General features: G+C 56.0%; 91 protein-coding genes, 1 tRNA gene and 1 pseudogene (1 of these 93 running past the window's edge). 51 read left to right on the top strand and 42 right to left on the bottom strand.

Annotation, left to right across the window (positions count from 1 at the left end):
• Nucleotides 1–313 precede the first annotated feature (313 nt).
• The gene (locus tag H6F59_RS18370; RefSeq protein ID WP_190703455.1) at nucleotides 314–1,249 is read left to right on the top strand and encodes a hypothetical protein; all 936 of its coding nucleotides are present in this window, start codon (nucleotides 314–316) and stop codon (nucleotides 1,247–1,249) included.
• 133 nt (nucleotides 1,250–1,382) lie between these two features.
• Here the strand turns inward: H6F59_RS18370 and H6F59_RS18375 are convergent, their stop codons facing one another.
• Both H6F59_RS18375 and H6F59_RS18380 read right to left on the bottom strand, forming a co-directional pair.
• Nucleotides 1,383–1,835, bottom strand: a complete 453-nt coding sequence (locus H6F59_RS18375; protein ID WP_242021557.1) for a Uma2 family endonuclease — start codon at nucleotides 1,833–1,835, stop codon at nucleotides 1,383–1,385.
• A 168-nt stretch (nucleotides 1,836–2,003) separates the two neighbouring features.
• Entirely contained in the window at nucleotides 2,004–2,288 is a 285-nt protein-coding gene (locus H6F59_RS18380) for a hypothetical protein (protein ID WP_190703459.1), read from the bottom strand.
• Nucleotides 2,289–3,365: 1,077 nt separating this feature from the next.
• On the opposite strand from H6F59_RS18380, the gene H6F59_RS18385 reads away from it, so the two are divergent.
• From H6F59_RS18385 to H6F59_RS18395, 3 genes and pseudogenes are all read left to right on the top strand, one after another.
• Nucleotides 3,366–3,725: a hypothetical protein gene (locus H6F59_RS18385; RefSeq protein WP_190703462.1), complete on the top strand. Its 360-nt coding sequence runs from the start codon at nucleotides 3,366–3,368 to the stop codon at nucleotides 3,723–3,725.
• Nucleotides 3,726–4,261: 536 nt separating this feature from the next.
• Nucleotides 4,262–6,475: a S9 family peptidase gene (locus tag H6F59_RS18390; protein ID WP_190703467.1), complete on the top strand. Its 2,214-nt coding sequence runs from the start codon at nucleotides 4,262–4,264 to the stop codon at nucleotides 6,473–6,475.
• 369 nt (nucleotides 6,476–6,844) lie between these two features.
• Nucleotides 6,845–9,395: pseudogene (locus tag H6F59_RS18395) on the top strand (glycogen/starch/alpha-glucan phosphorylase).
• 47 nt (nucleotides 9,396–9,442) lie between these two features.
• On the opposite strand, the gene H6F59_RS18400 reads toward H6F59_RS18395, so the two are convergent.
• Nucleotides 9,443–9,853 carry an HNH endonuclease gene (locus tag H6F59_RS18400; RefSeq protein ID WP_190703470.1) on the bottom strand — a complete coding sequence of 137 codons (411 nt, stop codon included), beginning with the start codon at nucleotides 9,851–9,853 and terminating at the stop codon, nucleotides 9,443–9,445.
• 2 nt (nucleotides 9,854–9,855) lie between these two features.
• Nucleotides 9,856–10,209, bottom strand: a complete 354-nt coding sequence (locus H6F59_RS18405) for a hypothetical protein (RefSeq protein ID WP_190703473.1) — start codon at nucleotides 10,207–10,209, stop codon at nucleotides 9,856–9,858.
• 43 nt (nucleotides 10,210–10,252) lie between these two features.
• Between H6F59_RS18405 and H6F59_RS18410 the strand changes: the two genes are divergently transcribed.
• Nucleotides 10,253–10,789: an AAA family ATPase gene (locus H6F59_RS18410; RefSeq protein ID WP_190703476.1), complete on the top strand. Its 537-nt coding sequence runs from the start codon at nucleotides 10,253–10,255 to the stop codon at nucleotides 10,787–10,789.
• Between the two features lie 41 nt (nucleotides 10,790–10,830).
• On the opposite strand, the gene guaA is transcribed toward H6F59_RS18410, so the two are convergent.
• From guaA to H6F59_RS18425, 3 genes are all read right to left on the bottom strand, one after another.
• On the bottom strand, nucleotides 10,831–12,378 hold the full coding sequence (gene guaA, locus H6F59_RS18415) for a glutamine-hydrolyzing GMP synthase (RefSeq protein ID WP_190704275.1): 1,548 nt from the start codon (nucleotides 12,376–12,378) through the stop codon (nucleotides 10,831–10,833).
• A gap of 366 nt (nucleotides 12,379–12,744) precedes the next feature.
• Nucleotides 12,745–13,869 carry a cobalt-precorrin-5B (C(1))-methyltransferase CbiD gene (cbiD, locus tag H6F59_RS18420; protein ID WP_190703479.1) on the bottom strand — a complete coding sequence of 375 codons (1,125 nt, stop codon included), beginning with the start codon at nucleotides 13,867–13,869 and terminating at the stop codon, nucleotides 12,745–12,747.
• A complete protein-coding gene (locus tag H6F59_RS18425; protein ID WP_206755220.1) occupies nucleotides 13,866–14,876 on the bottom strand; it encodes a hypothetical protein in 1,011 nt (336 codons plus the stop codon). Before H6F59_RS18425 ends, cbiD begins: the two co-directional genes overlap by 4 nt.
• Before the next feature lie 50 nt (nucleotides 14,877–14,926).
• On the opposite strand from H6F59_RS18425, the gene H6F59_RS18430 reads away from it, so the two are divergent.
• Nucleotides 14,927–15,487, top strand: a complete 561-nt coding sequence (locus H6F59_RS18430) for a hypothetical protein (protein ID WP_190703486.1) — start codon at nucleotides 14,927–14,929, stop codon at nucleotides 15,485–15,487.
• Between the two features lie 87 nt (nucleotides 15,488–15,574).
• Here the strand turns inward: H6F59_RS18430 and H6F59_RS18435 are convergent, their stop codons facing one another.
• Together H6F59_RS18435 and H6F59_RS18440 are read right to left on the bottom strand one after the other, a co-directional pair.
• Nucleotides 15,575–16,918 (bottom strand): TldD/PmbA family protein, encoded by a 1,344-nt coding sequence (locus H6F59_RS18435; RefSeq protein ID WP_190703489.1) that lies wholly within the window; start codon nucleotides 16,916–16,918, stop codon nucleotides 15,575–15,577.
• A 202-nt stretch (nucleotides 16,919–17,120) separates the two neighbouring features.
• Complete coding sequence (locus tag H6F59_RS18440) at nucleotides 17,121–18,605, bottom strand: TldD/PmbA family protein (RefSeq protein ID WP_190703494.1); 1,485 nt, start codon at nucleotides 18,603–18,605, stop codon at nucleotides 17,121–17,123.
• A gap of 424 nt (nucleotides 18,606–19,029) precedes the next feature.
• On the opposite strand from H6F59_RS18440, the gene H6F59_RS18445 reads away from it, so the two are divergent.
• Nucleotides 19,030–19,458, top strand: a complete 429-nt coding sequence (locus tag H6F59_RS18445) for a response regulator (RefSeq protein ID WP_313887248.1) — start codon at nucleotides 19,030–19,032, stop codon at nucleotides 19,456–19,458.
• A gap of 12 nt (nucleotides 19,459–19,470) precedes the next feature.
• Here H6F59_RS18445 and H6F59_RS18450 read toward each other — a convergent pair whose 3' ends face one another.
• Both H6F59_RS18450 and H6F59_RS18455 read right to left on the bottom strand, forming a co-directional pair.
• The gene (locus H6F59_RS18450) at nucleotides 19,471–19,866 is read right to left on the bottom strand and encodes a DUF2294 domain-containing protein (RefSeq protein ID WP_190703498.1); all 396 of its coding nucleotides are present in this window, start codon (nucleotides 19,864–19,866) and stop codon (nucleotides 19,471–19,473) included.
• A 115-nt stretch (nucleotides 19,867–19,981) separates the two neighbouring features.
• Nucleotides 19,982–20,698 carry a response regulator transcription factor gene (locus H6F59_RS18455; protein ID WP_190521282.1) on the bottom strand — a complete coding sequence of 239 codons (717 nt, stop codon included), beginning with the start codon at nucleotides 20,696–20,698 and terminating at the stop codon, nucleotides 19,982–19,984.
• 217 nt (nucleotides 20,699–20,915) lie between these two features.
• Between H6F59_RS18455 and H6F59_RS18460 the strand changes: the two genes are divergently transcribed.
• The 4 genes from H6F59_RS18460 (at nucleotide 20,916) to H6F59_RS18475 (ending at nucleotide 25,928) form a co-directional block, all read left to right on the top strand.
• Entirely contained in the window at nucleotides 20,916–23,087 is a 2,172-nt protein-coding gene (locus tag H6F59_RS18460) for a PAS domain-containing sensor histidine kinase (RefSeq protein WP_190703501.1), read from the top strand.
• Nucleotides 23,088–23,298: 211 nt separating this feature from the next.
• On the top strand, nucleotides 23,299–23,907 hold the full coding sequence (locus H6F59_RS18465; protein ID WP_313887249.1) for a CPBP family intramembrane glutamic endopeptidase: 609 nt from the start codon (nucleotides 23,299–23,301) through the stop codon (nucleotides 23,905–23,907).
• 364 nt (nucleotides 23,908–24,271) lie between these two features.
• Nucleotides 24,272–24,757, top strand: coding sequence for a GNAT family N-acetyltransferase (locus tag H6F59_RS18470; protein WP_190703505.1), 486 nt, complete (start codon nucleotides 24,272–24,274; stop codon nucleotides 24,755–24,757).
• A 100-nt stretch (nucleotides 24,758–24,857) separates the two neighbouring features.
• Nucleotides 24,858–25,928, top strand: coding sequence for a 3-deoxy-7-phosphoheptulonate synthase (locus H6F59_RS18475; protein WP_190703510.1), 1,071 nt, complete (start codon nucleotides 24,858–24,860; stop codon nucleotides 25,926–25,928).
• A gap of 218 nt (nucleotides 25,929–26,146) precedes the next feature.
• Here H6F59_RS18475 and H6F59_RS18480 read toward each other — a convergent pair whose 3' ends face one another.
• From H6F59_RS18480 to H6F59_RS18515, 8 genes are all read right to left on the bottom strand, one after another.
• Nucleotides 26,147–26,380 carry a hypothetical protein gene (locus H6F59_RS18480; RefSeq protein ID WP_190703511.1) on the bottom strand — a complete coding sequence of 78 codons (234 nt, stop codon included), beginning with the start codon at nucleotides 26,378–26,380 and terminating at the stop codon, nucleotides 26,147–26,149.
• A gap of 89 nt (nucleotides 26,381–26,469) precedes the next feature.
• Nucleotides 26,470–27,213, bottom strand: a complete 744-nt coding sequence (locus tag H6F59_RS18485; RefSeq protein WP_190703514.1) for a hypothetical protein — start codon at nucleotides 27,211–27,213, stop codon at nucleotides 26,470–26,472.
• Between the two features lie 389 nt (nucleotides 27,214–27,602).
• Nucleotides 27,603–27,884 carry a hypothetical protein gene (locus H6F59_RS18490; protein ID WP_190703516.1) on the bottom strand — a complete coding sequence of 94 codons (282 nt, stop codon included), beginning with the start codon at nucleotides 27,882–27,884 and terminating at the stop codon, nucleotides 27,603–27,605.
• A gap of 66 nt (nucleotides 27,885–27,950) precedes the next feature.
• Entirely contained in the window at nucleotides 27,951–28,916 is a 966-nt protein-coding gene (locus tag H6F59_RS18495; protein WP_190703519.1) for a DUF4432 family protein, read from the bottom strand.
• A gap of 110 nt (nucleotides 28,917–29,026) precedes the next feature.
• Entirely contained in the window at nucleotides 29,027–29,761 is a 735-nt protein-coding gene (gene phnC / locus H6F59_RS18500) for a phosphonate ABC transporter ATP-binding protein (protein ID WP_190703522.1), read from the bottom strand.
• Between the two features lie 4 nt (nucleotides 29,762–29,765).
• Complete coding sequence (gene phnE / locus H6F59_RS18505) at nucleotides 29,766–30,608, bottom strand: phosphonate ABC transporter, permease protein PhnE (protein ID WP_190703526.1); 843 nt, start codon at nucleotides 30,606–30,608, stop codon at nucleotides 29,766–29,768.
• Nucleotides 30,608–31,543, bottom strand: a complete 936-nt coding sequence (locus tag H6F59_RS18510) for a phosphate/phosphite/phosphonate ABC transporter substrate-binding protein (protein ID WP_199325868.1) — start codon at nucleotides 31,541–31,543, stop codon at nucleotides 30,608–30,610. The genes phnE and H6F59_RS18510 overlap by 1 nt, the downstream gene beginning before the upstream one ends.
• Nucleotides 31,544–31,714: 171 nt before the next feature.
• Complete coding sequence (locus H6F59_RS18515; protein ID WP_190703528.1) at nucleotides 31,715–32,056, bottom strand: cupin domain-containing protein; 342 nt, start codon at nucleotides 32,054–32,056, stop codon at nucleotides 31,715–31,717.
• A 689-nt stretch (nucleotides 32,057–32,745) separates the two neighbouring features.
• Between H6F59_RS18515 and H6F59_RS18520 the strand changes: the two genes are divergently transcribed.
• Nucleotides 32,746–33,852, top strand: coding sequence for an alpha/beta fold hydrolase (locus H6F59_RS18520; RefSeq protein ID WP_190704287.1), 1,107 nt, complete (start codon nucleotides 32,746–32,748; stop codon nucleotides 33,850–33,852).
• Nucleotides 33,853–34,376: 524 nt separating this feature from the next.
• Here the strand turns inward: H6F59_RS18520 and H6F59_RS18525 are convergent.
• Nucleotides 34,377–36,356 (bottom strand): acetate--CoA ligase family protein, encoded by a 1,980-nt coding sequence (locus H6F59_RS18525; protein WP_190703531.1) that lies wholly within the window; start codon nucleotides 36,354–36,356, stop codon nucleotides 34,377–34,379.
• 271 nt (nucleotides 36,357–36,627) lie between these two features.
• Here H6F59_RS18525 and H6F59_RS18530 point away from each other — a divergent pair, with 271 nt between their 5' ends.
• Together H6F59_RS18530 and H6F59_RS18535 are read left to right on the top strand one after the other, a co-directional pair.
• Nucleotides 36,628–36,897: a hypothetical protein gene (locus H6F59_RS18530; RefSeq protein WP_190703535.1), complete on the top strand. Its 270-nt coding sequence runs from the start codon at nucleotides 36,628–36,630 to the stop codon at nucleotides 36,895–36,897.
• A gap of 122 nt (nucleotides 36,898–37,019) precedes the next feature.
• The gene (locus H6F59_RS18535; RefSeq protein ID WP_190703538.1) at nucleotides 37,020–37,709 is read left to right on the top strand and encodes a phytanoyl-CoA dioxygenase family protein; all 690 of its coding nucleotides are present in this window, start codon (nucleotides 37,020–37,022) and stop codon (nucleotides 37,707–37,709) included.
• A gap of 93 nt (nucleotides 37,710–37,802) precedes the next feature.
• Here the strand turns inward: H6F59_RS18535 and H6F59_RS18540 are convergent, their stop codons facing one another.
• Entirely contained in the window at nucleotides 37,803–38,813 is a 1,011-nt protein-coding gene (locus H6F59_RS18540; RefSeq protein ID WP_190703542.1) for a hypothetical protein, read from the bottom strand.
• Nucleotides 38,814–39,401: 588 nt separating this feature from the next.
• Here H6F59_RS18540 and H6F59_RS18545 point away from each other — a divergent pair.
• The gene (locus H6F59_RS18545; protein WP_348251319.1) at nucleotides 39,402–39,890 is read left to right on the top strand and encodes a GIY-YIG nuclease family protein; all 489 of its coding nucleotides are present in this window, start codon (nucleotides 39,402–39,404) and stop codon (nucleotides 39,888–39,890) included.
• Between the two features lie 164 nt (nucleotides 39,891–40,054).
• On the opposite strand, the gene H6F59_RS18550 is transcribed toward H6F59_RS18545, so the two are convergent.
• Nucleotides 40,055–41,404 carry a chloride channel protein gene (locus tag H6F59_RS18550; protein WP_190703548.1) on the bottom strand — a complete coding sequence of 450 codons (1,350 nt, stop codon included), beginning with the start codon at nucleotides 41,402–41,404 and terminating at the stop codon, nucleotides 40,055–40,057.
• Nucleotides 41,405–41,541: 137 nt separating this feature from the next.
• On the bottom strand, nucleotides 41,542–43,065 hold the full coding sequence (locus H6F59_RS18555; protein ID WP_190703551.1) for a NarK family nitrate/nitrite MFS transporter: 1,524 nt from the start codon (nucleotides 43,063–43,065) through the stop codon (nucleotides 41,542–41,544).
• 445 nt (nucleotides 43,066–43,510) lie between these two features.
• Between H6F59_RS18555 and H6F59_RS18560 the strand changes: the two genes are divergently transcribed.
• Both H6F59_RS18560 and H6F59_RS18565 read left to right on the top strand, forming a co-directional pair.
• Entirely contained in the window at nucleotides 43,511–43,714 is a 204-nt protein-coding gene (locus H6F59_RS18560) for a hypothetical protein (protein ID WP_190703555.1), read from the top strand.
• Nucleotides 43,715–43,823: 109 nt separating this feature from the next.
• Complete coding sequence (locus H6F59_RS18565) at nucleotides 43,824–44,336, top strand: MAPEG family protein (RefSeq protein ID WP_190703560.1); 513 nt, start codon at nucleotides 43,824–43,826, stop codon at nucleotides 44,334–44,336.
• 13 nt (nucleotides 44,337–44,349) lie between these two features.
• Here the strand turns inward: H6F59_RS18565 and dinB are convergent, their stop codons facing one another.
• Nucleotides 44,350–45,444: a DNA polymerase IV gene (dinB, locus tag H6F59_RS18570; RefSeq protein WP_190703574.1), complete on the bottom strand. Its 1,095-nt coding sequence runs from the start codon at nucleotides 45,442–45,444 to the stop codon at nucleotides 44,350–44,352.
• Nucleotides 45,445–45,573: 129 nt separating this feature from the next.
• On the opposite strand from dinB, the gene H6F59_RS18575 reads away from it, so the two are divergent.
• The 4 genes from H6F59_RS18575 (at nucleotide 45,574) to H6F59_RS18590 (ending at nucleotide 51,248) form a co-directional block, all read left to right on the top strand.
• Nucleotides 45,574–46,080 (top strand): Hsp20/alpha crystallin family protein, encoded by a 507-nt coding sequence (locus H6F59_RS18575; protein WP_190703578.1) that lies wholly within the window; start codon nucleotides 45,574–45,576, stop codon nucleotides 46,078–46,080.
• Nucleotides 46,081–46,170: 90 nt separating this feature from the next.
• Nucleotides 46,171–46,524: an antibiotic biosynthesis monooxygenase gene (locus H6F59_RS18580; RefSeq protein WP_190521241.1), complete on the top strand. Its 354-nt coding sequence runs from the start codon at nucleotides 46,171–46,173 to the stop codon at nucleotides 46,522–46,524.
• A gap of 766 nt (nucleotides 46,525–47,290) precedes the next feature.
• The gene (locus H6F59_RS18585; protein WP_190703583.1) at nucleotides 47,291–48,394 is read left to right on the top strand and encodes a hypothetical protein; all 1,104 of its coding nucleotides are present in this window, start codon (nucleotides 47,291–47,293) and stop codon (nucleotides 48,392–48,394) included.
• Between the two features lie 1,102 nt (nucleotides 48,395–49,496).
• Complete coding sequence (locus tag H6F59_RS18590; protein ID WP_190703596.1) at nucleotides 49,497–51,248, top strand: alpha-amylase family glycosyl hydrolase; 1,752 nt, start codon at nucleotides 49,497–49,499, stop codon at nucleotides 51,246–51,248.
• 58 nt (nucleotides 51,249–51,306) lie between these two features.
• Here the strand turns inward: H6F59_RS18590 and H6F59_RS18595 are convergent, their stop codons facing one another.
• Entirely contained in the window at nucleotides 51,307–51,762 is a 456-nt protein-coding gene (locus tag H6F59_RS18595) for a hypothetical protein (protein WP_190521225.1), read from the bottom strand.
• A gap of 233 nt (nucleotides 51,763–51,995) precedes the next feature.
• Between H6F59_RS18595 and cobS the strand changes: the two genes are divergently transcribed.
• Nucleotides 51,996–52,790 carry an adenosylcobinamide-GDP ribazoletransferase gene (gene cobS, locus H6F59_RS18600; RefSeq protein WP_313887251.1) on the top strand — a complete coding sequence of 265 codons (795 nt, stop codon included), beginning with the start codon at nucleotides 51,996–51,998 and terminating at the stop codon, nucleotides 52,788–52,790.
• A 226-nt stretch (nucleotides 52,791–53,016) separates the two neighbouring features.
• Here the strand turns inward: cobS and H6F59_RS18605 are convergent, their stop codons facing one another.
• From H6F59_RS18605 to H6F59_RS18620, 4 genes are all read right to left on the bottom strand, one after another.
• Complete coding sequence (locus H6F59_RS18605; RefSeq protein WP_190703599.1) at nucleotides 53,017–53,649, bottom strand: hypothetical protein; 633 nt, start codon at nucleotides 53,647–53,649, stop codon at nucleotides 53,017–53,019.
• A gap of 132 nt (nucleotides 53,650–53,781) precedes the next feature.
• The gene (locus H6F59_RS18610) at nucleotides 53,782–54,474 is read right to left on the bottom strand and encodes a GerMN domain-containing protein (RefSeq protein ID WP_190703612.1); all 693 of its coding nucleotides are present in this window, start codon (nucleotides 54,472–54,474) and stop codon (nucleotides 53,782–53,784) included.
• Nucleotides 54,475–54,526: 52 nt separating this feature from the next.
• Nucleotides 54,527–55,363: a DUF2993 domain-containing protein gene (locus tag H6F59_RS18615; protein WP_190703615.1), complete on the bottom strand. Its 837-nt coding sequence runs from the start codon at nucleotides 55,361–55,363 to the stop codon at nucleotides 54,527–54,529.
• Nucleotides 55,364–55,395: 32 nt separating this feature from the next.
• The gene (locus tag H6F59_RS18620) at nucleotides 55,396–57,210 is read right to left on the bottom strand and encodes a proline--tRNA ligase (RefSeq protein WP_190703617.1); all 1,815 of its coding nucleotides are present in this window, start codon (nucleotides 57,208–57,210) and stop codon (nucleotides 55,396–55,398) included.
• Between the two features lie 360 nt (nucleotides 57,211–57,570).
• On the opposite strand from H6F59_RS18620, the gene H6F59_RS18625 reads away from it, so the two are divergent.
• Together H6F59_RS18625 and H6F59_RS18630 are read left to right on the top strand one after the other, a co-directional pair.
• A complete protein-coding gene (locus H6F59_RS18625; RefSeq protein ID WP_190703621.1) occupies nucleotides 57,571–58,896 on the top strand; it encodes a PhoH family protein in 1,326 nt (441 codons plus the stop codon).
• Nucleotides 58,897–59,251: 355 nt separating this feature from the next.
• Complete coding sequence (locus H6F59_RS18630; RefSeq protein ID WP_190703624.1) at nucleotides 59,252–59,770, top strand: host attachment protein; 519 nt, start codon at nucleotides 59,252–59,254, stop codon at nucleotides 59,768–59,770.
• A gap of 16 nt (nucleotides 59,771–59,786) precedes the next feature.
• Here H6F59_RS18630 and H6F59_RS18635 read toward each other — a convergent pair whose 3' ends face one another.
• Nucleotides 59,787–61,058 carry an EAL domain-containing protein gene (locus H6F59_RS18635; RefSeq protein ID WP_190703628.1) on the bottom strand — a complete coding sequence of 424 codons (1,272 nt, stop codon included), beginning with the start codon at nucleotides 61,056–61,058 and terminating at the stop codon, nucleotides 59,787–59,789.
• Between the two features lie 340 nt (nucleotides 61,059–61,398).
• Between H6F59_RS18635 and mdh the strand changes: the two genes are divergently transcribed.
• The 3 genes from mdh (at nucleotide 61,399) to H6F59_RS18650 (ending at nucleotide 65,301) form a co-directional block, all read left to right on the top strand.
• Nucleotides 61,399–62,370 (top strand): malate dehydrogenase, encoded by a 972-nt coding sequence (gene mdh, locus H6F59_RS18640; protein WP_190703631.1) that lies wholly within the window; start codon nucleotides 61,399–61,401, stop codon nucleotides 62,368–62,370.
• A 434-nt stretch (nucleotides 62,371–62,804) separates the two neighbouring features.
• A complete protein-coding gene (locus H6F59_RS18645) occupies nucleotides 62,805–64,154 on the top strand; it encodes a cytosine deaminase (RefSeq protein ID WP_190703635.1) in 1,350 nt (449 codons plus the stop codon).
• A 163-nt stretch (nucleotides 64,155–64,317) separates the two neighbouring features.
• Nucleotides 64,318–65,301: a DnaJ C-terminal domain-containing protein gene (locus H6F59_RS18650; RefSeq protein WP_190703638.1), complete on the top strand. Its 984-nt coding sequence runs from the start codon at nucleotides 64,318–64,320 to the stop codon at nucleotides 65,299–65,301.
• A gap of 83 nt (nucleotides 65,302–65,384) precedes the next feature.
• Here the strand turns inward: H6F59_RS18650 and H6F59_RS18655 are convergent, their stop codons facing one another.
• The gene (locus H6F59_RS18655; protein WP_190703642.1) at nucleotides 65,385–65,915 is read right to left on the bottom strand and encodes a DUF4149 domain-containing protein; all 531 of its coding nucleotides are present in this window, start codon (nucleotides 65,913–65,915) and stop codon (nucleotides 65,385–65,387) included.
• A 398-nt stretch (nucleotides 65,916–66,313) separates the two neighbouring features.
• On the opposite strand from H6F59_RS18655, the gene H6F59_RS18660 reads away from it, so the two are divergent.
• Nucleotides 66,314–66,910, top strand: coding sequence for an HAD family phosphatase (locus H6F59_RS18660; protein WP_190703646.1), 597 nt, complete (start codon nucleotides 66,314–66,316; stop codon nucleotides 66,908–66,910).
• A gap of 7 nt (nucleotides 66,911–66,917) precedes the next feature.
• On the opposite strand, the gene sodX is transcribed toward H6F59_RS18660, so the two are convergent.
• A complete protein-coding gene (sodX, locus tag H6F59_RS18665; protein ID WP_313887252.1) occupies nucleotides 66,918–67,298 on the bottom strand; it encodes a nickel-type superoxide dismutase maturation protease in 381 nt (126 codons plus the stop codon).
• A gap of 112 nt (nucleotides 67,299–67,410) precedes the next feature.
• Nucleotides 67,411–67,884 (bottom strand): superoxide dismutase, Ni, encoded by a 474-nt coding sequence (gene sodN / locus H6F59_RS18670; RefSeq protein WP_190703649.1) that lies wholly within the window; start codon nucleotides 67,882–67,884, stop codon nucleotides 67,411–67,413.
• Nucleotides 67,885–68,179: 295 nt separating this feature from the next.
• Here sodN and H6F59_RS18675 point away from each other — a divergent pair, with 295 nt between their 5' ends.
• The 13 genes from H6F59_RS18675 (at nucleotide 68,180) to H6F59_RS18735 (ending at nucleotide 81,612) form a co-directional block, all read left to right on the top strand.
• Nucleotides 68,180–69,208 carry a DNA/RNA non-specific endonuclease gene (locus H6F59_RS18675; RefSeq protein ID WP_190703652.1) on the top strand — a complete coding sequence of 343 codons (1,029 nt, stop codon included), beginning with the start codon at nucleotides 68,180–68,182 and terminating at the stop codon, nucleotides 69,206–69,208.
• A 624-nt stretch (nucleotides 69,209–69,832) separates the two neighbouring features.
• Nucleotides 69,833–70,354 carry an NYN domain-containing protein gene (locus H6F59_RS18680; protein ID WP_190703655.1) on the top strand — a complete coding sequence of 174 codons (522 nt, stop codon included), beginning with the start codon at nucleotides 69,833–69,835 and terminating at the stop codon, nucleotides 70,352–70,354.
• A 112-nt stretch (nucleotides 70,355–70,466) separates the two neighbouring features.
• Nucleotides 70,467–70,538 (top strand) — tRNA-Thr (locus H6F59_RS18685).
• A 486-nt stretch (nucleotides 70,539–71,024) separates the two neighbouring features.
• Nucleotides 71,025–72,998: a glycoside hydrolase family 2 protein gene (locus H6F59_RS18690; RefSeq protein ID WP_190703658.1), complete on the top strand. Its 1,974-nt coding sequence runs from the start codon at nucleotides 71,025–71,027 to the stop codon at nucleotides 72,996–72,998.
• A complete protein-coding gene (galT, locus tag H6F59_RS18695; protein WP_190703663.1) occupies nucleotides 72,910–74,010 on the top strand; it encodes a galactose-1-phosphate uridylyltransferase in 1,101 nt (366 codons plus the stop codon). The genes H6F59_RS18690 and galT overlap by 89 nt, the downstream gene beginning before the upstream one ends.
• A gap of 42 nt (nucleotides 74,011–74,052) precedes the next feature.
• Nucleotides 74,053–75,156, top strand: a complete 1,104-nt coding sequence (locus H6F59_RS18700) for a Xaa-Pro peptidase family protein (RefSeq protein ID WP_190703666.1) — start codon at nucleotides 74,053–74,055, stop codon at nucleotides 75,154–75,156.
• A gap of 2 nt (nucleotides 75,157–75,158) precedes the next feature.
• Nucleotides 75,159–76,217 (top strand): galactokinase, encoded by a 1,059-nt coding sequence (galK, locus tag H6F59_RS18705; protein WP_190703671.1) that lies wholly within the window; start codon nucleotides 75,159–75,161, stop codon nucleotides 76,215–76,217.
• A gap of 5 nt (nucleotides 76,218–76,222) precedes the next feature.
• Nucleotides 76,223–76,441 carry a hypothetical protein gene (locus tag H6F59_RS18710; RefSeq protein WP_190703674.1) on the top strand — a complete coding sequence of 73 codons (219 nt, stop codon included), beginning with the start codon at nucleotides 76,223–76,225 and terminating at the stop codon, nucleotides 76,439–76,441.
• A 35-nt stretch (nucleotides 76,442–76,476) separates the two neighbouring features.
• Nucleotides 76,477–78,192 (top strand): GTPase HflX, encoded by a 1,716-nt coding sequence (hflX, locus tag H6F59_RS18715; RefSeq protein WP_190703678.1) that lies wholly within the window; start codon nucleotides 76,477–76,479, stop codon nucleotides 78,190–78,192.
• Between the two features lie 114 nt (nucleotides 78,193–78,306).
• Entirely contained in the window at nucleotides 78,307–79,155 is an 849-nt protein-coding gene (locus H6F59_RS18720; protein WP_190703681.1) for an MBL fold metallo-hydrolase, read from the top strand.
• A 255-nt stretch (nucleotides 79,156–79,410) separates the two neighbouring features.
• A complete protein-coding gene (locus H6F59_RS18725) occupies nucleotides 79,411–80,175 on the top strand; it encodes a phytanoyl-CoA dioxygenase family protein (RefSeq protein ID WP_199325869.1) in 765 nt (254 codons plus the stop codon).
• An 84-nt stretch (nucleotides 80,176–80,259) separates the two neighbouring features.
• Nucleotides 80,260–81,246, top strand: a complete 987-nt coding sequence (locus tag H6F59_RS18730; protein ID WP_190703688.1) for a glycoside hydrolase family 43 protein — start codon at nucleotides 80,260–80,262, stop codon at nucleotides 81,244–81,246.
• A gap of 27 nt (nucleotides 81,247–81,273) precedes the next feature.
• Nucleotides 81,274–81,612 (top strand): signal peptidase I, encoded by a 339-nt coding sequence (locus H6F59_RS18735; protein WP_190521179.1) that lies wholly within the window; start codon nucleotides 81,274–81,276, stop codon nucleotides 81,610–81,612.
• Between the two features lie 171 nt (nucleotides 81,613–81,783).
• Here H6F59_RS18735 and galE read toward each other — a convergent pair whose 3' ends face one another.
• On the bottom strand, nucleotides 81,784–82,791 hold the full coding sequence (gene galE / locus H6F59_RS18740; RefSeq protein ID WP_190703691.1) for a UDP-glucose 4-epimerase GalE: 1,008 nt from the start codon (nucleotides 82,789–82,791) through the stop codon (nucleotides 81,784–81,786).
• 1,242 nt (nucleotides 82,792–84,033) lie between these two features.
• Between galE and H6F59_RS18745 the strand changes: the two genes are divergently transcribed.
• Genes H6F59_RS18745 through H6F59_RS18755 form a run of 3 tightly spaced genes read left to right on the top strand, consistent with a single transcriptional unit; the run spans nucleotide 84,034 to nucleotide 88,603 of the window.
• On the top strand, nucleotides 84,034–85,038 hold the full coding sequence (locus tag H6F59_RS18745) for a glycosyltransferase (protein ID WP_242021560.1): 1,005 nt from the start codon (nucleotides 84,034–84,036) through the stop codon (nucleotides 85,036–85,038).
• 23 nt (nucleotides 85,039–85,061) lie between these two features.
• The gene (glf, locus tag H6F59_RS18750; protein WP_190703699.1) at nucleotides 85,062–86,324 is read left to right on the top strand and encodes a UDP-galactopyranose mutase; all 1,263 of its coding nucleotides are present in this window, start codon (nucleotides 85,062–85,064) and stop codon (nucleotides 86,322–86,324) included.
• A gap of 17 nt (nucleotides 86,325–86,341) precedes the next feature.
• Nucleotides 86,342–88,603 carry a family 1 glycosylhydrolase gene (locus H6F59_RS18755; protein WP_190703703.1) on the top strand — a complete coding sequence of 754 codons (2,262 nt, stop codon included), beginning with the start codon at nucleotides 86,342–86,344 and terminating at the stop codon, nucleotides 88,601–88,603.
• 47 nt (nucleotides 88,604–88,650) lie between these two features.
• On the opposite strand, the gene H6F59_RS18760 is transcribed toward H6F59_RS18755, so the two are convergent.
• Complete coding sequence (locus tag H6F59_RS18760) at nucleotides 88,651–88,872, bottom strand: hypothetical protein (RefSeq protein ID WP_190703706.1); 222 nt, start codon at nucleotides 88,870–88,872, stop codon at nucleotides 88,651–88,653.
• Nucleotides 88,873–89,085: 213 nt separating this feature from the next.
• Between H6F59_RS18760 and H6F59_RS18765 the strand changes: the two genes are divergently transcribed.
• Entirely contained in the window at nucleotides 89,086–90,267 is a 1,182-nt protein-coding gene (locus H6F59_RS18765) for a sugar MFS transporter (RefSeq protein ID WP_190703709.1), read from the top strand.
• A gap of 78 nt (nucleotides 90,268–90,345) precedes the next feature.
• On the opposite strand, the gene hpnH is transcribed toward H6F59_RS18765, so the two are convergent.
• On the bottom strand, nucleotides 90,346–91,356 hold the full coding sequence (hpnH, locus tag H6F59_RS18770; protein WP_190703712.1) for an adenosyl-hopene transferase HpnH: 1,011 nt from the start codon (nucleotides 91,354–91,356) through the stop codon (nucleotides 90,346–90,348).
• A gap of 402 nt (nucleotides 91,357–91,758) precedes the next feature.
• On the opposite strand from hpnH, the gene H6F59_RS18775 reads away from it, so the two are divergent.
• From H6F59_RS18775 to H6F59_RS18785, 3 genes are read left to right on the top strand one after another with little or no spacing between them, the layout of a single operon-like run.
• Entirely contained in the window at nucleotides 91,759–92,604 is an 846-nt protein-coding gene (locus H6F59_RS18775; protein WP_190703715.1) for a squalene/phytoene synthase family protein, read from the top strand.
• Between the two features lie 37 nt (nucleotides 92,605–92,641).
• The gene (locus tag H6F59_RS18780) at nucleotides 92,642–94,030 is read left to right on the top strand and encodes an aspartate aminotransferase family protein (protein ID WP_190703718.1); all 1,389 of its coding nucleotides are present in this window, start codon (nucleotides 92,642–92,644) and stop codon (nucleotides 94,028–94,030) included.
• Nucleotides 94,031–94,038: 8 nt separating this feature from the next.
• Nucleotides 94,039–95,148 carry a sulfotransferase gene (locus tag H6F59_RS18785; protein WP_190703737.1) on the top strand — a complete coding sequence of 370 codons (1,110 nt, stop codon included), beginning with the start codon at nucleotides 94,039–94,041 and terminating at the stop codon, nucleotides 95,146–95,148.
• On the opposite strand, the gene H6F59_RS18790 is transcribed toward H6F59_RS18785, so the two are convergent.
• Complete coding sequence (locus H6F59_RS18790; RefSeq protein WP_190703741.1) at nucleotides 95,106–96,734, bottom strand: cyclic peptide export ABC transporter; 1,629 nt, start codon at nucleotides 96,732–96,734, stop codon at nucleotides 95,106–95,108. The two genes, H6F59_RS18785 and H6F59_RS18790, sit on opposite strands and share 43 nt — an antisense overlap.
• Before the next feature lie 137 nt (nucleotides 96,735–96,871).
• Here H6F59_RS18790 and H6F59_RS18795 point away from each other — a divergent pair, with 137 nt between their 5' ends.
• Together H6F59_RS18795 and H6F59_RS18800 are read left to right on the top strand one after the other, a co-directional pair.
• Complete coding sequence (locus H6F59_RS18795) at nucleotides 96,872–99,652, top strand: efflux RND transporter permease subunit (RefSeq protein ID WP_190703747.1); 2,781 nt, start codon at nucleotides 96,872–96,874, stop codon at nucleotides 99,650–99,652.
• Complete coding sequence (locus H6F59_RS18800) at nucleotides 99,652–100,326, top strand: hypothetical protein (RefSeq protein ID WP_190703751.1); 675 nt, start codon at nucleotides 99,652–99,654, stop codon at nucleotides 100,324–100,326. Before H6F59_RS18795 ends, H6F59_RS18800 begins: the two co-directional genes overlap by 1 nt.
• 23 nt (nucleotides 100,327–100,349) lie before the next feature.
• Here the strand turns inward: H6F59_RS18800 and H6F59_RS18805 are convergent, their stop codons facing one another.
• Both H6F59_RS18805 and H6F59_RS18810 read right to left on the bottom strand, forming a co-directional pair.
• Nucleotides 100,350–100,904, bottom strand: a complete 555-nt coding sequence (locus H6F59_RS18805; RefSeq protein ID WP_190703754.1) for a Uma2 family endonuclease — start codon at nucleotides 100,902–100,904, stop codon at nucleotides 100,350–100,352.
• A gap of 61 nt (nucleotides 100,905–100,965) precedes the next feature.
• Complete coding sequence (locus H6F59_RS18810; protein ID WP_190703759.1) at nucleotides 100,966–102,138, bottom strand: glycosyltransferase; 1,173 nt, start codon at nucleotides 102,136–102,138, stop codon at nucleotides 100,966–100,968.
• A gap of 172 nt (nucleotides 102,139–102,310) precedes the next feature.
• On the opposite strand from H6F59_RS18810, the gene shc reads away from it, so the two are divergent.
• A complete protein-coding gene (gene shc / locus H6F59_RS18815; RefSeq protein WP_190703763.1) occupies nucleotides 102,311–104,257 on the top strand; it encodes a squalene--hopene cyclase in 1,947 nt (648 codons plus the stop codon).
• A gap of 355 nt (nucleotides 104,258–104,612) precedes the next feature.
• Here shc and H6F59_RS18820 read toward each other — a convergent pair whose 3' ends face one another.
• From H6F59_RS18820 to H6F59_RS18830, 3 genes are all read right to left on the bottom strand, one after another.
• The gene (locus tag H6F59_RS18820) at nucleotides 104,613–110,528 is read right to left on the bottom strand and encodes an EAL domain-containing protein (RefSeq protein ID WP_190703766.1); all 5,916 of its coding nucleotides are present in this window, start codon (nucleotides 110,526–110,528) and stop codon (nucleotides 104,613–104,615) included.
• 406 nt (nucleotides 110,529–110,934) lie between these two features.
• Nucleotides 110,935–114,828 (bottom strand): GAF domain-containing protein, encoded by a 3,894-nt coding sequence (locus H6F59_RS18825; protein ID WP_190703784.1) that lies wholly within the window; start codon nucleotides 114,826–114,828, stop codon nucleotides 110,935–110,937.
• 65 nt (nucleotides 114,829–114,893) lie between these two features.
• A protein-coding gene (locus tag H6F59_RS18830; protein ID WP_190703787.1) for an ATP-binding protein crosses the window boundary here: on the bottom strand, nucleotides 114,894–115,343 show its end. The gene runs 2,679 nt beyond the window's last position; only the last 450 of its 3,129 coding nucleotides appear in the window; the start codon falls outside the window, past its right edge; its stop codon occupies nucleotides 114,894–114,896.

The raw sequence follows: 115,343 nt of genomic DNA on the forward strand, positions 1-115,343 counted from the left end.
GTCACTCAGCGCTGTCAAGTTCTGCTGAACCGCCCTAGGTTCATCCAAGGACTAACCGGCTTTCACTGGTGGATAGAGGCGCTTAACTATGCCTAAATAAACGGACTTGATATAACCCACTACTAAAGCGCACCAGACTATCTTTGGGGAATAATTCAAAATTTCAGTATTTTCTAAATTCATCAGTATTTCCTCAATCTAAAAAGGCTTCTACTTTGTTTACTTAATCTATAGAGCTATCACATAATAATATTGAGACAAAGAAATAAAATTCGATCAATATCTTTTGGCAATACCCTCAAACATAGAACGCATGTCCTTAGAAAGAAATAATCCAGTTGCTAGACTGCATCAAATCTTAATAGTTATTGGAGAGCATACTGCGCAAGATGATAGACTAACGGTTCCTCTTGCTAAGAGTATGGGACTTTCTGGCAGCGATGACGGATTTGCCCAAGCAATTACAAGTTTCATTACCCTTGTAGGGGATGCCAGGAAAACAGTTAAAACCTCGGCAAGAGCAATTAGCCCCCATGAATCTCTGGTAATTATTGATGACCTAAACAAGTTTATTTTGTCTTCAAACATTTGGGATTTAAGAGTCAAATCCTTAAAGGGCTGGATTGACTCAAAGTACGTTCTTAGCCATTTGGCGATGCTTTCAGCTAGTGTTAGTCAAGAGCATACTAAAGCTGTTCTCAGCAAGGAGATGTTAGCTCAGTTAGTTGACAGGCTAACCAGAATAAAAGAAGAAATCATAAATTCTGATCTATCAGTGGACTTAAGACGCTTTCTGCTCAAAAAAATAAACGAACTTATATGGGATATAGAAAACTATTCTGTATCTGGCTTAGATGGCATAAAATCTACTTCTGACGCTTTTATTGGAGAGATTACTATTCGAGATAAAGGCGGCTTAGAAAAAGATTCAGATAAGCGAAATCCGCTTTTTATAAGTGTATTTTCAATATTTGCAACTCTATCGGTTATAGCACAAGTAAATGCAACATATCTTGAGCCGATTCTAAGCACAATCGTAAGCTCTATAGATATTACCGAAAGATATCTTCAACCGAAGACAGAAGATTTTGAACGAATTAGTACAGTGATTGAAGATGCATTATCTAGGAAAGAATCTTTTGAAGAGGCTATAGGAGAGGTAGTGGAGAAAATAAAGAAAGAGAAAAACCTTTACTTAGAAGGGAAGCAGCCTAAACTTTTGCCAGGTTCAAGTCAAGAAGAAGAGTAAACTGAGAACCTTATCGCTATTTGCCCGATCGCAAAAACTCTTGCACAGTAATCTCGCAATTGGGAAACGCTAGGTGTGCGATCGCATCTCCCTCATAGAGCTTTTGCTCCATCCCATACCCCTCTGCCTCTGGCTACCGAAATACGTACAGACAGCGCTCCTGCACATCTAAAATCCAGTATTCGGCAATGCCCGATCGCCCATACAACGGCACCTTTAGATCGCAATCGCACCGCAGCGTACTGTCGGCCACCTCAATCAGCAAAAAGATTTCCCTCGGCGTGGGGTGATGATCTTCGTAATCCAGCGGGTCTAATTGCACCACCGCTACATCCGGCTGAGGCTCAGAAAAGTCACTCAGCTGCACCGGGTCTTGAAACCGCAACAGCGCCCGCCCCGCCAACAGCCGCGACAACACCTGATCGATGCGTGTGACCGCTGCGCTGTGGGCCGTTCCCTTAGCTGCCATCGTATAGAGTTGCCCCTCAATCAATTCCACCCGTTCATCTGCCGCCAAAATCCCCGCTGCTACCATGCGGTGACAGTCTTGCACGCTCAGCGATCGCAGGTCTGTGGCAGCAGTCATAGGGGTAAGTATGGGTGACGCTTGCTCTCATTGTGGCACAGGGGTTTTGTCTCGCTTAATGCCACTCGATGAATGTGTGGGTGTCGCAAAAGCGTCAGGGGTCAGGTGCCTTTTAAGGTAATGACCAATCGATTAGGTTGCCCAAAAAGCACCTGACCTCTTGTGGGCTTAACTCAACTGTCGATAGCGCAGTAGGTAGCTAAACACCTCTCCCTGCTCTGGGGTAATCAAAATCCCGGAGGCGGGGATGGTAAATAGGCGGCTCCACTCTAGGCACTCGGCGTAGTTCAGCAGATGCAGGTGGTTAATGGCCCCCTGCACGCCCTCGGGCGAGCCGAGCACCAGATGGCGCAATCGCTCGCGCCCCGGCTGGGCAGATGGATTTGATAGCAGCAGCGGACTGGTCGCCTCCCGGTTCTGGGACGACGACACTAAATATGGCAAACACAACATAATCGGGTTCCTTGCCGATGAAACAACGGGGAAGAAACCCAAAAACTTGGCCGCCCCAGACATGTGCAGTTCAGGACGGCCAGGTAAAATCTCCTTAGCCTCCGAGACAGCGACTCCTGTCGACGGGGTTAGCCGCTGGTTGGTGTTGGTAGCACCTTCCAGTGGCGTTAGACCAAATTTTTGGGAAGCTCAGACTGCACTCACACAGCCTTAGCTGAGTAAATTACCCTATTCAGATCTCTAAATCAAGTCAAAATCGCTACAGAGCCCGAAACACTGGCTCAGTATTCGCTGCCCTCTCGTTCCGTGGGGGTGATCATTGAGTCAGCACGTTAAACACCTTCCCCTGCGCTGGTGCGATCGCCTATTGCAGCACCCCTCCGCTTTAGTGTCAGAGCTGCATCCTTGAGTGTGAGGCCGCAATGCTTTAGTGCAGCGGCGCAACATTCGATTGTCAGACTGCAATGCCTTAGTGCAGCGACGCAACATTCGATTGTTAGGCGGCAACATCTTAAGTTGCGGTGCGACAATGCTGCTGCGATCGCGCAATTGTTTAAGTAGTCAATACACAATGCTTCTGTCATAGAGCAACTTCGAATTGTCGCCCGCTGCACGCTTACCTGCTCAATGCACAATGCTTCTGTCATAGCAGCGAATCACTCATTCCCACACTGCATCGTGATTGTTGGGCCAAAACTCGCTTCGACCCACTGCAACATTCATCCAGGCTTTATCAAAACCGCTGGTGTTGGGTCACAATCTTTCAAATTTAGGCTGCGATCGGCTTTTTACACCGGGCAATCTTGGCAATAGACGAAACAACGCCTCGCCCCAACCGTGTCTTCCGTCGCCTGCCCTGACCTTCGTCGCTCCCCCAAACCTCCGTCACCATTCCTGAACTTTCCTCAGGCAGGCTCAGTAGATCACAAAGTCCCCGCAGCCCTCTCCCCCAGCCCCTCTCCCAGGAAGGAGAGGGGCTGGGGGAGAGGGCTGAATTACGGCAAGAAAGCATGTTTGTGATCTACTGAGGCTATTTGATCGTGCCCGTATATAAACCATTACCCAAGGTGTATCACCATGCCCGTCGTCAACATCACCCGTCGGCTACCCGCTAAAACCATTAGCAACGACATCGACTCTCTCAACGGCCTCGGCACCGTCGCCGGCTATCTCCCCGTCCGCACCGATGCGTCGCCTGAAGAGCTCAAAGCTAATTTCAACACCATGCTAGCCATGCAGCAAAAAGAAACCGAGCTGCAAGCCATGGCCAAAGCCGCCAGCGATGCCGCCCGCCAGGCCGAATGGGAATTTCACAACTCAATTCTGGGCATGAAAGAAGCCGTGCGGGCTCAATTTGGCCCCGACAGCAACGCCGCCCAAGCCATCGGCTACAAGAAAAAGTCAGAACGCAAGCGCCCCCGCCGCCGCAGCGCCTAATTCGCCAGCGTTCTGTGATTCGTTTCCCCCTGATGACTAGCCCGTGGGTTTTCCCCCACGGGCTTTTTTTGATGGGTAGTCTCTCAGCAGTCCTCTCTCACCCCCAGCCCCTCTCCCTCTCCCCCAGCCCCTCTCCCTAAGGGAGAGGGGAGCCAGACATACTCAAAGTCCCTCTCCCTGAGGGAGAGGGATTTAGGGAGAGGGGCTAGGGGAAAGGAGCTGAGAGAGGGGATTTAGAAAGAGGGACTTCAGAGTCAAGAAACAGAGACGCCGCGTATGCCATGCTTGGCTTATCCCAAACTCAGGTTGAGCCAACAGTTTTGGATCAATAACGGCAGCACTTATGACAGCAACAAGCGTAGGGGCATTGGATCACCATCTCAAGTCGGCAACCGGGTGGCAGTCTCCCCCCAAAGACGTACTAGAGGTGCTCCACGCTCCGCAACTCCCCTACGTGTGGACAGCACCAGGGGGAGCGCATTTGCTCCTTGCCGATCCGGTGCTCTACCCCCCCCTTAGCCGAACTGGCTGCGCCCATGCACAAGCTGGCCGGCATCCGGCTCAACCCCCTGCTCAACGATCACCATGGCCGCCACGGGGGAACCTGCCCTCGCTTAGTGCAAGTCGAGAATGGAGCCACAACTCAGCTCGACCTGCCCGAAGAGACCGAAATTTTTGCGGTGAAATGGACGGCAGATGGCCAACGCTTTGCGCTCACCGTCAGGCATAGCGATCGCCTCAGGCTGTGGGTCGGCTCGGTGGCAGGCGACGTAGCCGAAATTGAGGGGCTAGCGCTCAACCCACTACTGGGCAGCGCCGTAAGCTGGCTACCCGATCAGAATCGCCTGCTGGTTCGCCGCATCCCGTCACGGGGACCAGCGCCTGAGCCGCCAGCTACACCGCTGGGTCCAGAAATTATGGAAGGAGCCGGGGCCTCATCCCGATCGACCTACGAGGCCCGCAACCTGCTAGAGACAGCCCATGACGATGCCCTCTTCGAGTATTACGCCACTTCTGAGCTGGCGATCGTTGACCCGGCCACTGGCCAGGTAGATGTCATCGGTGCCCCGGCTCTTTACACCAAGGCAAAGTTCTCACCGTCCGGTGAATATCTGCTCGTCAAGCGTCTAATTGGTCCCTGGTCTCACGAGGTGGCCTGGTGGCGCTTCGCCAGCGAAATTGAAGTGTGGAATGACCACGGCAAGTTTGTCGCCACGATCGCGTCTCTGCCCGTAGCCGACGCAGTCCCGGCCCACGGCGTGCCCATTGGTCCCCGCTCAGTGGCCTGGCGTTCCACTGCGCCCCATACGCTCTTTTGGGTTGAAGCGCTGGATGGTGGCAACCCTGTGGCTGAAGTACCTCATCGCGATCGCCTCATGCGTCTAGAGGCTCCCTTCACAGCGGAGCCCGAAGTCGTTTTCAAGGCCGAGCACCGCATTCAGCCCCAGCGCTGTGGTTGGGGGGCGGACGGCAGCATGCTGATGCTCACCCAGCGCGAGCGCATCCGCCGCTGGCGCTACGTCTGGCTGCTGGATGTAGACAACGGCACATCGCGCCTGTGGTTCGATTTGGACGAGGGCGATCGCTACGGCAGTCCGGGCTTTCCGATGTTTCGCACCTTGCCCAACGGTCGTCAGGTGCTGCGCCAGCAGGGAGATGCGGTCTACTTCAGCGGCAGCGGTGCGACTGACGAGGGCGATCGACCGTTCCTCGACCTGCGCCATCTAGTTACTGGGAAGACTGAGCGCCTGTTCCGCTGCGCGCCCGATCGCTACGAGTACGTGGTGGCCTTCGCCGACGGCGAAAATCGCGTCGTGTTGCGCTCTGAGTCGGCTGTAGATGTGCCCAACTACCATCTGGCCACCTTTAGCCAGCCCATCGAGGCGGCTGAGGGCGAAGCCACCCGCGCCCTGACGCGCCAACCCATCACGCAGTTCGAAGACGCCACCCCCCAGCTGCGCGCGATCGAGAAACGCATTGTGCGCTACGAGCGCAACGACGGCGTTCCGCTCAGCTTTCACCTATATCTGCCCCCCGGATACCAGGAGGGCACACCGCTGCCCACGGTGCTCTATGCCTATCCCATGGAATACTCCGGGGCCGCTACCGCCGGACAGGTTAGCGGCTCAACCCAGCGCTTCATGCGCCTATACGGAGCCTCCCACCTTTACTTCCTACTCCAGGGGTACGCCGTACTCGACCAAACCGCCATGCCGATCCTCGGCGATCCGGAGACCGCCTACGACGCCTTCATCCCTCAACTGGTGGCTGATGCGGAAGCTGCCGTAGCGAAGGCCGTCGAAATCGGCGTGGCCGATCCTGAACGCATCGGCGTTATCGGCCACAGCCACGGCGGGCTGATGGTGGCCAACCTCTTGGCGCATACCGATCTGTTTCGAGCCGGCATCGCCCGCAGCGGCTCCTACAACAAAACGAACCAGCCCTTTGGCTTCCAGGCCGAGCGTCGCCCTCTCTTTGAAGCAAGGGATGTTTACGTTCAGCTCTCACCGACCTTCTTCGCTGACCAGATCAACGATCCGGTTCTCATCATTCACGGTGATGACGACTCCAACCCTGGCACGCCTCCGTTTCAGTCCCAGGTCTTCTATGAAGCCGTGCGCGGTGCGGGAGGCACGACCCGGCTGGTGCTGCTGCCCTTTGAGGATCACGGCTATCGGGCCAGGGAGAGTGTAGAGCACGTGCTCTGGGAGCAGTTCCGGTGGTTCGACCAGTATGTGATGGGGCGCTGAGACGGCTAAGAGGATGTTTGAAAAGTCCTATTTCTTGTAACGAAAGTGGAGATCCCCCCTGCCCCCCTCAAAAAGGGGGGCAGGGGGGGATCAGCCGGTGACTAGAGCTACGGCGATTCACTTTTCAAACGCCCTCTAAAGTCGACGCTCGCTACGGCGAGGAGGTATAGGTGTCCCAGCCCAAAACGATAAGAATTCAAACCTATCGAGCGCTTTTTGCTTTTCGATCTGCCTTTTTCTTTCTTTTGCAATAGATTTCGCCATTCTTAAACTAAGGTTAAATCGTGCCCTAGGCCACACTGTGCGATCGCCTAGTTTCATTTGATCAATAGAGTCACTCACTACACCCTGACCCAGGATCGATCACCTATGGATACTCCTTCCCCCGTAGACGTTGCTGTATCCACCGCTTTAGACAAAGAGCGCACCGCTACCGATATCGAGAGCATTAAGCGGGCGTTTCTCAACAATCTGTTTTATGTGCAAGGCAAGCCGGTGTCGCTGGCCACCCAGCACGATTACTACATGGCCCTGGCGTATTTGGTGCGCGATCGCATGCTGCACCGCTGGAATGGCACCGCCGAGAGCTACACCCAGCACCGCGCCCGCACAGTCTGTTACCTGTCGGCGGAGTTTTTGATGGGTCCGCCGACAGGTAACAACCTGATCAACGGGCCTCTACGAGCCGGCTAGGCAGGCCATGGAAGAGCTGGGCCTCGACTTTAACAAACTGCTGGCCCAGGAGGAGGAGCCAGGTTTGGGGAATGGCGGACTGGGACGGCTGGCGGCCTGCTACCTCGATTCTCTAGCGTCGCTGGAGGTGCCTTCTGTAGGCTACGGCATTCGCTATGAGTTCGGCATTTTTGAGCAAGACCTGCGCGACGGCTGGCGGGTCGAGCGCACCGACAAGTGGCTGCGCTACGGCAACCCCTGGGAGGTGGTGCGGCCTGAGTGGTCGGTGGAAGTCAAGTTGGGCGGCTACACCGAAACCTACACCGACGACAAAGAGCGTTACCGGGTGCGCTGGGTGCCCGATCGCGAGGTGCTGGGCGTGCCCTACGACACGCCGATTTTGGGTTACCAGGTCAACACTGCCAATACCCTGCGCCTGTGGAAAGCCGAGGCGATCGAATCCTTTGACTTTGCAGTGTTTAGCCAGGGCAATTACTACGGCGCGGTCGAGCAAAAAGTCGCCTCAGAAAACATCTCCAAGGTGCTCTACCCCAACGACGAAAAAACTGCCGGCAAGCAGCTGCGTCTAGAGCAGCAATTTTTCTTTGTCTCCTGTTCTCTGCAAGACATGTTTCGCATTTTGAAAGGGCAGGGTATGGCCGTGGAGCAGTTCCACGAAAAGTTTGCCATTCAGCTGAATGACACCCACCCGGCGATCGCCGCTCCCGAACTCATGCGCCTGCTGCTCGACGAGCACGGCCTCGACTGGAGCCTAGCCTGGGAAATTACCCAAAAGACCCTGGCCTACACCAACCACACCCTGCTGCCCGAAGCGCTAGAAAAGTGGCCCGTCAACCTGTTTGGCCAGCTGCTGCCCCGCCATTTGCAGATTATCTACGAGATCAATAACCGCTTCCTTGACCTGGTGCGGATGAAGTTTCCCAAGGATGCGGAGCGGTTGGCCCGCATGTCGCTGATTGACGAATCTGGGGAGCGCTACGTGCGCATGGCTAATCTGGCCTGCGTCAGCAGCCACACCATCAACGGTGTCGCCGCCCTTCACAGCGAGCTGCTCAAAGAAACTGTGCTGCGCGACTTCTACGAACTCTTCCCCGAAAAGTTTTGCAACAAGACCAACGGTGTCACTCCCCGCCGTTGGATGGTGCTCAGCAATCCACGGTTGAGTACCTTAATCACTAGCCGAATTGGCGATCGCTGGATCAAGCACCTGGATGAACTCAAGGCGATCGAACCCCTGGCCGACGATGCCGGTTTCCGAGCCGAGTGGCGGGCGATCAAGCAGGCCGTCAAGCGCGATCTGGCCAGCCGCATCCACAGTCAGCACGGCATTTTAGTTGACCCCGCCTCACTGTTTGATGTGCAGGTGAAACGCATCCACGAGTACAAGCGTCAGCACCTCAACGTGCTGCACATCGTTACCCTCTACAGCCAGCTAAAGCAGAACCCTAATCTGGAGATCACGCCGCGTACGTTTCTATTTAGCGGTAAGGCGGCCCCTGGCTATCACATGGCCAAGCTGATGATTAAGCTGATCACCGCCGTGGGCGACATGGTCAACCGCGACCCCGACCTGCGCAACCAGATCAAGGTGATCTTCTTACCTAACTACAACGTCACCAACAGCCAGCGCATTTACCCGGCCTCAGACCTTTCTGAGCAGATTTCCACCGCAGGCTTTGAGGCCTCGGGCACCGGCAACATGAAGTTTGCCATGAATGGAGCGCTCACCATCGGCACTCTCGACGGGGCCAACGTGGAAATTCGCGACGCCGTCGGCGCTGAGAACTTCTTTCTCTTTGGCCTCACCGCTCCCGAAGTGGTGGCACTCAAAACCGAAGGCTACGATCCCTACAGCTACTACCACCGCCACCCCATGCTCAAGGATGCGATCGACCTGATTGCCTCCGGCCACTTCTCCCACGGCGATGGCGATCTGTTTAAGCCCCTGCTCGACAAGCTGCTATACCACGATCCGTTCATGCTGCTGGCTGACTACCAGGCCTACATTGACTGCCAAGAGACGGTGGGTCGTGCCTACAGCGATGCCGACAGCTGGACACGCATGGCGATTCTCAACTCGGTGCGGATGGGAGGCTTTTCGAGCGATCGTTCCATCGCCGAATATTGCAGCGACATCTGGAAAGTCAACCCCTTCCCCGTCGGCCTGGTGGACTACGGCGAAATCGGTGGGGAATCTGACGGCAAGCTCACCTGCAAGCTGAGCTAACGTTGCCAAAATCGCTAAACTGACTGTCGTTTAAGGGGAGTAGTGGTTTAAGAATAATGACCAGCCGCAATCAACCCTTTACGCTCTTGCATGCGATCGGGGTGATTAAATTGGAGAATAAAAACCGTGACTCTGCCTGCTGCTGTTTGCGGAACAATCGTGGCTCCATCCAACTTAAAGTGCTCTCGCCAGTTCTGAGTTCTGGGGTTGAAAAAAGGAGTGAGTTGATTTGTCTCTGGATCAATAGAGCCGAGATCGGTGCCTTTAGCCCGGTTGCAGTAGGGACAGGCTAAGGCAAGATTCTCTAAAGAAGTTCTGCCACCGTGCTTTTCAGCGATGATGTGCTCCATCTCGAAGGCAAGTAGGGTGACGCTTTGGGGAAAGCGGCAGTATTCACAGCGATCGCCCGCCCGATCAGTTACCTGTTTTCTCAGGGCCGCAGATACGTACGTCCCCATGGCTACTGTAGCTGTGCCAGGGCGTGGGTCTTAGCAAGGCGCACCAGGTGCTCTAGGGTCAAATAGCGCTCTAATTCGACTTCACCCTTAGCAGAAAGTGTCCCAGCTTTGCTCTCGGCCAACAGCTCGCTGACCCGCTCTTGAAACTTTAGGGAGGGGCGCAGGGCTAAAATTTGGTCTGGGGTCGGTTGACTAGCCAGCAGGGCAATAATGTCTTGCTCGTCAAGAAAATTAGAGGAACGCTGCTGAGACTGAAACTCTTGTAAGCCAAGCTCTAGCACCTCTGGTAGTTGAGATTGAAACTGCTCAAGCCGATGGGCTAGATCATCAGGGATTTCAATGGTGATTTGCGCCATGGCAGGTTAGAGGTATGAGCACTACAGCACGATGGATAGTGGTATGAGACGAATAGCTATCGTTGGCACTACCGGCTCGGGTAAGACAACTCTAGCGCGGCGGGTGGCCCAGCGCTGCCTGATTCCCCATATTGAGCTAGATGCCTTGCAGTGGGAGCCAAATTGGACACCTGCGGAGCCTCAAGTCTTTCGCGATCGGGTGAGGTTGGCGTTGAGCGGCGATCGCTGGGTCGTAGACGGCAACTACAGCGCTGTGCGCGACATTGTTTGGCAAAGAGCCGACACGGTCGTATTGCTGGATTACCCGTTCGGGCTGGTGTTGCGGCGACTTTTGCGGCGCACTTGGCGGCGATCGCTCTACCAAGAAGAACTCTGGAACGGCAATCGAGAGACGTTTCGACAGTCGTTTTTCAGCCGCGACTCAATTCTGGTCTGGCTATTGCGCACCTACTGGAAGAAGCGTAAGCAGTATCCCGTCCTGTTTCAGCAATCGGAATATGCTCATCTATCTACCGTGCATCTGCGATCGCCCAAAGCAGCCGAGCAATGGCTATTCTCCTGTGAGCAACATTTGCTGTGAGCCAGACAATCCGTTGGTCTGGCCCACAGCAAATTTAGAGCCTACTCCCACTCGATGGTGCCAGGCGGCTTCGAGGTGATGTCGTAAACGACCCGGTTAACCCCTTCCACCTCGTTGACAATGCGGTTTGAGATTGTCTCTAGCAGGTCGTAGGGCACCCGCGACCAGTCGGCGGTCATGCCGTCTTCACTGCTGACTAGGCGCAGCACAATCGGGTAGGCGTAGGTGCGCTGGTCACCCATCACGCCCACGCTGCGCACCGGCAGCAGCACCGCAAAGGCCTGCCAAAAGTCGTGGTACAGGCCCTGCTTGGCGATCTCGTCGCGCACCACAAAGTCGGCATTGCGGAGAATCTCCAGCCGCTCTTTGGTGATTTCGCCGATGATGCGAATCGCCAAGCCAGGACCGGGGAAGGGTTGACGACGCACGATCTCCTCGGGCAGACCAATAGAGCGGCCCACCTTGCGCACTTCATCTTTGAACAGCTTGCGCAGGGGTTCCACCAGCTTGAATTGCAGGTCCTTGGGCAGACCGCCGACGTTGTGGTGGCTCTTGATTTTCACTGCCACCCGCTCCCCGGTTTTGGGGTCCACATTGGTATCGGCGGACTCAATCACGTCTGGGTATAGCGTACCCTGAGCGAGGTAGTCGAAGGGACCGAGGCGCTTCGACTCTTCTTCAAACACGCGGATGAACTCGTGGCCGATGCGCTTGCGTTTGACTTCGGGGTCAGTGACGCCTTCGACCTGAGCAAGGAAGCGATCGCGCGCTTTAACGTGAATCACCGGAATGTGAAACTGCTCGGCAAACAGCTTCACCAAACGCTCGGGCTCATCTTTGCGCATGAAGCCCTGGTCGATAAACATGCAGGTGAGCTGGTCGCCGATCGCCTGGTGCAGCAAAAAGGCCAGGGTCGACGAGTCTACCCCACCCGAGAGGGCCAGCAGCACGCGCTTGTCTCCTACCCGCGCCCGCACTTCGCGAATGGCGTCTTCCACAAAAGCTTCGGTGGTCCAGGTGGGCTGACACTCGCAAATGTGGTACACAAAGTTGCGAATCAGGGCAATGCCCCCTTTCGAGTGCACCACCTCGGGGTGAAACTGCACCCCGTAGAGCTTGCGAGCGTGGTCAGCGACAGCGGCGCAGGGGGTGTTGTGGGTGTGGGCCAGCACCTCAAAGCCATCGGGGAGGCGAGTCACCGAGTCGCCGTGGCTCATCCACATAGTGGTGGCGTCTTCAACGTTGGTGAGCAGGTCGGTGGGGTCATCGATGAAGAGATCGGCCTTGCCATACTCGCCCCGCTCGGCGCGCTCGACCTGACCGCCGAGCTGCTGCACCATCAGCTGCATGCCGTAGCACACCCCTAGCACCGGAATGCCCATATCCCAAATGGCGGGGTCGCAGTGGGGGGCGCCGTTGTCGTATACCGAGTTGGGCCCACCGGAGAAAATAATACCCTTGGGGTTGAGCTGCTTAAGCTGCTCGGCAGTGGTGCGGTAGGAGAGCACCTCCGAGTACACCTCGGTTTCGCGAATGCGACGAGCGATCAACTCAGAGTATTGAGAGCCAAAGTCTAGAATCACCAGCATTTGGCGGTTGAGATCTGGGAGCGAGGCTTCCCCAATGTCAGCAGTGGATTCGGTTTGAAGGGTCACGATTGGTTAATCCTGCAGGTGATAGTGAATTCGAGTGCGGTGCGATCAGGGTTAGGCGTCTACTGGCCTAAAAAGTTGAGGGTACCTAAGGATGCCATAGGATACGCATTCTACAAATGCTGGGGTGAGACGGATTACCAAGCCAAGGTTGGCTTGGCTCTGAGACAACTAAACTCAATAACCCTGAATGCTTTTGGGGTAAGAAACGTCTAAAAATGGCAGCCGCGCCTTGCCCGAGCACGGCAAAAGGAATAGATAAGTAAAAGACTGCTATAGGATTTTTGTAAAAAAATATTCCTTCTAGTCTATCAAAACTTGATTGAACAGAGTCTGGCTGCGATCGCTTCTAGCCACGATCTGCCGCTGGCGATCAAACACCATTGACCCCACCGTTAGAGAGCTGCCTGTGTGGGCATGGACGTAGGTAGCAGCCCGCTCGTCAATGCGCTCTACCATGTGCTGATAGACACGCTGGACCAGCTCGCCATCCTGCCCTCTCAAAATTTCTAGTCCGGCCTCCACCGTTTTGGCGTTGAGAATCTCTTGAATTGTGGGCAGCGGCACATCCTGCCCAGCGCAGCAGGCGGCGAAGATCTCTTGACGACCGTCGGCAACGTGGTGGTGGGTGTGAAAGATCCCCCCGGCCAGCTTGATTAGCTTGCCGTGATACCCCAGCAGCAGCACCCCAGCCACCCCCAGCTGCCCTGCCTCCACCAGCATTGGCCCTAGCCAGTTGGCGGTTTTCACCCGGCAATCAGGGTTGATCCCCAGCTTCACCGCCAGATCCAGCCCGTTTTCGCCCAGGCAAAACACCAGGTAAGCGTGCTGAGCAGCCTTGTCCCGCAGGATTTCTCTCGATTGATCGAGCTGCCCTGGTGCGCTGAGAGGTTCAGAGATACCGGCGGTACCGAGCAGCGAAAGCCCTTCTACTACCCCAAAGGCAGCATTGGAAGTGCGTTCTGCCAGGGCGCGACCCTCGGGCAAGATAACCGTGACGCGGAGGGTCTTTCCTGGCGGCAGTAGGGGGGTTAAGTGGTGGGTAATTAACGCTTGGGCGTAGCGATAGATGGCTGGTGCCCCATCTCGATCGCGCTGTCTGCCGATGCCCTCGCCCCCCTCTAGCTGAATGGGGTCAGTCTGATCGTCATCCCCCCAGGCCACCACAGACCAGAGTGGGGTATGGCGGGTGAGATCTAAATTGTCGCCGGGATCGCTGTGGGTAATAGCTAATACTGAGCCATCGGGGAGGGGGGCGAGCTGAGCAATGGGGATGTCAGCGGGACGGGGCGGATTGAGCAGATCGAGGGTGATGAGCTGGGGTCGATCGCGACTATCCACCAGTTGCCGTAGGGCAGCCACTGCCCCAGCGCAGGCAAATACTGGCAGCGTATAGCCAGAGCGGGGAGAGGACAAAGCAGAATTCATGGCGCACCGTCGGTCGTCGAGGTGGGCCAGAGGGGGAGGGCCTGAACCTGCTCTAGGGTAAGGTCGAGGTAGGTGGTGCCTTTGCTGACGCTACCCTCTACGGGGTCTTGGCCAAAGTAGCCGCGATCGCCGTCGTGGGCGTGGGGGCCGCTAGCGATCGCCTCATACTTGCCGGCCCGTAGCGCTCGGTTATAGGGCGAGCCCACCGTCCAACCCCAGCGCGAGGGAAACAAAATCAGCCCCAGGTTATCAATGCGATCGCCCTGACCGTGGAAGTGGTAGACCTGCTCAATTGAGTCAAAGCCCTCCTCACCGTCAAAGACACCACCAAAGGAGAGCACCGTGACCTCAACCGACAGCCACTCTTTGAGATAAGGAGCTGCCCCAAGGGCGACCTGGGCTCCACCGCTAGTGCCCGCCAGCACCAGCTGAATGGGTTCCTCGCTCTCCAGAGAAACGGCCTCTGTTGCTGCCATACGCTCTAGAATGGTGGCCGCCGCCCCCCGGTTATAGGCCTGTCCGTAGCGGTTATCGGCGGAGAGAGCTAGCCGCCACAGGTTGCGAATTTTAATCACCAGGCGGGCCAGGCTGTCTTCCTGGCCGGGGCGCTCGCTGAGCTGCCACAGCCAGCGAAAGAGAGGCTGACTACCGACATTGTCACTCACTGCCGAGTAGGGAAACACCCCTCGCACCACAACGCAGCCAGGCACCGCTGCCGCCATCTGGTTCAAAAAGGCCTCTTCCCCTGGGTCGAGGTCAACATCGGCGACATTGCCCACCCCAGCCAAAAATACTAAATAGCACTGTGCTCCTCCCTCGGTCGTCGTGGTTCCATCAGGCAGGCTGGGGCGCTGCTCGGCCAGGCCGTTGCCATCCCGCAGCCACCAGGACAGGGTGCTAATCGGAGAGATTGTTCCCCAGGCCAAGAAGAATATTCCCAGGGCAGCCAACAGCTTACTGGTGTCGCCCAGCGATCGCGATATCAGAGTTTGCAGCAGAGATTTCATTGGTAGCGGCCCCAGGGGTAGACTGGGCCAGGCGATAACGGACACATTCTATGGGCCAGCGGCAGACAAGCAGGGGGCTACGGCGGGTGCTAGCCGATGCCCTAACGCTAAACCAAGACTTTTATGAGCACAGCCACCGCTACCTAAAAGCGGCACGGTTTGCCCAGGGCATTGTTGGGCTCGCCGCCCTCTCCCACGGGTTGGGCAGCGGCCTCATTTTACTGCTTTACCGCCCTTCTCTGCCGCAGCTGGTGGCTGGGGTGTTGATCAACAGCCTGACTGTGTTGGCTGGGTACTATTTTTGGACCTACGCGCTTTGGAAGATCAACACCTATCTAGCACCAACCACGCCTCCCTACCGAGAATTGTCGATCGCGGTAGGGTTTGCCTACACCCCACAGGTGCTGAATCTACTGACAGTGATTCCGCTGTTGGGGCGACCGATCACGCTGGCCCTAGCGGGATGGACACTGCTGGGGGCGATCGCCGCTGTCCGCGCCGGGCTCAACATTGGCCTGGTCAAAGCGGCCCTGCTAGCGGGTACGGGCTTTACCCTGGTGCAGGTGGGCATTGGCCTGGTGCAGGCGGGCGTGCAAAACTGGGTGGCCTGATCCGGGAAACGGTGAACAGGTGCAAGGTGTCGGGTCCAAGGAATGACCTAAACCTTGTACCCAACACCTTAGACCTTCAACCCTGATTTACCCCTCTCCCGTGATTGACAGCGCATCAACCCAGATGCGCGGGCACAGACCGCCGGGGGTAATTTCGGCCTCGGGCTCGATGTGAACGATCGCCTTGAGCAGCTCGCGGAAGTCCCCCGCTACGGTGGCCGACTCAATGCTGGTGCGATCGCCCCCATTCACCAACCACCCATCAAAGGGCAGCGAGAATGATCCCTGCAGCGCATTGACCCCGGCGTGGAGCGCCTGCAAGTCGTCGATGAAAATCACGTTCTCGGCAGTTGCCAGGCTGAACTCAGTCGAGGCTTCGACCCCTGGCAACACCTGGTAATAGCTGGGGCCAACGGAAACCTTCGCGCCAATGCTGGCGTGGCCCGTAGGGCTAGCCCCCATGCGCTTGGCCGTGCCCGCGCTGTGCAAAAACTGAGTCAGCACACCCTGCTCAATAATCGGCACCCGCCGAGTGGGGGTGCCCTCGCCGTCAAAGGTTTCGGCGCTGACATTCTCGGGGTGCAGGGCATCGTCGTACACCGACAGCAGCGGCGACGCCACCACCGTCCCCAGCGAATTTACCGTGGACAGGCTGCGGTTATCCAGCACGCTCTGAGCGTTATACAGGTTTGAGAACGCCCCCAGCAGACTCAAAAATGCTTCCCCAGAAAACACCACCCGGTACTTACCCGAGGTCACTTTGTTGTAGTCGAGGTGGCTGATGGTTTTTTCCGTGGCTTCCTTCAGGCAGCCCTCAATATCGAGCAGAGGCAGGCCCCGGTTTACCCGCATGGCCCCGGCAGAGCGAGGTTTGCGGCCCTCCTGTTCGGTTTTGCTATAGAGATACAGCGAGGCGTAGGAGCGGGCCTCCTGGCGCAGCGCCCCAGCGCTGTTGAGGTAAAAGCGATCGATGCTGCGCTGAGATAGGCCATTATAGGGCACGCTGGCGATCGCCGGGTGGGCCGCTAACAACTGCTTCTCGGCATCGACCAGGGTCGAAATTAAGTCTCCCACCGGGGCTGGCGGCACCGTTTCCACCTGCACATCGGCAGTGGGAGCAACGGCTTCAGGGCTAAAGTCGGGAATGTGGTCATCGACTCCAAAGGCGCTTGCTTCCTGGGCCGTTTGCAGCGCCAAATCCATGCCCAGCGGGTCGACGTCGCTGGTGGAGGTCACCCCCACCTTGCCGTCCGGGTTCCACACCCGCACAATCACGCTGGAGCGGTTCGAGGCCTTGACCTGCTTGGGGTCGCCCTTATCAACCTGCACGCTGGTTTCGTCTACAGAAGACCCGTACACGTCGTATTTAACAATGCCGAGCTTCTTCGCGCTCGACTCGGCGTAGGCGGCGATGTCTTGGATGGTGGGCATGGGGGTAGGGGGTGGATGGGTGAGGGGTAGGGGGTGGATGGGTTGGGGAGGTAGAGAGGATGAGGGGGTGGGGGAGAGCTGCGATCGCCGCAGGTTTTCCAGCTGAGATAGTCTTTTGAAAAAGACTGAGGGTTCAGTTCGCTTAGAGGAGCAGAGGGTTTACTTCCTCATCTCCTTATTCCCTCACCATCCTCATCATCTTCTAGCGTCCGCCGACGGTGATCGAGTCAACCTTGAGGTGCGGCTGACCTACGGTGACGTAGATGCTGCCGCTGATGGAGCCGCAGAAGCCTGCCGCCAGATCTAGGTCATTGGAGCACATAGAGATCTTGTCCATGATCTCGGTGGCTTCGCCGATCAGAGTCGCGCCCTTGAGAGGTTTGGTGACTTTGCCGTTCTCAATTAAGTAAGCCTCAGAGACAGAAAAGTTAAACTGGCCGGTAGGGCCAACGCTGCCGCCGCCCATCTGCTTGCAGTAAATGCCTTTCTCGACTGAAGCGAACAGCTCATCCAGCGAGTAATCGCCAGGGGCGATGTATGTATTGCGCATCCGGCTGGCGGCAGCATAGGTAAAGCCCTGACGACGACCGCTGCCGGTGCGGGGATGGCCGGTGCGCATGGAGCCAGCGCGATCGCTCAAAAAGTTCTTCAGAATGCCGTTCTCAATCAGCAGGGTGCGCTGGGCGGGCATGCCCTCATCATCCATGTCAATGGTGCCAAAGGCGTCAGTCGTCAGCCCTTCATCCCAAGCGGTAAGACTTTCGTGGGCGATCTTTTGGCCTTTTTTGTCGATGAAGGGGGTAGTGCCCCGCTCAATTTGGGTGGTCTCCAGCAGGTGTCCACAGGCTTCGTGGAAGATCACGCCGCCAAACTTGTTGGCCATAATCACTGGATAGCTGCCTGACTCGACGTAGTCGGCATAGAGCATCTTGCCAGCAGATTCAGCCACATCGGCGGCGGCGGTGGTGTAATCCCACTGGCGCAAAAAGGCCGGGTCGCTGGTATCGCCCGCCCGCTGGCCGATGGAGGAGCGATGCTCGCCGTCGGCGCACAGTAGGTTATAGCCCACCGACTGGGTGAGGCGAATGTCGCGGGCAAAGGTACCGTCGCTGGCGGCCACCAGCACCTCCTGCCAGTCGCGGAAGTAGACGGCGCGGCGTGACTGCACATGATTGGCCTTTTGGCCCAAGGCACCGTTGGCGGCCAGCAGCACGTCGCCCATTTCCTGCATTGAGCTGCACTGGCTCAGCCAGTCGTCTTTGCCTTTGGCGGTAGCGTAGTCGCGCAGCAACTCTAAGTTAATTTCGGCCAGGTTGGTGTGGGGGCCAGGTAGGGTGAGCCCCATAATGGCGAGGGCTTTGTCGAGGGCAGCCTTGAGGCCATTGAAGGTGAGGTCGTTGGTGCTGACATAACAGTCGGCTTGGCCACGAAACACGCGCACCCCGGCACCGGTCACCAAGCGGGGCGATAGGCTAGTGATAGCGTCGTCTTCGGCCTGGCAGCTAATGTAGTTGTTGCGCTCTAGGAAAAACTCAACAAAGTCGGCCCCAGCGGCGCGACCTAGCCCAAGCAGGGTCGATAGGGTAGCCTCCCAGGCGCTGTCGAAGCGATCGCGAGGGGCGGCATAATCCCGCTGAAGTAGGTCATTAGTCTTAAGCAGCGGGGTTGGGAAGGGTGCAACCGTCATGCCAGTGAATCCTTGGTGGGGTGAGGGATCGTCCCGTTGGAACCTTCATAGTCTAACAAACCTGCCGAATTGAGGCCGAGCAGGACTGCCTGCAGACGGGCAGTGCGCAGCAATGCTGGCTCGACAGTCTAGATCAACTGTTAACCTCTGTTGCCGAAAAATTAAATATTGTTGAAAGCTGTAACCATAAAATGGCTGTGCTAAGATAGCTCAAAGATTAAGAAAAACAAAAGTTTTTTGTTTTTCGCGGCTCTGTTACACCTTGCCTCCAGCTTTTGTAGGCTAGAGTTTTGGGCAGACCTCAAAATCCTCACTCACAAAGCCAATCCCTTACGTGCTCTGTTGACCACGGGCGGAATGCCTCTCTAGCAGCTTCTAGTGTCGACTAGCCTGCACCCTTAGGCCCCAACAAGGAGATAGTCCTGTGGTTTTGCAAACAACAGCTCCCGTGTCAAACCCTGTGCAGTCTCAAGTACCCCTGGTGCTAGTTGTCGATGACGACGACGATAGCCTGACGCTAATGGCCTACATACTAGAGCAGCTCTCTTGCCAGGCCTGCTTTGTGGCCGATGGTTTTGCCGCTCTGGCAGCGGCTCAGCAACATCATCCCACCCTGATATTGTCCGATATCCATCTGCCTGAGGTAGATGGCTACAGCTTACTGCGTCAGCTGCGAGCCGACGACAACACCCAAAACATTCCGGTGGTCGCCGTGACTGCTCTAGCGGGTAGCGACAACCGACACAAGATCTTAGCGGCTGGGTTCGACGACTACATCAGCAAACCCTTTTTGGTGAAATCTGTCGAACAGCTCGTCGGTCGCTTTATCGGTTTAGGACAGCCCGTTGGCTGAGCAGGGCTAAGGCTAAGACGCCTTAGCAGCGGGACGAATCTCTGGCGGGCCAGACAAAATGATGACGATGCCGGTGCGCCCTGTCTCCAGGGTTGCGTCGGTCATGATGTCGACCACTTTGCGATCGAGGGCCTGCTCAGTAATTTCAATAATCTGAGGGCGAAGAGCCATCGATAGGTCAGCCCGCACCTGTTCGGCGAGGGCTGTATCTCCGGTTTCGACCAGAAGCTGTTCAGGCTTAGTGACCGAATCTTCGAACACTAGCAGCAGCTTGTCATCAATCAGCTGGCAGGTGATTTTGCCGATGGCATGATTGAGCTGTTCGCGGTAGAGCCGCTGGAATTGCTGAGTTAAGTGACGCTGAATCTGACCGGCCGTTGGCAGCAAAGTGGAAGGAGTGGTGTCCATAGAACGCTTTAAAGTTGACAGTCGACTATAGGCCCTGCTTCAAGGGTATAGCCAACTGTGAAACTATTGAAGCAGGGCTCAGTTTGCTTGGCACCGGACATACCCAGAGCGCTACCTAGGTTACAAGCCCTGATCGCAAGGCGCGCACGGCAGCCTTAGTGCGATCGTCTACTCCTAACTTGTTGAGAATGCTGCGCACGTGGGTCTTAACCGTGCCAACGGTGATGTAGGAGCGCTCAGCAATCTCAGCATTGCTGCACCCACCCACAATCAGCTCTAGAATTTCTAGCTCACGCTCAGTCAGCGGGTAGGATTCTAGAATTTGCTCAAATTCAGGCTCGATCGCCTCAATGGAGACAGTGCGGTTGCCGATGGCCATGGCCCCTGCGGGGGTTTTGCGCACCTGGCGCAGCACCACACTGGCCACAGCAGGGTCAATCCAGGAATTTCCCTCGTGGGTTTCACGCACCGCCACAATTAGGTCGTCAAGCTCGGTCTGCTTCATACAGTAGGAATCGGCGCCGGCAGCAAAGGCAGCCATAACTGCGGCTTCGCTATCGTGCATGGTGAGCATCAGCACACGGGTGGGGTTGCCCTCAAGGCCGCTCTGGTTCTGGCGCAGTCGCTCTACTAGCTCAATGCCATCGATGTCGGGCAGGCCAATATCGACGATGGCGATATCAGGGCGCTCGGTCTCAAGCAGGCTCAACCCGCGAGCACCGTTGGCGGCTTCACCCACAACCGTCATGTCAGGCACCCGCTGCAGGGCTGCCTTGAGGCCTAGTCGAGTAAGGTCGTGGTCTTCAATGAGTACAATGCGAATGTCTGTCATTAGATGGCCTCCTAAACGAGGCATTAGAAACGGTTGTGGGCGGCTCGTCATCGCCCAGGGTGCCATGATTATGGACTAACTATAGGGCATCAGCACATACCCTTGGGCAGACCTAGGTTACGCAAGGTCTATATCCCCAGACAGACTTTGCTCTACCAAAGGGTTATGGGTCAAAATCTCCTGCGAAATCAATACTTCTCACGATAGGGATAGAGCCATGGTTGAGTACTGGCAGTCTTTGCTATCGGGGCCCTACATTCCCCACGGGCACTGCTATCTGTGGCAGCCTGGCCTGGTGTGGCTGCACCTGCTGTCAGACGCGCTGATTGCGCTGTCGTACTGGATGATTGCGGGAGCCCTGGTTTATTTTGTAAAGCGGCGGCCCGATGTTCCCTTTAGGCCATTGTTTTGGCTGTTTGCGACCTTTATTGCGGCCTGCGGTGCTACCCACCTGCTCGCGGTGTGGACGCTGTGGTTTCCCACCTATTGGGTGTCGGGGACGATGAAGGCGCTGACGGCACTGGTGTCGCTGGCCACGGCGATGGAGTTGGTGCCTCGGCTGCCGTCGGCCCTGGCCCTGCCCAACGCCACGCAGCTCATGGATATGAACCGGGCGCTGCAGGATGAAATTGGCGATCGCAAGCAGGCCGAAGCCAGCCTGCGCACCGCTGAGCAAGAGGTGCGCCAGCTCAACCAGACCCTAGAAGACCGGGTGCAGCGTCGTACAGCCCAGCTCGAAGAGGCGAAGCAGCAGATCGAAACGTTGCTAGAGCAAGAGCGCCAGGCCCGCATTACCCTGCAAAGCACTACTACCAACCTGCAGGAGACGGCGGAGCGCCTCAATCTGGCCCTCAGCGCCGCCCAGATGGGCTCCTGGGATTGGCAGCTCGACACCAACATTCAAGTCTGGTCGCCGCAGACTGAGCGCATTATGGGCTTTGAGCCCGGCACGGTCTCCCACACCGCCGAGGTTTGGGCTGAACGGGTGCACCCGGAGGATTTGCCGAGAATCCAGGCGTTGGTGGAGGATGCGATCGCTACCCAAACCGAGTTTGTGGGGCAGTACCGCATGCACTGGCCCGATGATACCTGGCACTGGGTCAGCGTCTATGGTCGCGTGGTGTCGGTTAAAGATGGGCGCGCCCAGCGCCTGGTAGGCGTAGTGCAAGATATCACCGTCGCTAAGCAGGCCGAGCTAGATTTGCAGGCCAGTGAACGGCGGTTTCGGGCTGTTTTTGAGCAGGCGGCCGTGGGCATGGCCCGCCTTGACTGGCAAGGGCATTGGATTCAGGTGAACCAAAAGTTCTGCGATATTTTGGGCTATCGGCCCGAGGAGTTAATCAATCGCTCCTTTCAATCGATCACCTATGAAGCCGATCGCCAGCAAGATGAGTATTACTACCAGCAGCTGCTCACCGAGCACACTCCCTGCCAGTTTGAGAAACGCTACCTCCGCAAGGATGGCACTCCCCTTTGGACATTGGTTACAGCATCGGTCGAAAGCGATGAGGCCGACCGCCCCTTAGCCTTCATTGCCATCGTCGAAGATATTGAAGACCGCAAGGCAGCCCAAGAAGAGCTCCTGCACCGGGCTGACGAGATGGCCAACACTAACCTGATGCTGGCCCACACCACCGCCATGCTAGAACAGCGCAACGCCGAGCTTGACCAGTTTGCCTACGTGGCTTCCCACGATCTGAAGGCGCCGCTGCGGGCGATCTCTAACTTGGCTGACTGGATCGGCGAAGATTTAGAAGGGCAAATCCCGGCCGAAAACCGCCGTCAGCTCGACCTGTTGCGCAGTCGCGTCCAGCGGATGGAAGCTCTGATCAACGGCCTGCTGGAATACTCGCGGGTGGGCCGTCGCCAGCGCAGCATGGTAGCCGTAGACCTGAACCTGCTGCTAGACAACGTGATCGATTCTCTCGATCCGCCGGAGCAGTTTCGAGTGGAGGTGCCAACCGATTTACCCACCCTCTATAGCCACAAAACGGCCCTAGGGCAGGTGTTTGCCAACTTAATCAACAACGCCATCAAGCATCACCACTGCGCTGGCGAAGCTTGCCCAGAGGGCGATCGCGGCACCGTGCGCATTACCTGGCAAGATCAGGGCCAATGGCTCGAGTTTGCGATCGCTGACGACGGCCCCGGCATTGCTCCTCAATATCACGACAAAATTTTCACCATTTTTCAAACCCTCAAGGCCCGCGACGACTTCGAAAGCACTGGCGTCGGCCTAGCGGTGGTCAAAAAGATCGTCGAAGCCGAAAATGGACGCGTGTGGCTCACTTCTGCCGTGGGCGAAGGCACGACATTCTACTTCACCTGGCCCTTCATCAAAACTCCGCCCGCCCAAGTTAATGAAGACCCGGCAGGCCCTAACTCATAGCCCTGTAGCGATTGAGCTGCGCTAGTGACAGCGAAAGGAAGCCATTCAGCGATCGCCTATGTGCAGCAAAATGAAACCGTAAGCAGCGATCGAGCTTCACCCTGCCTTGATTCCCGCGTTCTTCTAGGCGGCCTGTCTTGCCGCCGACAATTAAAACGAGTTTCTGCGATCGCTTCGTTAAGATAACAATGCCCTCAGCGTTGAGATCTCTGTGACCCAGCCGCCCCCTAGCCCAGACCCACAGCCCGATCCCCAGCTTGAGCCCCTGACCCGAGTGCAGGTGCTGGTGGCGATGGGCGTAACAGCGGTGGTGCTGCTGCTGATTTCTAAAGCCTGGCTGTACTTTGACCCGGCAGAACTGATGCCGGTGCAGCTGACTTGGACCGATGGTCTGCTGGGAGTGGGATTGGGGTTAGCGATCACCGTGGCCAGCGGCGTGGTTTATCGTCTGTGGCCCGCCTACCGCCAGAGTGCGGATACCTACCTGACCCTGGTGCTGCAACCCTTGCAGTGGCCCGACATAATCTGGCTGGGGCTGCTGCCGGGACTGAGCGAAGAACTGCTGTTTCGAGGGGTGATGCTGCCCGCGATCGGCATGAACACCCTGGGCATTGTTGTGTCGGCAGCCAGCTTTGGGGTGCTGCACCTGAGCAGTTTGCAGCAGTGGACCTACGTGGTGTGGGCCACGGCCATTGGTCTGGTGCTGGCGATCGGGGCAGTGCTAACGGGCAACCTGCTAGTGCCGATCGTGGCCCATACGGTGACAAATTTGGTCTCTAGCGTTGTGTGGAAGCTGCGGCAGCAGAGCACGACGGCGTGATTTGGAATTTCGGGGTCTAAGGTTCAGGGAGCACCCCTAGACCCTATACCTTGAACCCTGCACCACACACCCTATCCTCCCTCTTGCATGCAGTTGTCAGGGCTTCTTAGCAATGTCAACAGAAATCGAGTTTTGGTATACCGTTATCCAAAAATTCTGTTTATTCTGTCTGAAGAGCATAGCGCTGGGCGCACCCTCGACTTTGCTCGCGCAAATATATAAGCCGGTAGAGCTTGATTCGGCTGTGAATTGTCTACCTTGGCAGAGTAGTTCTTCGCTCACTAAGCGACAGAACCAGTGTGTTTTTGCGATTAAGCTAACCCCACTGAACCTTAGCCCTGATTGGGATGTGAGCAGGTTGTTGATGGATTGCAGCGCTATTCAGTTTAAGTACGCTAATCAGTTTTCTGCTGAGGATTTAGATCAGCTGGTGAGGCTGTTTCAGGCGGCGGCGTTTTGGGCCAAAGATCGCACCCGGGAGGATATGGAAACGGCGATCGCCCACAGCTACCCCGTCGTTACCGCTTGGGATGGCGCTACGCTGATTGGCTTTGCCCGCGCCACCTCCGACGGCGTCTTTCGAGCCACCATTTGGGATGTGGTGATCTCGCCCGACTACCAGGGCGGCGGGCTAGGTCGCAGGCTGGTTGAAACCCTGGTGGCTCACCCCCGCATGAGCCGAGTCGAGCGAGTGTACTTAATGACGACCCATCAGCAGGGGTTTTACAAGCGCATTGGCTTTGAAGAAAACGCCTCGACCACAATGGTGCTTTACAACAGTGCCGAGATCGAGATGCTGCCTTCCCTCAACCATCCCGCTGAAGCACCTGCCGAAATCACGGTTGGTTAAGAACTCGCCCCCGGCCCATAACTCCTCTGAGGAGTAAGGTAAGCTACCATTTTATAGGCGGCTCCGGGGTGGAGCCGATATTTATTAGGCCAAAAATTCAATGCACCAAACCCAGGATCTTCACGTTGTTGAGACTCGCCCTCTAGTCAGCCCAGCGCTGCTGCACCACGAGTTTCCGATGTCGGCAGAGGCGGCAACGCTAGTGGCTGAAGCACGCGATCGCATTCGCCACATTCTCTACAACGAAGACCGTCGCCTGCTCGTCATCGTCGGCCCCTGCTCAGTGCACGATATCGACGCCGCCTATGAGTATGGCCAAAAGCTGGTCAACCTGCGCCACGAGCTCTCGGGCCAGCTCGAAATCATCATGCGGGTTTACTTCGAGAAACCGCGTACCAACGTCGGCTGGAAGGGTCTGATCAACGACCCTCACCTCGACGGCAGCTACGACATCAACACCGGCCTGCGCCTAGCCCGCAAGCTGCTGCTCGACCTGGCCCACCTAGGGCTGCCTGCCGCCACCGAGCTGCTCGACCCGGTGACGCCGCAGTATATTGCCGACCTGATTGCCTGGACTGCGATCGGCGCTCGCACTACGGAGAGCCAGACTCACCGCGAGATGGCCTCGGGCCTTTCGATGCCCATCGGCTTTAAGAACAGCACCGATGGCAGTCTGCAAGCCGCGATGAATGCCATGGTGGCCGCCAGCCGCCCCCACCACTTTTTGGGCATTAACCAGAGCGGTCTGGCTAGCATTGTCACCACCACTGGCAACCCTGACGGACATTTAGTGCTGCGGGGCGGCAAAGATGGTCCCAACTTTAGCGCCGACCATGTGGTCAAAGCCGCTGAAGAAATGGCTAAGCTTAAGCTCAACCACCGCATGATGGTTGATTGCAGCCACGCCAACGCCAATAAAGACCACAACCGCCAAACTAATGTGTTGGATGACATTGCAGCCCAGGTGCGCGACGGCTCACGCCACATTCTCGGGGTGATGATCGAGAGCCATCTGAAGGCAGGCAGTCAATCGATCCCCGACAATTTGCGGCAGCTCACCTACGGCCAGAGCATCACCGATGCCTGTGTTGACTTCGACACTACCGCCGCAATGCTGCGGAAGTTGGCTAGCGCAGTAGAGCCATCGCTGCAAACCGCACCTCTCAGTTAAGCTAAATTATCCATAAGTTGGGCCACTGCCTTAGTTGGCTGCCCCGATGTGCGAACCCCTACAACTTTGTGAATGGCGTTGTTGAATTGAGGCGCGAATTTTTTGCAGGGGCGAGCAGTCGTTTGCCCCTGCAAAAGGTCAAACTTTTGGATTCATCCTTGCACTCAGCAATTTCACAAATCGTCGGTCTACCTCATTAGGGTATTTGCCCAAACACCTTAATCTGCGTAACCCAAACTCAATAGAACGAACAGGAAAAAGTTTGTGGTTAGCGCTACTGAACCAATGCCGCTGCCCAGGGAGAGAAACTTTCTAATGGATTGATTGGTGTACAGCTTAAGCAAAATAGCAGCGGCAACTGCTAGAGCAATCGAAATGGCTGTAGCAAGCCACATTAGTGGATACCCCTGCTGAACCAAGGCATTGTCTGATAAACCTAAAAAAGAGAGCACATGGTGTGAATTCCACATCAAAGACTGCCAACAGAGACTAAAGATCCCAGCACTGATGCCAATGCTGATTAGAATCCTGGTGAATTGATTCAACCTTTGCCAAAGCAGAAAGCGGTGGCCAGAGCTGTTCCGGCACCTAAGGCGATCGCTCCTCCATTGACAACCCAATCCCAAGTGTTAGGCGTAAATCCGTACGGCGTTACCAAGTCGTACTGCACACGACCGAGGAAACCCCAAACTAAGTGATACACGCCGAATCCACAGGCAAGACTTGTAAAAGCTTTGCTCAATTTCCCGGGTTTCACCCAGGTCGAAAACGCAGCAATAATACCTGCTCCAATAGACAGAGCTGCGCTAATCCACATGATACGTAGTTCACCTAACTGCATGAGAGCATTGATTCCCCAATAGTCTTGCTTGACAGCCTGTAGTTGCTGAGAGCTTAATCCTAGATCGGTAATCTCATATATATCGGACAATATAGGGGCATAGGTTTGCCCTGTTTTTTGACAGTTAAGCGATCGCCCATCATACAAAGCACGACAATCACTAAAGTAGTATTGATTGTCGTTTCCTTTAGTTAGGCTAAGGTCTAGCGAACGATTTTGAATTTTTGTTTGGCACTGAAATTGCTGTTCTGTTTCTGTGCAAGTAAAACTCTTATTGGGCAAGTGAACGACAGCGCTGTCTTCGCCTCTAATGGCTGCACTAGCAAAGGGGGTGGTGCTAGGCACACTTGGAGCATTAGACAGAAGTAAAAATAGAAAAGCACCGGCTAGTGCTATCCATAAACTGGATAAAAATCTTGATAGAAATAATACTGCTCTACGCATTGCTCTTGATCCCCCAAAAGTTGGGCTGCTTGTATAAGTAAAAAGCCTTAATTAAACGATGGTGAAGGATGTGTTGCGGCAGTGATCAACACCAGCTGAAGCTAACTCACACACTGCTAGAGTCAGTTTCGGTGTATCACCCGCGGCGATGACGCACCCTAAGAATAATTAGGTCTGCTTAATATAGATGTTCCCCACAATCTAGAAGTTTCAAGCAACCGGCCTGGAACAGGCTACTTCATTCAATCTTTAAAGCTGTGAACCGTTCAGAAGAAGCGAACCTGTTGGGGCTTAGGAACTGTGGCTCTATTTATACTGCAAAAGACTGGTTAGCTGGCGGAATAAACGGTCTCTGAGTTGGCAACCAAACGCCAGCGGGGGCATTAACCCTAAAAAGATTTGAGCATCAGCAGCACAAAGCCTGTGCCGTAGAGCCATGGCAGCGCAACCAAGCCAAAGACAACTGGTTGCGGCGACCGGCCATACGCTATTGCCACGCCGACCCCAGAGACGACAAACATGACGGGAACCAGTAGCGCGGCGACCAGAAGTAAGTTGACCCAGGGCACTTTCATATTTGCGATGCTAATAATGCTCGCTACGGCAAACAGAGCGCCAAGCACGGTTCCTGCGACACATACCAAGCTGTTGATAATGACAGGTAGGGGCATCTTGGAACCTCCGGGCAATGAAGCCGGTGATGAAACGGCCGCAAGCCGCAAATCATAGCAGGGGCATCATCCCAGTTTTAGGCTCTCGGGTTCATGCTCATTCTCGCACTGTAGCTGCACTGTGAGACTGCGGCGCTGGTTCTCCTGGGGTTTTAGCACCGCCGCTGTGCCGTTGCGACAGGCCTCTTCTAGATCAGAGGGGAGAGTCGTGCAGGGTTCTACCACAACCACATAGTGGCCCTGCCACCCACCATAGCTCTGAAACATCCACACATAGGGAAAGTCGGCTTGATCAAAGGTCATCAGCAAGGACGACTGGCTGCGCTGATGACGAATACCGCAAAACCCTTGCGCTAGCTCAGACGTGTAGTAAAACTCTCGAAGCTGCGACGAAGGTGGCGGCATAATCCGCAGATCAACCGCTTCGCCACTCGCATCGATCGCATGAGGAAAACGCGTTTTGCCCGGCTGGCCAATGATTTTGCTGAACTCTAAAAACGCCGGTTCGACCCAGCAGTCGGGCAGTGATATTTCGTCGCCAGCTTCGATCGCGATCGCAGCATGGTGCTTAAACAAAAACGGAATCTCGGCTTCAGACTGATTTTGAAACGAGTAAATCAGTCTGGCCTCTGGCTTTTCGGCATCGAGCTGAATCGTTTTTTCGACCCGCACGGGCACGGTTTGGCACTGGTACCCCAGCTTCAGGCTGAGGGGTGAGCTGTCCAAAATTTCCCATCGCTGCGACCATAGCTCGCCGTGGTCAGCCAAATCTCGTCCCTGAAACTCTCCAGCGGCATCGTTAGGGAACACCTCATCCCAGCCGCCTGTCCACTCATCGTCAAAAGAAGCTCCAACGGCTAGCGATCGCGTTGCTTCAGGCGCGTAGCCAGCTGGGTGCCAAAGCCAGGCATGCCCCGTTTGCAGGTCTTCTAGCTGGTCGATCCGTCCCCCTAGGTCGGGGCGAATCGTGAGCTTAATATGAGAATTTTCTAGGATTAGAAGCTGGGCTTGCTCTACTGTTTCCAGTGCCATTCCTACACTGAGTCCTTATTGACTTGCTGCCCCTAAAGGCTACAGGGCAGTCCCCGGCCGTTTACTGCACCTAAAGAGAGATTTTGCGCTGTTCAGTAGAGAATGCTGATTTAGGACTTGTAAATCAAATCTAGGCTGTTTGCACTGACCTGGCTAGTGGGGCGATCGAGCACTAATTTCCCCGCCTGGATGCCGAGGATGCGATCGCCATACTTCAGCGCTAGATCGACCTGGTGCAGGTTGCACACTACGGTCAGGCCTTCGTTGCGGCAGAGCGATCGCAGCAGCCCCAGAACCGTGTGAGCCGTTTCGGGGTCTAGGCTAGCCACCGGCTCATCAGCCAAAATCAGGCTCGCTCGCTGGGTGAGGGCACGGGCGATCGCCACCCGCTGCTGCTGTCCACCCGAAAGCCGATCCGCCCGCTGAAAGGCCACATCCAAAAGCTGCACCCGCTCCAGTGCCGCCATGCCCTCCCGTAGTAACTCTGGCGGAAACTGGTTTAGCCAACAGCGCCAGAGGGAGAGATCCTGCAAGCGTCCGCCCAAGCAATTTTCCAGCGCTGTGCGGCGTCGCACCAGATTGAACTGCTGAGCAATGGTGGCCATTTGGGTCCGAGCTTGCCGCAGTTCACGGGCGGAGCAAGTGGTTAGGTTCTGGCCCTGAAAGTAAACCTGGCCTTCCGTCGGCTTGATCAGCTGTAGAATGCAGCGCATCAACGTCGTTTTGCCCGCCCCACTCGGTCCCAAAATAGCGGTGAAGGTGTGCGGCTCAATCTGAAAGCTAATGTCGTCGAGGGCAGTGCGATTCCGGTCGTAAACCTTAGAAAGGTGTTCAATGCTCAGCATGACTTCATCCTAACCGCTGCCGCAGCCGGGCACTTAGGGCATCGATCAACGTAACCATGGCCAAAATCAGCAGCAAAATCGTGCAGAGCCGAGGAAAATCTAGCAGCTTTAGGCTGACCAGCAGCTCGTAACCAATACCGCCCGCACCCACAATCCCTAAAATCACCGACGATCGCACGTTGAACTCCCACAGATAGAGGGTGATGCCGATCAGCCCTGGTAAGGCTTCGGGCAGTACAGCAAAGGTAAAGGTGCGAATGCGATCGCACCCCGTTGCTTCTACCGCTTCGATCGGCTCAGGCGGCAGGGTCTCTAACACCTCGGCATAGAGCTTGGCCATCGACCCGGTCGTGTGCAGAGCCACCCCCAGCGCCCCGGCAAAAGGGCCAAGGCCCACAATTGAGACAAAGAACAGGGCAAAAATGGCTGTATCAATGCCCCGCAGCAGATTGAGCAAGCTCCGCAACGGCAGCGACAGCAAGCTAAACGGGGTGACGTTGCGGGCCACCATCACGGCCAAAGGCAAGGCCGCGACTATGGCCGCGCCCGTACCAATAATGGCGATCGCCAACGTCTCCCAAATTGCCCCTAAGAAGCTGGGCAGCTCTGAGAAATCGGGTGGAAACAGCCGCACCAGCCATTCGCCCATCTGAGGCAGCCGCGCCCAAAACTGCTGCGGATCGACCTCGGCTCCGTGGGCACTAGCGATGACAACCGCCACCGCCAGCACCCCCCAAAAGCCCTGCTGAAGAATTTGCCAGAGTCCGCCCTGCCGCTGCCACTCACGCTGCAAGAGCACGTCAAAATCGGTACTAGGGCTACTGCCGTTATTGGATGGTGGCTCCATCACTCCAGCTTGCCAACAGATTTGCCAGCCGCCTCGATTGGGCTGTAGTTGCTGCCGTCGGAGACCTCAAAACCGGTGTAGTTTTTGGGCAACAGGGTTTGGGTCTGCTCTGGGGTGAGGTTAACCAGCGCATCTTGTAGCCTATTCTTTAGCCCGGCTGGGAAGTCGCCCCGCACCACGATGGGGTCATTGGGCAGCGGCTCTGACTGCCAAATGATCTTGAGCTGGTTTTTGTCGATCTTGCCCTGCTCGGTCAGCACGTCCAGGTTGCGATCGTAGTCAGAGGCAATATCGGTCTGGTCGCTCAACACCGCGATCGCCTGAGCGGCATGGCTAGCCCCTTCGCTATAGTCAAACACCGCTTCGGGATCTAACCCCCGCCGCTTAAACTCCGCCTGGGGAATTAGCCAGCCCGAGGTGGAACCCACGTCTGCCAGGCTGAGCTTGAGCTTTTGCCCCTGCTGACTGAGCGCAATGGCCTCATCCAACGTGTCAAAGGGGGCATCGGCTTTGGCCATCAGCACCGAGTAGTAGGTTGGTTTGTCTTTGTACTTAACGGTTGCGATCGCCTCCAGCGTCGGCTCGTTGTGGTGGGCCAACACATATCCCCAAGGCCCCAGCCAAGCGACGTCTAGGGTGCCCGATCGCAGCGCCTCAGAAATGCCAATCCAGTCGTCGGCCACGGTCACATCGGCTGGTAAATCTAGCTGCCCGGCCACTTCCTCAAACAGCGGCTCAAACTGCTTGCGGTTCTCATTTGGGGTTGGAAAGTAGGGGCCAACACCAAACTTGAGTTCTGTCAGCGTCGCCTCAGGAGCGGCTGAATCAGTAGTAGTTTGATTGTCAGATTGAGGCGCACAGGCGACTACAACAACCAGAGCCAGCAATCCGATTAGCCAAGCGCTCAGCCAGCCTTTGAGGCGAAATCTATTCATACACATCTTCTTTGGGGGCATTTTTAGCTTGCTAGAGACTATTAAATCGCCTCACTGGCTGCTTTTAATCAAAAGAAAATGAGTAAGTTAGACGCATCGTAATGTCCCCTAGCTCCAAAAGGGTCAGGAACTAGCCATCGACTCCAGCGGCAATACCTTAAGCGACCAGCGTTAAGCCTGATCGCGGCCGTGTACCACAGCTGGAGGCGTGGTCACCTCAACGGCGGTGAAGGGTTCCAGAATTTTGTAGGTGTGAGACGCGCCTTCAGGGACAACCCAGGAATTGCCGGGTTCTAGCACAACCGTCTGACCTTCGAGGTGTAGCTCAGCCCGCCCGCTGATGACGTAGCCGATCGCCTCGTAGGGCCGTTGGGTCTCGGGCTTGGTCTCGCCGGGTTGCTCATTTTCCCACAGCCGCATAGCCAATTTTTTGCTTAGAGCCAGATGCTTTTGCCCCATGGCACCGATCGGTGCCGCTTCAGACGTGACTTTGATAACGGTTGTATCGCTCATAATTTTATGCCTTAGCGGTTTCAGCTAGATTCAGCAAGTAGGCATACATGGGCCAAGGCCACAGCGTTGGCGCGGGTTGTGCGCTGCTAGGCAACCCTGGCAATACCTGGCTAAATTCTTTGCAACCGCATTCTAAGAAACTTAAGGCAAGGCAGCATCTTTCTAATGATGGAGCCTGGCTTTGGCTGCTGGGCGACTTCACCGTTAAGCCAAGTCTGTTCCAGTCTTCTTTAGACACGTGCAGATAAAGTGTTCTGTGCCACCTAATCAGTATTACTAAATTGGCCTCTTTCGGTGAATAGAGGCATTTCTATTCTCTCGGATAACTATGGTCGAATAGGGTCAAAGAAATCGCAGGCAATAAGGGTTTTTGCGGTGAGAAAATTTTCCGTTTTGGTTGAATTATCTAGACAGCTACGTTGTTATCGAAATAGTAGGGCGGTGGGTATAAATGTCTTTCACTTGAGCCAAACTTGACTTTCTTGGTTCATGCCCATCCTATAGCTTGCCATAAACCAGAATGAAGTCATAAACATGTTGAATACGAGACTTTTTCAATTTTGAGCCTGAAATCTGATTAATGCTCAATCCAAAAAATCTTCATTTCTAACCCTAGAGGCTTGCGCCTGTTTAGATCTTCGCTTTAATCTCTTACACATTGCCTCAGAAGGTTGAACTCTGTCATGTTCATGCCCCTCGATTTTTTGTTACGTTTGCTGTCTAATCTGGGAGTAGTTGCCATTCTTGGAGGTGGATCTTACATTCTCTATCAGTGGTACGAAGGGAATTTCGTCAGCGATCGCTGGCTATATTTGGGCATAGGACTATTACTGTGGTCATTTCTAGGATTTCTGCCCATTCTGCTAATGCACCGTCCTGGAAAGGATGAACCTACACCGCTGCGCAGCAAACGAGTGCAACGTTTAGCTCGACCAGATGGTAGCGAAATTGAAGTCGAGTTTTACGGGCCCGATCGCGCTCCGACCCTGATTCTGACTCACGGTTGGGGACCCGACAGCACAGCCTGGTATTACGCCAAAAAGCAGCTCACCGATCAGTTTCGCGTGGTTGTTTGGGATCTACCGGGTTTAGGAAAATCTCAAAAGCCAAAAAACCGAGACTACTCCCTAGAGAAGTATGCCCGCGACTTAGAGGCAGTGCTGGCTCTAGTAGACGATCAGCCGGCCATTTTAGTAGGGCACAGCATGGGAGGTATGATCCTGCTGACTTTTAGTCGCCTGTTTCCAGAACGCTTAGAGCAGCAAGTTGCAGGCTTAATTCTTGTCGATAGCACCTATACTAATCCGCTTAAAACCACTATTTTCAGCAAACTGCTAATGGCGCTGCAAAAACCTCTGTTAGAGCCGTTGCTGCACCTGGCGATCGCATTCTCTCCTCTGCTATGGCTCACTAGCTGGTTAAGCTATTTGAATGGTTCGGTGTTGCTCACAACTAAAATATCTGGCTTTACAGGTACAGAGACTCGTGGACAGCTTAATTTTTCTAGTTTAATTGGTATTAAGTCATCACCAGGAGTTTTGGCCCGAGGAGTTCTAGCAATGTTTAAGTTTAATGAGACAGCAACGTTGCCTAAAATTTCCGTTCCCACGCTTGTTGTTGTTGGTAAGTCCGACATTGCTACACGACCTTTTGCCAGCAAACACATGAGTGCAGAAGTGCCTCAATCAGAATTAAGCATGCTGTCGCCAGGAGGGCACATGGCACTAATGGAGCGCAATCAACAGTTTTCAGACATTGTTCGGGCTTTTAGCACTGCTTGCTTGAAATCAAAATGAACCTAACCGTACAATAATACTGCTGCACCGGAATGACGTTCAAGTTATCGACAGGGAACACAGCTTTCTAGAATTGCTAATGCTCCTAGTACTTAACTAAGTTGAATTCTAATGGGCTCTACCAACAAAGGTTCAGGATATAAGGTTCAAGATAGGCCATAAACCTGGAATTTTATACCTTCCTTTGTCAGCTTCGGCTTAGCAAACTACTAGGTTGAATTAAAACTAATACTGAATCCTACATACAGAACCCTGATTTAAAGCTGATACTCTGTAGGGGCATTGCACTGCAATGCCCCTACAAGTTGGGGGTATACAGATAGGATTTGGGATAAAACCTGTAAAGTGAGCGCAACCGCTAATGCACAGACAAGAAGTCTCGTAATCACCAGTTGTGCACCGCTAAGCTTTACCGTTGGGATTGCTGAATTGAAGCCTGAATGCGGGTAGGGGCAAACCGCCGTTTGCCCCTACGAGAGACGTTGCCGTTTTGATTCATACCTGTATCTAACAACGCATTGCCATTAGGCCAAAATTGTCCCAGTTTCCTTTAGATAAACGCGGCTGAAGGGCTCTGATCCGCCCAAACGGTATTGCTCAATCAGCCCCTCGCGGCGAATTGAGACATTGTTGCCCTCGCGTACCACAATGGTTGAATGGGGCAAGACATCGCGGGTCAGCAGGGTCTCGGTTTCGGTGGGATTATCTAGGACAACCATGTCGCTGCCCGAGTAGAACATACCGTCTTGCTCAAAGATATCGCCTCGATATTCTGCAATCAGCATGTCGAGCCTGGGGTTGCGCAGCAGGTTGCGCACATTGACGTTGTAGTTGGGGCTCAAGGCCTTTTCAGAACGGTTGATGAGCACACCTTCTCGACACACCGCACCGATTACCCAGTTGGGATATTGCAACAGCAGATGGTCAATCAGCTCTTGCAAATCGCGCATTGAAACCCGATTAAACGTGATGATTGGAATGCGGATTTTGGTGTCTTCGGGAAAGAAGGTTTCCAGAATGGGGGAGGTGACATCGACGCGATCGCCCACAGAGGGGTTGAGGTGCATCGAAATTCCCGGCGCAGAGTTGATCTCAAGAATGCCGAAATTTCCGTCCTTCCACGATCGCGATAGGTCACGGGTAATTACGTCAATACCCAAACAGGTCAACCGAAAGTGTTGAGCAATGTCCTGGGCCAAAATCACGTTGTCAGAGTGAATGGTGGGTGTGGCGTCGATGCTAACCCCCCCAGCAGAAAGGTTCGCCACCTTGCGCAAATAAACGGTCTGATCGGCTTCTAGAACGCTTTCCAGATTAAACCCCTGCTCAGCCAGGTACATCTCCATGGCACCGTCGGCCTTGATCTTGCCCAGGGGAGACATCGGTGTGTCGCTGCGGTTGGCAGCTCTATTAGCGTCGCGAATTAGTTCACTGATGGTGGATTCGCCATCGCCGGTAACAGAAGCGGGGCGGCGCTCCATGGCAGCCACGAAGCGACCGTTGACGCACAAAATCCGGAAGTCAGAGCCCGCAATGCTCTTTTCAACAATCACTTCTACCGGCTGGTCTTCAGGAATGGCCTCGACGGCGCGATCAAAAGCAACTTCTAGCTCCTCGTCGTCGCGCACGTCTGCGGTTACCCCTTCGCCCTTGTGCCCCGTCACCGGCTTCACCGCAATGGGATAGCCTACTCGATCGGCGGCGGCTAGAGCCTCCTTACGGGTCGCAACAATTTCTCCGTTGGGTACCGGAAAACCCAGGGTGCTGAGAAAAGCTTTGCAGTCGTCTTTGCGGGTCGTGAAGTCTGAGTCTAAGTGGCTATCGGTATCAAAGGTAGTCGCTACGCCGCGCACCAGCTTTTTGCCGTAGCCGTACTGCATTAGTCCTTCATCCCACAGATAAAATGCGGGAATTCCCTTGTCATGGGCGGTACGCAGCAGCGCATACACGGTGGGACCGCCGTAGACCGACTGCCGAAACAGTCTTTGAAAGACTTCAACCTGGTCTTCGATATAGAACTGGTGGTCTTGGGTGATGGCCTCAAACCAGTCCCACACGGCGTAGACAACCGATCGCGTCGTGCGACCGTGGAGAGCTTCGATCGCAATGCAGCAGCGATCGCCCCGGTGGGTCACGCTCCAGCGGTGCAGGTATAGTCCGATGTCGAGTCGGTTAACCTCGGCGGACACCTGGGCAAAGAGGTGGGCAAAGGAGTCGTAGGTGTGCTCTTTGAGGTGAGGGTAGCGATCGCCTACCGCATCGATATAAACCTCCAATGGCAACGGATCGCTGTTTCCAGAGAGGGCAAAGTCGAAAACGAACGCCGCTGTATTGAGGTAAGGATTACTGCCCTCACAAAACCGACTGTTGTGAATATCAAAAGCATCGGTGCTGCGAGCGTTCACGCGGGATACTGGAAGTTGATCGAGAATCACCTGCTCCTCCAAAGCAAATACGCCCCATTCTAGGCAGAGATTCCTTGCCACGACCTGTACCGCAGGCATGAGAAAACTTTAAATATTGCTATATGGCACCTTCAATTTGAGATACTGCGGCGTGTAGTTGGCAAATTGACCTCTGATTGCGTTGCACCGCCGCGCCAGTATGCTTCATTGCAGCCCCATTACGCTTTCTCGCAAGGTCCGTAAGCTTTACTGCGACTTCGACGTGCTTCACCGCTGTGTCAGCTTCATTGCGACCTGAAGTTTTAAACGGCTGCTCAATGTGCCAAGTTGCGGGGAGCAATAAGATGAGTTTGGGTCTAAAGATGACCCGATGCGATTGATTGCCTTTAGAGAGATTCGTCTTTGGCGTACCATGCTAAATGCTAACGATGCACTTGCTTTCATTGAAACAGCGCGGCAGCAGCAGCAACCAATTTTCGGTGTTGATTCGTTCGTAATCACTGAGACAACTACTCAACCGATGATGGAGCACATCCTCGATTTGTCAGTCGGTGGTTTGCCTGATGATACTTGGTCAGAAGCCCACCGCTTCGTACAGGAGAGACGAAATTTAGGCTTCATGTTTGAGATTGTCGTATGAGCGATGACCAAACTATGTGATGTAGCGAATAACAGAGAATTGCCGGGGTTGCAATTCGTGCGCTTCGCACCTTCGTCGCTGAGCTTGAATCGTTATGCCCCTTTGTACATTCGAGTAAGAATATGACGCCTGAACAGAAATCGTTTTTTCGAGAAAGAGGGTACATCCTTCTAAAGAAAACTCTCACGAAAAATCAAGTTGGACCAATTAAAGAGCATATTTTAGATGAATTAAAGAGGTTGAAGCTATGGTCTTCCGGAAAAGCCATGTCGGCCTCCATCAAGAAAATGCCTGCCTTCCAGCAGATAGCAAAGCTATCTGGGATGATAAAGCAGAATGAGATTCACACCAAAGTGATTACTCAAGCTGCATCTTCTACCATAGCTTCATTGACCGAATCGAAAGTAGTACAAGCCCAGAGCCAGCTGTTAATTTCTCTGCCAAATCAGGGCGGCTGGACACTCAATGGATTGAACTGGCACACCGATATTTCTTCTTCAAGCCCAGATCTTGTGCCAGGAATTCAAGCTTTTGTCTTGATTGATGATGTTAAACCCCATGGTGGTGCCACATTGGCAATGGCTGGGTCACACCTCCTAAAAAACCACAGCGAGTTAAGCAGAATCCGCGAAGTATTACGGGAAAAAGGCGATATAGAGGAAGAATTGCGCAGTAGTGATTTATCGATTGTAGAAATGGCTGGCCAAGCTGGTGACCTGTACTTGATGGACATGAGGGTATTGCATACCCCTTCTATTAATTCGACGACAAGCATTCGCATGATGGCAACAGTGCGCTATCTACTCGAATGAAGCGACTGGCAGCGCGCGTGGCACATAGAAAAAGAAGAAATGAGTCAATGTAGCCAAAGTGGATGCGATCGCATGTTTACTGCCAATTGCCCTTTAGTCTGTGTATCCCAGATCGAGGAGAAGATACATGAACAGATGAGAGGCCAAGGCGGCTGCACCAAAACCACTGCCGAGACAGAGAAATTTTCGGATAGATGAGTTTGTATATATCCAGATCAAAATTACAGCCGCGATCGCTACAAGCGCCGAAAGGGATGTAAAAAACAGAGCCAATAGATGCCCTCGCTGTATTAACTGATTTGCCCAGCCAAACAGAGGCAGCACATAGCCAACATTCCAACTAAATGCCCACCAGGCAAGGCTAAAGATTCCAGCACCAGTAATTAGGCTAATTAAAACCCGGCCAAAGCGGTTCACTCGTTTCCATAGGAAGAGAGCTGTAAGCAGCATTGCGACAACACCAGCGGCGATCGCGCCTCCCCGAACAACCCCAACCCAGTCATCTGGCGTGAGCCCATAGGGAGTAACAACATCAAAGGGCACCCGACCGAGAAATCTTTCAACTAACTGATACACTCCAAATCCACAGGCAAAGCTAATAAATCCCTTGCTCCAAACTCCAGAGTGAAGCCAGGTGAAAAAGGCTGCACTGATCCCTGCGGTTATGGAAAGTCCTGCGCTGATCCATATCAGCCGCACTTCACCCACTTGCATCAGGGTATTGATGCCCCAATAGGTTTGTCTAACTGATTGAATTTGTTGCGGGCTCAGGTTCAAATTCGTCACTTCGTACAGTTTTGCCAAGGTAGGCGCATAATTCTGTCCTGCCTCCCGACAATCGACTGCTTGTCCGCTATAAGACGCTCGACAGTTGCTTAAGTCGTAAGGATACCCCTGCCCTTTGGTTAGGTTGAGCGTCAACAACTGGTCTTGAATGTCAATCTGGCACTGAAATTCCTGCTCCGTCTCGGTGCAGCGGAAGCTCCGATTGGGCAAGTGAAGCGGCCCACTCTGCTCAGTCTGTATAGATACTCCGGCAAAGGGACCGTTATCCGGTACATCGGGGGCATTGGGAACGAGCAACCATAGAAACGTTGCGGCCAACACAATCCATAAACTGAGTAAAAATCGTGAGAGGAATAGTGTAAGTCGATGCATCACAGCTAATTTCTGGACTGGCCAAGTGGAGTGATGCCTTTGAGACACCAGAAGTTCCAGAAAAATGGCTAAATGATGATGTTTTAACCCTATGCTTATCGACCTTGTTCCAGTCTTTATCAAGGATCTTGGAGCAGATTCCCTACTTTGAGCCTTCTACGTGGCAACAGAGTATCCTAAGGAAAGAGAATACTGGTAAAAAAGTTTCCTATCAATCGTGGAGGAGAGCTGCTCTATAAAGGAAAGTTGAAAGATTACAGTCTCTAATAGAGGGGTAGTTATACTGATTTTCTCTACCCATTATCCGCAATTTTTGTTTGTTATTTTGTTTATAGAATCCAATTTTCTTGGAAGGATTTATTTGATATCCTGAAGTCGACTGTTTTTTTTAGCAGCCGCTTACCACAACCACTAGCTAGCCTTAACTTGTTGTATCTCAACTAAATCATATTGCTTTGAAATGCAACTAGAGAGAATTTTAATAAATACTTCCTTAAAGTGAAAATGCTTTAATTAACGTTTCTCAAGAGCTCAATAAAAGATTCCAGCTTTATGTTGATATATATTGGTGACGGTCGAGACGTGATCAAAAGAATTAGGAAAAGTCATTTAACAGGTAATGTTGAAGCTTCAAGCTTGCGGAAACATCTTGCAGTTAAAATGGGTTTTGGCATCTCAGTTTCTAAGCGTTTAAGTGGTTCCCAACGAATACGAATAGCTTTGCCAGAACCAAAGGAAGGAGAACATAGTATTTCTGAGTATCTAGCTAATGGTTGGTGGCAATACGTTATTTGTGATTCGTATGAGGAAGCAAATGCTTTTCAATGGTATGCTATAGAAAAGCTAAAGCCTCAACTCAACAAAGATCGTCGGAGCTGGGATGTTAGTCAATTATCGAAGTTTGAGATACTACTGAACAAACTGCAAAACAGCCAGTGCTATAGGTTCGATGAGCTTGTTAGTCTTTCTTCTGGTGCTGGGGTATACGCTTTTCACCATCATCAATGTCCAATACTTAGCTAACAATTTGAGTGCAGTGAATTGACCAAGGCTGCTTACGCTCAGTGCAAAGGCCCTGGTAACCACTGAACTGAACCGTCAGGCAATAACTAATAGCTTGAGAAAGTTCACTAGGCAATTCTTTGCTGCTTCTTCGAACTAGCCTCTAGAGCAATAGCGGGTTACCCCTAAGGTTGGAGTTGCGGTGCGACACTCTCTAGATCGCGATCGCCCACACCAGGCAAAGGGCGAGCCCGCTGGGTTTTAATCATATTCAAATTAATTGTCAGCAAAAAGCTGGTCAAGCTGGCGATTACAATCACCGGCACCATCGCCGTATCCGACAGCACGCTGAGAATCACTGTGGTGCTGATCGGGGTTTTGGTAATTGCCACGTTCACCGCCGCCATCATGCAGACCATCCCGATGGTGGGATGCACCTGCGGGAATCCGAGGGCGATCGCCAGTCCGATCGCCGCCCCAATGTAAAACAGTGGAAAGATAAAACCGCCGCGAAAGCCCGAGTGCAGCGTGCAGCTAATCGCCAGCATTTTCGCCAGGCCAATCAATAGCAGCATAGTGATACCGAAGGTCGAGCCAGTTTTGATAATGGTCTCGATTTCGCGCTCGCCAAAAAACAGGGTTTGGGGAAACACCAAGGCAATCAGGCCAATGAAAAGCCCACCTAGGGTAGCCAGCAAAATAGTGCGATGCTCCAAGGGTCGCGTCAGCCAGCCCACCGTGCGAAACACCAGCACAAACAGCGCCGCCACCGCCGCCCCGATCGCCCCCAGCACCGCCCCCTCTGCCAAATTCATCAGCGTCAGCGGTGGTATCGAGGTGAAATGATACATGCCGCCAATGGAAAGCCCCGTGGTGAGGCGAAACACCACAAAGCTAAGAATCGCCGCCAAAGTTGCCGGGATCAGCGCTTCGTAATACTCCAGCCCTCGCCGATGGGGAATTTCTAGAGCAAACAGGGCACCGCCCAGAGGCGCACCAAAGAAGGCTCCCAGCGCCGCCGCCATGCCGCAAAAAGTAAAAATGCGCGTGGTGCGCAGGGTGAGGCCCAGCTTTTGGGCCATCCAGCCACCGACGCTGCCGTTGACCTGCACCAGCGGTGCCTCTGGCCCAGCACTGCCCCCCGCCACAATTGAAAACAGCGAGGCCACCACCATCGCCGGGGTCTGCTTAATGTCGATGCGACCGGGGTCGTGTACCTTCTCGACGACAAAAGAAACCTCGCCGGGCAAGCCCATCAGATACAGCGTCAGCCCTACCAACAGCCCGCCAACGCTGGCGGCGATCCACACATAGTTGGTGGCGGGAAAGCTTTCGGTGAAGAAGGGCTCTATTTGTTTAGGGATGGTGTGCCACACCAAGTGCATAAACCCCTCCAGCACCAAATAGTAGGTGGTGGCAACCATGCCGCCTACAATGCCGATGGCAGCGGCGGCCAGCATGGTTTGGGCGTAGTCAAGTTCGCGGGGGGCGGTTTCCTCAGCGGTCGTGCCCTCAAAATCCATAGATGCCGTCATAACCTGGCCTCACGATTATGGTGGTGGGGTCGATTCCTCTTGGGAGATGCTGTGCGATCGCTACAAAATTCAGGTGGGCTAGGTAGGGGCGTAGCATGCTACGCCCCTACGGGGATCGTGGTTTGATTCAGCAAAAACTACCGGCGATCGCGCAGCGTCCCTAGAGGAGAATCGCCCTGCTCCACGGGCACACCTGCAGGTATTGGCACTCCATGCTCAGAATGGGATCCAACCACCTCCTTCAGGGTAAAAGCATTCAAGAAGGCGACGATCAGCGCCACACAGCCCAGCATTTGAAAGAACAGCTTATCGCCCGCCACGCCCTGGGGTAGGAGGCTGTACACCGTCAGATAAATCACGGCACCAACATTGCCGTAGGCCCCCACGTTGCCTGCAATCTGCCCGGTAATACGGGGCTTCACCAGCGGCACAATGGCAAAGGTAGCCCCTTCAGCGGCCATCACGAAGAACGACGCCACCATGGTCATCAGCACCACCAAGAGAATCGGCACGCCCTGGCCAAACATGCTGAACAGCAGGTAGCCTACACCCGTACCCGCAATAGTCACCACCAGCGTCAGCTTGCGGCTGCCCAGTTTATCCGACAGCAGACCGCCGCCTGGTCTAGCCACCAGGTTCATAAAAGCGTACATGCCGGCCACGGCCCCAGCGATCGCTGCGGTGAGCCCAAAGCCGCGCTCAAAGTAGGTGGGCAGCATTGACACCACCGCTAGCTCAGAGCCAAAGCAGGCCACGTAGGCCATTTCCAGGTTAAACACTTGGGAAACCTTGTAGCGTTCCTCGGGCGGGTAGCGCTTGGCGCCGGTCATCAGGGGCTTGTTGGCCTGCCAAATGTTGTAGGCCTGAAACAGGTAGAGCCCCACTAAAAGCACCACAATCACCATGAGTGCCTGGTTGCCAATAAAACCTACCTTGGTTAAGCGCCAGGCAATCAGCCCGAGGACGCCTACTAGAGGAATATTCGTCGCCAGCAACAACCAAAAATCGCGCTGACTGGTGACTTCCATACCGGCGCTGCTGGGGGGGCGCTGGTAGACCTTGCCCGGCGGTGTATCGGTCACGGTGAAGTAGTAGATGACGCCGTAGCAGGCGGCGGCAATGCCGGTCAGGGCGATCGCCAGTCGCCAGTTCACCTGGCCTGCGGTTAAAAAGCCTAGCGCGGCAGCGATCGACGGTAGCGTAAAGGCTGCCCCAGCGGAGCCAAAATTGCCCCAGCCGCCGTAGATGCCCTCGGCCAGGCCAATTTCGTTGTCTTCAAACCACTCAGCCACCATGCGAATGCCGATCACAAAGCCGCAGCCGACAATGCTCAGCGCCAGACGGGAGTAGACCATCTGCTCAAAATTTTGAGCTAAAGCAAAGGCGATACAGGGAATTGCTGAGTAGATCAGCAGGCAGGAATAGGTAATGCGTGGCCCAAAGCGATCGAGCACCATGCCAACGATGATGCGGGCAGGTACTGTCAGTGCCACATTGCAGATGGCGATGGTGCGCATTTGCGGGTCGCTCAGCCCCAGGTCGGCCTTGATAGCCGTAGTCAAGGGGGCGAAGTTAAACCAAATCACAAAAGTCAGAAAGAATGCAAACCACGTCAAGTGCAGGATTTTGTACCTGCCGCTAAATGACCACAATCCACCCATAACTACTCAACTCCAGATAGATGATTGCCCCAGAAACCCGATTTAGCCACATGAATTTGCGGCAGATAAGCGCGATCGCAGACTCAGCCATTTAGGCCGATGTCTCTTCACAAACGCGCTAACTATGGGTAAAGAACCTGGGAACTTTCGTCAGCATTAGGAAAAACTTAAACGCGGGCAAGCCTGAATCAGCGAGCCGAAATCACCGAGAAAAGGGCCGCCGACAAATAAATCTTTTTCATAGGCAAAGATTAATAGCGAACCTATAAGTGCTCTGTGTAAGTGCTTACAAAACACCGGCGCTAATGGCTTTTCTGCGTTGCCACGATGCGTTTGTTGCAACAGCGCAGGGCAACACAAAGAGAGGGTTTTCGAAAATTTTCTGTATCTTTAACTACAGAAATAGTAGAATGAAGCAAGATAATTCACTTCCCTGTGCCGTCTAATGAGATTTCAGGATCCTGAAGTTGCGATCGCCCTTCACCGCCTAGAGATGCTGGCCACTGTGGCTGCTGTCCTCGCAGCGTCGATTTTTGTTGGTACCGCCACGACTCTGGTTGCGATCGAGCAGGCCGAACCGTCAGCCCAAGATTTGGTGATGCCCAGCGAAGCGGCGCTTTGGCAGGGTTTAGGGCAAAAAGCTAAGTAGCTGTGCAACTGTACGGGTTGAACCTATCGAAGGCCTTTCCTTTTCGTTGCCGACGGCCTTTATAGTTTTGTGGTTAAATTTTGGCAGCTGCTCAACTGGGTGAGTCTGTATGGCTAGCCTCATTCCCATCTCAACTTTGTTTATTGGCTTGCACGGCCTCATTGCCCTAGCCTTGTCTTACCTAGTCGTGATGGAGCGGATCAGCACCCGGATTTGGCACGGAGCGTCTCAATCCGATGTGTCGAACCAGCCAGATTACCTAGAAAAACCGAGTAAATGGGCTGCTTTTGTCGAAGGCTACACGCAGAAATCTGTAGCTCCTAAGACTGGCGACGATGGCCTATTGCAGCGCAAAGTGCGCGCCTACGGCAATTTTGTTGAGCACGTTCCCCTCGCCCTGCTGTTCATCCTGGCGCTGGAATTGATGCAGGCTGAAGCCTGGCTAGTGTGGATGTTGGGCATTACCCTGTCCGTGGCTCGCATCGCTCACGCCTGGGGCCTCATCAAAACCTACGGGCCATCGCCGGGCCGGGCGATCGGGTTCTTTCTGACCTGGTTTGTCTACCTTGTCGGTGCCGGAGCCTGTATTTATATGGCACTGCTGGCGTTAAGCCAGGGGTAGCCTAAGTGGCGTCCTAAACTTCTAATGAAAGCTGCACATGGTCGGGCTCTCCGGTTGGCTCTAGGTTCGAGAGGGTGAGGCCGAGCAGGCGCACGGGTTGGTTGCGATAGTCCTCTGGGGTCAACCTTTGAGCATCGAGGTGGGCCAAGAGCATTTCTTCGGCCCAGAGCAAAATGGGCGATTCAGCGCCAATAGCGGCGACAAAGGTGCGGCTGCGGGTGATCTGTCGGTAATTGGCGTACTTGACCTTAAGGGTGAGGGTGTGACCTCGACAGCGCTGTTCTTGCAAGCGGCTGATCACCTCGGCGGCGACGCTCCCTAGTGCTGCGGTCATATCCGCCAGATCGGTGAGATTGGGCGAGAACGATCGCTCTGCCCCCAATGATTTGCGAATTCGGTTGGGGTTGACGGGGCGATCGTCCTGGCCCTGGGCGACGCGGTAATAGAAATGGCCTACCTTGCCAAAGTGCTGCACCAAGTCGGCCTCGGCCCGCTGGCGCAGGTCAGCCCCAGTGGCAATGCCCAAGGCACGCATTTTGCGGGCGGTTACATAGCCAATGCCGTGAAACTTTTCAATCGGCAGAGCGGCGACAAAGGCCTCGGCCTGCTCGGGCAAAATTAGGGTGAGGCCATCGGGTTTGTTTTGGCCGCTGGCCATTTTGGCGAGAAACTTGTTGACCGACACCCCCGCCGAGGCCGTGAGCTGGGTGGTGCTGTGAATGTCAGCCTTAATGGCGCGGGCCAGCACCACGGCCGAGGGCTCCCCTAGGGCGTTGGTGGTGACATCCAGGTAGGCTTCGTCGAGGGACAGCGGTTCGACCAGGTCAGTGTAGTGGTGAAAGATAGATCGAATTTGCTGGGAAACAGCTTTATAAACCTCAAAACGCGGTCGAGCAAAAATCAGGTCAGGGCAGCGCTGCTGGGCGATGCGAGCGGGCATAGCGGAGTGAATGCCATACTGACGAGCCTCGTAGCTGGCCGCCGCTACGGCCCCCCGCTGCTCAGGCCGACCGCCTACCACCAGGGGCTTGCCCCGGTACTGAGGAAAGTCTCGCTGTTCTACGGAGGCGTAGAAGGCATCCATATCGACATGGATAATCTTGCGCATTGAGACGGCGATCGCAACATCACTAGCGAGGCATGGCGGTTATACCACCTTAGGACAGGGGGCTTTCCTCCCTGCGGAATAGCGGGCTTGCCGCGATGATTTAAGTATAGAAATTAGAGAGTTAGGGCTATGGCCACTTGGCAATCATCGTCTCAACCACCGAATGCCCAGTCCATGTGGAGCCTGGGTGCGGCTCAGGCCCAAATGCAGGCGATCGCCGCGGCCCTGATGCCCGTGGGGCTTTCCCCTACAGGTCGAGTACAGCTACCCTCCATTGAGATTGAAGACACCACCAATGCCTTGGTGGTAACGGCCTTTTTGCCCGGGGTAGAGCCTCAGGCCGTACAGGTGCGGGCCACCAGCAAGTCGCTCACCTTTTCAGGCCAGCGGCAGTCGGGCTATCGCAGTTCGCTAATCCAGAGCCTGGGAATTAATTATTTTCAGCAGACGGTGCCGCTGCCCGAGCGAGTGCTCGATCGCCGGGTGCAGGTGGCCTACCGGGGTGGGGCGATCGTAGTAACGTTGCCCAAAGCCAAAGGCTGGGGGCAGCGGCTCATGCAGGGTTGGCAGCGGGCACGGGTGGAGTTGGGCCTAGCGCTCAAAGCCTGGGGGCAGCGTCTGTTAGAAGATCGGTAACAGAATCTAAAGCCTAGGTAAGAAAAAGAGTTGGGTGTCAACATCTGATCGACACTGGATCTACGATGAGACCTAGGATTGATTCCATTTATGACTGACTTCGACGATTTTTTGCGCCACAAGTACGCTTACGTAGCCATTGGGGAGTTCAAACCCGGCTGTTTTAGCGAAGCCCGCCAGCTCTACGAAAAGGCGGTATCGACCTACACCAAAGGTTTTCAGGGAGCCTACCTGCTCCAGGAGCCGGGCAGCGATCGCGGCATCGCCATCATTCTCTGGGACAGCATTGAGGATATGGACGACAACCAAAGCGAAGTCTATCAAAAGACCTTGGGCAAAATTGCCCACCTGTTTGAGACGCCGCCCGTGACCTCGTTCTACGAAGTGTGTAGCGAAATCGGCCTGCCCCAAATTTTGGCTGCCGCCAGTGCTGGGGCTAAATAGCGTAAGTCCTACTGGAGCTGAGTGTCTTGAGTGCGACCCCAAAAGTGCTCAGCTCCATCCTATTAGTAGTCTGTCACCAAACAGCTATTGTCCCTAAGGATGCAGGCTTCAATCTGGTTGCTAGCTCAGTGAATCCGATCTTGTAGAGCCGGGGTTAAACACCCACACCCGCTGGTTGCGCGACGATACCAGCGAGGTAGGGTCACGGATGGTCAGCAACTCGACCTAGAACCATCCGCCTAAATATTCAGCTAGTCAATCAATGTCTGAGCCTCAGGTGACCTTTCGGCATCTAATTCCTTGAGGGAAACTCCGAAAGCGATATGGTGTCGAGGCCCGTTTCCTAAATTTGCTAGAGCTAACTGGGGCCTCTTCAAGAGATAGAGCAAGCTAGCTCCAAATTTTCTTATGTCTACAGTGTGATCAAGAATGAAGCGTAAGCAGTGGTTGGTCTTTTGAGACTACGCCGGTCCTGTGCCGAATTCGAGCCTGTCCTTCAGTTCAATCAAAGCAATACAGTCGGAGCATCGGCGTAGCCAAGCTGAAGGCTTCTTGGTGTTCGCTCAGAGAGATATAGAGGCTCAAACAGCATCGACATTACGGCCATCTCAAAGGCTGAGTGCGTGTCTAGCCCGTTTAGAGTTGGCTGTCCAGATAGCGCTATGCCAAATTTTTCTCTGGTCCCAAATGGCGAGTTGGGTCAGTAAATTTACGGGGCTGGGGTGAAGTTTTCAGAGTCAACTCATTCACCCTAAGGAATTTCCCCATGCGTCAATTGATTTTGGGCCAGCTCAAGTGCAACGAAACCGAAGACTGGGGCGCCGACGAGTGCCGTCTCGAAGTTCTCGTCGATGGTACGCTGCAGCCCCACCTCAAGCGCAGCCTCAACGATGGCAATACCTGGTCTTTGAACCAGACCTACACCTTTAACGACGGCGTAGAAATCAAGCTCTGGGACGAAGATTCTCCCGACGCCGACGACTTCTTGGGCTCTGTTCACATCACCGCTGGGCTAACCTCGGGCGCTACCGCCGCGTTTACCCGCGATGGTGCCAACTACCAATTGCGCTACCAGGTCATCGATGTGCCCGATGTTGACCCGGTTGCCAATGCGATCGCCGCCTTTGAGCAATCCTCCCAGCCGGGAGTGTGGCCCCACATCACCAAAGCCGAGCTGATCCAAGACATTCGCGCTACGGTTACCAACCCGCTCAACATCAACCAAAACTACACCCCCTTCTGCGGCCCCACCGCCATTGTGTTTGAGCTGGTGTCTAAACAGCCCGCTCGCTACGTCGAGTTCTGCCGCGCTCTCTATGAAACCGGTCAGTTCCGCGGCCGCACTAAAACCGTGCGTCCTTCCGATGGCCTGCGGCAGAGCAAAATTCGCTCCGGCATGTCCGCCGCCGACTGGATGCTGATCGCCACCCTGCGCGATACTGAGAACCTAATTTTTCCGGTCACTGGGGATTCTGGCAGCCTCGAAAACAATGTCGCTGGCATCACTACCCCCTGGGAAATGAAGGGCTGGATTTCCGAAGTTTTGGGCTACAGCCAGGTCGACTTTGAATCCACCTTTGTCTACGGCGAATTTGACGCCATGAAAAGCGCAGATGCCGCCCGCCGTCAGGGGGGTGTGGCTTTTGTCCTAATCGATGCAGCCATGCTTGGCGGCAGTGCACCTACCGTGGCCTTTCCCAACCACTGGGTCGCCTACCAAGGCGATCTCAGCATCGACAACGGCGTTTGGTATAAGCACGACAGCGGTCACATTCGCTTTAAGTGCTACAGCTGGGGAAGCATTTACTCCGTCGATCGAGGCGAGGGCTCCTTTGAAGATTATATGTGGGGCGTTGTGACGGGGCGATAGGGGTAGATGGGTAGGGGGTGGATGAGTTAGGGGTGGAGGGTCAAGGGTTTAAGGTGTAAGGGTCAAGACAGGCCTTAAACCCTGCACCTTGAACCATCCACTAACCTCTCATCGTTGGCTTAGCAGGCTACCCAACTAAAAGGCTGTAGCTAAACCATTACTCACCCGGTCGCTACCTACAGTTTGATTATTTGCCGCACTCTTACCATCACAGCATGGTGGGGGTGCGGCTCAGTGCTGCCGGGGCGCTCTTGCCAAGTGATTGAGTTAGGAACGTTGTCGCCGGCTCCAGTTGATAGAACACGTCGCGGTTGAGGGCAAAGGCGCGATCGCTCCTTCAGTAGCGTTCTAAAGTTTCAACCGCATCCGCAGGTACTCACAGCACAAACACCACAGCGATGTACTGTACGCAGTCCACCTCAAGACTCTGTGCTTAAGGCTTTGTGAAGACTCCGAAGATATACCTAAAAAGCTATGAACTTCGTGGTCTAGCACCAACGTTTAAGAGTGACCTATGCCACCATCAGAACTATCCCAGGGAGAAAACGTGTGCCGGTTGCAACCTGCCATCACGCAGCGATCGAAACAACATCTATCTGAAATTCGTCACTAAAACTCTGTTATTTAGCCATTGCCACCGTAATCCCGTGTTTTCTTCAACCCCAGCGGCGGGAACTCTCGGAACTCAATCGATGGTAATTGCGTGGCATTAGTCCACAGCAGCTCTAGCAACAACGCAAACGCTTGTACCGTTCAATTTCTCAGGCCGATACGACAGGGCGAAGGGATGGTGCAGCTGTTTTCCCGTCATGCTTTGAGCTCTAAGTGGCCTGCCCAATAGGCTAGCTCGTTAGCCTCAATGGGTTGGTCATCAATGCTTACCGGCAGGCGCTGTTCGAGGGAACTATTCCCTCGGCGGCAACTGCTTTTTGATGCAAAGACTACCGTAAACCACTACTGGAAACTGTAGGTTAATATGACTGTCGCTAAAAATCGTACTAAGCAATCCGCCTCCTATCAAAACGTTGCGGCCCAGACAGCCCCTCAAAATCACTCTATAAATAAGCTAGATATTTCTGTAGAGAGCCCACCCTATTGTCGCGTGACCAATAACATCAAGCCCCTGCTAGAAAAGGTGTATTCCTCGGAAACAGCCGAGCGGTTGACCACCGAAATCTTTGCTCTGATCAAAGACACCCTGTGCCCCTCAGGCCGCGAAGATCTTAAAAAGTGGAACCACAACAATGTTCTGCTAATTACCTACGGCGATACTATCTGCGATGGCGATCGCCCCCCTCTATCGGTGCTGGCCGAGTTTCTCGAAACCCACCTCTACGACACCATTACCGGCGTCCACATTTTGCCCTTCTTCCCCTACAGCTCCGACGATGGCTTTGCCATCATCGACTATCTTCAGGTCAACCCCGAGCTGGGCAGTTGGGACGACATCAAGCGGATTGCTACCAATTTCAACCTGATGGCCGACCTGGTGATCAATCACATCTCCAGTCGGCACGAATGGTTTGAGCAGTTTAAGAAGAACGAACTGCCCGGCCGCAACTATTTCATCACCGCTGACCCCAACGAAGACCTGTCTCAAGTGGTGCGACCCCGCAGTTCGCCACTGCTGACCCCGGTAGAAACCCCCACAGGGGAAAAGCACGTCTGGACTACCTTCAGTGCTGACCAAGTCGATGTCAACTTTGAGAACCCCGACGTGCTGATTGAGTACGTCAAAATTATCCTGGCCTATGTCGAGGCTGGGGCGCGCTACATTCGCCTCGATGCGGTGGGCTTCTTGTGGAAAAAGCACAGTACCAACTGCATGCACCTATCTGAGACCCACGCCATCGTGCGCCTGTTCCGCGAGATCTTGCAGCTGGTTGACCCCGGCATTTCGCTGATCACTGAGACCAACGTGCCCAACCGCGAGAACCTCAGCTACTTCGGCAACCGCAACGAAGCCCACATGATCTATAACTTCAGCCTGCCGCCGCTGCTGCTGAATGCGCTCATGCAGGGCCGCGCCGACCACCTCAAAACCTGGATGATGAGTATGCCGCCTGCCCCCATTGGCTGCGCCTACTTCAACTTCACCGCCTCCCATGACGGCATTGGCATGCGCCCCGCCGAAGGGCTGCTAACCGGCGACGAGCATGAGCAGCTAATTGCAGCCATGCGTAATTTTGGCGGCAAAATCAGCATGCGCAGCCGCCCCGACGGCACCGAGTCGCCCTACGAGATTAATATTTCATTATTCGATGCCCTCAAGGGCACCGTCAAAGGCGAAGATCAGTGGCAGGTAGAGCGGTTCCTCTGCTCCCAGACCATCATGATGGCGCTGGAGGGCATTCCCGCTTTCTACATCCATAGCCTGCTGGCCACCCACAACTACACCGAAGGCGTTGAAGAAACCGGCCACAACCGCACCATCAACCGCTACAAGTGGGATCTCAAGACGCTAGAAACCGCTCTGGCCGACCCCACTACCTCCCATGCCAAGGTGTTGGCAGAACTCAAGCGGCTAATCAAGATTCGTCGTCAGCAAACCTCGTTTCACCCTAACGCCACCCAGTACACGCTGCACCCGATGAACCCGGCTCTATTTGCCTTCTGGCGGCAAAGCTTAACCCGCGACCAAAGCATCTTCTCAGTGCACAATTTGAGCGACCAGCCTCAAGACCTACAGCTGAGTGATCTCAATCTAGTCAGCACCGACGACTGGTATGACCTAATCAGCGGACACCGGTTTACCGATGACCGCGCCATCTATAAACTGGCCCCTTACCAGTCGGTTTGGATTACCAACAAGCCCAACTCCGCCCACGACGACACCATGCCGACGCTGTTATAGACTCAAAAGTAAAGCGGCCTCAGTTAGCTGAGGCCGCTTTACTTTTGAGTTAGATTAATTACTCTAAGAAGTTGCGATCGTCGTCCAGGCAGGCGTCCCAGCTGGCGGAGAGGGCGTCAGCGACCATGGCCTCAAAGGCAGCAGTGTTAACCGATCGCGTAATGTGCTCGTGCATGGGATTAGACAACGGGATCAGGCGCAGTCGTCGGTTGTCTTGCACCAGGTCAAAATGGTTGCCGTCGGCATCGGTTTTGCCAAGTTCTAAGCAATCAAAGCTGTAAACGTTGATATAGAGTGTATGATTAGCCACTAGCGTGGCCTGTTGCCCGTCGGCAAACACTTCCATGACCAGTCCTTGGCCCTCGGAGAGGGTAATGCCGTCTTGGAAATGGCGGTACTGCACTTGTCCCAGATCTTGCAGTAGCCTGAGCATGTCGTTTTTGTTGACAACGACCCCGCTATCGATTAAACAAGGAGCGGGGATACTTAAATTGCTAGCACGCTCGTGATTCATGGGTTTTTAACCACGCTACGTTGGCGGGTGGAGCAAAGCCCGTGGCGATCGCTCCTGTGGGTCTATATCCACGATACTCGATATCGCTGGGAATGATCTGCCCAGCGATCGCTTAGCTCTGTGGAAAACCCTGAGACAATTCTGCCAAAGGCCCAGCGGCTAGGCATTCCGCCAAAATGCTGAAGTCTCCGTAATTTTGCCGAAATGTTTCTCTATAGCGCAGAGGTGGATCCGTGACTCCATTGCCCCCCGCGCGGCCCGGTGAGACCACCCCTCGTCCCGGCTGGTTTTCCCGTTTGGGAGGATCCATTTTGTTCTACACAAAGCTGCCGTTGCTTCCAGGTTGGCAACCCCGCTTTGAGGGCATTGCCCCGCTGGCTCCGGTGGTGGGCCTGGGCCTAGGCCTTAGTTTGGTCGCGGTCGATTTTGCCCTGGCTCAGCTGGGTATGCCGACGCTAACCCGCAGTGCCCTGGTAATTGGTTTGGGGGTGTGGCTAACTGGTGGACTGCATCTCGATGGCGCCATGGATACTGCCGATGGCCTGGCGGTGATGGACCCTCAGCGGCGGCTGGCGGTGATGGCCGACAGCCATAGCGGAGCCTTTGGGGTGATGGCGGCGATCGCCATTCTCGGCCTCAAAACCCTAGCTCTGGCTGAGCTGGCCTCTGGACGCGGTTGGGTACTGGTGGCGGCAATGGTGTGGGGTCGCTGGGGCCAGGTAGTAGCGATCGCTCGCTACCCCTACCTGCGTGCTGAGGGGAAAGGGGCGCTGCATCGGGAGCATTTGCGATCGCCCCAGGACTGGCTGTTAGGGCTGGCGCTGGCTCTAGGAATACATGGTCTTTGGCTCTGGAGACAGCCCAATCAAATTTTGCTCATCGGTATCAGCCTGGTGGGGGGATTGGTTGCCTCTTTTCTCATAGGAGCCTGGCTGAATCATCGCCTGGGAGGGCACACTGGCGACACCTACGGAGCCACAGTGGAATGGACCGAAACCCTGCTGCTGTGCCTAGCTACCCTGGCATAGGCCTGCCATACCTGCTTAGAGAGGTTGCAATTAAAACGGCTGAAGTCAACTGCACAATCAGCGAATTGCAAGCGAAGCTTCCGCTAGTTTAGATATTTGGAGCGCGTCACAAAAACCGAATTTTTGAAGCTACGGCTCTAGCTAAAGTGCATCGCAAGCTAGAAACCCGGTTTCTAGCCAAAGGTATTTAATCAAACGCGTGAATACTGGTTCGGAATGCCCTTGGTCATCGAATTGCCCCCAGGGTATTCTTCCAGCTCAGCTCTTTACCCAGCACCATCAGCGCTCTTTGGTCGGCCCCGGTGAACAAACCACTGTCAACTAGCTCAGCCAGCACCTGCTGAGCCAGTTGAGCGGCAAACACGCCTCCCGACCTGAGCAAATGGCTGTAGTAGCTAAACTGCGTCTGCCCATCTTCGTTGCAGTGGAAGCAGTGCACCTGCTCTGGCGTTAGGCCATAGACCGGTGTATTAGCGGGCACCACCACCCGAGGAATGCCGTGTTTTCCATAGCGCTGATTGCCCTCGCCCTCTAAGGTACCTACCAGCACCACCCCCAGCAAAGTGCGAGTCTCTTGCACGAGATCAGGGGTAAACAAAGGATCAGGCTCACTCGACAATCGTGGCCCACTATTGAAAAAGAGCGGGTTGAACAGCTGCGAGTTGTATACCAGCCCCACTGCCCAGTGGCGGCTGTCGTTGTCAAAGCTGACAAACTGACCAAAGCCGCAGTCTTCAGGCGTTGGTGGCGAACAGACATCCTGGGCGTCGTCAACCTGCACCACATAGTCGCAGTGGGAGTTAGACTTCACCACTTTGCCGAGACGGCAGGGGGGTAGGGCCATAGAGAACAGATCCATAGAGCGCTCTAGGGTGGAACATGGGTACTTATTGTAGACCGTTCCGCCATAGGTGAGCACTTTAGCTGCGGCTATGCTTAGCAACTGCCACAATTCCGGCAGTTAAGCCAAGGCAAAGCCTTCTGAACTCGTCTATAGACCAAACCCCTCGTCAAAGTCGCTGCGGGTCATGGGCTGACTGACCTCCAAGCCCTCGCCCCCCAGCACCGTCAGGGGCTTGCCATCCACCGAAATCCACACTGGGGCGGCAGGGTCAAAGGCAGTGGCCGTATAGATCACCTGGCCGAGGCGACCCATCATTGCTGCGCTGCCGCCGCCGGTCTCAAAGTTGCTCGACAGATCGACATGGATCCCGTCTGCCTCCACTGAAGCCTCGATCAGCTGAGTCTGTTCAGGAATTGTAGTGAATGCCTGCTGGCTCGGATCGCCCGACTTGGAAAGCAGGTCGCCAAATGCGGCGGTGACTTTCTCTGAGGGAGAGGCATCGGACGCGACAGTAATGGGCTGAGGCACCAGCGCAAAGCCTGTGCCCTCATCCTTGAGCCAGTAAACCTCACCAGTAACTTCTACCGGAGCGGGCTGGCTAACCGGTTCTTTTGGAATGGTTTCTTCGACCTTGGGCGGCGCGGCCGGGGTAGTGACCTCCGGCACGGTCATAATGGGTTCGGGGTCAATACTGAGGTTAGGAAACTCTGCCACTGGGGGGGTAGGGTTTATGGCCCGCCAAGTAAACCATGCCACAGACCCGCCAGAGGCCACTACCAAAGTAGTTAATCCGGCCAAAATGCCGAGGGGAATACGCCTTAGCTTACTTCTGAGATCCATGGTGGGGGTCCAAATGGGGTCACAACCTTAGCCTAGGGTAGTCCAACTTGCCCTAGGGTGGGGTGGGGACAGCTTCTTGAGCTGGCTGCCGAATCAAGAGCGGAGAGGTTGGCTCTATTTTGGCAAAGATGGCAACATCTAGCTCATTGTCTCGGACGTTAAGGTCGATCACGCGGGCTACCACGCCCAACGCCTCTAATCGCCGCAGGGTAAGGCGCTCTTGAGCACCTTGCACAAACGCTTCGAGCAGCTGGGGTGGGGTGTCTTCACCGTCGACAGTAATGGTAGGGTCAACCAGGGCAAACCGATGGCCGTTGAGGATGGTCAGTCCTAGCTCGACCTCGATCGCAATATTCTCCTGGGTCACCTGGTCTTGCAGATCGACCACAACGCGAAAGCGATCGCCCTCCAAAAACTCCAGCGACGGATTGGCGAGGCCGTAGCGATTTCGCTCGCGCTGACCTGCTGCTCCCGGCAGGGTAAATTCTAGGGTGTCGAGCCAGCCCTGTGCCAGGGGCGACTGCAAAAACGCATTTAGATCGTCGTCGTTGAGACGCAGGCGCAGGGCGGTCTGGGCCGGTTCGTCGAGCACCAGCGCCCCCTGCTGCAAACGACCAAGATCGACATCTACAGCGTCGGTTTCTATATCTATAGAGTCGATGCGCAGGCCGGGTATCTGCCGGGTTTCGACTCCTCGCGCGGCAATCCAAGTGTGCTCAATGCGGCCGCTGGCCAGCTGATAGTTAGGCACATTGTCGATGCGCACCTGCAACGTCTCGGCCTCGGCAAGCTGGTTGCGCAGGGCGGCCTCGGCCAGGGTGTCGACCACCACGCCGCCGCTACCCGCCACCCCCAGCAGGGCCGAGAGAATAATGGTGATCAGTTCCATGGTTCCTCCTGGGGAGTGGGTGGGGGCTGGTCCTAGCGGCTGGCCAGCAGTTCGTCGACAATCCAGCCCTTGATCAGGGCAACGACCTCGGCCAGGGCCACCTCCTGCACAATGCCTGTGGCCCGATCGACTACCTCCACTTTGCCATCCCCCAAGGCCCGGCCGGTAACAATACGGTAGGGAATGCCAATTAGATCGGCATCTTTAAATTTGACCCCAGCCCGCTCGTCGCGATCGTCGAGCAGGGCCTCGACTCCCACTGACAGCAGCTCTTTGTAGATCGCCTTGGCGGCTTCGACCTGCAAATCGTCGCCCATGTTGGGAATCACCACGATCGCCTGGTAGGGCGCGATCGCCACCGGCCAGACAATGCCGTTTTTATCGTAGGACTGCTCCACCGCCGCCTGGGCCAGACGCGACACACCAACCCCATAGCAGCCCATCACCAGGGGCAGCTCGGCCCCGTTTTCGTCGGTGAAGGTGGCCCCTAGCGCCTGGGAGTATTTAGTGCCCAGCTGGAAGATGTGGCCAATCTCAATGCCCCGCGCGGTTTGCAGGGTTTGGCTGGGGTCATGCAGGGCACGATCGCCCGCCGCCGCCTTGCGCACATCCACCACTTGTTTGGGCAGGGTGAATTCCTTGCCCCAGTTGCCGCCCACCACGTGATAGCCCGCCTCGTTTGAGCCGGTGACGAAGTTTTTCAGGTCGGTGGCGGTGCGATCGGCCAGGCGCAGAAACTTGGGCTCCACCTCTTTGCCGCCGTTAATATAGTCATCGCCCAGGTCGGGAGCCATGTAGCCCAGGGGCAGAGGTTTGGCGGCCCACTGGCGCTGGGCGTCTTCGTCGGGCACTCCTAGGGAGATCACGGCGGCACCGCCGTAGTCGGCGGCCAGCTTAGTGAGTTCGTTAGTGAGCTTCACGTCGTTGACATCCTGGTCGCCGCGCAGGCTGACCAGCACCAGCACCACCCGGCCGTTGTCGAACACCGCCTGATACAGCACGTTCTTGACGATCTGGGTGGGTGAGCACTTGAGAAACTTTGCCAGAGATTCAATCGTGGGCGTGTTTGGGGTTTCCAGCTTCTCAAACTTAGTAAAGGTAGAGGGCACCGAATCTACTGGGCGCGACACGGCCTTCTCCACGTTGGCGGCGTACTTACCGTCTTCGGTATAGAGCACCTCGTCTTCGCCCGCCTCGGCCAGCACCATAAACTCAGTGGAGCCCGACCCGCCGATCGCCCCAGAGTCCGCATCCACCGCTCGAAACTCCAGCCCGCAGCGGCGCAGAATGTTGCTGTAGGCCTGGTACATCTCCTGGTAGGTTTCCTTCAGACTGCTCTCGCTGGTGTGAAACGAGTAGCCGTCTTTCATGATGAATTCGCGCCCGCGCATGAGGCCAAAGCGAGGCCGAATCTCATCGCGAAACTTGGTTTGAATCTGGTAGAGGTGCAGGGGCAACTGCCGGTAGGACCGCACCATGTCGCGAGCGATAGCGGTGATTACCTCCTCGTGGGTGGGGCCAAGGCCAACCTCCTGCTGGCGGCGATCGATCAGCGAGAACATAATGCCCTCAGCCTTGGTGTAGGTATCCCACCGGCCCGACTCGCGCCACAGCTCAGCCGGTTGCAGCTGCGGCAGTAGGCACTCCTGCGCCCCTGTAATATTCATCTCGTCGCGCACAATATCTGAGATCTTGTTGAGCACTCGCCACAGCAGGGGCAGGTAGGCGTAAACCCCGCTGGCAACACGACGCATGTACCCCGCCCGCAGCAGCAGTTTGTGGCTAGGAATCTCGGCCTCTGCCGGATCTTCTCGTAGGGTGACAAACAGCATTTGGGATAGACGCATGGGGGTCTCCAACGGTGACTGGGGAGGGCTCATAGGCCATAGTAAACGAGGACGGGCAGCCCTTCCATCACCTGACCGGTGCAGCCGGAACTGTTTACTGCTCGATTACCTGCTGGTGCCCATCGGGAATGGTAGAGAAATCCGCTACAGTGTCTAAGCAGCCGTTCTAGAATTGGCGCTGGGCGTTGGCCTCTGGCCGGTCTTCGACCATTGCCCTTAGCTCAACCAGAATTGCTGCATTGCAAGGGAAGCGGCATCTGCCCATCGTTCCTGGAAATAGCCTCGCCGAGAGACTGACGCTGCAATATCCTGCATCCTCAAGGTCTGGGTTAGGCGTACCGTCTCAACTATTGCTCATCTATGAAAAAAGTTTTCGTCCTCGACACCAACGTATTGCTTCACGATCCGATGGCAATGTTCAGGTTTGAGGACAACGATGTGGTGTTACCCATCACCATTATCGAAGAACTCGATCGCTTCAAAAAAGGCACCGCCGACACCGGCCGCAACGCCCGCTACGTGTCGCGCACTCTAGATGAACTGCGCCAGCAGGGCTCATTGGTGCAAGGCATTCCTTTAGAAAAGGGCGGCACCCTCAAAGTGGCTCTGTGCCACCGCGATACCCTACGACAGCTGCCCGCCGAGCTAGAGGGCGACCAGGGCGACAACGCTATTCTCGCCGTGGCGATGGAGTATAAGCACCACCACGATATGCCCGTGGTGCTGGTCAGCAAAGATACCAACTTGCGCATTAAAGCCAATGCCGTCGGGCTGGTGGCTGAAGACTACGAAACCGACAAGATTGACTACGACGACCTCTACACCGGCACCCTGGAGGTGATGACCTCTGCCGAGGCCATGAGCCAGTTGTTTGGCAGCGGTCACCTAAAGCTCGACGTGCCCCTCCACCCTAACCAGGCCATGACTCTGGTCGATGAATCAAATCCGAACCACACGGCACTAGCGATGGTGCAGGGCAGCAGCGGCAAGCTGGTGCCCCTCAGCAAACTACCCCACGCTGGGGTATCGCGGGTGCTGCCCCGCAACCGCGAGCAGCGGTTTGCCTTTGAGCTGCTGCTGCAAGACTCGATCTCAATGGTGACCCTGGTAGGCAAGGCGGGTACGGGGAAAACGCTGCTGGCGATCGCCGCCGGGGTGCAAAAAGTCGCCGATGAGCGCCTCTACTCGCGCCTGCTGATCGCTCGCCCCATCGTGCCCTTGGGCCGCGACATTGGCTACCTACCTGGCGACATGCGCGAAAAGCTCAACCCCTGGATGCAGCCCCTCTACGACAACTTCGACCTCATCTTTGGCACCCAGGATATGCGCGGTCGCCCCGAGCACTGGCGGCGCGGCCACGAAGAAATGATCGACCAGGGGCTATTGCAGATTGAGGCGCTGACCTACATTCGGGGGCGATCGATTCCCAAGCAGTTCTTGATTGTTGATGAAGCCCAAAACCTCACTCCCCACGAGGTCAAAACTATTCTGACCCGCGCTGGGGAAGGCACCAAAATCGTTCTGACCGGCGACCCCGACCAGATCGACAACCCCTATGTTGACGCCTCTAGCAACGGCCTAACCTACGTCGTCGAGCGGTTTAAGGATGAAGCCCTAGCTGGGCACATAACGCTCAATAAAGGGGAGCGATCGGGCCTGGCTGAGCGGGCCGCGATGCTGTTGTAGAACTTGCCGATTTACTGTTGCCAACCTAAGGCCGCTCACTGGCGATCGCCTAGTTTGGGCGAGTTTAACATTCTATTGTTCAGCCCTGAGCCATTGAACCTGAATCATTGGGCAAGTTAGCCTGGCGATCGAAATCCATTGATTAGCGATAGGCGATCTTTATGAATATGCTTAATATTCATTCATTAAACACTAATTAAATCAACGCTAAACGGCATTGACGACAACAGAAATGCCATCGAATTATCGGCATTCCCTGACCATTTTCGAAAAGAAGTTAACCTTTACCTTTGCGCCCCATAGGGTCTTTCTAACTTGTTAGGATGCCACCAAATCTAGCAACGGGAGATTCTTTATGACTCGCTTCCTTGTAGCCGTAGTAGATGGTGCCAAAGCTAAGTTTTTGACCCTTGAGCCCGTGGCAGTGCCAGAGTTAGAATCTGGCCCCGATTTGATCGAACGTTGCCAACTGCTAAATTCAGCAGCAGAAATTCCCAATCAAGACCTGGGAGCTAATAGTAAAGCTAGTCGCAATCGGGGCAGCGGCAGCCGGGGCCACAGCTACGGCGATCGCCGGGACAACTACCTAGTCGAGTTTGAGCGCCGTTTTGCCCAGGCCATCGGGGCGCAGATGGAAGCGTTGATTAATGCTTATGATCTCAACACTCTGGTGCTAGTGGCCGAGCCACAAATTTTAGGCACATTGCGCAACTGTTTAACGGGAATGAGCGGTCGATTGCAGGTGCAAGAATTGGCCAAGGACCTGTGCAAAATGAAACCCCAACAGTTGCAAGATTACCTGGCCCAAAAGGGGGTGTTGCCAACTCGGCAGGTGGCACTGGCAACGGGGCGATCGCGCTACAGCAACAGCTAGCGAATCTAGCTCAAGTTTACTGATCTAGCAGAGCCAGGGCCTCATTTAGCGGCAAGGGACGGCTGAATAGAAAGCCCTGGCCAATGTCACAGCCCATCGATTTTAGGGCGGCCATCTGGGCAGGGGTTTCAATGCCTTCAGCCACGGTGGGCAGACCCAGTTGGCGGGCAATATCGATAATCGAGCCGACTAAAATTTTGGCGCGATCGCTGCTGCACAACTTTTGAATGAACGACTGATCAATTTTCAAACAGTCGATTTCGCAGCGCTCTAGATAGTTGAGACTAGAGTAGCCGGTGCCAAAGTCGTCAAGGGAAACCTCAAATCCGGCGGCGCGGCACTTGCCGATGGAGTTAATCGCCTCAGCCTCATTCAAGAAGATCCGCTCCGTTACCTCTAGCTTAATTTGCTGGGCATCAACACCATGGCGCTGGGTACAGGCAATTAACCGCTCAAAAAAATCGGGCTGCTGGAACTGACGCACCGAAATGTTGATGCTAATAAAAAAGTCAGCGCGGCTCTGATCGCGGCCTTCTAAGTGCCTCTGAAAACGGCACAGATCGGCACAGGAGTGATCCAAAATCCAGTCACCCATGGGCAAAATTAGCGAGGTTTCTTCAGCCAGGGTAATAAACCGCTGGGGAGTCACAGAGCCACGCTGGGGGCATTGCCACCGCAGCAGCGCTTCAAAGCCCACAATGGCACCTGTGGTTAGGTTTAAAAGAGGCTGATAGACCAGCGATAGCTCATCGTTACGGACGGCATTTTGTAGGTCAGACTCTAGTTTAATATCGTCTAAAATTTGCTGGTGTTGCTGACTTCTTGCGTAGGCTTTCTCAGTTATGGCGGGGCTGGGCAGACCAATGTGAGGGTTTGATAGAGCCTTGATATAAGTGTTGTAGGCTCGGTTGCGGTGCAGCGACATAGAGATAAACAGCCGCACCATCGGCGACGACGACTCGATGCGCTCAGCGATCTGAGCCGCTGATACCACAATGCAGCGGCAGGGGCTAAGGGCTTTAGCCGAGGCCGAGCGGGGCGAGGCATCAATAATACCCATTTCTCCAAAAATATCCCCTGGCCCCAGCACATTGAGCTGGATTGAATCGTGGCCAGAACCCACAAAAATCTCGACGTAGCCCGACTCAATAATATAGGCTTTATCAGCAGCGCTGCCCTCGGTAAAAATCGTTTCGCTCTCTGCAAATAGTCGAATATTGCAGTTAGGGGCGATCGCCATATCGGCCGCCAGATTAATGCTATCGCCGTCTTCGGGGGCAGGTTCCATAGGAGGCAATGGACCGAGGGATATAGGGCAAGACAAAGCAGGAAAGATTTTCATGACAAGCACGATTTTCAGGGGGTTGCTCTAGCATCTCCTATTTTTAGAAGGGGGTTCATAACCTCAGTGTGAAGTGTCGGTGAGCATTTCTAAAAAACCTAGCCAATCACAGCCTCATCATGTATCTGTCACCCACCGCTATGATCTAAATCACAACAATTGCAGGATAAATTAACTAGCATCCGCCAGAATATGGACGGTGCCTTAGGTCTATGGAGGTTATCCTCAAGCCGAGAACACCACAAGGGGCCTCAGCCCCACACCGATCCTTCGCTGCGTTGACGCTATGACTGCCTTTTCTACCCCCTCTGCTTGCGGTTCGGTTGGCCAGGTTACTGTAGTGGGGGCGGGTAACGTGGGCAGCACCCTGGCCCAGCGCCTGTTAGAGCGCAACCTGGCCAACGTGGTGCTGGTCGATATCGTTGAGGGGCGCCCCCAAGGTGTCGCCCTCGACCTGTCCCAGGCGGCGGGCTGCGAAGGGCACAACCGCACCATTGTCGGCACCAACGATTACCACGACACCGCCAACTCAGACATTGTGGTGATTACTGCGGGGCTGCCCCGCCGCCCCGGCATGACCCGCGACGACCTCACCCAGGTCAACGGCAAGATTGTGATCGACACCCTGCGCCAGGCCCTAGCCGTATCACCCCAGGCCAGCGTGATTGTGGTCACCAACCCGCTCGATGTCATGACCTACCTGGCTTGGAAAGCCAGCGATCTCCCCCCTCAGCGAGTGATGGGCATGGCTGGAGTACTCGACTCGGCCCGATTTCAAACCTTTATTGCTTGGGAGCTGGGCGTGCCCCCGCAGGATGTGGCGGCCATGGTGCTGGGAGGCCATGGCGACCTCATGGTGCCTCTACCCAGCTACACTACCGTCAACGGCATTCCGGTAGCCGAGCTGATGCCTGCTCCCCGGCTGCAAGCGCTGATTGATCGCACCCGCAACGGCGGTGCCGAAATTGTACAGTTGCTCAAGCAGGGAGGTGCTTACTACGCTCCGGCCTCCTCGGCTTGCGTCATGGTGGAGTCAATGCTGTTCAACCAGCGGCGCATCTTGCCCATAGCTGCCCACCTAACGGGCCAGTATGGCTTGGATGGTCTCTATCTGGGAGTGCCCTGCCGCTTGGGTCGAGAGGGCATTGAAGAAGTCCTGGAACTGTCGCTTACCTCGGCCGAGCAGGAAGCCCTCGAACAATCGGCGGCCTCGGTAAAGGAGCAGATACCGCTGGCCCTAGCACTGTTAGATCAGTAAATCCTTGAGGAAATTTTTCTGTCTAATTCCTCAGTTCACAAGAGTGTAGCGGGCTATGCACCTTAAGGGGTTTGGGGGTGTGCATTAGGGCCGTTAACCTTGTTCTGGCGTGAACTCGCTCTGGCGTATCTAGCGCTGTCCCCTCAAGCCAGTAGAATCACTAGCAGCAGAAAACCGAAAACAGAAGCGCCAGACTGCCAGAAAATTTTAGAAGCTGTGTTATCAACCATGGCGTTTACCTTACAGGTTAAGGATAGAAACACTGTTTGCTCTAAGTTTTCCCGAATCTAACTTTAGAATTTTGGGGCTTAGATTTTCAGGCTCTAGTCTCACTGTAGGTTGGTGGGGTCAAAACCGCCGTGATAAACGCTCTATACCTCAGTGATGTCGAAGCCCTGCGGCGGTGATCTCGATCAGCTGTTTAGTCGAATACTATGAATTCAACCGCCTTGCCCCAGTTTTTGCAGCAGGCTCCGGCCCACTACTGGTTAGAAAATGCTCGGCTGCCCCTGGCCTGCGTCGACGGGTCGGTAACCTGGAATGCGATCGCATCCCTCGCCGCCCCGCCAATATCAGAAGAATTGGTCGCCGCCCATCTAGAAATTCAGGACGGGCAGATTGCGGCGATTATCCCCACCAGCCAGCCCCTTGACACCGACCAACCCCGGTGGGATCTGCGCCAGGGTTTGGTGTGGCCCTGCTTCGCCGACTGCCACACCCATCTAGACAAAGGCCAGACCTGGTTTCGCAATCCCAATCCCGATGGCACCTTTGCCTCGGCCCTCAAGGCTCTCGAAACCGACCACAGCCACTGGAGCGCCGCAGATCTCTACCCCCGTATGAGCTTTGGCCTGCGGTGCAGCTATGCTCACGGCACCCAGGCCGTCAGAACCCATCTGGATTGTTTGAATGGGCAGGAGGAAATTAGCTTTGCGGTCTTCGATCGGTTGCGGCAGGAGTGGGCGGGCAAAATCGCGCTCCAGGCCGTGTGCCTGGTGTCGATGGACTACTACGACCGCCCCGAGGCCGAACAGCTGGCGGATACCGTTGCCCGATATGGCGGCGTTTTAGGTGGAGTAATCTATCCTCAACCCGGCCTGGAAGCTCAGATCGATCGCACCTTTGAGCTGGCTGAGGCCCGGGGCTTAGACCTCGATTTTCACGCCGATGAGAGTCTTGATCCCCAGGCCGAAGGCTTGCGGGTGGTAGCCGAGACCAAACTGCGGCGAGGGTTTGCTGGGCAGGTCAACTGCGGCCATTGCTGTAGTTTGTCGGTGCAGGCGGGCGATCGCGCCAAAGACACCTTGGCTCTGCTCAAGCAAGCGGGCATCAGCGTTGTCAGCCTGCCGATGTGCAACCTCTACCTGCAAGATCGCCAGCCGGGCCGCATGCCCCGCTATCGCGGCGTCACCCTGCTGCCCGAGCTGCGCCAGTTTGAGGTGGCTGTGGCCCTGGCCAGCGACAACTGCCGCGACGCCTTCTTTGCCTACGGCGACCACGACATGGTGGAGGTGTTTACCCAGGCGGTGCGCATTGGCCAACTCGATCGCCCAATTGGCGACTGGCCCCAGACAATCACCCACGTCCCGGCTCAAATTATGGGTTTAGATGCGGGGCTGATTGGGACTGGCCGCCCAGCGGATCTAGTGGTGTTTAAGGCTCGCAGCTTTAGCGAGTTGCTGTCGCGACCCCAGGGCGATCGCGTCGTTTTGCGCCAGGGTAGCCCTATCGACACCACCCTACCCGACTACGCCGAACTCGATGCAGTGGTGGGAGTTGCCTAATTTGCCCCGCCCCAACCTGGAAAACCGAACTTTCCTCAGGCGTGGGGTTTGCTACGCTGAATCCAGAGGTAGACATGGGTCTGGCGGAATCGGCGGTGGCCCTCCCCAGCCCAAAGCCGACTACGATAGTCACCACTGAGCGCGGGTTTTTAGGAGGATAGGAATGGCTGCTACGGGCTTTAAAGACTACTACGCGGTGCTGGGGGTCAATCGCACGGCAAGTGCCGACGAGATCAAGCAGTCTTTTCGCAAGCTGGCCCGCAAGTACCACCCCGACGTTAACCCCAATGACAAAGCCGCCGAGGCCAAGTTTAAAGAGGTGAGCGAAGCCTACGAGGTGCTCTCCGACGCCGATAAGCGTAAAAAGTATGACCAGTACGGTCAATACTGGCAGCAAGCCAGCCGCGCCGGGGCCGGTGCCCCCTACGGCAACCCCGGCGACATGGGCGGCTTTGACTTTAGCAACTACGGCAGCTTTGACGAGTTCATCAACGAGCTGTTGGGTCGTTTTGCCACCCCAGGCGGCGGCAGTGCCCGCTCCTATCCCTACGGGACGCCCGGCGGTGGGGCAGCCGGGCCTGGGTTTGGATACGAAACCGCCCCAAACCAATCCTTCGACCAAGAGGCCAACATTCGCCTCACCTTTAGCGAAGCTTTCCACGGTGCCCAGAAGCGCCTGCGCATCGGCAACGACAATGTGGAAGTACGCATTCCGCCAGGAGCCAAGCAGGGCAGCAAAATTCGCCTCAAGGGCAAGGGGCCAATCAGCCCCTACACCAAGCAGCCCGCTGATATTTATTTGGTGGTGCAGCTAGAGGGGCACAGCTTCTTTACCCTTGAGGGCGATAGCCTCACGGCTGAAGTGCCCATTACCCCCGACGAGGCGGTGCTGGGCGGCAAGATTGATGTGCCGACCCCCGATGGCAGCGTGACCATGAACCTACCCGGGGGCACTCGCTCGGGTCAAACTCTGCGGCTACGGGGCAAGGGCTGGCCTCGCCCCAAGGGCGATCGCGGCGATCTGCTGATTAAAGTTGTGATTACACCTCCAGCAAGCCTCAGCGACGCCGAGCGCCAGTTGTACGAAAAAATTCGCGACAGCCGCACGACGAACCCACGTCAGAGCCTGACCAATACGCGCCTGTAAATCTGATTATTTAGACAGACGCAATCAAAAGCCCCCGGTTCTGAATATCGCAGAACCGGGGGGCTTTTTAGACAGAGACTAACCTACAGTTCCTCAGCGCGGCTGAGGTCGCCATAGAGCAGGCTGAGCAGCGCACCACAGCCCAGCAGCTTGACAGCTTCTAAGGCAAAGTACACTCCGTGCATCTGATTCATAGCACCGGGCACTTCAACGGTGGCGGCAAAGGGGTCGAGGGAGGCACCCAGGGCAGCCATGGCGGGGGCGATCGCATAGGTCAGCACCAGAGTGAGGGCTAACAGGCCTAGCCCAAGCTCTACAGCCCAACGGCTGCGCAGGCCACTAGCGACTACGGGTCGCTGGGGGCGCGACTGGCGGGCTGCCAATAGACCGGTTAAAATGACGCCAGCGCACAGCAGCTCGAGACGGTTAAACACCCAAAACATCGCGTAGCCCGCCGAGCCAAAATCGGGCTGGCTCATCATACCGCCAACAAATAGCCCGGGCATGATAACAAAGTCCATCAGCAGGCTGCTGCTGAACCAAAACATGAGGGCGAACAAAACTGCCCCGACCCAGGGAGTGGGCTTAGCGATAGGGTGAGATAGCGAATTCATGAATATATGCCTAATTAAGGATGACGGATGAAGCGCGGGGTCAGGAACTCGGAGTTTTAGGGCTGAGTTCCTTATTTATCAATGTTTTCAGCCTAGCGAACTTTATTGGCTGCCGGTGTGAATTATTCTTTCGGCAATGCTGTTATCGCACCGCCGTTACGTTGTGACACAAAGATGAAAGGCTTCACAGTCGTAGCTTTGGAGCGATCGCACGACTCTGGCAACGGTTACCGGCGAGAAAAAACGTTACTCCCTGTTACAGACGGTAACGTCTCAATTACCATGAATGGCCTCACAAATATTTAGCCAAGACACCCTCTAAACCCTGACCCCGAACACTGTCTCAAGAGCACAGCCCAGTAATGTAAGTCTGGGCAATTTTCAGCGGAGCAACGACGATGGCCATTACGCACATTGTGTTTGATATGGGTGGGGTGCTGATCGAGCTACAGTGGCTCGACCGGGTTAAAGATCTGCTGGGTCGCCCCCTCACCATTGAGGAAATTCACCGCCTCTGGGTCAGCGCTCCCTCTGTCGTCGATTTTGAGAGCGGCCGTACCGACTTCGATACCTTTGCCGCCGCCTTTGTGCAGGACTTTGGTTTAGCGATCGCCCCCGCAATCGTCAAGCATGAGTTTTTAGAAATCGTGCGGGCGCCACTGCCCCAGTGCAACGACATGCTTGCTGCCCTTAAACCCCGCTACCATCTGTCACTGCTATCGAACACCAACCCCGCCCACTACGAGCGACTGCGCGATCGCTACAACTTCTTTGACTACTTCGATCAGCTATTTTTGTCCTACAAGATTGGTCTGATTAAGCCCAGTACAGCCGTCTTTGAGCATGTGCTATCGGCGCTTGATGCCTCCGCCGACAGCGTAGCCTTCTTCGACGACGGAGCCCGCAATGTCGAGGCAGCCTGCACCCTTGGCATTCACGCCTACCGAGTCGACTCTCCAGCCGAAGTCATGGCCGTGGTAGAAAGCTTCTCCTAGCTCCCCCTCAGGGCAGCCGGCAGACAACCTGACCCACCAGTCCCACCCAAGGCACCAAGCCAAATTTGCGGCTGTCGGTGCTCTCCATCGCATTCAGTCCTTGCAAGAAACAGCCGTTGGCATCAACATAAACCACCCACTTAAGCAGCAGCAGTCCCGGCTGGCGAGGATGGTCGGCCACCACCAGATCCCCTGGCTGGGGACGCTGCTGTCGGTAGGCAAAGGGGTCGATTAACACCTCTACACCCGGCTCTAACAGGGGCAACATCGAAGTTCCCACAACGCGAAACCGCCGTCGCTGGCGCAACAGCCAGAGCACCAGATCGGTGAGCTGACTATGGCGCAACTGCGACGGCGGCTGTAGGGAATTGCTGAGGTTATTTTCCACCAGACTTAATTCAAGGGTGAGGGGATGAGAAAGATAAGGAAATGGGGAAGATGAGGAGCCTTCGTCCTGCTCATCTTATCCACCTCAACTCCCTCATCTCCCTCATCTCCCTCTAGCTAGCGGTGTACCAAGACACATCACGGTTCTTGGTTGCCCAGAAGATGCCGTGGATTTTCTGCACGGCTTCCATCAGCTCGTTGGCGTGCTGCACGCTGACTTCGACTTTGCAGGCAGAGCAGAGTTTAGCGGCTTTCCAGAAGGTGTCATGCAGGTCAGGGAACTGCTCTAGGTGGACGGGCTTAAAGTAGTCAGTCCACAGCACCAGCAGCTCATCTTTGGTGATTTGAGCCTGCTCTTCTTTAATGGCGGTATAGCGAGCGAAGGTGTTGTGGTAGGCAACGGAAGCGGCCTTATCGCCACCGGCAGGCACCTCAAGGTCCACCAGCTTTTTGGTCATCGACAGCACAGCTTCGGCGGCAATGCGAGCCGAGGAGGGATCGTAAACGCCGCAGGGGCCATCGCAGTGCGCGTGGACGGCAGCGGCGGGGAACCATGCCTGTAGCTTGGCAATTGCTTGGTTGAGCATAATCATCCTGGTAATGAATAGAAATACGGGCAAAAAACGGGAATTTTCTTGCGCCTGGCCCGAGCGGCAACCCCGCACCCGATGGGGTGAAACATCCCTATGCTGGGCAGGGGAATAAGCCAGGCCACGTTTCACATTGTTAACGCTATTGAGTCCTTCCGCAACCTCCGCCCCTGCCGTTGGCAATAGATTCGGCCAGAATCGGCGAGGCAGATCGTCGCACTCAGACGCAATTTCAGTACATTTGTATGAATGTTTTCAAGAGGATGGTCGTTCAACCATGGGTCGATTGGCAATGACATTTTCTCGGCTGCGTCCCTGGAGCCGATTGTTGCTTGTGGCCCTGGCGCTAGGGCTGGCTGGCTGTGGGAACCTGCTGTCAATGATCAATTGGGTTGCCCCTGTGGATGTATCGACCCTGCCTCCCTGTATCGATGACGACTGCAACTGTGGCGACTTCGCTAGCCAGCCTCGGGCTCAAGCGGTACTCGATGCTTTCGGGGGCGACCCCTACAGTCTCGACGGTGATGGCAACGGTCGAGCCTGCGAACTACTGCCTGCTGAAACACCGGCGGCCGATCCACCGGCCCCACCCTCTAGCAACCCCCATTTAGCGCTGGGCAACCCCAGCCAGGCGGCGACCACCAACCCCAACAACTATTTAATTCAGCGTGATCAGTATGTACTCAGCTACAGCCGCGATCGCAACGGGCTTAACTGGGCCAGTTGGGAAGTAGATGCCGCCTGGCTGGGCTCCACCGATCGCCAAGACAACTTTCGCCCCGACGGGGCGCTGCCCGCTGGGTTTTACCAGGTTACCCCCAACGACTATCGGGGCAGCGGATACGATCGCGGCCATGTAGTGCCATCCGGCGATCGCACCAGCAGCGTGAGCAACAATGCTGCCACCTTTTTGATGACCAACATCATTCCCCAAGCCCCTGACAACAACCGTGGCACCTGGCGGGAACTGGAAGAATACGGGCGATCGCTGGTTTACCAGTACGACCACAGCCTGCACGTGTTTGCTGGAGCCTACGGCAGCCAGGGCAACATCGGCAACCGAGCCATTGCTATACCTTCCCGCCTATGGAAAATTATTGTGGTGTACGATCGCCTCCCCAATGGGGACTTAGGCATTGGCAGTGACAGTCAAATAATTGCCGTTGATCTGCCCAACAGCAACCAGGTCAGCCCTGACTGGCGTCGCTACCAAACCTCGGTTCAGCGCATTGAAATAGCCACTGGCCATAGCTTCTTTGAGAATCTACCCGCCGAGCTTCAGGCCGTTCTTAAGGCCCGCACCAGCGATGCACCCCCGTGAGTGGGGCCCCTGATTCCAGATCAGGGATTGGCAGTATACTATAGTTAAAAGATAAAGTTAATTTTAGGTTTAGTTCAATATGATATTGAGTTTGGTTATTAAAACTGCGTCATAGTGATTCTTCGGGTGTAGCTAGTTCAGTAAGGCAGTGTGTCTTTAATACAACTGCTAGAGATAAGGTAGATATTTGCTTTATTTTTCCAGATTTACAGCATCAATTTGACAAAGTGCGTTTACTTCAGGTGCAAATAGTAGAGCCACTCATTTTTAGGGCTGAAAATCAGGGCTGCGGTGCAGTCTAAGCTATTGAATTCATTCAATTTTGATTTAAATGGCTGTAAGGTTAACCCCTAAAATTTTGTGAGATGTGGCAGTGTAAAATAGCTGATTCATCCTCTACCCATTGGGCTTTTCTATCTTTAAGCCTAACCAATCTCTAGATTTTTTTGGTAGAAGCGGCTACACTCTTAGCCTTGTTCTCTATACAAACACTTTGGCTAGGCCTAGTTTTCTTGAGTCAAACCTCACTATCGATTGAGTGTTTAGTCTACTAAGTTAACTAGAATCAGCATTTACACTGCTTATAAGATAGATGACTCGTTAAGTTAATTATTATTCATATTTATGGCAAATAGATACGGCTTGAAGCGTTTGTCGATTTTTGTAGACGGCAATAATATGTTCTACGCCCAGCAAAAAAATGGCTGGTTTTTTGATCCCAAGCGGGTACTTGAATATTTTCTTAACCTTGACGGTGGGGCTACCCTAGTAAACGCCTTTTGGTACACCGGGCTGAAAGATCCACAGGACCAGCGCGGTTTTCGGGATGCGCTGATCAGCCTCGGCTACACCGTGCGAACCAAAATTCTCAAGGAGTATTACGACGATACCTCTGGACGATACTCCCAAAAAGCCAATCTCGATATTGAGATTGCCATCGACATGTTCAACACCGTAGATCAATACGACGAAGTCGTTCTCTTTAGCGGCGACGGCGACTTTGAGCGGGCCATTGAACTGCTGCGCTCAAAAAACACCCACATAACCGTTGTCTCGACGGAGGGGATGATTGCCCGTGAACTGCGCAACGCCACCGATCGCTACATCGACCTCAACAGCGTTCGTAAGTATATCGAGAAAGACTAAGGCGTCAGACTAACCCCAGGGCTGTGCTGCTTTGCCTAGCCTCACTGCCCTGGGAAACGACTCGATCGCGCGATCGCTGACCCTGTTATACTAGCTAACTGTAAATATCCATGCCGATGTGGCTCAGTGGTAGAGCACTCGATTCGTAATCGAGCGGTCGCGGGTTCAAATCCCGCCATCGGCTTTTAACGAAAACCGTCCCTTTGTGGATGTGGACTAAGCATCATCCTAAAATCGCCAGCAACTTCCCTGGATCGTGATGCGATCGCATCCCCACTGAACCATCGTCGCCATCTCTCGGCGCTTAGCCTTGCTAGCTCACTGCTCAGACAACCCTAGATTCCATCATCTCAGCAACCGCTTGGGTCAACTGAGTCGGTAGCACAGGCTGTATCTGTATTTAAATGAATGACAAGCATCACCCACTCGATAAAGAACGGATTCTCTCACCAGTGATGTGCTACTGACTCGCCTTGACGAATTAGTGTCTAGTTATCGATCTCCACAGTCTCGATGCAAGACAGCCTCCCCGGTATTTTTGGAGGTGCCATGAGGAATTCAATCTAGGTTATGGAGTTAAATAACTGCGAGAATAGAGGTAATTAAGGAGTGCTAAGAGGGCATCCTTAGCACAACAGTTTGAACACAGGCAGTTTGGTTAGACATCCCCATGAATTTCTTCGGTAAATGTCTTGAAGAAGAATATCCCTGCGACTTAACCCCCAGCCTTCAGGCGCAGGCAAGCTCAGGATACCCCCGTCCTCAGCTACAGCGTTCTCAGTGGACTTCCCTGGATGGCACCTGGAAGTTTACCTACGATGATGAAGGGCACTTTGCACGACCCAGTGATGTTACATCGTGGGGTCAGAATATCGAAGTTCCGTTCGCTCCCGAATCTATCCGGAGTGGTATTCACGACACGGGATTTCATCCAAATTGCTGGTATGAGCGAGAGTTTGAGGTGTCCGCAGAGGGCGATCGCGTCCTTCTCCATTTTGGCGCTGTCGATTACCGGGCGCGGGTGTGGGTAAACGGCCAGTTCATGGTTGACCACGAGGGTGGCCACACCCCCTTCTCGATGGATATTACTTCGGTATTGTGCCCGGACGGCAAGCAAAGAGTAACCGTATGGGCAGAAGACGACCCCTATGATTTAGCGAAACCACGGGGTAAGCAAGACTGGCAGCGGGAACCCCACAGCATTTGGTATCCCCGTACTAGCGGCATCTGGCAAACGGTGTGGTTGGAAAAAGTTCCCGCCACCTATATCGACCGCATTAAATGGACACCCCATTTCGAGCGCTGGGAAATCGGCTTCGAAGGGTTTGTCTCTGGCGACCTGCAAAGGGAAATGCACCTGAAAGTGCGGTTGACGGTGGGCAAACAACTCCTAGTCAACGACATGTATGAGGTGCTAAACGGTGAAATTCACCGCCGTATTGCCCTATCTGACCCCGGTATCGATGACTATCGCAACACCTTGCTCTGGAGTCCTGAGAAGCCGACGCTGATTGATGCTCAGATTCAACTCTGGTGTCAGGGGCAGTTGGTGGACGAGGTGACCTCCTATACCGCCATGCGGACGGTGAATATTCAGCGCGATCGCTTCATGCTCAACGGGCATCCCTACTACCTGCGGCTGGTGCTCGATCAGGGCTACTGGGAAGACACGTTGATGACGGCCCCTTCCAATGAAGCCCTGCGCCGGGACGTGGAACTAGTCAAGCAGATGGGCTTCAACGGCGTGCGTAAGCACCAGAAAATTGAAGATCCCCGCTTCCTTTACTGGGCCGACGTGCTGGGGCTGATGGTATGGGAAGAAATGCCCAGTGCCTACCGCTTTAGCCCTAAGGCAGTAGAACGGTTGACGAAGGAGTGGACAGAGGTCATCGAACGGGATGCCAGCCATCCCTGCATTGTGGTCTGGGTGCCCTTTAACGAGTCTTGGGGTGTGCCCGACTTGACCGCGACTCCGGCCCACCGTCACTGTGTCCAAGCGTTGTATCACCTGACTAAAACCCTCGATCCGACCCGTCCAGTGATCGGGAATGATGGTTGGGAAAGTACGGCCACGGATATTTTGGCGATCCACGACTACGACACTCAATCCCATAGTTTGGCAAAACGCTATGGGCCCGAGGTGAAGTTGGCGGATCTGTTCGATCGCCAGCGTCCTGGCGGTCGGGTGCTGACCCTAGACGGCTACCCTCACCAAGGACAGCCGATCATGCTGACGGAGTTTGGCGGCATTGCCTGCACTAAACCTGAAGAGCAGAGCAGCACCTGGGGCTATGCGCGCTCGGATAATGCACTGGAGTTTCAGCGACAGTATGCGGAGCTGCTGCAAACGGTGAATCAGGTGGAAATGTTCAGCGGTTTCTGCTACACCCAGCTGACAGATACCTTCCAGGAGGCAAACGGGCTGTTGTACATCGATCGCACGCCAAAGTTCCCCATTTGGGCGATCGCATCTGCCACTTTAGGTAGGGGGATGGGAGAGGATGCCCCGTCTATGCTGCAAGAGCCTGTAAAAGTAGCCCAGGCCCACATAGAACATGCACTCTCAGACGCTCTTGAAGCCAGATGGGCGCAACCTCACCCTGTACAGCCGGTCACCCATTGCGGCGGGAATAACTGCGCCTAGTCCGAGCAGTGATCCCGTCCAGGCTAATCCACACCTCCGCTGGCATCCGCTGCGGGGGGAGTGGGTGGCCTACGCGAGCCATCGCCAGGGGCGGACATTCATGCCGCCGCCAGAATACAATCCGCTGGCTCCCACCAAAAACCCGCAATTTCCCACCGAGTTGCCCGAGGGCAATTACGACATCGCGGTATTTGAGAATCGCTTTCCGTCGCTGATTCCGTCAGCGGCGGATTCTCCGCGTGAAATTGTGGATACGGTGCCCGCCAACGGCGCCTGCGAGGTGGTGGTGTTTACTCAAGATCCACAGGCAGCGCTGAGTTCGCTACCGCTGGATCATATTGAGCTGCTGTTTCAAGTGTGGGGCGATCGCACCCAAGCCATTAGCCAGCACTCCCAAATTCAATACGTCCTGCCTTTTGAGAACAAAGGGGTTGAGGTGGGGGTGACGCTACACCACCCTCACGGCCAAATTTATGCCTATCCTTTTGTGCCTCCGGTCCCAGCCCGGATGGGGGAGTGCCAGCAGGAGCATTACCAGCAACACCAGCGGGGATTGTTGGAGGATTTGATTCAGGCAGAAATTGAGGATAATCAGCGGATTTTGTATCGGGATGAGTGGGCGATCGCCTTTGTTCCCGTGTGCGCGCGCTATGCCTATGAAGTGTGGATTGCCCCGATTCAACCCGTGGCCACGTTCCTGGATCTAACCTCTGAGCAGCGGGCGAGCTTAGCTAGAGCGCTAAAGACCGTGACCTTGAAGTACGACGGATTGTGGCAGCGTCCATTTCCTTACCTGATGGCCTGGTTTCAAGCTCCTGTGAATGGGGAGGCGCATCCAGAATGGCACCTTCATGCCCAGTTTTATCCTCCCTATCGCACCTCAGACCGGCTGAAGTATTTAGCCGGAACGGAACTGGCAGCGGGGATGTTTGCCAATGATGCGCTGCCCGAAGAAAAAGCCAAGGAATTACAGGCCGTCACCGTTGAGCTTGAACAAGTTACTCCTGTTTAAGTCGGTAGTTGTCATTGACCACTGAGTAAGGCAAGTTATGCCATGAATCGATCAGAAGAAATTTCTGAAAAATTAGCCGTTCTGCGGAATACGCTTCAGGAAACGGACGCCGCTGGAATCCGTCTGCGAGGAACTGATTGGTTTGCCTGGGCAACGGCTGGGGGTTCCAACACAGTGCTGCTGGCTGCTGAAGCTGGGGTGGCTGAGGTGCTAGTGACCCCCACTGATGCCTGGGTGCTGACGGATGAAATTGAGGCTCAGCGGTTGAAGGATGAGGAACTGCCAGAGGGTTCTCCTTACAAACTTCAGGTCAATCCGTGGGCACAAGGTTCTGAGCGACAAGCTTTTGTAGAGGAAGCGACCCAGGGCGGCCAGGTGTTGAGCGATAAGCCATCGGGGGTCTCTACTGAAGCGGCCTTGCCTGCATCTCTCATTCAGCATCGATGGGTAATGTTGCCCAGCGAACTGGAGCGTTACCGCCAAGTGGGGCGGCTGGCCAGCGAAGCGATGACCGAGGTTTTGACTCAAGCCCAGCCGACCTGGACAGAGCATCAACTGGCGGGGGCAGGGGCAGCAGCAATGTGGGCTAGGGGGTTACATCCGGCGCTAACTCTGGCTGCAGGCGATCGCCGCCTTCCTCTCTACCGCCATCCCCTGCCCAGCGGTGAAACACTTGGACGACAGGCGATGCTGGTGTTTTGTGCACGAGGACATGGGCTAATTGTCAGTCTGACTCGCTTTGTTTTCTTCGACAAATTATCGGAATCAGACCGGCAACGCCATCGCACCATTGCTGAGATTGAAGCTGTTGCGCTCGATCACTCTCAGGTGGATACGCCGCTGAATGCCATTTATCACGCTCTAGCAACGGCCTACGAACAGCACGGGTTTCCTAACGCGATTCGAGAACATCACCAGGGGGGAACCGCTGGGTATGGGGCTCGGGAGGTGGTGGCTACGGCAGAGACGAGCGATCGCCTCGCAGCCCCTGTGATCTTGGCCTGGAACCCTAGTATTCCGGGGGCAAAGATTGAGGACACCTTTGTTTTGCACCCGGACAATAGTTTGGAGAACCTGAGCTTTGACCCTCAGTTTCCTCACCAGGAGATTGCTGGACGGCTGCGATCGATTCCCCTGGAGCGTTAAATATGGACTACAGAAAAATTTTCAACACCGCCCCCGACGTTGAAGCCCGTGCTCCCGGGCGGGTGAATCTGTTGGGCGAACACACCGACTACAACGATGGCTTTGTGCTGCCGACCGCCATTCCCCAACACACTACCGTTGCCATCGGCTTCAGCCCCGATGATCACCACCATTTCTACTCCGCCGAATTAGAGGAGCAGGTTGACCTCGACCCCGCTGGGGCCAATCCCGAGGGCTTTGCCAGTTACGTTAATGGCTGCATTCGCATCTTAGAAACGGCTGGCCACAAAATTCCGCCTTTAAATATCTTCGTCACGTCGTCCGTTCCAATCGGTTCCGGGCTGTCCAGTAGTGCAGCACTAGAAGTGGCTACCCTGCGAGGATTGCGATCGCTCCTTCAGCTGCCGTTGGACGATGTGGAGATCGCCCAGTTTGGCCAGCAGGCAGAAATTCAGTATGCCGGGGTTAGCTGCGGCATTCTGGACCAGATGGCCTCTAGCCTGGCCGACACCGATCACATGCTGTTCCTCGATACCCGCACCCTCGATCGCCAAATTCTATCCTTCCCTACTGGCGCAGAGATTGTGGTGATCGACAGTGGCGTGGCGCGATCGCTGGCCACCAGCGGTTATAACCAGCGCCGCGCCGAGTGCGAAGCCGCCGCCGAGCAACTGAGCGTCAAAGCTCTACGCGACATCACTGATCCCCAGCAGGCCGAGCAGTTACCTGAGCCGCTCCGCCAGCGGGCCCGTCATGTGATCACTGAAAACAACCGAGTTTTGAAAGCCCTAGAGGGCATCACCCCCGAAGCTTTTGGGGAGTTGATGAACGCCTCCCATGCCAGTCTGCGAGACGACTACGAAGTTTCCGTCCCCGCCCTCGACGCCCTAGTAGATATTCTTCAAACCACCCCTGATGTCTTTGGTGCCCGCCTCACCGGCGCCGGATTTGGCGGGGCCTGCGTTGCCCTAGTCACAAAGGGAAAAGGGGACGCGATCGCCCACTCCACCCTTGAACGCTACAATCACGCCGGACACAACGGCCGCCTTCTCGTTAGTTAAAGCCCATGAGCAACGAACCATCCCAAAATCGCCTGGAAACCAGAGATCAGTTTATCGAAGGGGCCATTGAAGAGGCCATCGAAGCCGCTGACCTGTTCCTCACGTCCCTGGAAGAGCAAATCAAACAGGGGAGCTTCCTGGCTTCAGCCAAAACCGAAATCGCGCCATCTGATGAGCAACTATTGCCCCTCGAAGACGACACCTTCTTGACCGATTGGTTCTAATGTCAACCCTTTAATCACCGACCGCGAGGACCACCATGGCAACAGTGCACGGCAATCTTCAAGGGATTAAATCCAGCCATATTAAACAGTTAGAGAAGCTTTACGATCAGCGCTTGCCGGGCGATCGCTTGCTCACCCCCGAGATCGCTGAGCAACTCGCCACCCTCAGTCAGACCATTCACCATCCCATCAGCGGCTACGTCAACCGTCGCGGACAAATCATTCGGGTGGGAGTCGGTACTCCCCTGCAAACGCAGCTTGCTGAAACCGATCTGCCTCGTCGCAGCGGCGATCGCCTCAGCGGCATCCGCTGCATAACGGTCCAGTTTCAGCCTCCCGACCCCAGCGCTTTCATCGCTCTGATGCGCCAACGGCTAGATGCCCTGGTGGTGCTAATCGTGGCCGACCCCAAAGGCAACAAACACCGCAAAGACAAAGCCGATGCTTCCATCCAACAGATGCACCTAGCCCACATCGTTCCCGACCCAGAACAGCCGTGGACCGTAGAAGCGATCGCCCCCAACACCCTGTTCGAAGAAGACTTTGACGAGCGCATTCACGAATGGGAACGCGATATCCAGGCTGCGGGATTTGATCTATCCGACGCGCCAACCGGGCAAGCCGATCGCGATCGCGTTTTGCTGGTGGGTGTGATGGCCGAGGGCATGACCGAGCAACAGTTTGAAGACAGCATTGGCGAACTTGTGCGTTTGGTGGAAAGCGCCCAGGGGGAAGTAGTCGGCATGGTGCAGCAAAAGCGATCGCGCCCCGACCCACAGACGGTGGTTGGCCAGGGCAAAGTGGAAGAGGTGACCCTGGAAGCCCAGCGTTCTAGAGCCAATTTGGTTGTCTTTAATCGGGATATTTCGGCCACCCAGGCGCGCAACTTGGAAGAACAGATTGGGTTACTCGTGGTCGATCGCACCGAGGTTATTTTGGATATCTTTGCTCAGCGGGCGCGATCGCAGGCGGGCAAGCTCCAGGTAGAACTGGCCCAGCTGGAATATATGCTGCCCCGGCTGCGGGGGCGCGGCCAAGCCATGTCGCGCTTGGGGGCAGGCATCGGCACCCGTGGCCCTGGGGAAACAAAATTGGAAACCGAACGGCGCACCATTCAGCGGCGCATCAACCAGCTCCAGCAAGAAGTTGACCAGCTGCAGGCCCACCGTGCCCGCCTGCGCCACCAGCGAGAAAATCAGGACATGCCTGCGATCGCCCTTGTCGGCTACACCAACGCTGGCAAATCTACCCTGCTCAACACCCTCACCCAGGCCGATATCTACACTGCCGACCAGCTCTTTGCCACCCTCGACCCCACCACCCGCCGCCTGACTGTTATGGATCCTGACACGGGCAATCGCCGCGATCTGCTCCTCACCGATACCGTGGGCTTCATCCACCACCTACCCCCCGCGCTGATGGATGCTTTCCGCGCCACCTTGGAAGAAGTCACCGAAGCCGACGCCCTCCTGCACGTCGTCGATTTGTCTCACCCCGCCTGGGAACGCCACATCCAATCCGTCCAAGAAGTGCTCGACGAATTGCCCTCATCCCCCGACGATGTGCTGCTCGTCTTCAACAAAGTCGATCGCACCGACAGCGAAACCCTGGCCCTGGCCCAACAAACCTACCCCAACGCCCTCTTCATCTCTGCCACCGAGCGCCTAGGTCTAGAAACCCTTCGACAGCGCCTTGTCCAGTTCATCGATGCCCACGCCATAACATCGCCTGAGATTATTCCATCTAAATAAATGTCCCTTTGAGGTCGCAAACTCAACCCGTTGGGCGTGTGGCCACAAACCCTGAATAGGTATCTAGCTGTAACAATCCAAACTCAACTCCTTGATTAACCAGAGGAAAAGCTTATGCGCATTCATCACCTCAACTGTGGCTGCATGTGTCCCCTTGGTGGCTCTCTCTTTGATGGCTTCAGCCGCGGCCTCACCGCGCATCTCGTCTGCCATTGTCTGCTAATCGAAACCGATCGCGAACTGGTGCTCATTGACACCGGCTTTGGGCTACAAGATATTGAGGCTCCCTACTCACGGCTCAGCCCATTCTTCATCCATTTCAACAACATTCAGTTCGATCGCAAATACACCGCTGTTGAGCAAATTCAGCGCCTCGGATTTTCCCCCAGTGATGTCCGCCACATTGTCTTGACCCACCTCGATTTTGACCATGCCGGTGGCCTAGAAGATTTTCCCGAGGCGACCGTTCACATCATGCAAAGCGAGATAGAAACAGCCCGCGATCGCCAGGGTTTCATCGCTAGTCGGCGCTATCGCCCTAACCAGTGGGATCAGGTCAAGCACTGGCAATATTACACAGCGGTAGGAGAACCCTGGTTTGGCTTTGAGGCGGTTCGAGATTTGGCCGGACTGCCCCCAGAAATTCTGCTCATTCCCTTGGTGGGGCACACCCACGGCCACGCGGGAATTGCCGTTCAAACCGCTGAGGGCTGGTTGTTGCACGCCGGCGACGCCTATTTTTATCGAGATGAAATGAACCCATCGCAGCGCCACTGCACCCCAGGGCTGCGCGCCTATCAGTGGATGATGGAAGCCGATCGCACCGCCCGGCTACAGAATCAGGATCGGTTGTGGCAGTTGTCGTGCGATCGCCCTAACGACGTGCGCCTTTTCTGTAGCCATGATGCCGTTGAACTGGATACCTTCGTTAAATCTTCGTCCCCAGAATCTTCACTACGGTAGGGACATTGCCGGCAATGCCTCTACCGTGAGAATCGCAGGTGATAAGGGGTTCGCATGAAATAAATTGAGATTTTTGAAGAATCGTCAGAATCACAGGCATTCCGCTTCTACCAATGGGGAGAATAGAAATACGTCGAGGGTTACATTTTGCTCTGCCTATCGATCTTTAGCGGCACGATGTCACTCTAACGCCCCCATTTAGCGGATTGCGCAATGATTCAGAGCATTCAGAAAACAACGTTTAGCTCAGCCGATTTGGACCAACTTGCAGAAGACTTAAACCGAGATGGAATCTGCATCATTCGCGGGCTGTTCGATCGCGCCCTGATTGACGAATGGAAAGCCGCCTTTGATGCCCTATTTCAGAAGCGGCAGCAACAACCGGGCGGTGTCGCTCCTAGGGGTACTGCGCGCGGCTATGTGACTCTGCCCTGGGTTGCCCCCTTCGCCAACCCCGAAGTCTTTGCTAACCCAACCATTCTGGGCATCCTCGATCGCGTTTTTTATCAAGAATATAAGCTGGTGCAACTGGCCGCCGATATTCCCATGCAGGGGTCGGAATATCAGGACATTCACCGCGATTTTCGCCCCCTCTTTTCTGACCAAATTGTGACACCGCTCTATGCCCTGGCAATCAACTTTCCCCTAGTCGAAGTCACCGCCGACAACGGCCCCTTTGAGATGGCGCGGGGGACCCATGTGATTTCCCGTGAAGAAGGGTTAGTCAAACTTCGAGCGGGCGAAATTGAGATGGAGCAATTTCATATGCAGCTGGGAGATGTGATGGTGCGATCGCCCCTGGCTCTCCACCGCGGCACTCCAAATATTACTCCCGAACCCCGCCCCATGATAGTGATGGGCTACGTCATGCACTGGCTTCACACCCATAAGGTAGATTTAACCCTGGAGCAGGGCTATTACAATAAGTTGTCACCGCAACAGCAGCAGTTGCTCCGGTGCAACACCGTAGAACAGTTAGCCGACAACGCCACGGAAACCTACGTAAAGTTCGAATATTAGTCACGGGAGGCGCGAGTTTAGCGATCGCAGGAGGTTGTTGAGCGCTACCTCCTGCGATCGCTAAACCCTAGCCCCGGTTCAACAATGGCTCCGCAAACCTACACCAATCCGGTCTACCCAGAGTATTTTGCCGATCCATTCGTGTGGCAGTACCAGGGGATTTATTATGCGATCGGCACGGGGCCAGCAGAAGCGGCTGGAGAGGTGGATGAGCTGCACAAGCGGCGAGTCTTTCCACTACTGACATCCGAGGATTTGATCCAGTGGCAACCTGCCGGGAATGCTCTGCTGCGGCCTGATCCCGCCTTGGGGGATAACTTTTGGGCACCGGAAGTGGCTTACCACGAAGGCATCTTCTATCTTTACTACTCCGTAGGGCATGGGGATAAAAACCATCAGCTGCGGGTCGCCACCAGCATTGACCCTCTCGGGCCTTTTCAAGATGTCGGCGGGTCGTTAATTGATCCCAATTCCTGTGCGTTTGCCATTGATCCCAGCCCCTTTCAGGATGACGATGGGCAGTGGTATCTCTTCTATGCTCAGGATTTTTTAGATACGGAAGCAGGGGTGCGGGCGGGCACGGCACTAGTGGTCGATCGCCTCTCAACCATGACCACCCTCGCTGGAGAACCCAAAGTCGTTCTGCGGGCGCGGCACGATTGGCAACGGTTTTTGGCCGATCGCCCTATGTACGGTGGCACCTACGATTGGCATACCTTAGAAGGCCCCTGCGTGCGTAAGCATGGCGATCGCTACTACTGCTTTTACAGCGGTGGCCGGTGGGAAACCGAGAGCTATGGCGTTGACTATGGCGTGGCCAATCACGTTTTGGGGCCCTATTCAGATGCGGGGAATGAGCAGGGGCCACGGGTGTTGCGATCGCATCCTAGCTATGTTTTAGGTCCGGGACATAACTCGATCGCCCTGCATCCTGACAACTCCACTGAATACGTGGTTTACCATGCCTGGGATCCCGAGATGACGGCACGGCGAATGTGCATCGATCGGCTGCTTTGGACAGCAGAAGGACCTCGCTGTTACGGTCCAACCTGGACACCACAAGACATTTAAGAAATTGGGTTTAAGCAGGGTATTGAAATGCTATCAAACGTAACTACGGGTAACGCCTACAGCGATGGGGAAGAAAAGCGAGGGTGGTTTGTCGGCTCGTTTGTCACCCCATCTATTAGCCCCCGCGCCACCTCGGCAGTGGAAGTGAAATGGGGCGTTCATAAGGCGGGCGACTGCCGCCCCGAGTGGACAGACCCGGCTGAAACCACCACCCTCTCCGTTCTGATTAGCGGTCGGTTTTGTCTACAGTTTCCCGATGGTGAAACCGTCCTGGCCACACAGGGAGATTACGCTCTCTGGCTGCCCGGCATTGCTCACTTTTGGCGGGCAGAAGAAGATTCTGTGGTGCTGACCGTTCGATGGTAAACGGACGGGCCAGAGGCCCATTCCACAAGAGAGAGCATTTGAGCCTTGGGGATCTCAAGGGCAGTTTTTGTGGGATAGCCGTCCCGACTGTCCACTCTTCAGCAACCCAAGCCTTACCGCAGCCCTCAACCCTCTCGAATCCCTCTAAGGATTGGGCCACTATAGAAGCAATTAGGGGCGATCGCTACCATGCCGCTTCTGATGCCATTGCCACGCATGGGTGAGAATTGTGTCGAGATCAGCATACTGGGGTTGCCATTCTAAAACACTGCGAGCCTTATCGCTGCTGCCAACCAAAGTGGGGGGATCACCAGGGCGTCGATGGCGCTCTACCACCTGAATCTCCCGTTGCGTTACCCGACGAGCCGCTTCGATCACCTCACGAACAGAGAAACCGCTCCCGTTGCCTAAATTAAACACATCACTGTTGCCGCCGTTTAGCAGATATTGCAAACCCAAAACGTGAGCCTGGGCCAAATCTGCAACATGAATATAGTCGCGAACGCAGGTACCATCAGGGGTAGGATAATCTGTGCCGAAGATAGCAATGCTTTCCAGCTTGCCCAGTGCTGCCAACAGCACCAGCGGAATAAGGTGGGTTTCCGGCGCATGGTCTTCGCCTAATCGTCCATCGGGATCGGCTCCTGCCGCATTGAAGTAGCGAAAGCGAACCGACTTTACCCCATAGGCTGCATCAAAATCTGCCAGCATCCGCTCCACCATTTGTTTGCTGGTGGCGTAGGGGCTCATGGGCTCTTGGGGATGGTCTTCGGTGATGGGCACAAACTTGGGAGTGCCATACAGCGCGCAGGTAGACGAAAATACCAATTGCTTCACCGAAGCCGCAACCATTGCCTCTAAAAGCGTTAACGTTCCGGCCACATTATTGCGATAGTACTTGCCGGGATCGGTGACCGATTCCCCCACAGCAATGTAGGCGGCGAAGTGCATTACAGCGGCAATCGGGTAAGTGGAAAAGAGGTGATCGAGGAAGGGGCGATCGCTAATGTCGCCTACCACTACTTTTACCTGCAATTCCTGCTCCACAAGCTCCTGATGGCCATTCGATAAGTTATCCAGCACCAACAGGTCATACCCTGCCTGCTGCAAAGCTAGGGCTGCATGGGAGCCAATATATCCCGCCCCTCCCGTCACTAAAATCATCGATTTTTCAGGCATGGTAGTCCCCACATTTGAATGACGTTTTCAACCGTCTTTAGAGAGATTTTATAATCCAAAAAATATCTGTTCGTTGCAACCAAAGCTCATTTAAGCTTAAAAAGAACCAACGTCAAGAATAAAAGTTAACACACAAATTCTTGCGCTCATCCTATGTTTATCCCAAGAAAGCTAGAGAAATGGATACAGTCTCTAAAGAACGAACAGGCCTTTAATTAACTTTAAGAATCTACCATTTCTATGAAGGTTATTGATAAGCCCTTAGGCTTAACTCAATAGAATAGTAAAAAACAGCCGCGTATTCCTCTAACTCTAGAAGTAATTGCTCAATGCGGTAGCCGATCGATTTGAGGTGGGTAAGGACACGACGCATCATCAAAAGTAAAGCTTCTTCGCCGTTTTTCCGTCTTGACAAGCGATCGCACGTAGGCGAACTAGTTCGGCCTCACTGAGAGCAAAAAACCATAGTCACTTTTCAGCGGATCGCGCTCAAACAACTGCTGCGATCGTTAATAAATCAGCGCATTGTTGTAGCGCAAATGAGCTACCAAACTTCCCGCAGATAGCGACTCTCGTTAGCCTAGTTGAGCAATCACCTCTAGAAATAACAGTCTATGTAGCAGAGATACATTACTTTTGGCTCTTTAAACTTCTACCCAAAGAGATGTTCCCAGTAGAAACAAACCCCCTACTCTGTAGGTGTCAGCCCCACTAGATATCTTTAGCAATGCCTGAAGTGGTGGCTAAGAGCAAATATCTTGCGGAATTGAGAAATTGATTGTTTGCAATGGATAGCTGTGCAAGCTATGGAATTTCATCAGGATTTCGCCTGTATTAGCTCCAAGAATAGACCACGATTTGGAAACGTTAGCTTGTTAAGCCTGCAAATTGGGAGGTAAAATGTCGACCCACTATATTTCAGAGAGCTATTTAAATAGAAAGCTATCCGATAAAAGATCGATAGAAGATCAGCCCAGTTTAGAAGAGCAAAGTGCTGCATCCCTCGGCTTACGATGGCCTGAAGGTACGAAACTAGAAGCCTCAGCGCCTGGAGCATCAGATTTAATTTGCTTTTCTCATCTGCGATGGGACTTTGTATATCAGCGGCCCCAACATCTGCTCAACCGTTGTGCTCAGGCACGCCGCGTTTTTATCGTAGAGGAGCCGATCGCCGTTTCTGAAGAGACTTCCTATCTCGACATTAGCAAGCGTGATTGTGGGGTCTGGATTGTTGTTCCCCATATGGCCGAAAGCCTGAGCGACGAAGAATATACGCTCTCTCTGCAACAGTTGCTGAATACCTTGTTTGCCGAGGCTCAAATTCAACAGCCGATCCTCTGGTATTACACGCCGATGGCGGTGCCGTTTACCCATCATTTGTCTGCCTCCGCTGTAGTGTATGACTGCATGGATGAGCTTTCCGCTTTCAAAGGCGCTCATCCTCAACTACAAGCTTGGGAAGCTCGTTTGTTTGAGCTAGCCGACCTCGTATTTACGGGCGGACATAGCCTCTACGAAGCCAAGCAGCACCAGCATTCGAGTGTCCACGCCTTTCCTAGCAGCATCGACGCAGCTCACTTTGCTCAAGCTCGACAGCCCCTGCCTGAGCCGCCTGATCAAGCAGATATTCCCCATCCCCGGATGGGATTTTATGGAGTGATCGATGAGCGGCTGGATCTGGAGTTGTTGGATGGAATTGCCCAGGCTCGGCCTGACTGGCATTTGGTCATGGTTGGCCCAGTCGTCAAAATTGACGAGGCCTCCCTCCCCCAGCGTCCCAATATTCACTATTTGGGGGGCAAATCCTATCAAGAATTGCCTCACTATTTAGCCGGTTGGGATGTGGCGCTGCTGCTTTTTGCCCGCAATGAATCGACCCGTTTCATCAGCCCGACCAAAACGCCGGAATACCTGGCTGGTGGAAAACCTGTGGTATCGACCTCGATTCGAGATGTGGTGCGGCCCTACGGCGACGAGAACCTAGTTCACATTGCTGATACGGTGCCGGAGTTTGTGGAGGCGATCGCCGCTGCTCTTGCCCAGAGCCAGGCTCCTTCCGACTGGCTCGATCGGGTTGATGCCCGGCTGGCTCAAACCTCTTGGGATTTGACCTGGCAGGCCATGAATGACCGGATTGAGGAGGCGATCGCCGCCAACGCCCGCAAGACCACCCCGGCCGAGACCACCTCGGCCAAGACCAAATATCCAACGGCGATCGCAGCCAACATCGACCAGGTAGCGATCTAATTTTCACTGCAAGGAGTAGCCCCATGTTTGACTATTTAATTGTTGGTGCTGGATTTGCCGGCAGTGTTTTAGCAGAGCGCTTAGCAACTCAGCAAAACAAAAAAGTTCTGATTGTAGACACTCGCAACCACATTGGTGGCAACGCCTACGATCACTACAACGAAGACGGGATTTTGGTGCATAAATATGGCCCCCACATCTTCCACACCAACTCCCGCGATGTGTTTGAATATTTGTCCCTCTTTACCGAGTGGCGACGCTACGAGCACCGAGTTTTAGCCAGCGTAGATGGTCAATTAGTCCCGATTCCCATCAATCTGGACACCATCAACAAGCTATATGGGCTGAAGCTGACCGCCTTTGAAGTTGAGGAATTTTTAGCCTCCCTCGCTGAAACTAAAGACTACATTCGCACCTCTGAAGATGTAGTGGTAAGCAAAGTGGGTCGAGAGCTCTACGAAAAGTTCTTCCGCAACTACACCCGCAAACAGTGGGGCGTTGATCCCTCCGAATTAGATAAGTCCGTTACCGCTCGCGTTCCCACCCGCACCAACCGGGACGATCGCTACTTCACCGATACTTATCAGGCTATGCCGCTCCACGGCTACACCCGCATGTTTGAGCAGATGTTGGCGCATCCCAACATCAAGATCATGCTCAACACCGATTACCGGGAAATTCAGGATGTCATTCCCTACAAGGAAATGATTTATACCGGCCCAGTGGATGGCTTCTTTGATTATTGCTACGGCAAGCTGCCCTACCGCTCCCTCGAATTCAAACATGAAACGCTGAACGAGGAAGTGCATCAGCCCCAGGCCGTTATCAACTATCCCAACGAGCACCTCTATACCCGGGTCACCGAGTTCAAATACTTGACCGGGCAAGAACATCTCAAGACCAGTATTGTCTACGAATATCCCCAGGCCGAAGGCGATCCGTACTATCCCGTACCGCGCCCCGAAAATGCCGAACTTTACAAGCAGTACAAAGCTTTAGCCGATGCCGAACCGGGGGTTCACTTTGTAGGAAGGCTCGCCACCTATAAGTACTACAACATGGATCAGGTGGTCGCTCAGGCCTTGGCACTCCATGCCCAGCTATCTAACCGCTCCAGCTGGCACCCCAGGGAAGAAAGCCTGCCGGCAAAGCAGCCTGTTGTTCCGATGTCGAATGGCAACGGCAATGGCAATGGCTCCTTCAAGGCTGTTTCCAGCAATGGCTCTAGCCGTTCTGCTACCCCTGTGGCGGCAGGCAAAACCGAAACAAATGGTAAATCTCGTTGAGCAATAGTGAGCGTGTGATGAGTGCAGACCAGATGTTACCCAAGCTGGAACTTTGGGGTGGCGTTGAATGTACTGTGAACCGGGTGGGCGATCGCTATTTTGATCAGCTCCAGCGCAATGGTCACGATACCCGCATCGAAGACCTCGACTGCTTTGCCAACCTGGGCATCCAGGCTATTCGCTACCCGATTCTTTGGGAACGCACAGCCCCCAATGGCCCAGAGCAAGCCGACTGGAGCTGGGCAGACGAGCGATTAGCGTACCTAGACGATATTGGGATTCGTCCCATTGTTGGCCTAGTACACCACGGCAGCGGTCCACCTCACACCAGCTTGCTAGACCCGGAGTTCGCCAACGGCCTGGCTGAGTTTGCCCAGGCCGTTGCCACCCGCTACCCCTGGCTGGAATATTACACCCCAGTCAATGAACCTCTGACCACCGCCCGCTTCAGCGGGCTGTATGGCCACTGGTATCCCCATGCCCAGGACGATCGCAGCTTTATTCGAGCGTTGATCAACCAATGCCGTGGGGTTGCCCTATCCATGGAGGCCATTCGTCGCGTTAACCCGGCGGCGAAGTTGGTGCAGACCGAAGACCTGGGTAAGGTTTTTGGTACACCGCTGTTGAGTTATCAGGTTGCCTTTGAAAATGCGCGGCGATGGCTATCCTTTGATCTGCTCTGCGGCCGGGTAGATCGGAGCCACGAGCTATGGGACTATTTGCGTCAGAGCGGAACTGAGGAATCGGATTTAGACTGGTTTCTCGATCATCCCTGCCCGCCCGATATTTTTGGCATTAACCGCTACTTGACCAGCGATCGCTTCCTAGATGAACGGCTCGATCGCTACCCAATCCACACCCACGGCGGCAACGGGCGGCATCAATACGCCGATGTGGAAGCCGTTCGGGTCTGTGAGGAAGGCATTTGTCCTCCCGAGACTTTGCTAAAGGAAGTCTGGGAACGCTACCACCAGCCCATCGCTGTCACCGAGGTTCACCTAGGCTGCACCCGCGAGGAACAACTGCGCTGGCTTAAGGAAATTTGGGATGCCGCTCAGCACCTGCGCCAGGAGGGGGTAGACCTGCGGGCCGTCACCGCCTGGTCACTTCTTGGTGCCTACGACTGGAACAGCCTCGTTACCCGCGACGAGTGCTTTTACGAGCCGGGCGTCTTTGACGTGCGTCCCCCATGCAGCAGCACGCTGCAATCGCCCTCACCCCGCCCCACAGCGATCGCCACCATGCTCCGCCACCTCTCCCACGGCGAGCCCTACAATCATCCCCTCCTGGAAGTTCCCGGCTGGTGGCAGCGGAGCGATCGGCTTCTCTATCCCCCTATTTCCTGTTTCCATACCCACACCTCAGAAGATTCTGCTAATTTCCCATCTACCCACTCACTCACCCACCCATCTACCCATCCACCCATCACCCCATCACCCCTCCTGATCACCGGAGCGACCGGCACACTCGGTCAAGCCTTCGCTCGCATCTGTGACGTACGGGGCATTCCCTACCGCCTGCTGAGTCGACAGGATATGGATGTTACCAATCCAGCCATGGTTGAGCAGGTGCTGACGGAGATGCAGCCGTGGGCTGTGATCAATGCGGCGGGTTATGTGCGCGTCGATGATGCAGAGCGGGAGTCTCACCTGTGCCGCAGCATTAACACCGATGGGGCCGCCATTCTGGCGGAGAGTTGTGCGCAGCGCAATATTGGGCTGATCACCTTTTCCTCAGATCTGGTGTTTGATGGCGATCGCCAACAGCCCTACCTGGAGAGCGATCCCGTCGCGCCGCTGAATGTCTACGGCCACAGCAAGGCCCAGGCAGAACGTCAGGTGCTACACCACCATCCCGATTCTTTAGTCATTCGCACCAGTGCTTTCTTTGGCCCCTGGGACGATCACAACTTCCTGACGATTGCCCTCCGCACCCTGAAGGCGGGGCAGCCCTTTTTAGCAGCGGAGGATGCGATCGTGTCCCCCACCTATGTTCCCGATCTGGTGAATGCCAGCCTTGACTTGCTGGTTGATGGAGAGCGCGGTATCTGGCACCTAGCTAATCCAGGAGCGATAGCCTGGGCAGACCTGGCTCGTCAGACGGCGCAGCTTGCCGGAGTAGATGCATCCGCTATTCAACCCTGCTCCACCCAAAGCTTTGGCTATGCGGCATCTCGCCCCGCTTACAGTGTGCTCAGCAGCGAACGTGGGATTTTGCTGCCAGATCTGGATCGGGCGATCGCCCAGTATTTGCATGAGTGCGATCGGGTTCATGTTTAGGGATTTCGGCTTCGTGTCTTGCTTGATAAACCACTAGCGGCTCAACATCAACGTACTGAGCCGTTCGGCCCGGTAGAGATGGTCGCAGCTACTTCCGCCAGGACACTGTCGGCCAGCAGCCGTTTGATGTTGCCTTGCTCTGAAGAAACTACGTCGGCGTTGGTAACCGAGTCGTCGTCTTCGATGGCGATCAGGACCAAGTCGGTGATGCTGGCTTCAGCCTGCTCTTGCACCCGCTCAGACAGGCGGGTGAAGTAGGCCGGAGTCAACTCGCGCCGAGATAGTGACTCAGCTCAGGAGCAATTTAACCCGGCCCCAGACGGTGGGGCTTTTTGCTGGAAAAAAGCAGCAATTCAGCGATGGTTCCAGGAGGCTCGGCGATCGCTAACCATCCCCCTAAGTTGTCGTTGCCATCAGCGCCCGACTAACCTGAAACCTGCGATCGCAGCTCCTCGCCCCACTGCATCTCTGGAGTATCGTCTATGCGCCTTGCCAAAAAGCCATTGCCGTCCCTCTGGATTGGCGTAGCGATTTACTTCTACGCCTTTATTGCCATTGGCATCGCCGAAGCAGGGTTAGGGGTTTTGCTGCCCTCTATCTTGACGGCCTATAGCCTGACCCCGGCCACCGTAACGCTGCTCTTTGTCAGCCAAATCACCGGTTACATTACAGCAGCTCTCACCAGCAGCCTCGTCAGTCATCGGTTGGGGCTGGGGCGCATGCTCTTGGGGGCGGCCAGTCTGCTGACGTTAGCCCTGCTCACCTATGCCCTGGCTCCCTTCTGGCTGTTAATGGTGGCGGCGGGCACCCTGCTGGGGTTAGGCATTGGGTTCATCGATGCCGGGATCAACACGGCTATGGTGCAAGATGCTCGCAGCGCCCACCTGATTGGGACCCTGCACGGCTTCTACGGAATTGGGGCATGCTCCGGCCCAGCCATTGCCACTACGCTATTGGCGGTAGGCCTCAGCTGGCGGCAGGTCTATGGCGTGCTGGCCAGTCTCACCAGCCTGTTGATGGTGGGCGTGTTCGCCGCCTTGGTTTGCCGTTACCCTACCATAGTGAAACGACCCGCCGAACAAGATTCACTAGCGGGGACGCACCTAAAGCGAGCGCTGCGCACCCCGATCGTCTTTCTGTTTGGAGCGTTTTTGTTTGTCTATGTGGGTGTTGAGGCGTCCTTGAGCAACTGGGCCTACAGCGTGCAGGTGATCGCTCGCTCGACGCCGCCGTTGCTGGCGGGCTACAGCGTTAGCGCCTACTGGCTGGGGCTAACCGTGGGGCGCTTTGGGCTAGGCTATCTGCTGCGATCGCTGGGCGCTATCCGTACTATCACCCCGTCCCTGGGATTGCTGCTGGTCGGGCTGCTGTGCTGGTGGCAACTGCCCAACCCATTAGTCAGCTTACCCCTGGTTGGGTTTGCCCTGGCGGCCATCTTTCCCACCATTATTTGGCTGATTCCCAAGCGCTTGCCAGAAGCCTTAGTTCCCGCTGCCGTGAGCTTTGCCACCAGTGCCGCCAGCGTGGGGGCAGCACTGATTCCTGCCGGGCTGGGCTGGGTGACCAGCCGGTCAGACCTGGGGGTGATTCCCCTGTTGATGCTGCCCATGGCGATCGCCATGGGTGGTTTACACTACTGGCTCATCCGCTCCCCCAAGAAATAGCAGAACAGCCTTGAGACTGGCGCTAGGGCTAGTCTCAAGGTCGATTCAGGGGGATACAGTTCGCTCTTCTGCTACTAGCTAGAACAGGCTACCCATGGCGCGCAGCATATTCTGCGGCTGCATGGCCGCTTCTGCCGCCGTCGGCTCGTAGCCGCAGTGCACCATGCAATCGGCGCACTCGGGGTTGCCGCTCTTGTGGCCGTACTTCTCCCAATCGGTGTTGTCGAGGAGTTCTTGGAAAGTTTCGTAATGGCCTTCATTCAGCAAATAGCAGGGTTTTTGCCAACCCAGCACGCTGTAGCTGGGGCTGCCCCAGGGGGTGCAGTCGTAGTCTTTTTGCCCCGTCAAGAAGTCTAAAAAGAGCGGGTTGTGGTTAAATTCCCACTTTTTTTTGCCCGCCGTAAACGGGGCCAAAATTTCTCGAAACAGCGCTTTGGTCTGATCGCGCTTGAGGAAGTGCTCTTGGTTAGGGGCCCAATCATAGCTGTAGCCCGGCGACACCATCATGCCGTCTACTTTCAGCTCGGTCAGGTAATCAAACAGAGACTGGATTTCCTGGGGATCAGTGCCCTCAAACACGGTGGTGTTGGTGGTGACTCGGAAGCCTCGCGCTTTGGCAGCCCGGATGGCGCTGATGGCGATGTCGAAGACACCCTTGCGATCGACGCAGCGGTCGTGCAGGTCCTTCATGCCGTCTAGGTGAACGCTAAACGAGAGGTAGGGCGACGGCGTAAACTTGTCGAGACTCTTTTCGAGCAGCAGGCCGTTGGTGCAGAGGTAGACAAACTTTTTGCGCGCTACCAAACCCTGCACAATCTCGTCAATCTGAGGGTGCAGCAGCGGTTCCCCACCGGGGATCGAAACCACCGGGGCACCGCATTCTTCCGCCGCCGCAAAGCAGTCTTCGGGCGACAGGTTCTGCTTCAAAATTTCTTTGGGATGCTGAATTTTGCCGCAGCCCGAGCAGGCCAGATTGCAGCGAAACAGCGGCTCTAGCATCAACACCAGGGGATACTGCTTACGCCCTTTGAGGCGCTGAGTGACAAGATATTGCCCCACGCCCAGGGCCTGCTGCAGACTGATTGCCATTTCTTTTCACTCCTCGGATTGGGAGAATTCGTCAGCATCATCGTTAAACCGGGCGGCTTGCCTAGGTCACGGCGATTGTAGATGCTTCGAACCCTGATGGTGATTACCCAACTACCGTAATTCATTTTGGCAAAAACGGTTGTCTCTGCCCCCATTCTGTGTGCGCCTAGACCCCGATCGCTGTTGGGAGTTTTAGCCCAGGGCACGCCGCTGGGGCTGACGGTGTAATATGCGGTTAAACTTTGCCCGTGGCCAAGTAGCCGACTACAGGTACCCTAGATGCTTAAGTAGCCCCAGATACCGTCCATTCGAGTTGATTCATCGTTAATGCTCTGTTAAAGCTTACAGAATCAAAGTCAACCAGTATGGTTGAAAGCCAAAGCAACGTGAGGAGAGCGCTCAATGCCGTCGATTAAATCTGCGTTGGACTTGCTAAAAGAGACCAGCCGAACATTTTTCATCCCGATCAGCTTACTCCCTCCTGGGCTTCAGGAAGCGGTGGCATCTGCGTACCTGTGCATGCGGGCGATCGACCAGATTGAAGACCATCCGACCCTAGATGGCGGCATTAAAATTAGCCTGCTGCGCCAAATTAGCCTCAATCTACAGGCGGGCACAGAATCCTCAGCGGTAGCTGACTTTGCGGCGGGGCTAGAGGACTACAGCGAACAGCTCGAAGAGGTGACCCTACGCATTGGCGAATGGGCCTTGCTGGCCCCCGACACCATCGCCCCTCGGATCTGGGATGCCACTGCCGCCATGGCCGATCGCATGGCCTACTGGGCCGAGCAAAACTGGCAGATCAAAACCGAAGCCGATCTCGATCGCTACACCTTTAGCGTGGCCGGGGCCGTCGGGCTGATGCTGTCTGACCTCTGGGCCTGGTATGACGGCACCGAAACCAGCCGGATGGAGGCGATCGGCTTTGGGCGCGGCCTGCAATCGGTCAACATTTTGCGCAATCATCTAGAAGATAAAGATCGCGGCGTCGACTTTTTCCCGGAGGGCTGGACGGCGGATGACATGCAGCGCTACGCTCGCCGCAACCTCAGAATGGCCGACGCCTATACCCAAGCTCTGCCCAAGGGACCAGCTCTGCTGTTTTGCCGCATTCCCCTTGCCCTGGCCACCGCCACCATTGATGCCCTGGCCCAGGGACGAGAAAAGCTCACCCGAGCCGATGTGATGGCGATCGTGACGCCGCTGCTCGGCGTTGGCAAATCGATCGAACTTATGACTAAAGTCTAGTTAGATCGCCTACTGCCCCTCTCTACCCCCCTAGTGCATGAACATTCTCGATCGCATCGCCGAGCGGCAGCGAGACAATTTCTCGCTGCACTCCCAGTACCTCAACCCGCAGATGGTCAACGTACTCAAAACGATCGGGTTCGATCGCCACTACGTGCGCGCGGAGGGGCCTTATCTATTTGACGACCAGGGCGATCGCTACCTCGACCTGCTCAGCGGCTTTGGCGTCTTTGCCCTGGGGCGCAACCATCCCAAAGTCGTGCAGGCCCTACAGGATGTGCTAACGGCAGAACTGCCCAACCTGGTGCAGATGGATGTCTCGATTTTGTCGGGGCTTTTAGCGGAAAAGCTACAACAGATCACGCCACCAGGGTTAGACCGCATCTTCTTCGCCAACTCCGGCACCGAAAGCGTCGAGGCGGCGATCAAGTTCAGCCGCCACGCCACCGGGCGCAGCAAGATTGTCTATTGCTCTGGCGGCTACCACGGTCTAACCATGGGCTCTCTGTCGGCCACGGGCGATCCCCACTTCAGGGCAGGCTTTGGCCCCTTTTTGCCCGACTTCATCGAAATTCCCTTCGGTGACCTGGCTGCCCTAGACCAAGCGCTTTCCCGCAAAGACGTGGCCGCCTTTATCACCGAGCCTATCCAGGGCCACGGAGTATGGATTCCAGAGGCCAGCTACCTACCAGGGGCGGCGGCGCTCTGCCGCAAATACGGCAGCCTGTTCATCGCCGATGAGGTGCAGACCGGGCTAGGTCGTACGGGCAAGTGGTGGGCGGTCGAGCACTTTGGTGTCGAGCCCGATTTGCTCTGTATGGCCAAGGCCCTGTCGGGTGGGTTCGTGCCGGTAGGGGCCGTGGCCTGTCGGTCGTGGATCTTCGACAAAGTGTTTAACCGCATGGATCGCGCCGTGGTTCACGGCAGCACCTTTGGCAAAAACAATTTGGCTATGGCGGCAGGGCTGGCCACCCTCGACGTACTCGAAACCGACGGCTGGATTGACCATGCGGCGCAGATGGGGCAGCAGATTGTGGCCGATTTGCAGCCTTTGGTGGGCCAGTACGAGTGCCTGAAAGCAGTGCGGGGCCTAGGCATGATGATGGCACTGGAGTTTGGCGAACCCAAGAGCTTGACCCTAAAAATGTCGTGGAAGATGCTCGAAACCGCCAACCGGGGCTTGTTTTCCCAAATCATCACGGTGCCGCTGTTTACTCGCCACCGAATTTTGTCGCAGGTGGCGGGCTACGGCATGAATGTGGTCAAATTTATTCCGCCCTTGACTCTGCAAGATAGCGATCGCCGCTGGATTGTCGAGGCCGTCACCGACGTAGTGGCCGACGCTCACCGGGTGCCGGGTGCCGCCTGGGAATTTGGCAAAACCCTAGCCACCCAGGCAATGAAAACCAAAGCCGGAGCCCGGTAGCCCCAGCCATGGCCAGCCTGTTTCATCCACTGTGCGGCAGCAACCCACCGACCCTGCTCAGGCTACTGCGCGAAAATGGATTGCCCGCGGTTAACAGCTGCCCCCAGGTGGCTCTAGCTCTGGCGGTGTCGCTGGCCCGCTGGCCTTTTTCAACGGCGGAACAGGTGGCGTTTGCCCTGTCCCCAAAGCAGCCGATGCCCGACCCCGTCTTTATCGTCGGCTACTGGCGATCGGGCACCACCCATCTGCACAATGTGATGGCCCAGTGCCCCGCCTTTGGCTACATTACCCCCCTGGCAACGGGAATGCCGTGGGATGTTTTGGGCATTGTGCGATCGCTAGAGCCGCTGCTAGAGCAGGCTCTGCCTCAGGATCGCTACGTCGATAATGTGGCGGTCACGCCTACCTCGCCCCAGGAAGATTCCATTCCCCTGGCGACGATGGGGGCAGCTTCGTACTACCACGGCATGTACTTTCCTCAGCATTTCGAAACTCACTTTCGGCGAGATGTGTTTGGCGGTGCGATCGCCGATGTGGAGCGGTGGAAACGCCTGCATCGCCATTTGCTGCGGAAGGTTTCGGTGCACCAAGGGCACCGCTCGCTGCTGATTAAAAACCCAATCTATACCGGCTATATTCGCCATCTGCGGGAGCTGTGGCCGGGGGCCAAGTTCATTCACATCTATCGCAACCCTTACCGGGTGTTTTCCTCGGCGCGGCACTACTTTACGCGGCTGCTGCCCGAACTGGCGCTGCAAGACTACGGCGATTTACCGATTGAATCGCTGGTTTTGGAGAGCTACCCGTTTCTGTTAGAGGCTCTCAGAACCGATACGGCCGATCTGCCCCCCGAACAGTTTGCAGAGGTGCGTTTTGAGGATTTGCAGACCGAGCCACTGCCGGTGCTAAAAAAGCTATTTGAGCAGCTAGAACTGCCCAGTTTTGAGGCAGCGCGCCCCTATTTTGAAACCTATCTAGCGAGTCTAGGAGACTACCAGCAAAACCAGTATTCTCTAGAGCCCGAAGCGATTACTAAGGTTGAACACCACTGGCAAACTTACCTTCAGCGTTGGGGCTATGACTTAAAGGATGCAGGGCTCTGCTCAAACTCGATCTGACCGTAGTCGAGCTTGAGGATGCGATCGCCCACATAAAAATAGTGGTCGTCATGGCTGATCACAAACACCGTCTTCCCCTGGGCCTTGAGGTCGGGCAAAAACTGGGTGTAAAACACCTGCTTAAAGGCGGGATCTTGATCAGCAGCCCATTCGTCAAATAGATAAATGGGGCGATTTTCCATGTAGGCGCTGAGCAGGGCCAGGCGTTTGCGCTGCCCCTGAGATAGATCCACCGTCGAAAACCGGCCCTGGTCAATGCGCACCTTGTGGCTGAGCTGTAGCTTTTTTAAATAGTCTTGGGCTTGGCTGTCGCCGGCCTCGCTACTCAGTCCCAGCAGCCGATCAAACAGATAGAAATCGGCAAACACCACCGAAAAATGCTGCCGATACCACTCTTGATTTTGCTCATCAATAGGCTGCTGATCTAGCCAAATCGTTCCCGTTTGGGGGCGATATAGCCCCGTAAGCACCTTCGCCAGGGTCGATTTGCCGCTGCCGTTGCCGCCAATAATAAAAATCAGCTCGCCGGGATGCACAGTTAGATTCACCGGCCCTAGGGTGAATTCGGTGCCCTCTTGGTCGGTGCGATAGCTGTGGGTGACCCCTTTTAGCTCTAGCCGCTGCCAGCTTGGGTCGATGGGCGGCACGGCGGCAGCGGCGATCGGGGCATTGATGCTCAGACCCAGGGCTTTGAGCTTGTCGAGGGCCACGCTGGCCTGACCCAGCAGCGGCAGCTTGTTCACCAGGTTTTCCATCGGCCCCAGCAGGTAGGTAAAGGTCAGCACGTAGGCCACCCGGGTGCTGGGGCTAATGCCCACCCAATTCGGCAGGGCAAACAGCACCAGCCCGACCGCAAAAAAGTAGATAAACTTGCCCCAGCTATCGAGCACGGCAAACAGGCTCAACCCCTGCTGGTTGTAGTGCTTGACCTGAAGGGCGGTGGGCTGGAGGTCGAGCTCGAAGAAGTCTTGGCGGCCCAGACGGTGCAGTTTTAGCTCCTTGATGCCGTCGATCAAGCTGCGGAAATGCTGAAACAGCCGCTCTTGGTGGTTGCGGGCAGCGGCTAGGCCGCGTCGGCCCGCCACCAGAAACCAGCGACAGCTAAACGAGGCCACTAGGGTAATTAGCAGCACCAGGGCCAGCACCTGCCACGACAGCCACGACACGTAGACCATGCAGCCCACAGTGCCCGCGATATTGATCATCAAAACGGGCAAGACCCCGGCGGCGGCGGCGATCGCCTGAATATCCTCCGTGAGCAGCACCAGCAGGCTGGGCAACCCAAGACTTTCTAAGGACTTCAGCTCCGCCGCTAAAATCTGGCGACAGAGCTGGAGCTGAAGCTCCACCACCGCCGCCTGGGAAAACCGCACCAGCAAAATGCGCGACACCATCGCTGTGGTCAGGGCGATCGCGCCCAACCCCACAAACGCTGCCGCCACTAACCCCCCAGTCACCCCCTGGGCGATGGTGTAGCTGATCAGCGCAATTAGAGCGGCACTACAGCTACCGCTCACTAGGCCAGTGGCCAGGGCAATCCCTAGGGCTGGCCCAGAGGTCTGCAAGAGAAATAAAACTAAGCTCATGGCAGTCTCGCAAATGGTGGTGCACCCAAAGTCTGGGGGCCTGAATGGCGATCGGTGCTGGCGGTGACAGGCCTAGGCCCAGTCTGATCAACCGGTTGAACAAGCTATGATATCTGCGTTTCTCTCCTACTAAAGCGATGCCCCGCCTTAACCTCAACCAGCTGCGAGAACGATTAAATCTCTCTCGATTTGCCCTGCGCAACCGTGGGTTGGCGATCTTCTGCTGGATTGTGATTGGGGTGGCTGGGCTGCTAGCGTTTAGCTCTTTGAAGTATGCCTTGTTTCCCGACATCACCTTTCCGGTGGTGCTCGTCAACGCCACCGCCCCCATTGAGACGGCAGCTGAGACAGAAGCTGAGCTTACCGTGCCATTGGAGGCCCAGCTGCAACCTCTAGCTGGTTTGTCTCGCCTCGACTCAACCACCTCGCCGGGGCGGGCAATTCTACGGCTGAATTTTGAGGTGAATGCCGCGCTGGAGGAAACCACGGCTGCAGTCGAGCAGGCTATTGACCAGACTGATCTGGCGGCCGGGTTTGACTATGAGATCATCCCGCTTAACTTGAACGAGGCGACCGCAATTAGCTATGCCCTAACCAGTGAGGAGCTGCCCCCAGCTGAGCTAACGGCACTGGTTGAAACTGAGATCTTGCCGACGCTGCGCGACATTCCCGGAGTGCTGCGGGTAGATTTGCGGGGGACCGGTAGCCGAGCCGCCGCCAGTGGTGAGGGCAGTTTCTTAGCGGAGCTACAAAACCCGCCGACGCTCATTCGGTTTAATGGGGAAGCGGCGCTGGCGGTTCAGGTGGTGAAGCAGGGCGAGGCCAACACCCTAGAGGTGGTCGATCGCGTCGAGACGGCGATCGCACAAATCCGCGAGCAGCAGCCCCAGATAGAGATTGCCCTAGCCGCCACCCAGGCCGAATTCATTCGCGCGTCGACCGAAGCCACCATCGATGCGCTGGTGGAGGCGATCGTGCTGGCGGTGCTGGTGATTTTGGCTTTTTTGCGCAGCTGGCGGGCCACGGTGATTACGGCGCTGTCGATTCCGCTGTCGCTGCTAGGCACGGCGATCGTCATGGCCATCTATGGCTTTAACCTGGAGACCATTACGCTGCTGGCGCTGGCGATCGTGATTGGCATCATTGTCGACGATGCGATCGTTGAGGTTGAAAACATCATGCGCCATCTGGAAGCGGGGGCGACTCCGCGACAGGCGGTCTTGCAGGCAACGGACGAAATTGCCCTGACGGTGACAGTCTCGACGCTGACCATTGTGGCCGTATTTTTGCCCGTGGCGCTGATGGGCGGCACCGTAGGGCAGTTTTTTAAGCCCTTTGGCCTGACGGTGTCGGCGGCAGTGCTGTTCTCGCTATTAGTGGCCCGCACCCTGAACCCAGTGCTGGCGGTGTATTGGCTAAAGGCCTCTGGCTCGCCCCAGACCGCTGCCCCCGCCAACCCTGCTCCCGCTGCCCTCGAACCCCCTGACCCCGCTGCCACCGCGCTCCTGGCGGAGACGGTGGGAAGCACCTGGCTAGAGCGACAGTACAGCCACCTGCTCGCCTGGTCACTGCGCCATCCCTGGATGGTGGTGGGGCTAGCGATCGCCAGCCTGGTCGCAGGCATTGCGATTATTCCGCTGATTCCCCAGGGGTTTATTCCCCAGCTCGACCAGGGGCAGTTTTTGCTGAACTACCGGGTGCCCCTGCCCCAGCGCCCCGGTGGAGCCCAGCTACCGCAGTCTGGACAGCTACCGACAGCCGGACAGCTACCGACGGGTCTAAGTGCACCACAGGCGGCGGCGGCAGCAGAAGCGGCAGCAGAAGCAGGGCGATCGCAGCTCTTGCAGCGGACCCTTCAGCAAGCCGACGACCTGGAGGCGGCGGTGGCTCAGCTGCCCGAGGTCGAGTCGGTGTTGACTACCGTGGGCGGACGGGGGCGACCCAACGAGGGCAGTCTATATATCCAGCTGCGGGAGGAGCGCGATCGCAACACCGCCGCCGTGCAGGCCCAGCTCCGCCAGGATTTGCCCACCCGAGCGGGCTTAGAAACCAGCGTTGAAGACATTCAGTTTGTCGATACCGGCGGCGAAAAACCCCTCCAGGTGGCCCTAGTGGGCGACGATCTGACAGCGCTGCAAACCGCCGCCGCTGAGATTCAGATCCAGGTGAAAGCGCTGCCCGGTTTTGCCGATGTGCGCATTTCGGGAGCCGAGAACACTGCCGATGCGATCGTAGAGATCAGCCACCAGAACGGTGAGCGGGTCGCCATCGTCAGCGCCAACCTGAGTGACGGCAATGCCTTAGGCGACGCCACCGCCCAGGTGGTAGAAATTGCAGAATCGGTGGTGCCCCCCGGTGTCCGTATTGACCTGGCGGGCGACTCGGCCAGGGCTGGAGAGGTGCTGGGCAGTTTTGGCCGCATTCTAATTTTGGCCGTGATCTGCATGCTGCTGGTGCTGCTGGTGCCTTTTGGGCGACTGCTAGAACCGGCGGTGGTGGGCCTATCGCTGCCGCTCTCGGTCGTTGGGGCGACGCTGGCCCTATGGATTACCCGCAGCGACTTTGGCATTGTCTCGCTGTTAGGCCTGCTGTTTTTGCTGGGATTACTCAGCAAAAACGCGATTTTGCTGCTGGATTACATCAACCAGCTGCGCCGGGCCGGGCTTGAGCGCACCGACGCCATCAAAAAAACGGGCTTGGTGCGGCTGCGCCCCATTCTGATGACCACCGTTTCGTCAGTGCTGGGCATGGTGCCGATTGCCCTCGGTTTTGGGGCGGGGGCCGAGCTGCGGCAGCCCATGGCCGTCGCCATTATTGGCGGGTTGCTGACCTCAACCCTGCTGAGTCTAGTGGTGGTGCCGGTGCTCTACACCCTGCTCGAAGATGGCTGGCTCAAGCTCACCAAGCGGTCGGCCTGATGGCAGTTCAAGTGATTCTTGTGCCCGCTGGGGCCGAATATCAAGCGGTGGTGCGGGGTCTGAAAGCGATTCCCTATGCGCCCCCGGTGGTTGCTGTTCCAGCGGGGCCAGCGGCATTTCGAGCATTTTTAGAAACCTGGAAAGACCGATCGCGCTTTGAAGACCAGGAAATTTTGTTGATCGGCCTGGGCGGCAGTCTATTGCCCCAGCATTCGGTGGGAGACGCGCTACTGCTTGAGCAGGTTTGGGATGCAGCCGGGGGCGATAATGCAAAAGGCTATCAGTGCGATCGCACCCTCACCGACGAGCTGGCCCAACGCCTTGGGGTTCCCGTGGGGACGGGGTTAACGTGCAATCGCGTGATCACGACGGTGGCAGAAAAGCGGCGGCTGGGCGATCGCTACCAGGCCGCTGTAGTGGATATGGAAAGTGCCGTACTGCTGGCAACCACGCCTCAGGCAAAGGTTGCCATTCTGCGAGTAATCAGCGATGACTGTGGCCACGACTTGCCGGATATTGCGGGGGCGATCGGCCCAGACGGTAGCCTCCGCGCCAACACTCTCGCCCGCAGCTTCTTGAAACGCCCGATCGCGGCTCTAAAATTCATTAGCGGCTCACTCCAAGCACTCAAAACCCTAGAGCAGATCACGTTTGCTCTTTTCAAATCAGATTAATAACATCCCTCTCAAACAATTGATCAAGTGCTTGTTTGGGCCAGGAGCTTTCTAACAGAGACGGTTACATTGTCAAAAGCCAGCGGCGTGATGTTGCCGTCTTGCACAGTTGTTTGCTGTCTGTATTGTCCTGTCACTGGTTGCTGAAATATTGTGATCTGCATTGTTACTAAATTCACAACCCAGTATTCTGAAATCCCGGCGGTGGCATAAACAGCCGCTTTTATGTCCAAATCTTGCTTGAGACTGGTATTGGCGACTTCGATCAGCCAAAAAATATCCTCAGGGTGGGGATGGCGAGCGCGGTAGGTTGATTCAGGCAGGCGAACAATGGCAATATCGGGCTCTGGCTCAGAATCTCTTAAGGTAACAGGCCCGTTGAAGCGAACCTCGGCTTTTCCTGCCAACAGCGTTTCTAAGTATTTGGCCCCCTGTTTTGCAGTTGTGTAGTGAATTGGGGTTTCTGGACTTGTCTCAACAATCTCTCCTTTCAGCAACTCGACGCGACGGGCCTGGAGAATGCCTGCCTGAATCATCTGGTGATAGTCGTCTACAGACCATTTAGCAAGGGTTTTCATGGAAAGCTCACCTTAGACCGCCCCATCGTTATGAGTATAAAGGTGCTGTCGGGCAGAACACCTACCCTAGATCGCTATAAACCCGTCCTTTCCAGGCACCGCCCTGCCCGCCCCAGTGCCGCCGCGCCGAATCTAAGGTCATCAGCGTGTAGAGCAGGGCGATCAACGGCAGCGCCAGCGCCAGCAGTCGCTGGCCGCCATAGAGCTTCAGCGTTGGCCAATAGGCTAGAGCCATCAGCAGCCATCCCGCCAACCCCATCAGCGCCAGGACAGGGTCGCTCCAGATCAATCCCAAAACCACCCCCAGGGGAGCGACCAGATAGACCAACAGCATGCCAAAGACCGTACCGATCAGCAGCCACGGCGAGTAGTTGAGCTGGGTGTAGGCGCTGCGGGTGATCATGGTCCAGATGCTATGCAGATCGGGGTAGGGGCGCAGGCTGTGGATAGTGGTGCTGAGGCCGAGCCAGATTGGGCCGTTGGCCTTGACCGCCGCTCCCAAGGCGCAGTCGTCAATCAGCGCCTGGCGAATGGCCTGTAGCCCGTTGATGCGCTGAAGGGCGCTGAAACGGATCAGGGCGCAACCTCCCGCGGCCGCGGCCGTCTGTTTTTTAGGATTATTCACCCAGGGGAAAGGGTAGAGCAGCTGAAAAAAGAAGATAAACGCCGGAATCAGCAGCCGTTCCCAAAAGCTCTCACAGCGGAGCTGCACCATCAGTGATACCAGGTCGAGCCGATCGCCCTCGGCCTTGGTCACCAGCTGTTGCAGGCTGGCAGCATCGTGCTCAATGTCGGCATCGGTAAAAAGTACATAGTCGGGTGGGGTAGGCTGCGACGCCAGGTAGCGAAAGCCCTGCTCCATCGCCCAGAGCTTGCCCGTCCAGCCAGCGGGGAGGGCTGCGCCCGAGAGCACCGTGAGGCGGTCGCACTGGTTTACCGCAGTCGCACTTTCGCGCGCCACCGCCGCCGTGCCATCCGTGCTCTGATCATCCACCAGCACGACTTGCAGGTTGCCGGGATAGGTCTGGGTGAGATGCGATCGCACCGCCACCCCAATCAGATCCGCCTCGTTGCGGGCTGGAATCACCACCGCGACCTGGGGCCAGGTCGCCAGTGACACTAGACTCTCGGCATCAAGCCGCTGGTCAGCCCGCCAAAACTGGCCCCAAAACAGCAGCATCCCGATCCAGATCAGGAGCGCTAGACTCGTCAGGCTCAACGCTAAGATTGCCATCGGCTTTGTGTACACTGATTGGTCTTTCGCATCATAAATCAGTTGCTAAATGCGAACCTACTGCTGAATACGGTCAGAATCCTTGCCGTCCACTTCAGCTATCTTTCCTTGATGGAAGCATTTGCATTATGCTGCCCCAGTGACCATAGCGTTTTGACCGTAAGGGGTGCCCATGCAGACGCAAGAACCGCAGCAGCTAACTGGGATTGATTCAGCGATTGCCGCCGCGCAAAATTACCTGCTGGCCCTACAGCATCCTGACGGCTACTGGTGGGCAGAGCTGGAGTCCAATGTCACCATCACCGCCGAAATCGTTCTGCTACACAAGATTTGGGGCACCGATGGCGATCGCCCCCTGGCTAAGGCAGAACACTATTTGCGATCGCACCAGCGCGACCACGGCGGGTGGGAACTGTTCTACGGCGATGGCGGCGACCTCAGCACCTCTGTCGAGGCCTACATGGCGCTACGGGTGCTGGGGGTGCCCGCCAGCGATCCGGCCTTGCTGAAGGCGAAAGACTTTATTCTCCAGCGCGGCGGCATCAGCAAAACCCGCATTTTCACCAAGCTGCACCTGGCCCTAATCGGCTGCTACGATTGGCGCGGCCTGCCCTCGCTGCCCGCCTGGGTGATGCTGCTGGAGTCGCCCTCGCCATTCACCATTTACGAACTATCAAGCTGGGCTCGGGGCAGCACCGTGCCACTGCTGGTCGTCTTTGACCAAAAGCCGGTTTACAAGATTGAACCCGCCGTTAATCTGGATGAACTCTACGCCGAGGGCATCGCCAACGTGCGCTGGGAACTCCCGAAAGCGGGGGACTGGAGCGACATTTTCATCTGGCTCGACGGCGCGTTTAAGTTTGCCGAGTCGATTAATTTCACCCCGTTTCGCGACGAGGGCCTGCGCAAAGCCGAGCAGTGGATTTTGGAGCGGCAGGAGGCAACGGGCGACTGGGGCGGCATTATCCCCGCCATGCTGAACTCGATGCTGGCCCTGCGCTGCTTGGGCTACGACGTGAACGATCCGGTGGTGCGACGCGGCCTGCGGGCGATCGACAACTTCGCGGTAGAAACCGACGACACCTACTGGGTACAGGCCTGCGTCTCCCCGGTGTGGGATACGGCGCTGGGCATGCGATCGCTCACCGATTCGGGCCTGGCCCCTGACCACCCCAGCCTGGTGCGGGCGGGCGAATGGCTGCTCGAAAAGCAAATTCTCGACTACGGCGACTGGATCGTCAAAAACCCTCAGGGCAAACCGGGGGGCTGGGCCTTTGAGTTTGAGAACCGTTTCTACCCCGACGTGGACGACACGGCGGTGGTAGCGATGGCGCTACAGGATGTCACCCTGCCCGATGAGGCGCTGAAGCGCGAGGCGATCGCCCGGGCCGTGCGCTGGGTGGCCACCATGCAGTGCAAAACCGGGGGCTGGGGCGCCTTCGACATCGACAACGACCAAGACTGGATCAATGCCGTTCCCTACGGCGACCTCAAAGCGATGATCGACCCCAGCACCGCCGATATCACCGCTCGGGTGCTGGAGATGCACGGTCGCCTCTGCCGCGAACCCAATCTCGCGGCCCGCTACGCCAGCGACCTCAGTGCCCAGCGGCTGGAACGGGGCCTCACCTTTCTGCTCAATGAACAAGAGGCCGACGGCAGCTGGTTTGGCCGCTGGGGTGTGAACTACCTCTATGGCACCAGCGGGGCGCTATCGGCCCTGGCGTTAATTGCGCCAGAGCGTTGTCAAGGGGCGATCGCACGCGGGGTTAACTGGCTCGTCAGCTGCCAAAACCCCGACGGCGGCTGGGGCGAAACCTGCCGCAGCTACGATGACCCCGCCCTCAAGGGCCAGGGGCCAAGCACGCCGTCTCAAACCGCCTGGTCGCTGCTGGGGCTGCTCGATGCTGGTAGTTCTAGTGCTGCTGCAGAATTAGCGATCGAGAAAGGCATTCGCTATCTAGTTGAGACTCAGACCCCCGAGGGTACGTGGGACGAGCAGGAGTTCACCGGCACCGGCTTCCCGCGCCACTTTTATATTCGCTATCACCTTTACCGCCACCACTTCCCGCTGATGGCGCTGGGTCGCTATCAGCTCAGCCATGTCCCTGAGGCTTAACCAAGCTGACTGCGATAGGCGCTAATGGCCTAGGGTTTAGGGTTTAAGGTGTCGGGTTCAAGGCAGGTCATGAACCTGGAATCAATACCGCATCCTAATTTGGTTACAACCGCGTTGTAGGGGCATTGCAGTGCAATGCCCCTACGAGATCCCTAATTTGAACCGGGGTTTCTCAAGGCGGATCTCGTACAAATCCTTCTTGGCTACCCCGATTGAACAGGACAAATGCCATAAAGCCTCTGGCTCGGCTACGCCTGCAACCCTACGGTTTATCCCTCGGGGAATCGGGTTCTGTAATTCGGATTTGGTCTGAGACCTTGAACTACCACCAACCGTTCACCTTTGGCTTGGCGGATCATTCTCCCTTTGCCAGGTGCAGCCACTGCGCGGCAGACGCTGTAGCCAGGGGTGGGGCAAACCAATAGCCCTGGCCAGATTCACACCCTAGAGCTTTGAGAATGTCGAGTTCGGTGGCGGTTTCGATGCCTTCGGCAACCACGTCTATATTTAGGCTTTGGGCCAGGGTGAGAATCATCTGCACCGTCTCTAGGGAAGTTTGGGCGTCTGGTCCGGTAGGGCTGAGGCGCTGAACAAAGGAGCGGTCAATTTTGAGGGTGTCGATGGGAAATTCGTGCAGGCGGCTGAGGGACGAATAGCCCGTGCCGAAGTCGTCGATGCAGAGCCGCACGCCCAGGGCCTTCAGCCGCTTGAGTGACTGAGCTTCGCAGGTGAAGGTGTCGAGGATGCAGCTTTCGGTAATCTCTAGTTTGATACACTGCCGGGGAATTTGGGTGGCCTGTAGCACCACCTCTAGCCGCTCGATCAGTTCAGGCTGCTTTAGCTGCATGGCGGACAGGTTGACATTCATGGTCAGTAGCACCCCAGGGGAGGCCGCCTGCCAATGCATGAGCTGCTGACAGGCGGTTTCGAGCACCCACCAGCCGATTGGGCCAATCAGCCCGGTTTCTTCGGCCACCGGAATAAACTCTAGGGGAGAAATCAGCCCACGGATGGGGTGTTGCCAGCGCACTAGGGCTTCAAAGCCGCGCACCTGGCCGGTAGCTAGGGAAACAATCGGCTGGTAGTAGAGGCAAAATTCTTGGGCCTCGATGGCTCGTCGCAGGTCGCTCTCTAGCTGGAGCCGCTGGGTGATCTGGGTTTGCATGGCGGGGTCAAACACCACGTACTGGTTTCTGCCCTTGGCCTTGGCTTGGTAAAGGGCAATGTCGGCATCGCGCAGCACGTGGGTAGCCACCTGATAGTTGAGGGTGCTGTAGGTAATGCCCGTGCTGGCGGTGGAAAAGACTTCATAATCGCTCACCCGAAAGGCCAGCGAAAACTGGTCTTGAATGCGCTGAGCGATCGCCAGGGCATCGTCAGGGTGCACCAAATTTTCGAGCAAGATGGCAAATTCGTCGCCGCCAAACCGCGCTACAACGGCGGCACCGACGCAGTGTTGCAGCCGTTGACTGGCCAACTTGAGGAATTCGTCGCCGACCAAATGGCCCAGACTATCGTTGATGTTTTTGAACCGATCGAGATCCATAAACAGCACTGCGTAGAGGCGCTCAGGGTATTGGGCGCTGATCTGAATGGCGTGCTTGAGCAGATTAAGGAAGCAGGCGCGATTGGGCAGATTGGTGAGGCCGTCGTAGAGGGCATTGTGCTGGAGTTTATCGGTGGCCTGGATCAGCTGCGTTTGGGTTTTTTGCAGATTCTCTAGCGACTGCTGCAGCGTTCGGTTGCTCAGTTCCAGGTTTTGGTAGAGGTTGGCATTTTCGAAGGAAATGGCCGCCTGAGCACAGAGAATGTCTAACACCTGGATGCGATCGCGGGTGAATGCTCCCGTAGTCAAAGTATTCTCCAGGTAGAGCACGCCCATCGCCTGGTTTTTTTGAATTAACGGCAGCCCCAGCACCGATTTGGGTGAGTGTTGCACTAGATAAGGATCGGCGGCAAAGCGCGGCTCGACGCGCATATCGTCGATCACTAGAGGGGCGGCGGTGCGATCGACAAAGTGAATCAGGCTCACCGGCAGGTGGCGGCTGGTTTGCAGCGGCACCAGATCCACCCGGCAGGTTTCGCCGCTGAGGCAATGGGCCACCACCACGAGCTGGTCGGCCTGGCGCAAAACTAAGGCCCCGCGTTCGGCCCCGGCATTTTCTAGCACCAGCTGCATCAGGGTGACGATCAGCTGATCGGGGCGCAGCTCTTGGGAAATGGCCAGGGACGCCTGAACCACAGCGGCCAAATCGAGGGCGGCGGTATCGCTAGTGCAACTGCTGATCTCATCGCTGGCGCTGAGCACCCCCGGCGCGGGCAGCCCCGCCGTCGCCTGCAACGCCTCGGGATAGAGGGCTTCAAGCTGTTGAGTTTTGGCCTTTGCCCCCCAGTGAGCGTAGGCCTGGTAGGCCGCACGCAGGTAGGGCTGGGCTAGGTTGGCTCGCCCCCAGGCCAGGTAAAACCGAGCCGCCAGTTCGTTCGCCAGCCCTTCATCCTGAATAAACCCGTGGGTTTTGGCGGTGGCGATCGCCCCATCGTAGGCCTCCATTGCCTCTAGATAGCGCCCTTCGACTCGGGCGATTTCGGCTTCAACTAGCTGCCAGCGGTGGCGGTGGTTGCTGGGCGCAGAGTCGGCCCACTGGGCCAGCTTTTCCTGCTGCTGCTGAATGCGCTGCCACCGGACGGGCTGGTCAGCGGCGGCCTGATCAGCGGGCTGATCCCAGAGCGCCAGCTGAATCAGAGCATCATAGAAGGCGTAGAGAGCAAAGGAAAACTGGGCTCGCCCCCCATCCAAATAAGTGGCCACCTGATCGGACTGCTGGGCCGCCTGCTCAATTTGCCCAAACAGGTAGTAGAGCACCGTCTGGTTGAAGTGGTAGTGGAAAAGGGAGGTGCGATCGCTGTGCTCCAGGTGAAACCGCACCGACGTTTCCGCCTCGTACACCGACCCGCTCAAGCACCAGGGACTTTCCCCTTCCCCCAGCAGGTTGAGCACCGTCTGCTGCACGATTTCTAAACACTTCAGCGACACCTGCTTGAGCTGACGCAGGGTCTGGCGATAGGCAGCCATCTCCGCCGCCAAATCCTCCAGGGGCTGCCCAGCAAAATAGGCATAGTGGCCATAGGCCTGGGCGTTGAGCACCACACACTCCAGATCGCCCGTCGCCAGCCCGCTTTGGTAGGCCTGCACAAAGGCGGGCAGGCTCTGCCGCAGGGGGTCGCGCCAGTGGCAGATGAAGTTGTGCACCAGATACCCGGCCCGGCTCTCGCTGGTGGTGGCCCCCAGCTGCTCTAGCAGCCGCAGCGCCAGCTGGCCAAACCCATAGCCCAGCTTGATTTCGCCCATGGTACACAGCGCCATGCCATAGCCCGCGTAGGCAAAAATTGAGATCGGGCTATTGCCAAAGCGAATGGAAAACTCGACCTGCTTGGCCATCAGCAGGGGCATCAGGGCCGGTAGCGCCCGATAGGTTGGAGCGGTGAGCTTGGTCATAATCTGCATGGCCGCCAGCCGCTGGCCCGCCGCCATCTTGGGCAGGGCCAGCAGGCTGAGGGGGTCTTGCCCAGCCCAAAGCTGACGCGTATCGGCTAGGGCCTGCTGCACCTCAGCCGGAGTGGGCTGTTCTGCAAAGTCAACTCCCAAGATGCGCAGCACCTGCAGCCCGGTGCGCACCGCAGCCAGGTAATTACCCTGGGCGCGATCGGCCAGCAGCCGCATCTCATAAACGGGCAGCTGATCGAGCAGGTTATAGGCGTGGCGGACGGTGAGGCCAGCCCAATACTCCACCTGCTCAAAGTCGGTGCAGAGGTAGGCGACTTCGGTAATCTCTTGGTGCAGGGCCAGGGTCAAGTCATACTGCTGCCCCCAGGTGTTAGCCGGCAGTAGGGCGATGCCCTGACGCAGATAGTCCAGCGCTGCCGAGTAGGCTGTGGCCGTTTTAGCCCTGCGGCCCGCCTGCAAATTGAGCTGAGCTAGCTGTTCCCGTTCGGCGGCGATCAGCAGCGCCTGCCCCTCGTTGAGGTGGTTGACGATGGTAAACAGCTGCTCCTCGCGCTGGGCCGGGGACGATTTGTGCCACAGCAGCTGGCCGATGGTGAGGTGGGTCTGGGAGCGCTGGTCGGTTGGAATCAGCGAATAGGCAGCCTGCTGAATGCGATCGTGCAGAAACCGGTAGCTTAGCTCTGGTCTGTCTAAGGGCAGCAGGGCCGGCTCTAGGCTACCTTCTGGCTCTAGCAGGGTGTAGATCTCGCTTTGGGGCAGCACTAGCCCCAGTTCTAAAGCGCTCCAGAGGGCGATCGCCACGTCAGTTTCGGGCAGCTCCGACACCAGCGCCAGCGTACCCAAATTAAACGGGTTGCCGATGCAGGCCGCCAGCTTCAGCATGGCCTGGGTAGAAGGCCCCAGCTTTTGCAGCTGCTGGGCCATAAACGCCACCACATCCTCGTTTATGGCCGCGCGGCGGGCCTGCCCCAGATCGCACTGCCAGGCTCCCTGCACCGGGTCAAAAACGATGGTGCCTTCCTGATACAGAACCTGCAAAAACTGGGTGGCAAAAAACGGGTTGCCGCCAGTCTTTTGGTAGACCAAATCGGCCAAGGGCTGGGCCAAAAGCACTGGGCAGACCAGGGTGTCAGCCACCAGCTGGTTGATGCTGGCGGCCGATAACGGCTCCAGGGTAATGGTATTGATGGTGGTCCCGCTCTGGCGCAGGATGTCTAGGGTCAGCATCAGCGGGTGGGCCGGGCTCACCTCGTTGTCGCGGTAAGCCCCAATCAGCAGCAGGTGCGGGCACTGGAGGTCGCCGATCAGCAGGTTCATTAGCTGGAGCGAGGCCAGGTCGGCCCACTGCAAATCGTCTAAAAACATCACCAGGGGATGCTGGGGCGCGGCGAACACCTGAACAAAGTTCTGAAATAGCTGGTTAAAGCGATGCTGCGCCGCCTGGCCGGAGAGTTCTACCACGGGCGGCTGGGGCCCGATGATCTGCTCTAGCCCAGGAATGACGTCAATTAGCAGCTGGCCGTTGGCACCTAGGGCGGCCAAAATGCCGGTGCGCCAGGCCTGAAGCTGGGCCTCAGGTTCGCTGAGCAACTGCTGCATCAGCCCTTGCAGGGCGGTCAAGAAGCCGGCAAAGGGGGTGTTGCGCTTAAACTGATCAAACTTGCCCTGAATGAAGTAGCCCTGCTGGCGGGCGATCGGCCGCTGCACTTCATTGACCACCGCCGTTTTGCCCACCCCCGAGTAGCCCGCGACCAGCACCAGCTCGCTACCGGTCACTTCAGCCGTGCTGACGCGCTCAAAGGCGGCCAGCACCGCCGCCACCGCTTCCCCCCGGCCGTAGAGCTTTTCGGGAATTAGAAAACGACGGCTGCGATCGCGCTGCCCGAGCACAAAAGCGACAATGTGCCCTGTCTGCTCTAGCTGGTGGCGGCACCGTGTGAGGTCGTGGTGTAGGCCCGCTGCGCTCTGATAGCGATCCTCCGGATTTTTTGCCATCAGTCGGCTAACTATGGCCGCCACCACCGCCGGTACGCTCGGGTTCACGCTGGCGATCGGCGGCGGTGCCTTAGCGATGTGGCAATACACCAGGCCCATCAGAGTATCGGCGGTAAAGGGCACCCGCCCGGTTAGCAGTTCGTAGAGGGTAATGCCGAGGGAATAGTAGTCGGTGCGGTAGTCAACGCCGCGATTAATGCGCCCGGTCTGCTCGGGCGAAATGTAGGCCAGGGTGCCCTCTAACATGCTGTGGCGCTGCCCCAAAATCGCCTCGCGCGGCAGGCGCGAAGCGAGGCTAAAGTCGGTCAACTTCACCTGGCGGGTTTCGGGATGGATCAGCAGATTGCTGGGTTTAATGTCTTTGTGAATGATGCCCTGGTCGTTCAGATGCTTCAGGATATCGGTGAGCTGCTGGGCAATTTCGAGAAACTCCAGTAGCTCCAGTTTGCCCTTGCCCTCGTCCCGGCGTTGCCCCACCCACTGCTTGAGGGAAATGCCGCCAAAATCTTCTAAAATCAGCGCGTAGCTCTGACGGTAGGGCAGCAGCTCGTAGGGCCGCACGATGTTAGGCGCATGCAGGCTGCGGGCGATCGCAAACTGATGCCGAAACTGCATCAGCTCATCTGGCGTTGGCCGCTCGCTGCGCAACACCTTGATCACCACCATCTGGCCATCGGCCAGACGACGCCCACGGTAGACTAGACTCTTAACCCCGACGTATAGCTGATCTAAGAGTCGGTATCCAGGCAGCTCAATCATCGGATGAGTCAAATTGAATGCTCTTCCTAGTCTTCCCGGACTTATCTACCGTGAGGCGGTACTGGGCAGGGCGGAGCTTACCCGCCTCCTGATCAAAGCTCACAACCAAGGCTATCGCTCTTGAGTCACACCAGCTAGAGAAGACCTGTAATGTTGACTACTCGTTGGAAACTCTGCTCGTTATCAGGCCATCGACAACGAAAAATGGTCGTTTCAGATAACCTTCGGCAAAGGTCATTGGCAATAGAAGAGCGCGATCGCAAGTGATACAAGTCCTATCTGTGTACCCCGTAGGGACGTTGCACTGCAATGCCCCCACGGGGTATCGGTCATAAACCGGGGTTTCTAGAGTCGGTGTGAAACCTGGGTGAGACAGCCCCAAATGCGATGATTTGAACCTATTCCTAGGCACAGTTCGTCAATCGATCAGGCTCGCGATCGCCGCCACCAGTTCAGCGGGCTCAACCGGCTTACTAAAGTGGCGCTGAAATCCGACCGCTAGGGCTTTTTGCTGATTGATTTCCCCAGCATAAGCCGTCAGAGCGATCGCCTTGGGAAGGGAGTAGGCCGCGACCCGCCCCGGCTCGGCAAACTGAGCAGCCATGTGCTGGAGCAGCATATAGCCATCCATGTCTGGCATGCCAATGTCACTGATTACCACGTCAAAGGGCGATTGGTTGAGGGCTTGCAGCGCTTCTACCGCAGAGCCTGCGGCCGTCACCCTCGCCCCGGCCTGCTCCAAAATAAACGCCAACATCTCGCGAGAATCGGCTTCATCGTCCACAGCCAACACTCGAAAACCCGCGAGGGGCATAGCGCTACTCCCCAAAGCCTCAGACCGAGGGGTATTCGCTGGCTCAAGACCCGATGCCGTCAGCAGCGGCAGTCTAACCCTAAAGGTAGAGCCCTGCTCGTCGCCGGGGCTCTCGGCCTGCACAGTGCCGCCGTGCAGCTCAACTAGCTGACGCACGATCGCCAGCCCCAGCCCCAGCCCACCAAACTGCCGGGTCGTTGTGCTGTCGGCCTGACGAAAGCGATCGAAAATGTAGGGCAGCACCTCGTCGGTCAGGCCCTTGCCGGTGTCGGTGACCGTAATTTGCGCGTAGCCCTGAAGCGGTTGAGACTGGCGGGTTGAGATCTGCATCGGATCGGCAGCTTCAGAACTCATACCCGCCTCCCCCTGCTCTAAAGACACCTCAACCCGGCCGCCATGGTCGGTAAACTTCACCGCGTTGGAGAGCAAGTTCCACACCACCTGCTGGAGACGACCAGCATCCCCTGAGACATATCCCACCGGAGCACAGTTGACCTGAATGGCGATCGCCTTGGCTTCAGCGGCTAGCCGCACCGTTTCTAGAGCGGCTTCAATGACGGCTTGAAGATTGACCGGCGTGGCCTCAAGGCTGAGTTTGCCCTGCAAAATTTTTGACATGTCGAGCAGGTCGTCAATTAGCTGGGTTTGCAGCCGGGCATTGCGCTCAATGGTCTGGAGGCCACGGGTTTGGGTGGCCAGATCGTGCTGCTGCTTTTGCAGAATTTGTGACCAGCCCAAGATCGGGTTCAGAGGCGACCTGAGTTCGTGGGAGAGCACCGCCAAAAACTCGTCTTTGATCTGATTTGCTTGCTCGGCCTCGGCGCGGGCCTGGCGCTCGGCCTCATAGAGCTGCGATCGCGAAATGGCCTGGGCGCACTGACGGCTCAGGGTCAGCATAAACTCGCGATCGTCCTGGCTGAGCTGCTTAAACTGCTTAAACGACAGCGACAAGCCCCCCACCGCCTTGCCTTCCACCATGAGAGGCAGCGAGATCCAGGCCTCGAAGGGCTGTTTTTTGTAAGCATCGGCCAGATGGGGGTAGCGGGCCAACCGTTCCGCCATGGGCTCTGACCAGGCAGGTAGGCCACTTTTGACCGCCTCTGAAAGCGGCAAGGGCGCATCAATGGAAAACCGAGGCTGAATCTCCTTTGGATCAATGCTGTAGCCAGTAGATTGCACAATTTCGAGGGTAGTGCCATCCGGGCTGAGCAGGGCCATGAGGGCAGCATCAGCCTCCAGGGCCGCCACGCTCTGCTCGACAATCACCGCCGCCACTTGAACAGGCGTGAGCGACTCGGAGAGCGCCGCGGTCACCGTCTGCAGCCGAGCGGTGCGATCGGCGGCGGTTTCGGCGGCCTGCTGGGCCTGCTGGGCCGCTTGATACAGGCGGGCATTGTCGATGGCGATCGCGGCGCGACGGCCCAGGTCTTCGGCTAGGGCCAGGTCGGAGGGGTCGTAGTGCCGCTCCGACTCGGCAAACACAAAGGAAATGCTGCCTAAAACCCGCCCCCGCGCCTGGAGAGGAGCGACAACAAAGGACCTCAGGCCTGCACCGCGCAAGATTTCCAGATACTCAGGGTTAGTGACAGTTGCCACCATTTGCTCGTCGGTGATGGTGACGACAATTTCGCTTTGCCCAGTCTTCATCACCTGGGAGATGCCGTAGCCATCGTCTAGGTGCCGGGGAAAGCGTTCGGCCATCTCCCAGCCCAGCTGCACCTTTTGAGGATCGCAGTGGGCTACGGCAACGCGGCTAATGCTGCCGTCCTCATTCAACAAATCGACTGCGCACCAGTCGGCGAAGTAGGGCACGGCTAGCTGGGCAACAATTTGCAGCGTCTGTTCGTAGTCTAAAGACGCCGCCAAGGCCGCACTCACCTCCACCAGAAAGGTCGATCGCCGCTGCTCAGTCTCCGCTTCTAGGCGGGCCGCCTGGGCCCTGACCAGCTGGGCGCGGTCTTCGACCAGGCGCAGGCGCATGGCCTCAGCCTGTTTGCGCTCGGTGATGTCGTGCATGACCACCACAGCCCCTTGCCGTTTGCCTTGGCCATCGACGATCGCCTGCCCGTTGACCAGCAGCGTGCGGGCGGAGCCAGTTTGAGGCGCAATCACCATCTCAGCGTTGCTGATGGTTTCGCCCTGCAACGCTCGAAACAGGGGAATTTCTGCGGTGGGCAGGGGCGTTTGGCCATCGGGGCGGTAGAGGTCATAGCTCTCGGCCCACTGCTCCGGTGGCAGGGGCTGCTCGGGCAGCCCGTGGAACTCGCGGGCCGCTTGGTTAAACAGGGTCAAAACGCCCTCGGCATTACAGGCCACGATGCCGGCCTGCACGCTGTCAAGCAGCACCCGCAGCACATCCTGCTCTTTTTGGAGGGCGGTTTCCGCCTGCTGCCGGTCAGCAATTTCGAGGTGGAGCAGCTGGTTGGTCTGGGTGAGTTTAACGGTTTGCTGGTCGACCAACTGGGTCAGCGCCCGCTGTCGGGCAGCTTCGGTTTGCTGGCGCTCTAGCTCGGTAGCCACCCGCAGGGCAAAAATAGTCAGCAGCGTCTCGGTAAGCTGAAGGTTGACCAGGGGCTTGCTGTCCATGATGCCCAGCAGGCCGATCGCCGTTCCGCTGGAGTCAAAGAAGGGCATGGCGGCATAGCTTTCTATCCCCAGGGGCGCTAGGAGCGGGGCCTGGGGAAACTTGACCTGCACGCCGTTGGCATAGCAGCAGAGTTTGCGGCTTTCCAACACCCGCTGGCACGGGGTGTCCTGCAGCCGGTACTCAAAGTTGTCAATGATTTGCCCCTGGGCACAGGCGGCGATCGTTTTAATCGTATTTTGGTTGCCGCCCTGGAGCAGACCAATGTAGGTGTAGTCAACAGCCAAGGTTTGGGTGAAGTGCTGGACCAGAGCCGCAAAAAAAGCGTCGCCGACCGACCTCGACACCCCCCGGGTCACCTCTAGGAGCGCGGCATCGATTTGAGCGATCTTGCGCGCGGCCAGGCGCAGTTCTAGTTCATCGATGACCAGGGCCGCCAGGTCAGATAAGACTGTCTGCTGCTCATCGGTTAAAGGCGGGTGGGGCTGGGTATCGAGCAAACAGAGGGTGCCCAAGACGAAGCCATCCTGGGTGATCAGGGGCGCACCGGCATAAAAGCGCAGGCCAGGTTCGCTCTGCACAAAGGGATTGCAGGCCAGGCGCTCGTCCTGACGGGTGTCGGCAATCACCAGCACCTCGTTTGACAACAGGGCCAGACTGCAAATCGTGGCGTTTCGCTGCACCTCTTGGATATCGAACCCATGGGCCGATTTGAACCAACCTCTCGACTCATCGATCAGAGAGATTAGGGCGATGGGCATGCCAAACAGGCGGGCCGCGAGGTTAGTAATGCGATCAAAGGTGGCTTCGGGCGGGGTATCGAGGATGTTGTACCGCCGTAGGGCCTCCAGCCGAGCGGCCTCATGGGCTGATCGTCGCGCAGTTGACGCCGGGTCGGAGAGAGTTTCAGCCATGAATCGATTTAGCAGGAGTAGCTCGCGGTTGATGAGACCAGGCAACCTTAATCCTACCCAGTTTCCTAGGCAGGAGAGGCATGGCCAAGGCCCAGAGTGGCGATCGCCTTCATCAGATCCTTGGGCTCCACCGGTTTGGCCAGGTGCAGCTGAAACCCGGCAGCTAGGGCCTGCTGCTGGTCGAGTTCGCCGGCGTAGGCGGTCAGGGCGATCGCCGCAATGGTGCCCCCCTGTTCCGGCGGCAGGGTTCTGATCTGCCGCATGAGCTGGTAGCCGTCGGTGTTGGGCATGCCAATATCGCTCAACAACAGGTCGGGCTTGAGCTGAGTTAACGCGGTCAGGGCCGCCGCCGCCGAGGCCACCGCCACCACCTCGGCTCCGGCCTGTTCGAGCAAAAACGAAAATACGTCGCGGGTATCCATTTCGTCGTCGACCAGCAGCACTCTGAGCCCCTTTAGCGGGGCAGGGTCGGCACCCTCTGGGGCAGCGGGCAGGCCGACCTCGGCCTCAAGCCA

The organism is Nodosilinea sp. FACHB-141 (genome assembly GCF_014696135.1).
Lineage (GTDB): Bacteria > Cyanobacteriota > Cyanobacteriia > Phormidesmidales > Phormidesmidaceae > Nodosilinea.

Coding starts and splice junctions, on each gene's coding strand:
- H6F59_RS18755 (WP_190703703.1), top strand. CDS start 86,342: ATGAGTGCAGACCAGATGTTACCCAAGCTGGAACTTTGGGGTGGCGTT.
- H6F59_RS18680 (WP_190703655.1), top strand. CDS start 69,833: ATGGCAAATAGATACGGCTTGAAGCGTTTGTCGATTTTTGTAGACGGC.
- H6F59_RS18450 (WP_190703498.1), bottom strand. CDS start 19,866: ATGGACACCACTCCTTCCACTTTGCTGCCAACGGCCGGTCAGATTCAG.
- H6F59_RS18810 (WP_190703759.1), bottom strand. CDS start 102,138: ATGGCAATCTTAGCGTTGAGCCTGACGAGTCTAGCGCTCCTGATCTGG.
- H6F59_RS18400 (WP_190703470.1), bottom strand. CDS start 9,853: ATGGGGACGTACGTATCTGCGGCCCTGAGAAAACAGGTAACTGATCGG.
- H6F59_RS18440 (WP_190703494.1), bottom strand. CDS start 18,605: ATGACGGTTGCACCCTTCCCAACCCCGCTGCTTAAGACTAATGACCTA.
- H6F59_RS18490 (WP_190703516.1), bottom strand. CDS start 27,884: ATGCCCCTACCTGTCATTATCAACAGCTTGGTATGTGTCGCAGGAACC.
- galK (WP_190703671.1), top strand. CDS start 75,159: ATGGACTACAGAAAAATTTTCAACACCGCCCCCGACGTTGAAGCCCGT.
- H6F59_RS18455 (WP_190521282.1), bottom strand. CDS start 20,698: ATGACAGACATTCGCATTGTACTCATTGAAGACCACGACCTTACTCGA.
- H6F59_RS18560 (WP_190703555.1), top strand. CDS start 43,511: ATGAGATTTCAGGATCCTGAAGTTGCGATCGCCCTTCACCGCCTAGAG.
- H6F59_RS18430 (WP_190703486.1), top strand. CDS start 14,927: ATGGGCCAGCGGCAGACAAGCAGGGGGCTACGGCGGGTGCTAGCCGAT.
- sodN (WP_190703649.1), bottom strand. CDS start 67,884: ATGCTCAACCAAGCAATTGCCAAGCTACAGGCATGGTTCCCCGCCGCT.
- H6F59_RS18690 (WP_190703658.1), top strand. CDS start 71,025: ATGAATTTCTTCGGTAAATGTCTTGAAGAAGAATATCCCTGCGACTTA.
- H6F59_RS18585 (WP_190703583.1), top strand. CDS start 47,291: ATGCGTCAATTGATTTTGGGCCAGCTCAAGTGCAACGAAACCGAAGAC.
- H6F59_RS18730 (WP_190703688.1), top strand. CDS start 80,260: ATGGCTCCGCAAACCTACACCAATCCGGTCTACCCAGAGTATTTTGCC.
- cbiD (WP_190703479.1), bottom strand. CDS start 13,869: ATGAATTCTGCTTTGTCCTCTCCCCGCTCTGGCTATACGCTGCCAGTA.
- guaA (WP_190704275.1), bottom strand. CDS start 12,378: ATGCTGGTGATTCTAGACTTTGGCTCTCAATACTCTGAGTTGATCGCT.
- H6F59_RS18635 (WP_190703628.1), bottom strand. CDS start 61,058: ATGGAACCTGCCCCCGAAGACGGCGATAGCATTAATCTGGCGGCCGAT.
- galT (WP_190703663.1), top strand. CDS start 72,910: ATGCACTCTCAGACGCTCTTGAAGCCAGATGGGCGCAACCTCACCCTG.
- H6F59_RS18495 (WP_190703519.1), bottom strand. CDS start 28,916: ATGGCACTGGAAACAGTAGAGCAAGCCCAGCTTCTAATCCTAGAAAAT.
- H6F59_RS18625 (WP_190703621.1), top strand. CDS start 57,571: ATGAAAAAAGTTTTCGTCCTCGACACCAACGTATTGCTTCACGATCCG.
- H6F59_RS18790 (WP_190703741.1), bottom strand. CDS start 96,734: ATGAGCTTAGTTTTATTTCTCTTGCAGACCTCTGGGCCAGCCCTAGGG.
- H6F59_RS18805 (WP_190703754.1), bottom strand. CDS start 100,904: ATGAAAACCCTTGCTAAATGGTCTGTAGACGACTATCACCAGATGATT.
- H6F59_RS18425 (WP_206755220.1), bottom strand. CDS start 14,876: ATGAAATCTCTGCTGCAAACTCTGATATCGCGATCGCTGGGCGACACC.
- hpnH (WP_190703712.1), bottom strand. CDS start 91,356: ATGGCAATCAGTCTGCAGCAGGCCCTGGGCGTGGGGCAATATCTTGTC.
- H6F59_RS18375 (WP_242021557.1), bottom strand. CDS start 1,835: ATGACTGCTGCCACAGACCTGCGATCGCTGAGCGTGCAAGACTGTCAC.
- dinB (WP_190703574.1), bottom strand. CDS start 45,444: ATGCGCAAGATTATCCATGTCGATATGGATGCCTTCTACGCCTCCGTA.
- H6F59_RS18720 (WP_190703681.1), top strand. CDS start 78,307: ATGCGCATTCATCACCTCAACTGTGGCTGCATGTGTCCCCTTGGTGGC.
- hflX (WP_190703678.1), top strand. CDS start 76,477: ATGGCAACAGTGCACGGCAATCTTCAAGGGATTAAATCCAGCCATATT.
- H6F59_RS18650 (WP_190703638.1), top strand. CDS start 64,318: ATGGCTGCTACGGGCTTTAAAGACTACTACGCGGTGCTGGGGGTCAAT.
- H6F59_RS18630 (WP_190703624.1), top strand. CDS start 59,252: ATGACTCGCTTCCTTGTAGCCGTAGTAGATGGTGCCAAAGCTAAGTTT.
- H6F59_RS18405 (WP_190703473.1), bottom strand. CDS start 10,209: ATGGCGCAAATCACCATTGAAATCCCTGATGATCTAGCCCATCGGCTT.
- H6F59_RS18800 (WP_190703751.1), top strand. CDS start 99,652: ATGGCAGTTCAAGTGATTCTTGTGCCCGCTGGGGCCGAATATCAAGCG.
- H6F59_RS18370 (WP_190703455.1), top strand. CDS start 314: ATGTCCTTAGAAAGAAATAATCCAGTTGCTAGACTGCATCAAATCTTA.
- H6F59_RS18435 (WP_190703489.1), bottom strand. CDS start 16,918: ATGCCCACCATCCAAGACATCGCCGCCTACGCCGAGTCGAGCGCGAAG.
- H6F59_RS18645 (WP_190703635.1), top strand. CDS start 62,805: ATGAATTCAACCGCCTTGCCCCAGTTTTTGCAGCAGGCTCCGGCCCAC.
- shc (WP_190703763.1), top strand. CDS start 102,311: ATGCAGACGCAAGAACCGCAGCAGCTAACTGGGATTGATTCAGCGATT.
- H6F59_RS18390 (WP_190703467.1), top strand. CDS start 4,262: ATGCACAAGCTGGCCGGCATCCGGCTCAACCCCCTGCTCAACGATCAC.
- phnE (WP_190703526.1), bottom strand. CDS start 30,608: ATGGAGCCACCATCCAATAACGGCAGTAGCCCTAGTACCGATTTTGAC.
- H6F59_RS18660 (WP_190703646.1), top strand. CDS start 66,314: ATGGCCATTACGCACATTGTGTTTGATATGGGTGGGGTGCTGATCGAG.
- H6F59_RS18525 (WP_190703531.1), bottom strand. CDS start 36,356: ATGCCTGCGGTACAGGTCGTGGCAAGGAATCTCTGCCTAGAATGGGGC.
- H6F59_RS18575 (WP_190703578.1), top strand. CDS start 45,574: ATGGCCACTTGGCAATCATCGTCTCAACCACCGAATGCCCAGTCCATG.
- H6F59_RS18380 (WP_190703459.1), bottom strand. CDS start 2,288: ATGTTGTGTTTGCCATATTTAGTGTCGTCGTCCCAGAACCGGGAGGCG.
- H6F59_RS18785 (WP_190703737.1), top strand. CDS start 94,039: ATGGCCAGCCTGTTTCATCCACTGTGCGGCAGCAACCCACCGACCCTG.
- phnC (WP_190703522.1), bottom strand. CDS start 29,761: ATGCTGAGCATTGAACACCTTTCTAAGGTTTACGACCGGAATCGCACT.
- H6F59_RS18595 (WP_190521225.1), bottom strand. CDS start 51,762: ATGAATCACGAGCGTGCTAGCAATTTAAGTATCCCCGCTCCTTGTTTA.
- H6F59_RS18410 (WP_190703476.1), top strand. CDS start 10,253: ATGAGACGAATAGCTATCGTTGGCACTACCGGCTCGGGTAAGACAACT.
- H6F59_RS18675 (WP_190703652.1), top strand. CDS start 68,180: ATGACATTTTCTCGGCTGCGTCCCTGGAGCCGATTGTTGCTTGTGGCC.
- H6F59_RS18530 (WP_190703535.1), top strand. CDS start 36,628: ATGCGATTGATTGCCTTTAGAGAGATTCGTCTTTGGCGTACCATGCTA.
- H6F59_RS18710 (WP_190703674.1), top strand. CDS start 76,223: ATGAGCAACGAACCATCCCAAAATCGCCTGGAAACCAGAGATCAGTTT.
- H6F59_RS18580 (WP_190521241.1), top strand. CDS start 46,171: ATGACTGACTTCGACGATTTTTTGCGCCACAAGTACGCTTACGTAGCC.
- glf (WP_190703699.1), top strand. CDS start 85,062: ATGTTTGACTATTTAATTGTTGGTGCTGGATTTGCCGGCAGTGTTTTA.
- H6F59_RS18555 (WP_190703551.1), bottom strand. CDS start 43,065: ATGGGTGGATTGTGGTCATTTAGCGGCAGGTACAAAATCCTGCACTTG.
- H6F59_RS18615 (WP_190703615.1), bottom strand. CDS start 55,363: ATGGAACTGATCACCATTATTCTCTCGGCCCTGCTGGGGGTGGCGGGT.
- H6F59_RS18610 (WP_190703612.1), bottom strand. CDS start 54,474: ATGGATCTCAGAAGTAAGCTAAGGCGTATTCCCCTCGGCATTTTGGCC.
- H6F59_RS18795 (WP_190703747.1), top strand. CDS start 96,872: ATGCCCCGCCTTAACCTCAACCAGCTGCGAGAACGATTAAATCTCTCT.
- H6F59_RS18515 (WP_190703528.1), bottom strand. CDS start 32,056: ATGAGCGATACAACCGTTATCAAAGTCACGTCTGAAGCGGCACCGATC.
- H6F59_RS18520 (WP_190704287.1), top strand. CDS start 32,746: ATGCCCCTCGATTTTTTGTTACGTTTGCTGTCTAATCTGGGAGTAGTT.
- H6F59_RS18470 (WP_190703505.1), top strand. CDS start 24,272: ATGGATTGCAGCGCTATTCAGTTTAAGTACGCTAATCAGTTTTCTGCT.
- H6F59_RS18460 (WP_190703501.1), top strand. CDS start 20,916: ATGGTTGAGTACTGGCAGTCTTTGCTATCGGGGCCCTACATTCCCCAC.
- H6F59_RS18745 (WP_242021560.1), top strand. CDS start 84,034: ATGGCCGAAAGCCTGAGCGACGAAGAATATACGCTCTCTCTGCAACAG.
- H6F59_RS18565 (WP_190703560.1), top strand. CDS start 43,824: ATGGCTAGCCTCATTCCCATCTCAACTTTGTTTATTGGCTTGCACGGC.
- H6F59_RS18825 (WP_190703784.1), bottom strand. CDS start 114,828: ATGGCTGAAACTCTCTCCGACCCGGCGTCAACTGCGCGACGATCAGCC.
- H6F59_RS18385 (WP_190703462.1), top strand. CDS start 3,366: ATGCCCGTCGTCAACATCACCCGTCGGCTACCCGCTAAAACCATTAGC.
- H6F59_RS18550 (WP_190703548.1), bottom strand. CDS start 41,404: ATGACGGCATCTATGGATTTTGAGGGCACGACCGCTGAGGAAACCGCC.
- H6F59_RS18485 (WP_190703514.1), bottom strand. CDS start 27,213: ATGCGTAGAGCAGTATTATTTCTATCAAGATTTTTATCCAGTTTATGG.
- galE (WP_190703691.1), bottom strand. CDS start 82,791: ATGCCTGAAAAATCGATGATTTTAGTGACGGGAGGGGCGGGATATATT.
- H6F59_RS18735 (WP_190521179.1), top strand. CDS start 81,274: ATGCTATCAAACGTAACTACGGGTAACGCCTACAGCGATGGGGAAGAA.
- mdh (WP_190703631.1), top strand. CDS start 61,399: ATGACTGCCTTTTCTACCCCCTCTGCTTGCGGTTCGGTTGGCCAGGTT.
- H6F59_RS18765 (WP_190703709.1), top strand. CDS start 89,086: ATGCGCCTTGCCAAAAAGCCATTGCCGTCCCTCTGGATTGGCGTAGCG.
- H6F59_RS18620 (WP_190703617.1), bottom strand. CDS start 57,210: ATGCGTCTATCCCAAATGCTGTTTGTCACCCTACGAGAAGATCCGGCA.
- H6F59_RS18655 (WP_190703642.1), bottom strand. CDS start 65,915: ATGAATTCGCTATCTCACCCTATCGCTAAGCCCACTCCCTGGGTCGGG.
- H6F59_RS18510 (WP_199325868.1), bottom strand. CDS start 31,543: ATGAATAGATTTCGCCTCAAAGGCTGGCTGAGCGCTTGGCTAATCGGA.
- H6F59_RS18775 (WP_190703715.1), top strand. CDS start 91,759: ATGCCGTCGATTAAATCTGCGTTGGACTTGCTAAAAGAGACCAGCCGA.
- H6F59_RS18475 (WP_190703510.1), top strand. CDS start 24,858: ATGCACCAAACCCAGGATCTTCACGTTGTTGAGACTCGCCCTCTAGTC.
- H6F59_RS18780 (WP_190703718.1), top strand. CDS start 92,642: ATGAACATTCTCGATCGCATCGCCGAGCGGCAGCGAGACAATTTCTCG.
- H6F59_RS18700 (WP_190703666.1), top strand. CDS start 74,053: ATGAATCGATCAGAAGAAATTTCTGAAAAATTAGCCGTTCTGCGGAAT.
- H6F59_RS18605 (WP_190703599.1), bottom strand. CDS start 53,649: ATGGATCTGTTCTCTATGGCCCTACCCCCCTGCCGTCTCGGCAAAGTG.
- H6F59_RS18535 (WP_190703538.1), top strand. CDS start 37,020: ATGACGCCTGAACAGAAATCGTTTTTTCGAGAAAGAGGGTACATCCTT.